Here is a 115,343-nt window from a genome sequence, read left to right on the forward strand (position 1 = left end):
GATTGCTCTTGTAAAATATTAATAACCTCTTGATTGGCTAACCCTGCCACGACTACAGGTATTTTGCTTTTCTTGGCGACATTACAAATAACATCCGCATATATTGGTCCACGACCCTCAGATAATAGGAAATAACCAAAACAGAATAACGCCACATCGATATTAGGATCATTAACCATCCCCTCTAATAACTGTTCCAATAGTTTTGGATCATCCAAACCTTGTGCGGTTGGATCTAAAGGATTATCGGCTCCAGCAAATGAAACCAATGATTTGATTTTACTTGATGTTTCTTTATGAAATACAGGGACGTTTAAATTCTGTTCAATACATTTATCTGTTGCCATTACACCAATTCCGCCTGATAACGACATGATCCCTACGTTGTTTCCTTTGATATTGATATTTTTTGAATATAAATTGGCGATATCCACCATCGACTCTATATCATCACATCTAATAACATTATATTTTTCAAATAACGTATCATATATTTCATCATTGCCTACCATGTTTGCCGTATGCGAAGAAGCAGCTCTTTCACCTTCTTGAGTTCGGCCTACCTTACACGCAAGAATCACCTTACCATTAAGAGCGGCCTTTTTAAGTCCTTCTTCTAATTTTTTTCCGTCTCTACAACCTTCTAAATAAGTCATAATGACCTTTATTTTTGGATCCACGGCAAAATAAGAAATACAATCAGCAACGTCAACCATTACTTCATTTCCAGTACTCACTAAGACCCCTAAATCCATTTGACTTTGTACGCCTAAAATAAAACTATAAGCCCCGATCGCGCCGCTTTGTCCTACAAATGCAATGGGACTGTTATTAAGTTCATTTTCTTCTAAAATGGTTGTATAGGTTCCAATAAATTCGTTTTGATTAATAACTCCCATACAATTGGGACCAAGTATAGTTAGCCCACCATCTTTTGCGATTTTTGTCATTTTATTTTGCATTTCAATGCCTTTATCATCAGCCTCTGCAAAACCACCTGAAAAGATAATTGCACCTTTAACCCCAATACGTACCGCCTCTTCTATCACACCATATACTTTTTCAGAGGGTACACAAAGTATGATTTGTTCTGGTGCTTCTGGCAATTCCGTAATACTAGGAAATGCTTTTAACCCTTGAATATCCTGATAGTTTGGGTTGATTGGATACACTTTTCCTTTATAATCACTTGCTAATAAAAATTTTAAAGCTCTGCCCCCTACTTTCTTTATATTCGGACTTGCTCCTATTATGGCAACAGAAGCTGGATTAAAAATACTTTTTAAACTATACGTCATAGCTATCATCCCTTTCAGTTGTGTACAACAATAATAGTCGTAAGTAATATTGAATTGAATACTATATACTGCTTTCCACTGAAATGTTAGAACTATTTTCTTTTTTGATTTTCCTATGCTCCATAAAGATGACGATTAAAAATAATAGGATACCTAATAAATCTAGTAATAGGTTCGGGGAAACTAGCAATAAAGCTGCTACAAATAAACAAACTCGTAATACCCCATCTAGACTTGCCCTATGGAACCCTTGTATTCCAGCGGCGAGTGAGTAAATACAAATAATGGCTAAGAACACCTTCCAAACAATTGACAATGTTGAACCTATGAGTAGTACTTCTGGATTGTAGATAAAAATGAAGGGTACGATAAAACATGGAATAGCTATTGCAAAAGCGATCCACCCCGTTTTAACAGGATTTGCTTTAGCAATACCAGCAGCTACAAAAGAGGCTACGGCTACAGGTGGAGTTAACACAGATAGTATGGCAAAGTAGAATACAAACAAATGAGCTGCAACTGGTACGATATCAAACCTAGTAATCAAAACAGGTGCTATCGTTAATGAAACAATAATATAACCAGCTATGGTAGGTAAGCCCATACCTAAGATAATCGAAGCAATCATCGTAAATACAATGAGTAGAATGAATACACCTGATGCTAAAGAAATTAACATCCCACCAAGTGAAACTCCTAACCCAGTAATATTTAGAACCCCTATGACAATACCAGCCAGAGCACAAGCAATGGTTACCAGGACCGTATCCTCTGCTCCACTCTTTAATGCTTCAAAGAGCTTTTTCCAGGAAGGCTTGAAATTCTTTAAAAAGAAACCTAGCACTAATAATGTTACGATTGCTAGAAATGCTGCACGACCAGGGGAATACTGTAAATAAACAGCTACTACTAATACAATGATAGGAATAATATAGAGCCAGCCTTCCTTCATCGTATTTTTAAAGTTAGGTAACTCTTCCTTTTTCAACCCTTTTAGATTAAGCTTAGCGGCTTTAAAATCTACTGCTAAATAAATCGCTAAGAAGAAAAGCATTGCAGGTATGAACGCTGCTTTCATAATTTCCCAGATAGGAACACCTAATGTTTCCGCCATGACAAACGCTGATGCTCCCATTATAGGGGGGAGAATTTGTCCCCCCGTGGAAGCTGATGCTTCAACTGCTCCAGCAAAGGTTGATGGATAACCATTCCGTTTCATTAGTGGAATCGTTATCGAACCTGTACTTGCCACATTTGCTGTAGCAACACCATTAAACATCCCAGTTAAACCACTACCTATAACGGCAATTTTTGCTGGACCTCCTCGAACATAACCGAACAAAGAACTCGATAAATTCATAAAGAAATCCCCCGCACCCCATAAACGCAGAAATGCTGCAAAAATAACAAACTGAATAATCGTTGTCGATGCCACATTCATGACAATTCCCCAAATTCCTTGAGTGGTTAAAAATGTTGTTGTTAATAGTCTCTCCATCGAGACACCGCTATGTTTAAAGATCCCTGGCAACATAGGACCTGCCAATGCATAAACAATAAACATAGAGACAATAATTGAAAAACCCCATCCTAATGTACGAATTCCGATATAAATTAATGAACCTACTAATGTAGCCCCTAATAGGTATTCATAATCTAGGGGGATTCCATATCTCCTTACAATTTCATCCCACTGAACAATTAAATATATACAAGGGTAAGCAGAAATTAAAGCCAAAACCAAATGAAGTACTTTTCCAAATAACGTTTTAGATTTTTTAGCATAAAAGACATATGCCCATAAGAGAGCTCCTAATAATAGTAAACTACGTTGAATGACGGCTTCAAAGGCACCAAAGTAAGCTGTATACAAAAAGATGAATGCTGTCAAAACAGCTATACCATACTGTAAATAATAGAGTATTCGATCTAAACCTTCATACTTCATCTCTGCCCACATCCCCTTAACCATTTATATTATTCATAGGGAGCATAATCAATCCCTTTCTCTTCTAAGTACCGTATTACGCCTGGATGCCAAGGAGCCGTTGCACTACCAAATGCTACTTCTAATGTACTAGTCGGAATAATACTATGCATTTCATCGGCTTCCTCTTTATTCTCCCAGAAAGTCTTCGTTATGTTATAAACCGTTTCTTCATCTAAATCCTTTGTTGTCACCCACTCAACATTGGTTGCAACAACTTGAATAGATTCTTCTAAACCTTCATAGCTACCACCAGGAATTTCGGATAACACATAGTAGCCAGGTGCTTTTTTGGAAGCCATTTTATCAAAAGATTCATCGGTCATTTCTAACCATTTTAAGTCTCTACTTCTTGATAAATCCATTAACCATGCGGTTCCAGGACCTGCTTGGAAAGTCATGACATCAATATGTCCATCTCTAAAGGCTGTATCTTGTTCTTCTGGAGTCATAGCTCGAATATCTACATCATCTTCAGAAATATCGTAAGCCTTCAATAACTCTATAAGCATGATATAACTACTACTACCAGGTGCACCCGCCCCAATCGTCTTACCTGCTATGTCTTTTGGCGTATCAATCCCTGAATCCTGGGTAACAACCATATTAAATGGTGTAGGGTACATATTCCACATCATTCTTAAATCATCAAATGGCTCTAACGTTTCAAAAGGACCTACTGCTTCCCTTGCATCGATTGTCGTACTAGCTACTGATACAGCGATGTCTATTCCCCCATCATAAAGCTGCCTTACACCATCAACCGTCCCACTTGTCTCCTGGATTTGCAAGTTCATGTTGTCTGTATGGGTACCCATAATATTCCCTATGGCAATGCTGTAAGCAAACGCAGTTGAACCAGAGGTAGATCCACCTACTGAGAAATTTAACGGTTGAGAATTAGATCCATTATCATTATCGGGTTGGTTAGATCCCTCAGAGCTAGACGAGTTATCCGAACTACATGCTGAAATAAAGAAGATTGTTACTAACGCTAGTAGTGCCAATAAAATACGATTACGTTGTTTAAAAATTCCAAACATAATTATTCCCCCTAAAAAGTTATTTTTATTTCTTGTAACCGTTTTCAAAATTTCAGATTTATTAATTTATTATAAAGATGACTAAAACTTGAGCCTCCTGATTGTTTTTGGATCGAAACATATGCTCCTTATCTCCGTGATAATAGGCACTATCACCTTTTTCCAGCTCAAAAATTTCATCTCCATAAATTAAATCAATCGCTCCTTCTATCACAAATGCAAATTCTTCCTCTTGGTGAGAAAATGGCAACTTTTTTTCCGTATCAATAGGCACAGTTACTATAAAGGTCTCTATTTTTTTAAACTTCTTCCGATTGGCTAATAATTCGTAGTGATAGCCAAATTCGTTAACCTTTGAACCAACTTTAGGGCGTTCAGACTTTTTAATGATATTTAGTTTATTTTCGCCCTCTTCCTCCTCCTCAAAAAACCAAGATAGTTTCACATCTAAAGCTTTTGCGATTTTTGATAATGTAGCGATGGGTATTGATATTTTTCCATTTTCGATTTTTGAAATCATCCCCTTTGTATAACCACATTTTTCTGCTAACTCTTCTTGTGTTAACTTCAAATACTTTCTCAGGTTCTTAACTCTTGCTCCGATTTGTTGTTGTTCCATTACTACATCTCAACTCCTGCATTTAATTCAACATAAATTTCAAATCATTCAACCTGAGTTGAATTATACAGAGTATATTTTTGAATTTCAACACTTTTCTGAATATTTTATTTATTTTTTCGAAAGCACGGGGACGGTTCTCGTGCTTCCAACACGTACTCTCTCTATAAACCGTGAAACAAGATTTTTCGAGTTTGTTCGGGGTGTCACTGTGACATGTTTAAATCCCCCTCCTTATGGTGAAATTATCTCATGAGGAGGGAAGATCGAATGGATATATTTACACACCACGAATTGGTTCAAGGCAAAGATGGATATTCGATTATACTACATTTAAATACGAATTCCACCGAATTTTCCCGTGAACTGATTGATATAGATAAACCAGAGGAAAAAACAGGGCTATTAGATAAACCCATTAAAGAATATCTAAAAAGTACTTTTCCAAGTCTTAAAATCACCTCTGTAAAAGTAGTCATCGGAACAATGCTTGTCGCTTCTTTTACACTATCTGATGAATTTTCCGTAAAAGCTCAAGCTAATGGTGAAAATGATGGAAATGGTGAAACCCAGCAAGTCAAAGCACAACAGCTAAACGCCATAGAATTATCGGGGCAAAATCGTTATGAAACGAGTGTAGTTATTTCACAGCACGGCTGGGCTAATGGCTCAGAAGCCGTCATTTTAGGACGAGGAGATATGGCGATTGACGCGCTCACTGGTAGTGTTCTCGCGAAAAAACACCAATCCCCCCTATTACTTACTCAGTCTGACCGTTTGCCACGAGAAGTAGAGCAGGAAATTGATCGTTTAAAACCAAAGACCATCTATATTACGGGAGGAACAAGCGCTGTCTCCAGTCAAATAGAAAATCAGCTTAAACAAAAGGGGTACTCAGTCGTTCGGATCAATGGTGACAGCCGATACGATACTTCAGTAGAAATTGCCAAACAATTAAATAATAATGAGGAATTGATTTTGACATCCGGAAGTGAAAATTCTCCTGATGCATTATCAGTGGCCCCCTACGCTGGATTAAGCCAAATCCCAATCTTATTTACCCAAAAAGATAAATTGCCAACATCCGTCTTGCAATACATAAACGATAAAAAAATAAATAAAGTGACGATCATCGGTGGGGAAGCTGCCATTTCAAATCAAGTTCTCGACCAATTAAAGCAAAATGGGGTTACGAGCATAGAACGAGTCTCTGGACCTAATCGCTATGAAACAAGTGTTGAAATCGCCAATCGTTATCGTGATGTATATCATTCAGGTCAAGTATTCGTGGCAAGTGGTGAAAGTTTTATTGATGCTCTTCCAGCTTCCCCACTAGCTGCGATGTCGAATGCCCCCATTATATTAACAGGTAAAAATAGTATTCCTGCAGCAGTACAAGGGTGGTTAACGGAAAAAGATGATCGAATATCACAAGTAGCTGTATTAGGAGGGACTGGAGTGATCTCAACAGCAGTTCGGGATGGTTTAAGAAATAAAGGGATTATACCTACACCTAACACCTCCCTCCAACTAACGGAGTTTTATTCTGTTCGGTCTGGTGATACATTGTGGAACATTTCCAATCGTTACGGAATTACAGTCAATGAGTTGAAGCAATTAAATAACTTAACCTCTGATCAAATTAATATTGGTCAAGTGTTGAAGGTGCCTCAATTGGATAATGGCCATTCACAGACAGCTGAACAAAAAACGCTTACTTATACTTCACATACGGTTCAAAGTGGGGACAATATGTGGGACTTAGCCATCCAATATGGGGTGCCTATGCATGAACTTCTTCAAGTCAATAACCTAACGTTAAACAGTACTTTAAGTATCGGTCAAGTACTGACCATACCTGTCCATCATATTCCTGTAAAGCCTGTCGTAAGCTCTAAGCACGGGGAATTATTAGATTGGTGGACGGAAGCTCGATATGTTTTTTCAACAGGCAAGACAGCAACGATTACAGATTTCCAAACCGGCAGAACATTTCAAGTAAAGCATACGATGGGAGGAAATCATGCCGATAGTGAGCCGTTAACCGCACAAGATGCGCAAATCATGAAAGAAATATGGGGAGGCAGCTATTCCTGGACACCAAGGGCGATTATAGTTGAAGTCGATGGTAGAAAATTGGCGGCAGCGATGCATTCTTTTCCACATGGTGACCAGGTGATCCGAGACAATAACTATAATGGTCACTTCTGTATCCATTTCTTAAACAGCCGAAGACATAGCGATGACCGTATTCAAGATACTATGCAAGTCCAAATTGAAATCGCAGCTGGGCAAAGATAAGCGCAATCGAAATGACCTTCAATATTCTCAAGCTAACAATAAACCAATAGAGGAATATAATTAAAAACCCTTTCTCCACACATGAGAAAGGGTTGATGTTGAAAAGAAATTTTATTTAATCAATGATTCACTTACGGCTAATTTTCCACCGATAATTGTAAAATCACTTAAACCATTTTCTTGAATCGTAAACCAAACCTCTTCTGGCATACGGTCTGGGGTTACTAATAACACAGGTGCATGTTCTTTAGCGGCCAGTACAGAACTTGATAATGCATCTGCAAAATTATATCCTGTAGCAACATACGCTTTATTTGAGTCACTTCCGAATTTTTCATAGATTTTAGAAACGGTATCAAAACGATTCGTGCCTGCAATTCGCTCACCATTTGGAAGTTGCGATAACACATTATTATTAATAGCAACTTCTCCACCAATTACAATTCCCTTTGTAAAACTTTTTACAGCATCTTTTGTTGCTTGAGGAAGCTGGTTGGACGAAGTGAGTAAAATCGGATACCCGTTGCTTGCTGCATACGAAGCAACACTTAATGCATCTGGAAAATTCCCACCAGACGTCAAGACAAAAGTATCTGAAACAGACTGTAATTGTTCGGCAATTTTAACAGATGTTTCATATCGATCCCGACCTGCAATTCGTTCAATATTAAGTTTCATTGCTGCTAATTCTTTCTCAACTTCACCAGAAACCGCTTGCGCTCCACCTAAAATGATGACTTTACTAGCTCCTAACCTTGCAATTTCATCTCTAATTTTTCCATTAAGACTGCTGCCAGAGTTTAATAGAATCGGTGCATCTAACTCATAAGCAAGAGGGGCACCTGACAGAGCATCAGGAAAGTTGTTACCACTTGCGATAATGGCCGTTTCTGCTCCATTTGGCCATCCGATGTTTGAAATCTGAATAGAGGTTTCAATCCGGTCAACACCTGCGATTCGATTTTTCGTATTAGATTGAACAGACGACAACCACACAGTAGAATTATTGTTTTGGCTTACTACATATGATTTCTCCTGTTCCTGTGCAACAGAAATCGCTTCTTCTCTAGAAGGTAAGGTTTCTAATAAACCGCCATTCACATTAAAAACATCGTAAAATTGTTTTGGTTGCTTAATTTCTTTCGGTTGTTCCTGTTTTTTCGGTTCTTCAATAATGCGCTTAGCACCTAACCACCGCGGGGCCCAATACGAATTACTAAGAGACGTTATAGAAATTCCTTTGGATGACGAGGCATGAATAAATTGATAATTGCCTATGTAAATCCCAGAATGCGATAATCCGCTTCGATATGTATTTTTGAAAAAAACCAGATCTCCGGGCTGTAATTCATTTCTACTAACCGTCTCACCTACCCTGTATTGAGTATCCGTTGTCCTCGGCAGTGTAATCCCTACTTGTGCATACACATGCTGAGAAAATCCTGAACAGTCAAAGCCACGAGGTGTCGTACCGCCCCACTTGTAAGGGGTTCCAATGTATTGTTTAGCAATTTCTACAACTCTATCATTTGTCGATGCAGATACGAGACTAGGTAAAAAGAACACCAAAAACACTAAAAGACATGTAACAAAACTATAGGGAAGCACTCTTTTCATTGCAAAATAACTCCTTATACCTATTTCTATTTCTCTAATAAGTATAAATGATATTTACTAGATTTTATTTTACAATTCGATTACATTCTTTTTTTATCGACAAAAAAATGGTAGTTGAGATAATAATATACAGTAGTTAACTCATTTTCCAAAAAGGAAAAGTAAGAAAAACCGGGCAAAAAACATCCGGTCCTTTTTTGTCTAGAGAATATTTGATAATTTATATTCTACACCATGTACTTCTTTGTAATACTCTGGATACATTTCTCCCCCACATTTTTCGCATGAAAACATACGAGGAATGGCAGCACTTTTGCCTGTATTTGACCGACTTTTTGAAATGGACACATCTCCTCGCAGTCTTACATTTGATTTTTTTGCACGTCCCCCTTCATTTAACGGAAATGAAGAGGGGGAATTTTACTTTCTGGTGTTTTTTTCAACTTTTAGACTTTTATTTTCAACTTTTAGACTTTTATTTTCAACTTTAAAACTTTTATTTTCAACCTTGAGCATTATATTTTCAACTTCAGGCCATTTATCGATTTCTCGACACCAACAGTCAAAAGTCGACACGCTCTATTTAAAAAAAGCTACCAGCATCTTAGCTTCTGGTAGCTTTTATCCATTTATTTGTTTATAATTTCCAAATTTCGGACAATATTCTTCATTCAATCATGTAGTTAACTGTCTCCATTTTACCTTTATTATAATCATTTAACAGACTATCGACGTACTGATTTAGCTTCGACATGCTTCTTTCTCTTCAACTTATTTTCCTGTAAAATATTCTATCACAGCACTCGCCCACACTTCATGTCCTTTTTGATTCGGACGCGTACGGTCTATATAATCTAGTATTGCCTCGTCTGTAATATCAGGCCACGCTTCCCAATGATCAATGTACACGTAGCCTTGAGTTTCTGCAAACTCTTCTAATTCAGAAACCTGACTGAAATAATAGTTTGGGTTATAAATAGGATTCGGTGGCTGTAAAATGACTAGCACCTCAGGCGAATTTGCTTGTATTTCTGTAACAATCGTTGTAATGTTCGACAAGGTCAGATCCATTGTCGCATTACCATTATCATTTAAAAGTAAAGGTTCAAACAGAAGAATATCCGGGTGAAACTGAGCCACTTCGCTATGAATTCTAGACTCTATCACTTCGTATGTAGTACGATTTCCTACTTCAAAAATTTGAACATCAAACAATTCTTCCCCATAAGTGGACTTTAGTTCGTCAATGACTAAGTTAACCCAAGCGGTTTCCGTGCCTTCTGCAGTTGCCATTGCATTTGAACCAAATATAGCAAGGTTTATACTCTCATTATTTGCAATCGCATTGATTAACTTATCTTGCAAATGTGGGTCTATCCCATCAATGATCTCCAGTTCCATTTCTCCCTGCAGCGGCTCTTTCTGGTCATGTTGAGAGCTTACAGGTTGACCTATCGTTTCTTTCGCTTCTTTTGCAATCTTATTTAGCTTTTGATCATATTGCTGCTTTCCAAAGATCAACAACGTAACACAAAGTAATAGTATAAGAACAAATAAAATATTTTTCATAACAATCTCCTAACCCTTTATTCCATCCTCTATTATAACGAGTTTCGGTCTACTCGTACATAAATATTGTTAATTTCCGTAACGTCAAAGGGAGTCATATACCAATGAGTTGTGTCACAATGAGTGGAGTCAACAACAATTGCGAAACAATGAGCGGTTTCAAACACCTGTAGTTGATTATAGTAAAGGTGCCTGGGAAAGCACAAGAACCGTCCCCGTGCTTCCTCCCCGTGCTTCTCCCAGTGACGGAATACTAAAAAGAGCTGTTCATAAGAATAGAAAATGCTTCCTATGACAGCCCAGATATACATAAAACATATCTTAATGATCTTGTTCTTTCTGTTTTATATTTTCTTGAATTTCTAAATTTTTATAGACATGATCGTACATTCTTTCTCTAGCTAATTCCTGATCATTGTTTTTGATTGCTTCCAAAATACCTAACAAATCTGTATATTGTTGTAACCGCCAATCTTCATCTTCTATGCATTCAATGATTAAGGATGACTTCCTAATTATTCCATATATTGCTAACATGATGGCAATCCGAATTTGGTTATGAGTCGAATACGCAATTTTTTCATGAAATGCGATATCCAAATCAACTAGCTTTGACCATGTGGTTGAAGGTTTGCCGGCTTCTTGTTTAAACTGCTCAACGATTACATTTAATTCCTCGATTTCCTCTTCAGTAGCTCTTTTAGCTGCCCACCAAGCAGAATCCGCCTCAAAGTTTGCTCGAAATTCTGTTAATTCTAATGTAGAGGCTCCACGGAAACGAATTAGTGCTTCCAAGGCACGACCAGCTTGATCGGGATTAGGTTCTGAAATAAAGGAACCACCATTTACCCCTCTACGAATTTCGAGAAGACCTTCTGATTCTAATACACGTAAAGCTTCTCGAATCGTTGGTCTACTAACACCAAAGACATCCACTAGTTCTCTTTCATTCGGTAATTTATCACCTACTTTTAACTCACCTTGAGAAATTAAGTCTTGAATTTGAATAACAATATCTTCAAAACCTCTAATTGTTTTAACGGTTTTAAGATTTAGTCCAGGTTTTATGATGAAACACCTCCTTTTAATGAATTATAAATTATGATTTAAGTGAACAAATGTAGCCTTTAACCTTTTTTCTATTCCAATAATTTCGGTAACCATAATGCCAATTCTGGGAAGAAAATTAAGAGTAGTGTAGCTATAAGTTGTAATAGGATAAAAGGAAAAGTTGCCTTAAAAATTCGCTCAATCGGTATCCTGTCAGAAACAGCACTTTTTAAGTAAAAAATCGCAAAACCAAAAGGTGGTGTTATAAAAGCCATTTGCAAGATAATCATGAATAGGATTCCCCACCATAGCGGGTCAAAGCCGTACTCAGCAATTAACGGAGAAATGATTGGAGCAGCTAACATGATCAATGCAACGGTCTCTAGGAACATCCCTAAAAAGATAATAAACAAAATGCAAAGGATAAGCACTCCCCATTTACCACCAGGTGCTGCTTGAGCGATTTCTGATACTAGTTGATTCCCTCCAATTCCAGAGAAAACAGCACTGAAAAAAGAAGCTCCTATTAATATCCATCCTACCATTGTTGTCATTTTAATGCTTTCGAAAACCGAACTAAAGAAGCTTTTCCAAGTAAGTCTTTTTGATACAATACAAATAATGATTGTACCAATAACTCCTACAGCAGCTCCTTCAGTTGGAGTTGCTGCCCCAGAAAAAATGGCTCCTAATACAATTAAAATTAAGATTAATGGAAGAATAATAGATTTTAAAGAGATAAATTTTTCTTTCCATGTTGCCCGATTGTCTTTGGATAGTGCAGGAGCGATATCTTTATTTATAATTGTTCGGATTAATATATAACCTATAAATAATATTGAAAGAAAAATACCCGCACTCAATCCACCAGCAAAAAGACTTGTTACAGAAACACCTGTTATTGCCCCGTATACAACCATATTTAAGCTCGGAGGTATAAGTTGACCTAATGTCCCCCCTGCCATAACAGAACCTAAACTTAATTTTTCTTGATAATTATATTTTAACATCTGTGGTAAAGCTATTAGACCTAGTCCGATGACACCTGCTGCTACCACCCCTGAAATCGCGCCAATAATTGCACCCACTAATATGGTCGCAATAGCTAAACCACCCCGTAAACCGCCAGACCATTTATACAATGTATCATAAAGGTCCGATATTATATTTGATTTCTCTAATAAAATGGACATGAAAATGAATAAAGGAATGGCAATTAAAGTGAATTTATTCATAATGCCCCATGTAGCGCTTGTTAATAGACCGCTACTAGAAAAACCCCATAAGGAAATAGAAAAGATTAGACCTGTAAAAGCAAGTGAAAAAGCGATCGGAACCCCTAAAAAAAGAAACAGAAAAAGAACAACAAACATTAATATAGGTAAATATTCAAACATCATTTTCTCTCTCCTTTCCGAGAAGCTTTCCAATCAATTGAAGTAATTGTTTAAAAGCTTGTAAAAAAATTAATAACGCGGAAATAGGAATGAACCATTTAAACCACCAGATTGGAGGATTAAAAGTACTCTGATGTGAAGAACGTTCGCCTATTAATGTTGAATCTAATGCCATCTTATAACCTTGCCAGCATAGCGTAAAACAAACAAATAAGATGATCAATATGGACAGGATTTGCAATATCTGTTGACCTTTCTCTGGTAATTTTCTAGGGAAAATATCAACTGCTAGATGTGAATTTGTTCTAAGACCTTCTGCACCTGAAATTAGGATAAAAATTCCGAACAAAAATAATGGTATCTCAAATCCCCAAACTGGTGACTTACTAAAGAAAAATCTCATGATAATTGTATAACATATAACTAAAGTTAATGGAATGATCAAAAAGCTGGCTAAATGAGAGGACCATTTAGTTATCACATCAACTGTTTTATAAAAACTTTTCATAGGAGATATCACCATATTTCTACTAGATTTTTCCCTCTATCTTTCTTTTTTGATTGAAAAGAGCGAATGTTAAAATATCATTCGCTCTTTTATTAATTCTTACAAAAATCTAATTGGTATAACCGAGTATTTTGGCTTCCTCAACATATCCTAAATCAGATAAGACTTCGGCATATGCATCAACAAATTCTGCACTTTCTGGGCTTTCTTCTTTAAGTTCAAGTAATAGTTCAAATGCAACCCTTCTCATTTTCTCTACGTCTTCTTCAGGCAGTTGAATAATTTCTACTCCGCTATTTATCCATTCTTGCTTAGCCTTCATGTTCTCTACGGCATAAGAGATTGCAGACTGATATCTTGCTTTGTCACGAGCAGCAATAACAATAGCCTTCAGATCATCTGGAAGCTCTTCCCACGCCTTTGGATTTACAATTAATTCCTTATCACTACTTGGTCCAACATGTAAAGCTGGGTCAATGACATATTTCGTTACTTCATGTAAAGCCATATCTTTACCTACAAGGAAATCATTATACTCTGCTGCATCAACTGTACCAAGTTGTAGGCCTGTATATATTTCAGGTGCTGATAAAGAGACGGAAGATGCTCCTAACTTTCCGTAAAAAAGATTAGCTATCCCTGCTGCCCTAATATTTTTCCCTTTAAAATCCTCAATAGATTGGATAGGAACTGTAGACATAAGGATTTCTTCTGGAGCATAATCAAATGAACCTAAATTTTTAATTCCATGCTTTTCATACGCTTTTGATAATAGTGGTTCAAGTTTTTCAGAACGGTAGTAATGTTCACTAAAACCTTGTAATGGATCACCTGGGAACGTACCACCACCTAATGCAAACACAGGGTCTTTCCCTGTCCAAAAGCCTGTATATATTGCGGCTATTTCTACTACGCCGTTCTTAACTGAATCAAAGGTATCTGTTGTTGGGAATAGATTATCAGCTCCATAAGGTTCGATGATTAGTCTACCACCAGAAGCTTCTTCAACAGCTTTAACAAAAGGGATTATTGTACCCTCATATCTCGAAGTCCCAGGAATTTGATGTGTTACCATTCTCCACTTATATACTTTTTGTGGTTGCGCTTCTCCATCTACTGTTTCCTTAGGTGAGCAACCAGAAATAACGAATATAGATACTAAGAGAACGTTCAAGATAATCAAGGCTTTCATTCTTTTATTTTGTAAAAGTTTCATATTTTCACTCCTCTTGAGATTTATTTACCGAACCCCATTAAAGGTAGTCTTCATAGTCATATAAATTTGAGGAACGTAAATACTATATTTTATAGATAAATGGTAACTGGATCAACATTATAGATCACCTTAACCTTTAACAAATACAGTTTTAATAGATGTGAAAAATTCAATGGCTGCTTGGCCTTGTTCCCGAGAATGAGAACTTGACTGTTTCATCCCACCAAACGGAGCTTGAAGTTCAACACCAGCACTCTCCGCATTAATTCGAACAAGGCCTGAGTCAATATCATTGATAAACGAAAGCATATTATTGATGTTAGTCGTAAAAATGGACGCACTTAAACCAAACTTAACATCATTCGCCACTGCTAGTGCTTCTTCAACCGTATCAACTTTAATTAAAGCTAAAACCGGCCCAAAAATTTCCTCTTGAGCAATCGTCATTTGACTTGTTACATTTTCAAATATGGTAGGTTGAACGTAGAAACCATTCTTCAATTCCTTTTCTTCATGTATTTCGCCGCCATATAGAAGTGTTGCTCCCTCTTCATTTCCTTTTTCGATATAGGATAGAACTGTATTTAATTGGGATTCACTCGCACAAGGTCCCATCCACGTTGCTTCATCTAGACCATTACCTACTTTAATTTCTTTTACTTTCTTTATTAATTTTTCTTTAAATTCTTCATAAATATCCTTTTGGACAATGACACGGCTTGTCGCTGTACATTTTTGTCCTGTTGATCGGAGGCCACCACTAATTGTTGCTTCTACGGCTAATTCAAGATCGGCATCGGCTGCAACTATAACTGGATTTTTCCCCCCCATTTCTAGTTGATACTTGGCACCACGAGCCAGGGCACCTTGCCCAACAACCTTTCCTACTTCGTCAGAACCTGTAAATGTAATCCCATCAATATCCACGTGGTCAATAATACCTTGGCCTATTACAGAGCCTTGACCTGTTACCATATTAATTACACCTGGTGGAATACCTGCTTCATCAAAACATTCAATCACTTTTGCAGCAGTTACAGATGTTTCATTAGCTGGTTTAAAAACTACCGTGTTTCCATAAATAAGTGCAGGGGCAATTTTCCAGATAGGAATTGCCACCGGAAAATTCCACGGAGTGATGACACCGACTACACCTAAAGGAGCACGTGTTGTAAACATTAATGCATCACTATCAGTGGATGGAATAACATCTCCTATTTTCCTCATTCCTTCACCTGCATAATAACGGAGAATAGCTACTCCACGAGCTGTTTCACCTTTAGCTTCAGTAAAAGTTTTTCCCATTTCTTTAGTCATTACCGTTGCAATCTCATCGATGTTTTTTTCGATATGATTTGCAACTTTATATAGATACTCACCACGAATAGCTCCTGATTGCTTTTTCCATCCAGCTTGTGATTCTTTAGCAGCACGAACTGCATGATCCAGGTCTACTATTGTTGATTTTTGCACGTAACCAACAATTTCATGTTTGTTTGCTGGATTAATACTAGGTATAAGTTCTTCATTTATACTAGTTTTCCAATTTCCATTAATATAATTAAAGTACGTTATTGGTTCAGTCATAATAGTCACCTCGTCACCACACTTTTTTAATTAGTAAAATTATACTGTTTGTTTCTTAAAATATTTAAAAGCTTCTTCTATTTTTTGATACTGTTCCGTACTTAATGGCAACCGTGGCGGTCTAGTGGAACCTACTGGTCGCCCAGCTAACTCCAACATATATTTAATAGATTGAACGAGTTGAGGATTAGCATCAAAACGGAAAAGTGGTAAAAGATACTGATAAAGTTCTAGTGCTTCCTTAATTTTCCCTTCCTTAGCTAACTGGAAAATTTCTACCCCTTCCTTTGGTAATGCATTGGGAACGCCAGCGATCCAGCCAGTAGCCCCAACTAATGCCCCTTCAACAACAAGGTCGTCTACACCCACCATAACTTCTAGGTCAGTTTTGTGTAAAATTTCTTGAATACGTCTTACATCCCCTGAAAATTCTTTGACACCAACAACATTTTTGAATTTTGAAATTTCCGCCAATAAATCAGGGGTCAAATCAGTTGGGTAATCTTTTGGGTTATTGTAAGCAATGATCGGTATCCCAACTTCAGATAACGCTCTATAATGTTCAATCACTTCATTTTCAATAGGTTTATAGTTAATTGGCGGTAAAGCCATAATCCCTGCTGCACCATGAATTTTAGCATGCTCCGCCCATTGAACGGCTTGAGCAGTTGAAGGTGCTCCTGTACCTACTACAACAGGAACTCGACCATTAGCCACTTCAATTACAGTTTCTACTACCTTTGTTCTTTCTTCAATTGTAAGGGTGGCGTATTCCCCTAAAGAACCTCCAGGAACAAGCCCATCTACTCCTTCTTCAATTAACCAGTTACATAGATTTTTTAATCCCTCATAGTCAACCTGGTTTTCTTCTGTAAAAGGTGTAACCAATGCAACATAAACTCCATTAAATTTTGCCATTATAGCATCCCTCTTTTCTGAATTTTAGATTTTTCATAATATTTTGTAATCTATATAGTATTTATAACACCTTAACCTAACAAAATCAATAAAATATTTAAATGGTTTTACCTTTTAAATAAAAAAATTACTAAGAAATGCATAAATATCAATATTTTGTTTTTTATGTAGTAATTAAAAATATCAATTGAATTCCCCTATTTCTAAACTTTCAATTTCTTTATTTCAAAATATATATAAGTTAATTGTTACATTATTATTACTTTTTTTAAAATTATAGTCATTATTTTTGTAAGAATTTTTAACGGAATTTTCCTTCTCTTAAATAATCGATTAAGATTATTCGTATTTAATTTAAAGAAATTAACATGACACTAGACCATCGATATTGACAAATTAGGCCCGAGTAATCGGATTTGTACGGACTAACAGAAACTGACAAATTGATACCTCCTAGTGTTCATTTTTGTTCTACATAAGTTTGATAGTTTTCTTTTTGCGGATGAGGAAAATAAGATAGTATTCGTTCTGTGACGACATACGGTGATTATAGCTACAAGAATGTACCATCTCTGCCATGTTTTTTATCAGCAGTTGTCACGAAATTTACCACTTGCTGTCAACGCGTTTACCAATAGAAAAACGTCAAGTATTTTGAAGTGAAAAAGCCTAATCCCTCTTATTTTTACCGAGGAATTAGGCTTATGGTATTCCGCAATCGCACCCTTATCTACAGTATGATTTTCCACCGTACTCAACGTAAGTAAAGATAGCAAAAATGCCAGTTTTCTATCTTTGTAGAAGCATTATCTACAGTAAGTATTTATAGTTTTCAACGTAAACAACGATAGGACTTTACTTGGAGTGGTGGGTATGATAGGCTGGTACGCCTACTGAAACAACTGCTTCAGCCTTTCAAGACCAATCATACCCACAGAGGCTCCAAGTCAAGTCCTTAAACGCTTATCTATGGATACATGTACACAAAGATAAAAGGTAGATCATACCAACGTTTTATTGCTGATACTGTAGATAATAGCGCGATTGTGGAATATCATTTTCTATTGAATAGTATCGTTGTACTACACAGCAAATGAATTTGTTGCTTTTCATCTTTCTTAATTCAGTATAAGCTACCCGTTAATATATAACCAAATAATACAATAAACAGGTATTTCACTTTATACTCTTTACAGCATCAAAATACATATCAGTAAAATATTCTATTTCATTAAGTTACATTCTACTTCTTTTATGATTTAGCACGACCGTATTGGTATGATACCCCCATATGTACGTAACGTATTCTCTTCATATTCTTCATGAAAAAGTTTACGCTTTTGTAAAATAGGAATGACATACTCAACAAAGTCATCAACTGAATCTGCAGTGCTGTCAGGTACAACAGAGAAGCCATCACAGGCACCAGCTATAAACCACTCTTCCATTAAGTCTGCTACTTGTTCTGGTGTACCAGCTACTACCGGATGATAATTTATTACACCGTGATCAATAATATCTCTTATCGTCCAACCTTCTTTTACCAGTTTTACTGCACGAACTGAACGGGGATCGTTTGGATTCGGGGTTGCCTGTGCCCGCAATTCTTTCAATACAGGTTTATCGATATCTTTCATAAAAAGTGGTAATCCAATCATCATTTCCAAATAACCTACTCTCTGGTTACGATGGGGGGATTGGTAAACCCTCAGTAAGTATTCACGAATTCAGGGTCTTTTCAAGCTGGAAAAAAGATTCACATCATTCTTTATACTTGTACTACTTTGTTTTTAATATGCTTAACACTTTTTTAACCGATTGTGCTGATTTATCAAGTGCGGATTGTTCATTTTCGCTTAACGGAATTTCAATGATACTTTCTATTCCGTTTCCACCTAAAATAGTAGGAACACCGAGATAGATATCCGAGTAACCGTATTCGCCCTCAAGATAAGCGATGGATGGTAAAATTCGCTTTTTATCTTTTAAAATCGCTTCGGCCATTTCAACCATTGACGCAGCAGGAGCATAATAGGCACTGCCTTGTCCAAGCAGGTTGACAATTTCGCCTCCGCCTTTGCGGGTTCTTTCCACGATGGCTTCCATACGATCTTCTGGAATTAGTTTTTCAAGTGGAATTCCACCAGCATAGGAGTAACGAACAAGCGGAACCATGTCATCGCCATGACCGCCTAGAACAAATCCAGAAATATCTTCAATCGATACCACTAATTCTTCCGCTACAAAGGTATTAAACCGCGCCGTATCTAGCACCCCTGATTGGCCAATTACTCGATTTTTTGGAAAGCCTGTTGTTTTGTAGCAGACATAAGTCATCGCATCAACAGGATTACTTAATACGAGAACATAAGAATTTGGTGCATACTTCTTAATATTCTCTGAAACTTCGATCATGATCTTTTCATTGGTAGTTACTAAATCATCCCGGCTCATCCCGGGTTTACGCGGTAACCCGGCAGTCATGAGAACAAGATCCGCATCTTGAATGTCCTGATAATCGGACGTACCAGTAATGTGTGCATTAAAGCGTTGAATGGGACTTGCCTCAAGCATATCAAGTGCTTTCCCTTTTGTTGGACCAGATTGTGAGGGAATATCTACGAGTACTACGTCTCCAAGTTCTTTTTGTGCCAGCATTAGAGCTGCAGTTGCACCAGTAAACCCTGCACCAATGACTGCTAATTTTCTGCGTTTGAAAGCCATTTTTTTACACTCCATTCATTCGCTTATTTATCTATTTATCTTCTTTTGGACTGATTTCAGGTTTTGTCGTTACATCTGTTTGATTTTGTGTTGTAGTTGGTTTTTTCCTTGTATTTCGATTAGGTGGGGCTGTGACTTTGTCTTTCTTATCGTCTAATAAAGCGGACTTAATCGACTCATCCGGATGTGGGATGACATGGGCACCAACTAATTCCCCTACTCTAGCTGCGGCCGCTTTTCCCGCCTCTACTGCAGCTTGCACCGCACCGACATCCCCTTGAACTAAAACTGTAACAAGCGCTGCATCGATCTTTTCCTGCTTAACCAACGTGACATCCGCTGATTTTAACATTGCATCTGCTGCTTCGATGGAACCAATCAATCCTCTTGTTTCAATCATTCCTAATGCTCTGCTCATTTTCCATTCACCTCTTTTTGTTCTACATCAACCGAATCGATGATCCCGATAATAAGGGCATCAATGGGCATCTTTATTTCATTGGAAAGATTAGCTGCTGCACTTCCACGGGTTACAAGAACTTGATCGCCAAAACCAGCTCCAATTCGATCGACTGCCACAAATGGTACTCCAGGAGATGTACGGTCAGGTAACTCGGGTTGGACAATTAAAAATTTCAAGCCTTTTAACTCGTCCTCTTTTCTTGTAGCCCATACATTTCCAATGACTGTCCCTAATTCCATTCCCTTTTCTCTCCTTTTAGATCAAGTTCCACGATGTCTATTCCCATTTCTCTAGCTGTATCTTTAGCTAATGGTGTGATGATCGTATTTGAGTCGACCTTAAGAACACTTTCCTTGCAGTCTTGTACATCTCTTCGTGTTAAAATCTTCTTTTTTGCAGATCTTGACAGCGGTTCTTGCTTGGGTTTTACTGTAAGAGTCTCTAAGAAACTTTCTAAAGTTTCAACCTTTGCCCCAAATTCCAAGAGTGCCTGGTGATAGCGTTGTATTTGTGCAACATAAGCCTTATTCTTCGGACTACTAGAAAACAAATGGTCTTGTAAATAAACGGTCGGGATGATCGATACTGGGGTGGACTCCATAAAACAACGGGAAAGTAATTTACTTTCGGTATTGTCAAATATCCCTAGCGCCCCTTTTGTAATTAAATCCTGTGTCGCATGTAGGAAAAGGACACGATCATATAAATCAACGTATACCTTTTTCTCGCCTTCATAATGGACGACTATCCATCTCGTTTGTAATAGCAACAAATGCTTCGGCTCCAAAAATGAAGTGTCTCCAACGACAAGTAATTTAGGTTTAGCCTCTGTTCCTGCCTTTTCTTCTTTAGAAAGCTGTGCGACCACTTCCCGAACAATTTGTTCAATCATGTCACGATGGATCATCTTCCAATTCCATCCTTCACAATTTTCCCCATCGTTTTTCCAGTGATAAAACCAGCATTCGCTTCATCTGTATCGACATGCATTTCAAGCTTATACCTCGGTGAAACACGGATTAAAACTTTCCCAAGTGAGAGTGGACGTTCACCTTGAATTTCAACTTTTACATATTCCCCATTTTCCACTCCATGCCGCTTCGCATCTTTGGGCTCCATATGAATGTGTGCTTGGGCAATAATTAGTCCTTTGTTTATAGATAGACTACCTTTTGGACCCTCAATGGTGATTGGTGAGGAGCCCTCAATATCTCCCGACTCTCTTAAAGGTGGTATGAAGCCAAGTTTAATCGAGTCTGTTTTACTAATTTCTACTTGGGTCATATTACGTGCAGGACCAAGTATACGCACTTTTTCAATACTTCCCTTTGGTCCCACAATCGTAACCGTTTCATTTGAGGCAAATTGACCAGGTTGCGATAAATCCGCTTTTTTGGTTAACTCGTATCCTTCACCAAAAAGGGTTTCAAGGTCACTTTTACTTAAATGGCAATGTCGAGCAGAAACAGCGATTGGAATGTTATACGGGTTATGAGTTTCCCAATGTAAACGAGTCACGACTTCTTTCACAATCGATTCGATAAGCTGTTGATCCATGTTTCATGCTCCTTTTTTATTAAATCTAGTTTTACTCTTTAATTTCTAATTTTGGTAAAATGCTTTCAAGTTCGTTGTGTGGGCGTGGAATAACATGTACAGAAAGAACTTCGCCCACACGCTGAGCAGCTGCTGCTCCCGAATCAGTTGCCGCTTTAACTGCTCCTACATCTCCACGAACTAATACTGTAACAATTCCGCCACCTACATGTACTTTTCCGACTAAATGTACATTAGCCGCCTTAACCATTGCATCTGCCGCCTCTACAGAAGCTACTAATCCTTTAGTTTCAATCATTCCTAATGCTGTTAATTCTCTACTCATTTTAATTTCCTCCTATTAGTTCGTTTTAATAGTTTAATAGTTTTAATTTTGCTTTAATTCATTTGATATTTTTGTAAAACTTGATTTACCATTTCAGCAATTTGCTTTTCGTCAAGTCCATTTTTCATCGGTACTTGCTTTAAAACTTGACTGACGATGTCTTCGATATTTTCCTTTTTGTCATCAGCATTTTGGTTGCTTGCATACGAAGCAGACGGTTTCGGAATCGAAACATCCTTAATTCCGTAAGCCATGCGCTTAATATTAATTAAATGACGCGCGGTCACATTATCAGAAGTGATATTGCCTCCAAATGAGCCACAGCCCAGTGTAAGCGATGGTTTTAATCCTGTTGTAGCACCGACAGCACCAATTGATGAAAGCGTATTGACCATAAGTCGAGATACCGGCATTTCAAGGGCAAATTCTTTGGCAACCTGTTCATCGTTTGTATGAAGAGATAAGCTATGTCCTCTTCCTCCAAGGTTGAGAAGCTTTAAGCAATAATCCTTTGCTTCAGCGTACGTTTCTGCTGTATAGAAGCCAAAGATCGGTGATAGCTTTTCAATCGAGAACGGAACTTCCTTGCCTACCTTTTTCTCCTCGGCAATTAGCACTCTTGTGTCTGGAGGAACAGATATTCCTGCCATTTCGGCTATTTTAACTGCACTTTGTCCCACAATTTCTGAATTGAGATGACCTGGTACTGGAGTTATCAATTTGGCAACTTCCGCCTTTTCTTCAAAACTCAACAGATAGGCGCCATTATTTTTTAGCTCGCGAAGTACAATTTCCTTAATATTTTTATCGACTACGAGTGCTTGCTCGGTTGCACAGATTGTTCCATTGTCGAAGGATTTACTATCCAAAATCATGGATACAGACTTAGAAACATTAGCACTCTTTTCAATATAACAAGGAACATTCCCTGGTCCGACCCCATAAGCTGGCTTACCTGAACTATAAGCTGCTCTTACTAAACCACCTCCACCTGTGGCTAAAATGAGGTTGATATCGCGGTGCTTCATTAACTCATTAGTTGCTGCCATTGACGGTTTGGAAATCCAACCAATCAGACCTTCGGGAGCACCTGCCTCAACGGCTGCCTTCTCACAAATCTTCAATGCCTCCACCGTACACTTAACGGCCCTCGGGTGCGGACTTACCACGATGGCATTTCTTGTTTTCAAGCTAATCAGTGTTTTAAAAATTGCGGTTGAAGTGGGATTTGTTGTCGGAATAATACCAGCTACCACTCCATAAGGATAAGCAACTTCGGTAATTTTATTTACCCGATCCTCGTAAACAATCCCGACCGTTTTCTCATCTTTAATAGATTCATAGACAGCCATCGATCCTACTTCATTTTTTATTTTTTTATGTTCAACAATACCCATCCCTGTCTCTTCCACTGCCATTTTTGCTAGTTCTAGCGATTTTGCAAAGGCAGCTTCCGCGACACATTTGACAATGTGATCTACTTGTTCTTGCGAATAAGCTAAGTATTTTAACTGTGCATCTTTGGCATTTTTAACAGCATTGCGCATTTCCTGGATGGACTGGAGATCTTGGTCATACTGCATTAGATTAACTCCTTTCTAGTAAATTTAATACTTAAGAGGGTTCTGGGCGATGCGTACGATGCTGTCACGGAACGCATCTGCTGCTGCTTGACAAGCTGATTGAGACCCTGTTAGTAAGCCGCCTCCGTAGTTCGTTTCCGACGGAGGCCCAAAAAACTTCACCAGCTTGACATCCGCCGCTTTCAAAGCTGCATCTAATCCGTAAACAGCCTCAAGTGGCGGTGCGATTAAATAAGCTAGTGGTTCCCCTCGGTTAATTCCCGCTTCTTTTGAAAGGTAGGAACCTGAACTCGATATAACATGAGCATATAACGCATGTGTCTTTTCTTTGTTCAGTGCTTCAAAATAAGCATCACTCTCCACTGTTTGAAGGACTGCATCTATACCACTTTGCACCTCATCTGGAGACGAGCTAGCTAATATGCCAATCATCTCCCCCGATAACGGGCCAGAAGTATGAGCCGAACCGGCATAAAAAGAACGGGCATATACTACATCAACAGCTGCTCTTTTGGTTGCTTCATCCAGAGCAGTATAACCAATATCATCAACGGATGAAGTGAAAATCGCGATACTTCTCTGATGCGGTTCGAGGTTTAATTCCTTTCCTAAAACCGGATCCACATTGGGGATTACACGAACAGCTAAAATATCCGCATAAATTCGTTCCAACGTCATATTGACCACCACCTATGACTCTTTCTGAACAAGTGTTACTCCACTTGCTTCATATTTTAATATCTTTTGAATGACGGACCCGATATAAGCCCCTGCCTCAACCGGCGGGATGCCGCCTTTATGGATATTAGAGACCACCATCCGCTCGGCCTCAATCGTCCCTTTTCTCGGCTGATAGCAGAGGTAAGCACTTAATGATTCCGCACTCACCAAACCAGGACGTTCACCTATCAGTAAAACAACCACTTGAGGTTGAAGGATTTCTCCAACATCGTCCATGACAGCTACTCTGCCTTTTTCGATATAAAATGGTGTTCCGATTTCAATCCCTAAGCTATATAACGATTGCTGTAGGGAAAGAAAAACATCTTCAACATTTTCTTCAACTGCATTTGAACTAAGGCCATCAGAAACAATGATCTGAACGATTGGTTTTTCCTTACACTTTTCTTTGATTGTTGTTTTGGCTTCGTCTGACAATTTACGGCCAAAATCAGGACGCCGTATATAGATTTCTTTATCATCTACCATCGTCTCAACTTTAAATAGGTTTATACGATTTAAGACCTCATCATTTACGGTTCCATATACAGCATCAACTGCTGCCGCATGATCATAGCGGAATTTCAACCATGCGTTGGTTTTAGGTCGCAATCCGGCCCGCCCAATACCAATTCGCGCTGGTGTCTTGTCCATAAGTTCTTTTAGTTCTTCTGGATTTTTAGGCTGTTCAATTCCGTGGACTTGTTCATTCACCGTTTCAGGAATATCCTCATCTGTTCTTGAAATGACTCGACTGTCTGAACCTTCCGTTAAATATGGTTTCAATTGAATAAGTCCCTCAGACTCTGTACCTTCTAGGATTTCACTCTTATGAAACGTAGTAGAAGGCAATGTCTTTCTCTCCGTAGAATTTGAAGTATGGTCCCAAATTGTAACGGAGGTAGATTGTATTTCAGGCTTGGATGGTTGATGAGCACCATCCTGTATCTGCATTTTTTCAATGACGAGCTTCGTGATCGTTTCAATTAGGTCAGATTTCATTTCATTTAACTCCTATCGTGAAAAAATGGTTGGATCTCCGGCAATTTTGCTGAGTTTCCCATTGTCAAATATGCCCATTTTTTCAAGCCATTCGGCAAATAACGGGGATGGGCTTTTCTTCATTGTTTGCCTTAAGGTCGCAACATCATGGTAGCTCAGAGATTGATAGTTGAGCATGCAATCATCTCCCATCGGCACAGCAATAACGAAATTTACTCCAGCAGCAGTTAAGAGTACACCAAGATCTTCAATGTCATTCTGGTCGGCTTTGATATGGTTCGTATAGCAGATATCTACTCCCATTGGAATTCCATGCAGTTTACCCATAAAATGATCTTCTAACCCTGCCCTAATTACCTGCTTGCTGTTATACAAATACTCAGGTCCAATAAAACCAACAACAGTGTTGACAATAAATGGGTCATAAAAGCGCGCAAATCCGTAATTTCTTGATTCCAACGTCATTTGATCAATTCCGAAATGTGCTTCAGCTGACAATTCAGAACCTTGGCCTGTCTCGAGATACAAACACTGTGGACCCGTACCAGTTCCCAAAGTTCTTGCCATATCATGGGCCTCTTGTAGTATTGAAGCCGATATACCAAATGAGCGGTTAGCTGTTTCCGTACCCGCAATGCTTTGGAAAATCATATCAGCTGGTGCCCCTTGTTCAATTGCTTTCATTTGCGTAGTCACATGGGCTAAAACACAGTTTTGCGAAGGAATACGCCAGTCCTGAATAAAATCATGAGTAGCATGGAGCAAGCGCTTGACACTTTCAACTGAGTCATCCACTGGGTTGATACCAATCACCGCGTCCCCTATTCCGTAAGATAACCCTTCTTTTAAGGAGGCCAACATTCCCTCAACATGATCGGTTGGGTGATTGGGCTGGAGACGAGAAGCAAGAGTTCCTTTGTACCCAATTGAAATGTTACATTTCGTGACAATCTCAATTTTATTTGCAGCATGAACTAGATCGAGGTTGGACATAATTTTCGCAACGGCAGCGATTATTTCGCTGTTTAAACCTCTGCTTAAACGTATTATCTCTTCACCCGTAACTTCATCATTTAAAATAAATTCCCTTAACTCTGCCACTGACCAATTTTTTATTGACTTATAAATCGGTTCGTTCGTTTGACCTTCAATAATTCGAGAAACTTCATCCTCTTCTGGTGCCAGGAGTGGATTTTCTCGTATATCCGCTAGAGTTAACTGACTTAAGACTTCTTTTGCAGCAATCCGTTCTTGGACCGTTTCCGCAGCAATACCTGCTAATCGATCCCCTGACTTCTCTTCATTTGCTTTAGCAAACAAATCTTTTAATGAAGAAAATTCATAAACTGTACCCAAATAATTGGTTTTCAGTTTCATAGGATCCCTCCTTACTCAGTGGTGAAATGCTAATGTTTTTATAACAACTGGTACTACACCTGTTTTTAAAAGATGACCAATATCGATATAGTCTCCGTGTTCTACCTTGATTTGGTCAATACAGATAATGCTCTGTTCCGGATTCTGTACGTTTAAGGTTTGACCTAACACTTTGGCATGGTCACTTTCGAGAACAACTACCAAAAGTTGATTAGGAGCTACCTTTACTTTTATAGAGTGAAGAATGCTCTTGACAAAATCCTGGATTTCTTGAAAACGCAAGTAGGGAATTTCCGTAAAGTACAAAGCAAAATTTTGCCCATCACGATTTGGGTCATATATTTCTACTGCTTTTTGAACTGCCTTATCCAGATCCTTTAGACCAGACCTTATATCAAATCCCAGGGGAACTTGGAATACTGGTAAGTTTCGGATTGGTAAAGCACTAGCGTCTACTTGAATCGTAGCCCCGCTAATTTCGGTCGTTTGCGTTCCAGCACCAAGTACCGTCGCACGAACCGTTTCATCCGGGTGGACCCATTTCCAATTCGAAAGCTCTTTATTCTCTCTTAAAGAGAGAGCTAACATCTCACCAATATCATTATAGGGTTCTGAACTGGCTGATACGTTTTCATGCTGATACATACATTCACTAATCCCGCCTGAAAACATAATGGAGTCAATTTCTTCTTCCCAGTTGGGCTGATGCCCCAACAACAAGGCTTCATCTGACGGCAACAGCTTTCGCTTCAACATTCTGACAATGACATCTGCCATATAATTTGTGATCTTCTTTACTTCATAAGAGTTCCGGCTGTCACCTTCTTTAACAGAGTCGCCCCACTGTCCAACCAGTTTCTTAACTGGAGGAGAAATACTTTTGATACACGAATCACGATACTCAATCAATCTTCCTCCAATATGCAAGGTGCAAGTTCCAAGTAGTTTCCCAGATTTGTAGGTTGCCACGTTGGCGGTTCCGCCCCCAATATCAATATTAGCGATCACTTCTCCCGTTTTCTTGGAATACTCAAAAGCCCCAGAACCTTTAGCTGCAATAATTCCCTCTAAATCCGGTCCTGCTGTAGCGACGATAAAATCACCTGCATGGTCGGATAATTCATGCACCATTTGCTCCGCATTCTGTTTTGTTGCTGTTTCCCCAGTAATGATGACTGCACCTGTTTTTATCTCCCTTGTCGTAACACCAGCCATCTCGTATTCTTTTTGAACCAGGTTTTTAACCTCTTGAATATTGATCAACGTCGAGTTTAATAATGGTGTGCGGTAGATTGGGCTGCGGTGAATGACCTTTTTATTCACTATTTCGATCCGTGGCATATGTGAACCGCCTGCCATATTCATCAAAGAAAATTGACTAATGACTATTTTGGTTGTACTGGTACCAATGTCAATTCCAGCACTCAATATCTCCTCGCTTTGAGGTTCATACTTTCTAATACCCATCACCTCATTTCTAAACTGACTAAATAAAAAAAAAGACGCCTTATATAATTTATCCGTCATCGGACAAATTATATAAGGCGCCTTTGCCTGCTACATTCATTTGTAATATTAACATAATTATAAGCTATCGTTATTATTTTGTAAATGTTTTCATATAAAAATAATTTCGGCTATGTTGATACCTTCTACGTATTCTTTCATCTCAGTCATTGTATGACACTCTACCAAACCCTTAATCTCTTTTAGACCCACCCCTGTCACCGAGGAGGAAATGATAATCGGCCCATATGGAATGACCCTTCTTAATTGCCTTATAGCTTCCTCTACATTCGCGATTTCCGCATCACTTTTTGTTACCACACCAATTGGTAGTTTATTAAACCCCGTACTGAATCCTGGTGGAAAAATAGTTTTTAGATTTGTAGCATCTTGTAAATAGAGAACGTGCGTAACTTCAAGGGCGGTCGCCATAATATTTTTGTAGAACAATGGATTCTCAATATATTCACCAGGCGTATCGACGATCCAATCATAGTAAACTAAAGATTGGGTTTTTACGGCTTTCACCTTACGTCCTAAAAGGGCATTGGTTAATGTCGATTTCCCTGCTCCGATAGAACCTACCAGCATCGCTTTAGTTTGTTTCGCCATTACACCGCTCCTTTACGACTTAGTAATATTTGCAGGAGTATATTTTAAATTTGTTGATAGAAACCTGTTAATTTGTTCCATAGCCATTTCAACGGAAGAAACTGTCCCAACAATTACAAGGCTACCTGTAAAACGATCCAAAAAACCAATTTCGACATCCGCCGCTTTTGTAGCTATATCGCCTGCAATAATTACGGTCTCACTAGGTGTCAGTGTAAGAATCCCTATTGCTCCTGCTTGTTGGATCCCTAATTTTTCAAACATATCAGGGACAGGGTTTGCAATCAAATGACTTAAGGTAACTTGTTTTCCTGGTACAAATTCTTGAATAAACCGCTGCTTCTCTTCTTTCACTTAAATACCACCTTATCCTACTCTACTTTTCTCTTCTTCGTCGTATTCAATGTTCGATAAGTACTCATCTTCCCCGATTACTCCTACTTCTCGGTCTTTCTTCTCTAATTCGAGAGCTTTTGGTACAGCCAACCAATAGGCTAGCCCAATAGCGATGATACCTGCTAATAATTTACCAATGATAATTGGTAGTATTAATGTCGGTTGAAAATTTGCAGTGAATGATAAATGATCACCTAGTAAGAAAGCTGCACATACTGCAAAAGCAATATTAATTACTTTGTCCTTTGGAGGCATCATCTTTACAAGCTTAAACATCGCAAGGATATTCGCAATTGTCGCAACTAATCCCGCACTTCCTTCTTTACTTAAACCAAGTTTGCTACCTAGTGCCTCGAGTGGTCCTCCTGCATACTTCTGCAATAAATACACCATTGGGAAGGCACCAGCAAGCATGATACCGATATATCCTGCTGTTTCTAATGCACGGAATTGGTCTTCTGTGTCCGCCATAATTGGGTCAAATCCCCAGGCACCAAATACATTCGAGAAGAAACCAGTAAATATTTCAACAATCGAAAATACAAGAACTAATTTTATACCCGCATCCAAAATGCGTCCAAACCACATAAATCCGTTTATCATGATATCAGGGAGGAAATATAAACCTACCGCAATCAATACAACAAAAATAAGAAGGGGACTTAAATTTAATAAAATTTGACCATAACTGATTGCAAATTGATAGTTCGCGTCACCAGAGGTGTTAATAATATCACGTACATTTGCGTTGGTAAAAAAAAGGATTGTAGTTGAAATTAGCGCACCAATAGGTATGGTTAAAACACCAGCCATTACTCCAAGTGCCATATATTTATGGTCACGTTTATCAAGCATTGCCAATCCCATTGGAATCGAGAAAACAATAGTTGCTCCCGCCATAAACCCAACAATCATTGCCATAATCAAGCCTTCTTGTGTTGCTTTTAACACCTCAGCTAATTGGTATCCCCCCATATCTGTTGCCAGAATGGATGTTGCTGCAATGGCTGGGTCAGCGCCAATCGCAGAAAAAATTGGACCACACACTTTATCGATAAACCATGATAAATAAGGAATGGAAGCCATAATCCCCGCAGCTGGAACAAAGATGTGTCCAACCGAATGCAACCCTTCCATAAATTGTTTACCCAGCCCTTCATCACTATTACGAATCGCAGCAATAGCGCCGGCTACTGCACAAATCATAATAATATAAATTACAATTTGTCCTACCATTTCCATAAAAATCCCCCCTAGTTTTATTTGTTTATCAAAATGGAGAAAGAATTATATTTCACAACAAATCAACCCTAAAAAAGCAAAAAAGTGCCGTACGGTATTTTTTCAAAAAACCGATGCGGCACCTTTGCCTGTTCTATTCACTTGTAAAATAGGGATTAAGCGTCAAATTTAGTGATGATTTGCTTTGCTACCTTCTCCAGAGTAACCTGTTTATTCATACTTATTTTCCTAATCTTGTTGTACGCAGCTTCTTCATCAATATTATACTTTTTCATGACTATTCCTTTTGCCTTTTCTACTATCTTCCGCTCTTCAAGCTTTTGATTCATAGTCTCGACCTGTGCACGATAGCCATTTGCGTGCTCAGCCTGCTTTAAAGCGATTTCTACTGCTGGTATCAAGTTAGCCTCGGTGATAGGTTTTACTAGATAACCCATAATATTGACTTGCTTTGCTTTATCAATATATTCACGCTGGCTATAAGCAGTTAAAATAAGAATAGGTGTATTAATTTTTTTCGAGATAATTTCACTTGCCTTTAGGCCATTTAGTTTAGGCATTTTGATATCCATGATAATTAAGTCGGGCTTTAGCAGAAAAGCTTTTTCTAGCGCTGCCTCCCCATCACCTGCTTGACCAACCACTTCGTACCCATTTTCTTCGAGCATCATTGATAGATCTAAGCGGGTAATAGATTCATCTTCAACAACTAAAATTCTCTTTTTCATACCTGAATTCTCTCCTCCGCTATCGGGAAAGTCACTACGACAACAGTACCATCGAATCCGTTTTCAATTTTAAGTTTACCAGATAAATCATGTTCAATTAACATTTTAACAATATCTAAACCTAGCGATGGCTTCGATGTTGGGATATACCCTTCACCGTTATCTATTACCTGGACCTCTATCTGATTTACTTTTCGGTGGAGGAGAACTTTTATTTCACCTCTTCTTCTTCTTTTAAAAGCATGTTTAAGGCAATTTTGGATAAGTTCATTAACGATAAGGGCTACGGTAACGGCTTTGTTCGATTTAATTTCAAAATCTGCTCCCGAATACGATATATCGATTTTTTGCTCGGAACCAGACTCAATAACAAGGCTATTCCCGATTTTTTCTATCAATTGATAAAGATTTACATCATCTACAGAAGAATTCGATAAGATAATTTCATAGACAGAAGCAATACTTGTTATTCGGTTCAAACTTTCCTCAAAATGGCCTTTACTATCTTCTGGCAGCCCGTTTCTCATTTGCAGACGCAAGAGGCTAGCGACTGTTTGTAAATTATTTTTTACACGATGATGAATTTCACGAATGGCAACAGATTTTACGACCAAATCTCTTTCTTTCTCTCGTAATTCCGTAATATTTTTTAAAATGATAAAAAATACATTTTCATTTTCTTTATGACCAAGCTTAATTTTTTTGACCTGAAACACTTTATTTATGATTATTATTTCTTGTATGAGTAATTCCTCAGGATCCTCTAGGATCTCTTTTACCCCTGGAAAAAGTTCTACCAACAGCTTATCTGCCCAATGACTCCCCTCATATGACTCTTGAACTAAAGAGGTCGCTGAAGGATTACAATATAGGATTTTCCCTTCGTAATCAATCAAAAACAAAGATTCATCAAGCATTTCCGGGATTATTGGCTGGCTTTCGGTTATACCTATTAGTATTTCCGTTAATGTTTCTGTTGTCTCTGACAACATTTCCATTTTTCGTTGATTCTTTATCTGTTCAGTTACATCCTTCTCCATAATGAGGGTTGCAATGACCTGATTATTTCCGCCTTTAATTGGAACTACACTTTGAGTAACGGTTTTCCCTTCCTGGGTTAAAGCACGGTTTTGAAACTTCGGCTTCCCAGTCCTTAAGGAAGATAACACCGAGGGCTCGAAAGCTTCATAGGCAAATTTACCAACAATCGGTTTGGTATAGACCGATTTAGTCGTAGTCGGAGAAGCTTCTGCCACCACAATAGCATGGTTTCCTTCTTTTGTTAGGCAATCTACAAATATGTTTGCCTTGTTTAAATCTGCAATTAAAGGCAAATTCGCAGCCACACCCTTTAAAATTTCAACGTCTTCCTCTGAAAGATTTGTATAGAGGCAGCAAAGTTCTTCAATTGTGTTGTTTTTCATTATTTTAATCCCCTATTACTTTTATAAGAAGACAAATATTATATATAAAAAATATTATAAAAACTCAATTGTGTCAATATTGCAAATAAAATAGATAGTATGATATACCAAATATTCCCAATATCTGATGCGCCTGACCCTTGTAAATTAGCTTCCCTGTTTATATGAGTTGGGCAAACTTAACACCACTTACCTTTTGTTCTAAAATCTTATCTATTAAGTCTGCTAAGTAAGCCCCCGCTTCAACTGGAGGGATCCCGCCGTCGTGAATATTAGAAATAACTGTTCTGTCAGCCTCAACCGTTTCTTGTGTTGGTCGATAGATAAGGTAGGCACTAATACTTTTCGAAGTAGCCAGCCCTGGTCTCTCCCCAATGAGTGAAATGATGACGTCACAATTTGTGATCGAGGCTAATTCATCTTGAATCCAAACTCGACTTCTCTTAATAAAAACCGGCTCGCCAACCGTTATATTTTTTACTTTCAATCCCTGAACTAAAGCAGGCAACAAGTCAGGAATGTTTGCTTCAATTCCTTTTGAACTTAGTCCATCTGATATGACAATTTGAACCTGTTTTTCTTTTGAAAGGTTGGTTTCTGCCCACTTCCTGGACGCTTCATCTAAAATTCTGCCACTGTCTAAATTCATTAAGAATTCATCCAATGATTTTGACTTTGAATGAAGAATGGGTAAATTCATTTCTTTCAAAAAGTTTTCCGAGACACCTTTAAAAACAGCATCTTGGGCAGCCGCATGATCAATTCGAAAATAAAGATATTCTCTCGTTTTCATGCGTGTCCCACATCGTCCAATCCCTATCCTTGCAGGGGTGATCTCTCTTGACTTGGCAATGCTGTCATAATCCATTGGATGATCCACACCAACCAGCCTTTTATTTTCAACAACCATTTCTCGACCGGTTGTGTCTTTGTTCTCTTTATCTATTAAATGGTGTGCGTTTTCTTCGTTGCCTTCTCGCTTTTCAAGTGCTTCAATTACTTGATGAACAATTGCTTCAATATCCATTCCACCAGCCTCCATTAGTTAAAAATAGATAAATCTCCTGCACGTTCTGTCAGCCGACCGTTTTCCATAATCCCCATTTTCTCTAACCATATTTCAAATTCTTTTAAAGGACGTAATCCGAGCATTTCTCTTAAACTAGCATCATCATGGTAACTAGTATCTTGATAGCTAAGCATCACATCATCACCGCCAGGAACGCCCATATAAAAGTTAGCTCCTGCTAAAGCAGTTAACATACCGGCAATTTCCTGGTCATTCTGATCAGCTTGCATATGGTTCGTATAAGTCGGTGCTATCCCCATTGGAAGTCCATGTAATTTTCCCATTAAAAGATCCTCTAAATCTGCACGTATCATTTGTTTCCCATCATAAAGTGTCTCAGGACCAATAAATCCAGACACATTGTTAACCATAAACGGTTTCCAATGCCGGGCATAACCATAGGTTCTTGCCTCAAGTGTTTGCATGTCTACATCATGATGAGAATTAAGAGATACTTCTGAACCTTGACCTGTTTCAAAATAGAACTGGTTAGGTCCTGCAGATGTCCCATACTGGGCCATTAACTTAGCAGCCTCATCTAAAGTCTCCTTGGAAACCCCAAAATCATCATTGGTTGCCTTTGTTCCAGCCAAGCTTTGGAACATAAGACCGATGGGGGCTCCTCTTTCTAAAGCCTTCATTTGAGTGTTGATATGAGCAAGTACACAATTTTGTGTCGGAATTTCCCACCTAATCATGAAGTCATGTACCATATGTAAAATTCTTGATACCGATTCGACCGTGTCATTATTTGGATTTACGCCAATAACGGCATCACCAGAGCCGTAGGACAATCCTTCTTTTAAAGAAGCAAGGATCCCGGCTGGATTGTCACTAGGATGGTTGGGCTGACAACGAAACGCTAAACATCCTTTTTCACCGATCGTAGTATTACAATGAGCCGTCGGCCGAATTTTTTGGGAGGCTAGAACCAGATCGATGCTCGACATTAATTTGGTGACTCCAGAAATCATTTCACTAGTTAGTCCTTTACTAATTCGTAGCAATTGAGAAGAACCCGTATTATGTGCGAGGATATACTCTCTTAATTCTCCTACTGTCCAACTTGAAATTTCTTTAAATATAATTTGATTGAGATCATCATAAATAATTTGTGTTACTTCATCTTTTTCATAGGGAATAACCGGATTGTCATATATCTCTTTAAGAGTGAGTTCACTTAAAACCACTTTTGAGGCCATCCGCTCTAAGTTCGATTGAGCTGCAATACCAGCCATTTGATCCCCTGACTTCACTTCACTAGCTTTCGCTAAAATCTCCTTAATCGACTGAAAGTGAAACACTTCATTTTTCAATGTACATTTAAACACGAGAAGCCTCCTATCATTTAAGATTTTGTGTACGAATAACACACATTGAATGCGCTTACAAACAACATTTAAAACAAAAGACGCCTTAACAGAAGCCATTAAATGACTCCTGCCAAGGCGTCTTCGCCTAATCTATTTACTTTGAAAATATTATAACAAGGTAAGACTGACATGTAAAGACATTTAATAGTTCGCACGTTTGTTAATTGAACCCGAATAAAAAGAAGCGCCCCCAAATTCGGTTAGACATGGCACTTGGCTGTCCGTGCTGTAACAGCAGAGTCAAGGTCGACCATGATAGACCAATTAATTTGCACACTCGTATTAATCGTCTTGGGAACACCTGTAATCACCTCTACTATTTTGGGGAGTATACTGTGAGTGTTTTCTGTCAAGCCTTCAAAACCTTATTGGAGGCTCGTGACGTCTCCGGTAGGTTCGGTGTACCGCCAAACTTTATTTTTGAAGAATTTTAACCTTCACCCTTGATTATGAAAGATTGTGATAAATCTCCTTATCTTTTTAAATGGTGCCAAAACAGTGCCAGTTAATTTTGATAATATCCATAATTAACTAAATGCCATTTCCCAACTGGTTCGGGTTGTCTCTTCCCCCTGCTTGTTAGCTTTAGTACATTCTTTCACAAAGCCTTTTAAAAATAAAGAACTTTACTGCGCAGCAAATGACTCTGATTTTTTCGTCTTTTTATTCACCATAATTTAAGTTTAATGATTCACATACTTTGATTCACATAAAATTGCCAAGGAGTGTCTTTATCTTATAAAGTAAAGAGCCAACCCCGTGTGGTTGGCTCTTTTACTTTATTGGTTTGCTTTTTTTACCCATTCAGCTACTGTAACTGTACGCTTTGCTTGATGTTTAACTGCCGCTTGCACATCTTCAATCATTTTTCCATCTTGACCCACTGTTACACTTACTCCGTATGGGTTACCACCTGATGTAAATTGAACTGGATCGGTATAACCAGGTGATGCAATAATTGCACCCCAGTGATGCATGGATGTGTAGAGAGAAAGGATTGTTGCTTCTTGACCCCCATGTGGATTTTGTGCAGAGGTCATAGCACTTACAACCTTATTTACTAGCTTCCCATTAAACCATAAACCACCTGTTGTATCTAAGAATTGCTTCATTTGAGCTGGCATATTACCAAAACGCGTTGGTACACTGAAGATAATCGCGTCTGCCCATTCAAGATCGTCTAATGCTACTTCAGGAACATCTTTCGTTGCTTCAACATGAGCTTTCCAACCTTCATTTTCATCAATGACTGATTGTGGAGCAAGTTCAGGTACTTTTAGCACTTTCACTTCTGCACCAACTTCTTTTGCACCTTCTTCAGCCCATTTGGATAATTGGTAGTTTGTTCCACCCATGCTGTAATAAATCACTGCTAATTTTACGTTTGACATATTATTCTTCTCCTTTGACTTTCCAAATATTTTATCTAAAATTCCCAATTTAAAACACCTTCTCCTTTAGTCTTATCAATTTCCTCTAATAAGAACCACCTCCATTGAAAATTAATCATTTTCAATGTTTCCATGTTCTTCTTGATTATTTCGAAAGGTTAGCCATATATCTCAAATTTATTTTTCTTGAATTCGAGATAATTAAGCTGATTTTTCAAATGAATTTTTGTTTTCTTGACCTTTAAAGAACAGTTGACCAAGAGAATACAACTTACTACCATTCAATACTAGGTAAACAGCAATAATCAGTAATACAAGATCAAAAGCATATCCATCTAAAAACCCAGCTGCTAATTTCACCGTGAAAATTGCTCCAACCATGATAAATCCTATTAATGCAGAAACAATTCGTGTACCAATACCTAAGATTAATGCAATACCACCAACTAATTCAATAAATGCTACAACATAAGCTAGTGCTCCAGGTAACCCTATACTATCAAACCAACCAACTATATTTTCGATCCCGCCTTGAAATTTAGCTGCACCATGAGCTAAAAATACAATTCCTAACACTACTCGTAATAAAAAAGCTCCGATTTCATTTTTGTTTAACATAACCTTTTTCTCCTCCAATTTTTTTATAATAAACAAATTTATTTGCAATTCATTTATCTCTATTTGATATACTATCATCTAATATATTATGAATTCAAGATATGTTTTAAAAAATTTATACCTGCTCAAATCTAGTTATTATTTTGATTTATTATTTAGTTTCTAATTTGCGATACCATTTAGCTGCCACTTCTACTTCTTCGAATGTCAATTGATGACCTCTATCTTCCCAATGTAGCTCCACTTCAGCGTTCGCTTTTTCTAATAACGATTGTAGTTCGGAAGATTCCATTGGTGAACAAATTGGATCATTTGCTCCAGCAGCAATAAACACAGATTTCCCTGCTAAATCAGGAAGATCTATTCCTCTTCTCGGTACCATCGGATGATGAAGAATCGCACCCTTTAGGGCATTTTCATAATGAAATAATAAACTTGCTGCAATATTTGCTCCATTAGAGTACCCAATTGCAATGATATTGTCTCGGTCAAATTGATACTTTTCTGCTGCTTCATCAAGAAACTGATTTAATTCATAAGTTCGGAAAATGAGGTCTTCTTCATCAAACACTCCCTCAGCCAGTCTTCGAAAGAATCGTGGCATTCCATTTTCTAAAACATTTCCTCTTACACTTAATACCGAAGCCTCATCATCAATTCTTCCCGCAAGAGGTAATAGGTCTAATTCATTTCCTCCTGTTCCATGAAGCAACAATAATGTTGGTTTGTCTGAATTTGTTCCTTTATTAAATATGTGTTTCATTATTTATCTCCTTCCTTCTATGCACCTTAATTGGTGGTAAGGTTTCTTCTAGTTCTTTTCTTTTTGTTTCTAACCATGAAGGTAACATTAGCTTTTCACCTAGGGTGTTCATTGGTTCATCAACAACAAATCCTGGTGGATCAGTAGCTATTTCAAACAAAATCCCCCCTGGTTCATGGAAATAAAGAGCTTTAAAATAATTTCGATCTAGAATTTCTGTCGGATAATATCCTTTGTCTTGGAGAAGTGATCTCCATTTAAACAGATCTTCTTCATCCTTTGCTCGCCAGGCTATATGGTGAACAGTTCCTGCTCCCATCAAACCACGAACGGAAGGAGTTAACTTAATGTCGATTGTGTTTCCAACCTGTGCCTTGGATGTAAACCTAAGAAAACCCTCTTCTTGCCCAAGACATTCAAATCCCAATAACATTTCCAGTACATCCGCAGTTTTATGAGGTTGCGTGGAAATCAAAGTAGCCCCACTAAACCCTTTAATTCCATAATCTGATGATATTTCTCCAAAGCTCCAACTATTTATTGGTCCTTCATCTCGTTCTACTAATTCAATTTCAAGTCCGTCTGGATCCTTGAATTGCACATACCTTTCCCCAAAGCGGATAGATGAAGTAAATTCAATATCAAATTTTTGTAAACGATCCTCCCAGAATTTAATCGTTTCCTTTGAAATCATGTAACTAGTTACTCCAACCTGCCCAGTTCCAATTCGTCCTTTTAACTGTTTCTCCCATGGAAAAAATGTTATAACGGTTCCTGGTTGCCCTGTTTCATTTCCAAAATAAAGGTGATACACTTCTGGACGGTCAAAATTTACTGTCTTTTTAATGAGCCTTAATCCTAATAGCCCCGAATAAAAATTAATCGTTCTTTGTGCATCGTTTACCATCGCTGAGATATGATGAATACCTAATGTTTTTTGCAATTTTCTCCCCCTTTCTACAAATGATTGGTTATGAGCTAATTAGGTCTTTCAATAGAAAATATTTTACCTATTTTCGCATAATGATGACCCGCTAATCGGCTAACAGCACCTAAGCCCTTTGGATCTATTCTTCCATTTTCATAAATATTATTTTTAATATGAAATTGAACAACTTTTCCTATAATAAGGTCACTGCCAGGGGAATTTAAACCTCCCAATTCTAAGGACTGTTCCAATGTGCACTCCATTCGAATCTTCGCTTCCTTAACACCTGGCACAAAAACCTTTACACTATCTACTGGAGTAAATCCCGCCAGTTCTATTTCACTTTGATTTGGTGGAAGACTTGCCGCTGTTTGATTTACTTTTTCAACATTTAGTTCATCTACAATATGGACAACGAATTCCTTTGAATCCATTATATTTCTGGCTGTATCTTTCTGTCTCCCTTCTTGGCGTTGTATAGAAAGTGAAATCATTGGTGGATTGGAAGTAACAATATTAAAATAACTAAACGGAGCTCCGTTCAAAACACCATCTTTCGAAATCGTTGTAACGAATGCAATCGGTCTGGGAATAATGCTTCCTATTAAACATTTATAATTTTCTCTTTCTGTTTGATTGGATGGGTCAATCGAAAGCATTAATCTAACTCCCTTACTTCAAATGGAAGTACGACTTGTTCAATCTTTTCTCTGTGCGGTTCATATTGTTCAGGCAACATTAATTTTTCTCCCATCGTCTTTTCCGATTCATCGTGAGCAAATCCTGGGGGATCTGTTGCAATCTCAAATAGAATTTCTCCATGTTCTCTAAAGTAAATTGCATTGAAATAGTTTCGGTCCTGAACAGGAGTAACACCAAATCCAAAACTTTCAACATACTCTTTCCAATCTAATTGATCTTGGTCATCAATAGCCCGCCAAGCAATGTGGTGAACTGTCCCCACACCCATTTGCCCGCGTCCAACATTAGTTAATTTAAGGTCAATAATATTTCCGATATCCGTAGTAGAACGATAACGAGCGAAATCTCCTTCTTTTCCAACTAGCTCAAGCCCCATTACCTTTTTCAACAATTCAGCCGTTTTTTCTGGTTGCTTTGATAATAATGTTGCTCCACCAAACCCTTTAATAGCAACATCAGGTGTGACTTCGCCATAACTCCATGTGTTGAGTTCCCCTTCTTCTCTCTCAACGATCTCTAAATGAAGTCCATGAGGATCATCAAACTCCAAATATTCCTCTCCAAATCGTTCTGTTTTTGCAAAAGCAATGTTAAATTTTTCTAGCCTGTTTTCCCAAAATTCCATTGCACCTTTTGGAACAACATATGAGGTGACACCAACCTGACCATCTCCTATTTTTCCTTGATACGCATTAGCCCAAGGGAAAAACGTAATAATGGTTCCTGGTTTTCCTCCTTCATTGCCAAAATACAAATGGTAGGTACCTGGGTCATCAAAATTTACTGTTTTTTTAACTAAGCGTAATCCTAATACTCCAGCATAAAAATCTACGTTCTCTTGCGGGTGACCAACAATTGCTGTGATGTGGTGAATACCCAATGTTTTTTTACTCATTTTGCTTACACTCCTTTAAATAATAAATTTAGAATAACCTATTATAATCAGTTAAATTCCGCCAAATCTTTTAAAAAATTTAAATTGTTTCATTTAAGATATTTCAAATTAATATATTACGAATTCGAGATATTTATCTAAAAAAATTTATAGATCTAAACCTTGCGCATGATAACCTAACTTTTTTAATTGTTGAATTAAATCATTTTTCTCATTCCAATCTAAACCACCACATATTTCTTGAATTGCATCTTTATGTTTTGGAAAGATCTCATTCATTAATTCGGTTCCATCTGCGGTTATTGTAGCATATGTGATACGACGGTCTTTTGGACAAGGTTTTCTTTCAATTAAATTTTTCTTTTCTAACTTATCTACTACATACGTAATACTACTACTTGCAATCAATACTTTATCGCCGATTTTTTGAATTGGCTGATCTCCTTTGTTATAAAGCAACTCCAGAACAGCAAATTCTGTTGGATTTAGTCCAAAATTCTTTATATCTTCTTCCACACGTTTTTTTATTGATTGCAAAGCACGGGATAAAACGATAAATAACTTTAGAGACAAATCCTCTTCAAGTTGTTTACTATTTTTAATATCCATGAGTATCATTCCTTCGAAAAAATATCTTGAATTCGAGATAATTATATAACAATTTATTTTCTAATGTCAACTGAATTTAATAACTTAAGTTTTCCGTTTATTTATAGAATAACGAACTTAACTTCAAAAGGCACTTTTTGTTACGCAGTATTTATCTACGTAATACAAGAGTTAATCTGGCCCGTTTGCAGAAGTGTGACTGATCTTATTGAAAATCAATCAAATTTTTATAACATTTTTGATCCTCAAAACTATGGTTTTTTATATCTTTTATCACCAGAAGGATTGCAGTGGTAAACAGTCTGTCATTCTTTGGTACACTTTTTGTCTTTTGGTGGTAAATGCTATGTCAGAGGTGGTACATTTAAATGGATGTAATCATACGGATCTGAATTGGAGGAAATATAGGCAGAATAACTACTCCAGCGATAGCTTTCTGGACGTATGACCATCTTTGCTTCCACCGGATTAAGATGAATATACTTACTCACTTCTAATAAATAAGTATCATCGTTTATTAATTCTGCATGGTAACACCCTTGAAACAAATGTCCACTAGTGCGGTGCCGCTTATTAAAATAGATGGCATAGACCGAATGGAGCTTTTTGATAATTTCTTTTGTAGGAATATCGATCGTTTCGAGGAGAAGATGAATGTGATTGGTTATTAAACAGTAGGCATGGAGGTGAAAAGGATACTGAACGCGGGTTTCTTCAAGAAGGGTTAAATACATCAACCGATCATCATGATCGCAAAAAATCGAAGCACGGCGATTTCCACGACTAGTAATATGAAATGTCGCCCCTGGAAACCAGATACGAGGCTTGCGAGCCAAAACAGGATCACACCTTTCTATATTAGGTTTTCAAAAGCGCAATTACTCTATAGCTTCCTTGTATAATTGGAACATTAGAGAGTGTTTGACTTTAATCGTATAATACTTATTAATTTTCAACTCTTTTCTCTAAGCTAAACAGTCGCTTGTCGATTTCTGTAAGTTTGTTATTCAAATAATCAAATTCAAAATCCGTTTTCTTTTTAGTCACTTTTAACATTCCTACTACATCTTCAATTTGTGAAGTTTCGATTCTAGTTACAACGTCTTTGATTTCTTGAATGTCAGTTTTCACTTCTTTCAAACCCACATCTTTGATTTCTTGAATGTCCGATTTTACCTCTTTCAAACCCACATCTTTGATTTCTTGAATGTCCGATTTTACTTCTTTCATACCCTTTTGTAGTTCTAATAGGATTTCAAGAATCCTTTTTTCCATTACCTTCACCTTCTTTCTGACTTTATTATAAAGCAGCTAACCTTTTCTTACGAAGAAGCACGGGGACGGTTCTTGTGCTTCTCTCACTTTCTCTATGCTTTAAATATAAGGTTAGGTGAGACTCCTAAAATCTAGCGGCCTGGCGTTGTGATACTCCATTAATTATTTTTACGTTCTGCAATATTTCATTTCTTCTCAGTTTAGGTAAACTCTTTACTTGTGCTATCTCAAATTCCATCAAGCAATTTCCTGATTTCTACTCGTGCCTCTTCGTCTGATACCTTTCTTTTATCATTTCCTCTCTCTTCTAAGCATGTATCGTCATTTTTTCTTTCATTAAATTCTTTAAATCTTACTTTAGCAACCGTGAGATCCTCAGAAAACATTTTGAAAATAAATTCCATGTCTAGTAAATCCTATAGGATAATTATTTTGTCCGTAATAACCAAGACAACTGCTCCACTTCCATTCATCAGGTCGATTTACGATTCCCGCTTTTATTGGATTTTGGTGGATATACCTTATGACTGTTAGTAAATAATGATCCGTTTCTACATTCTCACTTTTGAACCTATCTTAAAAAAGGTGTCATGTTGTGAAGAACTTCCAATTATAATAAAAGGCATAAGTTATACCAATCCTCTTCATTGTATTCAAGATATCTTCCTCATCATGGAATATTTCCTGTCGATTCGCACCTCTCAACATGATGATATATTCCACTTTTGCTTTTTACCCTAGCTCGCCTGGGCATCTCTATCACCACTAAGCATTCATTTTTTTATTGTTTATCATACTCATCTCTAAATTCACCTGTTAAAATATCAGTGTACATTGTTGTAAAAGTAATATGATAATGTAAGAGAGTGATAAGGAGCTCCTGCTAATTGATAAAGTCTAAGTTTTTCTAGTTGGGCTTCATTTGACAAAGGTGGCAAAATGGAAGGAAAGGTTTCTGCTAAGAGGCTTTTCCCACACCCTGGAGGTCCATCCATCAATACATAGCGTTCTCCACTTGCCGCGATTTCGAGAGCTCGTTTGGCAAATTCGTGACCGATGAATTGATTAAAATCCCTATATCCAACTTCCTCTTCTTCTAGTATTGGTTTTGGTTGAATAAACGAAAGAAGCTGTCTTCCTGCAAGGATATCCATCACATCTTGAATGGTTTTAATATAAATGAGTTCTAAATTAGTGATTTCCAATCGTTGGAATGGTAGGGTCAAGTGGAAGGAAGAGCTTTTTAAGCCCCAGTCTTTTGGCCGCTAGAATAGCTGCAATCATTCCTTCACCAGGAAGAACGGTTCCATCTAATGATAAAGTTCCGATAAAGCCCTTCAATCACCTGTACTTCCACCTGGACTCGGTAACCTTCCAAACCTTTTAAACCAATACTAGTTACCTTTGCTGACATTTTTCTGCTTCCTCCAATACTATATTTAATTGTCTTTTATATGTGTACCTAGTGCGAGTTTTACTTTAATTTACGGATTAGGAGTTTCATTCAAGAACCGTCCCCTGCTTATATTTTACATTACGTTAACATTACCAAAACATTCCCTCTGTATAATTAGTGCTGAATAAAACTAAAGGAGGCAGTAATATGTCGAAGAGTTTATTTTTACGAAGTCTAGCTATTATAACGATGGCATCATTAGTAGTTGCTAGTCCACTAGTGACAGAAGGATCAGTTGGAAAGGGAAAGGGATCAAAAGCAAACCAAGAAGAATTAACCTTACGTGAACCAGAAACAGGATTTCGTGTATTACCATACTTACAATCTCCTTCTAGCACTTCTATGACTATTAACTGGATTTCAGAGTTAGATGAACCTGGTCAAGTAATTGTAGCTGGACCTGGTGCAAAGGGGAAAAAATTGACGTCTACTCCTGAATATATGAACTTAATGGAGTATACGGAAAAAGAATTACAGCAAGAATTAAAATATAACAGTGGTAATGGAATAGTCGAAACGCTTCCTCAAGGCTCCTGGTTAAAATCAAATTCCAACTATAAACATTCCGTAACCATTGATGGGTTAAGACCCGATACAAAATACCAGTATATCGTCAAGCAAGGAAAAAAAACTCATACCTCTAACTTTAAAACGTATCCGGAACAGCATGATTGGGACGAACTAACATTGATTGCCTTTTCAGACACTGAAACAGAACCATACGGGGCATTAGAACATCGTGAGTGGGAATTACATACAGTAACTCCTTATGCACCAGGTTCAGAGGAACGCCCTGGTCAGGGATCGGCTTTTGATCAAAAGTACGGAAATAAAACAAGAAATGGGATGTTTTTAGTTCGTTATCCAGTCGATCAGCAAACGGCTTTAAACGAAAACTTAGCCCATATAGCAGCAGCTGATGCGGATGCATTAATCATTGCTGGAGATCTAGCACAAGGTTCTGGATACCAGCCAGCATGGGACGAATTTTGGCGGCATTTTGCAGGTGAATATACCGATATAGCTTCTAGCCTTCCATTATTACCAGCTCTAGGAAACTGGGAAACCTATGCATCTATTAATGGCGGGTATGGCAGCGCCGATGATCGTACACCCGTCGTAATTTCTCGTAATAAATTTCATGAATATTTCGATACCACTGGTGATGCTAATAATCCTCAATATAAAGACTCCTATTACAGAACAGATATTGGTCCAGTTACATTATTAACACTAGATTCAACGAATGGAGTTCCAGATGAATCTACTAGAACCAAGACATTTACAGGTGAAGTATACAGTGAAAATGATTCTGTATTAAATGAGGCAGTATGGGCAGAGCAAGGTGTACAAGGAGACCCTTACATGACTACAGATACACAAGGTGAATTTACTGCTGATGAATATCATCTTGCTTTCACCAAGTTTTTCAAAGGGACAACAGCCGCAGATTCTGACTTACCAAACTTTAACGCTGGTACTGAACAATACAAGTGGGTAGAAGAGCAACTAAGAGATGCACGTGAAAAAGGACAAATCATTCTAGTGCAATTTCACCATGCTCCTTATTCAATAGGTGTTCACGGTGCCCCTCCAAATCATGTATATGCAGACAACCAGTCTGGTGTAGCCATGCGCGTCTATACACCTATGTTCGAAAAATATGGTGTTGCTGCAGTAATTTCTGGACATGATGAAATGTTTGAACGTAGCTGGGTAGATTTAGATGGAGATGGAAATGGTTTTCATGTATACGATGTCGGTGTAGCTGCTGACGGTTTACGTGGAGAAAAGATGATTAAAGATGCAAACGGCAATTTTGTTCCGCAAGAATTTAACACGTACACACAATGGAGCGCAACCCGTAACGAGCCAGAACTTTGGCAAACAAATGAAAACGGCGTAAAACACTTAATTGATGGTGGTTTACATTACGGACACTTACAAATGGACTTCGTTAATACTTCAGAAGGTACAGAATTGACATTATCACCAGTATATATTTTCCCGATATTGGATGATAACTATGATTTAGTTCGTACAGAACGTCGAGTATATAATGATGTTCAAAAAATGTATTTTGATAATATGGGTAATTTAATACAAAATTAAGAGAAGCACGGGGAAGCACGGGGACGGTTGGAAGCACGGGGACGGTTCTCTTGCTTCTTTCCTTCCTCTATGCTTTAACCGAGCAGAAGTAAAACACTCGAATTCATTTTTATCAAAAGCAGCAATATCAAAGATAAATTCGGATTTATAAGAACACGAATAGGGTCTGCCACCAGTTGTGGCAGACCCTTCGTTATATTGAGTAAGTCCTAGCTTAACTATAGTGAGGGGATATCCAATTCCCTCCGTGGCAGGAAGCACCAGAACCGTCCCGGTGCTTCTTTAATCCCTCCCAAAACCTACTGTTTCCTGTACTAAAAGAACATATCATTCCCTTGATTTCGACACGCTTTACATCTTTTCGGATCGGTAAATCCTTTTTGCTTATAAAATTGCTGCTCACCTATTGTAAAAGGAAATCGTTTACCACATTCCCAGCATTTCAAAAGTAAATCTTGCGGTGCTGAACCTTTTAAAGCCTCTTTTATCGACTCTGTTCTCTCCTGTACAACTTGAACATCAATCGGCTTTTTATTTTCCAGTACATCTATCGTTTTTCGAATTTCTTCTCTTACCTTCTTATAATCCACTTTTCCCCATAATTTTAAATAAGGGATAAATGCTTGATCACCTGATTCTTTAATCTTCGAAAGAAATAATAAAATCATTGGCCTATTCCGATCCTTTAAATAGGTCATATCAGGAGATAGTTTCCCCTGTTTGAGCCATTTCCTCCATTCATTTAAAAGCTCATCCGTATACTGATCGGACTGGATCTGCCAGCCTCGGACTGTAAAAATAATCATTGGTAGTTTCCCAAAATACTCAAATATCTAGGAAATCATAATCAATCATCCAATCAATTTTTTGCATAATATCGTCTAGTTTCTTAGACTTAAAATAACCATAGACAGGACAACGATTAAGCTCCAGCTCCAAAATTTTCTTCTCCTTTGAGCCCTTTAAAATTTTAGCGAGAAGCGTTCGTCCTCCTCGTGTAACAATTTCGTCAGCTGCTCTCAATATGACTTTTATTTCCTCTTGCGATAATCGGTTAATGTTCTTCATCAAAATGGTAGCTCCTCATCATCCCAAAATTTCGAAATCACAGGCTTTTCTTCCCTCTTCTGCTTGGTATTTGTATTTTGATTGAGAGCAGGCTTCACCGTTAAGGTCTTTCCAAACCTTTCCTCATATAAATCTCTAATCCATATTTTAACAGGCGCTTTCCATTGCTGTTTAGATGAAGGGATATTTTTAATTAAACTCTTCGGTGTCATCCCCAGCTCCTTAGCCATTTTTATTTCAGCCTGATTTAACCGACATCGCTTTTTCGCCTCTGCCCAGGCTTCCTCATTCTTCCTTTTAGCCATTCCTTATCACTCCTTTTACCATTCTATAACTTCAGGATATTCAGCGAATGATTTTAATTCGGTTATGTGACAATTATATTTTCTCGCTGCATCCAACACAGCTTCCTCTAATACTTGATAATCCTGACCTTCTTGTTTCAAAAAAAAATGCTCCACATTCCCGACCAATACCTCATCTTCAATTATAAAACTTATAAAGGTCAGTGAGTAGGGTCAAGTGGAAGGAAGAGCTTTTTAAGCCCCGGTCTTTTGGCTGCTAGAATAGCGGCGAATTCCTTCAACAGGAAGAACGGTTCCATCTAATGGTAAAGTTCCGATGAATCCTTCAATCACTTGTACTTGGTAACATTCCAAGCCTTTTAAACCAATACTTTTGCGGACTTTTTTAGCTTCCTCCAATATCGATTATTTAGTTGTTCTTCTAAAATTTCCAAGCGTAAATTTTTTAAAAGTTAAGAATCAGGAGTGTAATTTCATTGTCCTAACTGAGACTTTGAAATGATAAAGATACAGGTAAGTTGAAGACTTTCATGGATTCTTGGGGTAAAAATGAGACTATAAGCTGAATTTTGATGTCGAAATAATTTTTCATAAATTAGAAGGAACGTAATACATATCGAGATGTAGGGTATATCCTATAAGGATATAGGAGTCTATAAGAGGTCTTACAATTTGCTATGGACAAGAATATGGTGACTAAAACCTTTGAATTTGTTAAAACTATCATATACTATTACGCTAACTATTTTCATCATTTTTGTTTAACATATAATGATAATGCTAGTACAAAAGGAATAATTATCATAAATACCTTACAGTGGGAGGTCAGGTAATTCAAGCTTCCTACTTTTTCAGTTTCTTTTTGTGCTTTGCACACTTCTCTAATTCAACTTTTTTTATTGGTTAAAGAAGCACGAGAACCGTCCCTGTGCTTCCCCCTGTGCTTCCCAGTGCTTCGGGGTGTCACTGTGACAGCCTCTCAAACTTCCAAGCATCCCGGCACATTGCGACAATATCACGTTTAGCCTTCCAACCTAATTCCCTCCATGCTTTTGAGACATCAGCGTAGCATGAGGCGATATCTCCAGGTCTCCGTTCTACGATTTCATAGGGCACCTTAATACCATTAGCATCTTCAAATGCCTTTACTAACTCTAAAACACTAGTACCCTTACCAGTTCCTAGGTTATAAATTTGAGCACCTTCGATGAGATTGTTCAATGCTGCAACATGACCTTCTGCCAAGTCCAGCACATGAATATAGTCTCTTACACCTGTACCATCAACTGTTGGAAAGTCATTTCCAAAAACTCGAAGCCTCTCCAGTTTCCCTTTGGCTACCTGTGTAACATAAGGCATTAGGTTATTGGGGATACCATTAGGGGCTTCACCAATCAATCCACTTTCATGGGCACCCACTGGATTGAAATACCGAAGGAGAGCAACTGAAAATCCCGAACTTGCTTTAGCTATATCTGTAAGAATCCGCTCACTCATGGCTTTAGTCTCACCATAAGGATTTGTTGTCGGCAAAAGATTCATGGTCTCTATAAAAGGAACCTTATTCTCCCCATACACCGTTGCCGATGAACTAAAGACAAATCGCTTAACACCATACTTTTGGCAGACTTTAGCCAGAACCATGGTGCTGACAATGTTGTTGTAATAATAAGCTAATGGTAATTCTACAGATTCACCTACAGCTTTCAGGCCAGCAAAATGAATAACTCCATCAATAGAATGATTATAAAAGATATCATCCACTGAGGATTCATCAGTCACATCTATCTGATAAAATGTTATTTCCTTATTTGTAATTTCCTTTACTCTATCTAATGTTTCAGCTTTACTATTGCATAAATTGTCAGCAACAATTACTGTATACCCTGCTTCAAGCAAGGTAACACATGTGTGCGAGCCTATATATCCTGCACCACCAGTTACTAGTATGTTCATTAGACAGTCACTCCTTTCTACCGAGTTTAATAATTAAAGCTTTTAAAAGCAACAATAAACCAAGGATTTAATAAATTTTCTTTATTATATTTAAGCGGCTCATTTGTATCTGTTGTCACTACTTTTCCACCCGCACATTCAACAACAGCTTGACCTGCGGCTGTATCCCACTCCATTGTTGGGGCAAAACGTGGATATACATCTGCTTTTCCTTCAGCTACTAAGCACAGCTTTAATGAACTACCAGCTGATGTTAATTCAACTTTACCATGCTTTTCTTTCAGGGTTTCAATATACTCTTCTGTTTCTTTAGACAAATGCGATCGACTCGCCACAACCGAACAATAGTCTCTTTCTTCTTTAATCGGTAAAGCAATACCAATGTCCTCTAATGGAATTTGCTTATTCACTTTCTCTAGAACGTTCTCCACTTTATAAGCACCTTGTCCCTGTTCACCAACATAAGCCACATCTAACACTGGAGCGTAAATGACGCCTAAAATAGGAGTACCATCCTTTATTAATGCAATATTAACTGTAAATTCACCATTTCGTTTCACAAATTCTTTTGTACCATCTAATGGATCAACTACCCACGCGTAATCCCATTCTTTTCTCTCACTATAGGATTGATGCTTTCCTTCCTCACTTAAGATAGGGATATTCGGATAATGCTGTTCCAATCCCTCTACAATCTTAATGTGGGATTTTCTATCTGCTAAGGTTAAAGGTGAATCATCTTGTTTATTTTCAACAGAAAAATCCGTTTCATATACAGACAAAATATCTTTTCCAGCTTCAACAGCTATATTTAAAATGACGGTTACATCCATTTGGTTATTTGCACTCACTATGTTAACTCCTTTTCTTTGGACTAATTAATTTCGAAATGTAGCTTTGAATTCAAAGCATCTACCTTACTACTATATTGTATTATATCGATACGAAATAAGTAATCAAAATGGGTAATACAATGGGAGGCAGCCCCCCACTTTTACTTTTCATATAACTCTAGCGGTAACTTATCTGGGTCTTAAAAAAGGTAAACTTTTCATCATTGTAATCTGAGCAAATAATTGCTATATGATGGGTTGTTGAACTCCATATTAAAAATCCTTTGTTATAGTATTTTAAAGCTACTTTATTCCTCTTGGTTTCTGACTCCCAATCCCCCAGAGACAAAAACTTTTACCTTTTTTTCATTTTGATACCGATCGTACGTCGCCAAACCCTTTTAAATAACTGATTATAGTAATTAAAAAGGGGCAAAAACGTTGGAAGGAGAACAAAAGACGCCAGAAGAGTTAGAAAACCATGTAAACAAAGTCATTGGAAACCACATAAGAGATCAACGAAAAAAATTAAAACTATCAAGCGCTGAAGTAGCGTTTAGAGCCCAAATCAGCCGCGCTTATTTAGGGCGTATAGAACGAGCAGAAGTCACAACGTCCCACTTTATTTTATTCAAAATTGCAAAAGTCTTAGGACTCGATATGAATCACCTATATAGAGATGCAGTGGAAGATGTAAATCATTATTTAAGAAAATTCCTCCCGCACAACTAGAACTATCATTTTATTGCTAACTATTTAAAATTTCTTTATATGTTCCTTTATTTAATTTGAATCAAAAATACTTTCACCTCGTCCCTCGCTTGTACCTGTCAAATTCATTCCACACAAACAAATCCTCTATACAAAGGAGCCATCCAAATGAACGAAACTACCCTTCCTCACTACGAAATCAATCGCGACACGTCTGCTCTTCTCCCTGTCTATCACTTAGATTATCAAACGGTCGTCTGGGAACGCGATCAACGTTATCATGTGAAAAAAACACCCCTACAACTCATTAGAGAAGCCTGCTTAGAAGGTGGTGCTGATTATGACGGAAGACGAGCCGCTGTCACTCATAAGACAGGTGTTACAAGCAAAATTCCTCTTCCCGTCAATCCTCACGAACAAATTTATGCCTTTCCAACCCACTCACCAAAGCTTCACGAATGTCATTGGCTCTTCTATCACCACATTAAATCAATTGAACGCCATACCGACACGCCAACTCATTCCATCATCACCTTCAAGGACGATAAAGAACTCTTACTACCTGTGTCCTTTCACACCATTGAACGACAAATGCAGCGTACCTCTTACTGCATCGTTCGCTTTTCCCTTCAACGCCCACATTTCAGCTACTACGAATAAAGGACGGTCAACAGAAAGAATTGGCCTTTCAAAAGATCCCTCATTGAAAGACTCTCTACACTCACGACCAGCTATCGCTTCAACCGCTCCACTTCTTTTTCAAACGAACCAACTAATCACTAATCACTAACCACCAACTACTAATACAACGATCCACTTCCCCACTGAAGGAACGTAATCTAAGGAGGCACTCCCCGTGAAATCAGGCCACATTGATCAATTCGCTCACTTAAGTGAGTTCCATTCTGTAAAAGAATTCAACGAATCCATGAAACAAGTACGAAAACTGTATGAGTATCACTTCACAAAAGGAGAACGAATCGCTCTTTTAACCTTAATTCAATACAGTGTCAAAAAACACGGCGTGTGTAATGCAAGAATCGGTAAACTCGTCCAAGCCGCACAAGCTCATAATGGAGGAATTTCACGCTCCACCTTTGAACGCATGCTGCGAAAAGCAAAAAAACTCGGCATCATCAGTATTCATCATACGATCCGTCAAAAAGGCGGCTACTCCCATAATGTCTATATCTTCCACCGCTTTGACGGGGCGACAAGCCCACAATTGCCAGACCGCAAACATGCCGAAACCCCAGCCCCACCATGCCATCAAGCCGAAGAAAAAGCCCCCGAAGCTCCTTTATTAGAAACTAAAAAGCAAAAACAACATCAAGAACAACGTCAACAAACACAAGAATCATTAAGAACAAAGCCCCTAGATTCAGTAAGATCAAAATCCCTAGATTCACTAGACTATACCTTTGTCCCGTCCTATGTCCCTACCCCATTTGTCCAAGTCGCCAAACCATTCTTTAACCGCGCCAAAGACATTTGTTCCCTATGGTACCGGACAACGATCGCCTATCGTTCCATGAAATTTAGTCAACCGATTGAGACCTTCCTCCCGACGATCATCCAAGCGTTCAAAGAAACGATTTATAAGTATAAGCAAAATTACATCAAAACAAGCTTCATCCAGTACTTTTACGGTACGGTCGCTGGGAAATTGGTCGTTGAAAAGAGGAGAATGGCTGTTGTGGAAAAGACTTGGGGGCGGTGGTTAACGGGAGAATGATGTAAACTTTAGACAACGTATAGTGTGGTTAGCGGATTTCGGGGTGTTACAGTGACACATCTTCACATAGGTTTTCAACAAATTTCAGGTAGCACGGTAGATCCCTAAAGATGTTTATTAATTATAGCTAATCATTTATAATAATAAGTAATATTACTGGTAACCATATTGAGATATTTTTGATTCGACATCCAAATCAGAAACCCATATAAACCCCTCACAATCTAGCATTCCAATATTCTACAAACGCTTCATTACCGCACATGTCTACAAAAAATGGTAAAAGTATTTTTCACTTAAATTATAAGAAGCAATTAACGAAAGACACTCACGATACGCTTTTTCAATCCTATGATTTCCGTCAATTAGCAGAATGAGGGTCAGTAAGCATACCCCGATTCTCTCACTTCTCTATTTCAACTATTTTTTTATTGGTTAAAGAAGCACGTGAACTGTCCCCATGCTTCTCAGCTAACATCCATTTGAGTATCCTTGTTTTGCTTTAGGGTAGCATCGTTACTCTTTACCCACTTATCGCAAAGAAGATAGGACCATTGAAAGATGGGACTCATTATGAATGTATAAATAAAAGTAAAGATAAAAACGGGACCTCCAAGGATAAGAGCTAATACAAGAACAGCACTCTCAAGGATGATGCGAGTTTTTCTAATTGACATCCTAGATTTCTCAGAAATGGCAAGAATAAATCCATCCCTCGGTCCTGCTCCAAAATTAGCCGCTGTATACATTCCACATGCAGTACCAATAAAGGCAATTGCGACAATAAGCAACAATATATCTACCATTCCATTAGGTGAATGAGGAAACACGTCCAAGAATAAAAAGAAGTCTACGATTGGTCCAACGAGAAGTACATTTAAAAATGTACCCATTTTTATATAAGAGCGGTTTAATCTAAATGTAATAAAAAGTAAAAATATGCCAATTAATACATTCCAAGTACCAATGGTTAGCCCCAAGTTATTATTCAGTGCAATATATAAAACATCCCATGGGTGTATCCCTAAATGTTGAACTTGTATAGAAACAGCAATCCCATAACTTACAATGATAAGCCCCATTATTAGCAAAAACATTTGTTTATAAAATTTCATGATTTCCCCTTCTCCTGTCGTACTATAAACACTATGAATATAAGAACCCCTATAATCTAATATTATTTTAAGCAACTCGCTTACCTTAGGAGGCATTAAGTTGAATATTAGTAAAATAAAATAATAAAAATAGACTTCAATCATTATTATATCATTTTCTGCTTATTTATTTTAGAATACTTTTATTCATATATAGGAAGCACGGGGACAACAATGAGATCTTACCATCTATTTCCTCATCTGCCACGACTTTAACAGAATGAATCCAACCTCCCATTCTCTGTTAACAACCGTTTGTAGGCGTTCGAAGTAAATTGATGTCCGTTATCACAATTTATAATCTCTGGAATACCATATTCGTTAAGCGTTTTTTCAATGGTTTCGATAACATTATGTAAATGAAGCGTAGGCGCTAACTGCCAGCCAACCACATAACGACTATACCAATCGATAATCGCAACTAAATAACTGAAACGATCCACCATCCCAATATAAGATATATCAATACTCCAAACATGATTCGGATGATCAATTGTTATATCATTTAAAAGATAACCAGATGCCACCCCGACATTCTGCTTTGATGGAATTTTGATCTTCATCTTCTCCATCAAACTGCTCGTTCGCTTCAAACCAATCTTAATATTGTACCGTTTTCGAAGTCGATCATTCACTAATCGAAACCCAAAACCGGGGAACACCGTATGTATTTCATCGATACTATTCATAATTAGCACATCATCCAAAGAAGGTTCAATGGATGATGTGTAATAGGCAAGAACGTGAAATTTGCAGTAGATCACATTGGCGGTTTATCGATAGTTTCGGATATTGCAGTTCTATTAAACTCTTACGATCTTTGATCCGCATCCCTCTTACTATATTACTCTGTAAATAAGTCAACTCAATATCCTTGTTTTTTAACTCATTTAATAATCGAATTTTTTCTTTCTCTAATTCTTCGACCTTTCGATCCGCCGCTGTTTCCTTATATAAAACGATCTGCAACATACGTAAAGCCTCTTCTTTCCATTTTCGTAATGTTAAATAAGTGATCTTATACTTCTCACAAATACTAGCCATTGTCTGATTACTCCCGAAAAGGTCTAAAATAACCATTCCCTTAAATTTCGGAGTATATTTCCTGGAATTTTTCATGGCTAAAACTTTAGCATAATTAGTAGATTTGTGTCCATATTTTTGGGTACGCTATGATATATACCCCCGCCAAGTTTTCACTCAGCGGGAATTTATTACTTAACTTTATAATAATCGACATACCAATCGGCAAATTTCTGTAGCCCTTCTTCAATCGAAGTCTCCGGTTTAAAGCCCACAGCTTTCTGCAATTGATCAGTCGAAGCATAAGTAGCTGGTACATCACCTGGCTTAATTGGTTCAAAGATCTTCTCAAATTGGACTTCTCTACCTAAAGCCTTACTTAAGGCCCCTTGATACCAGTTAGATAAAAAATCTAGGGATAGTCTTACGGATTAACCCCCGAAATTTGGACATAAGCTCTCTTATTCTTACTCGTTCTTATCTTTTTGTTTTTTATGCGCTCTTTCAATATATTTCACTAGGGCCAAGTAGCTTGACAAGGAGCCTATGCGGGCATAATTCTCTTGCCAGGAAGCCAGCTTTATTAGATAGCTGGCAACGCCAAACGAGGCTATCATGCCCGCCACTCCATGTCAAGCTGTGCTTCTAAATTTGTTTCGTTATCATCCTACAGATGTATTTTTTTGATCTCTAGCTTTTCAACCTGTTGCTTCGTATAAAATTCCTGTGGCGACATATCGAGAATACTGGAGTGCATACGACGTTCATTGTAGAATTTCATAAACGTTGAAACTTCCCGATAGGCTTCTTCATAGGTTTGAAATTGGAATCTACTCAAGCATTCATCTTCCAAAATGCGATGGAAGGATTCAATATGAGCATTCATATTAGGCGTTTTTGGTGAAATTCTTTCATGTTCCATTTTCAAAGTTTCAAAGCCCTTTTGAAAGGCATTGGAAATAAACTGTGGCCCGTTATCTGTTCGTATCACAGGTTTTTCCAACTTATCGAATTGTTGCCGTTTTAACAATGCACGCTTTAATGTCTGAATGGCATCTTTTCCACTGCAGCTTAAGCCAATACGGTAATCAATAATCGATCGGTCGTATACGTCAATATAAGACAGGACAAAGAAAAATCGTTGTTCTCCTTCAATATATCCATATTTAATGTCCGTTTCCCACAGCTTATTAGAAGCTGTAATGGTACGGTTTCGCGCTAATCGTCTTGGATAGGTGACTTTTTTCTTCCGCTGTGGTCGTAAAATATCAAGTTCTTTACACAGACGGTAAACCTTCTTTTTATTGACGATGAGATTATAGTTTCGACGTAGTTGTTTGGTGAGCTTACGGTATCCATACGCATAAGCATCGCCTTCAATTTCTTCTAATAACCATTCTTTTATTTGTTCATCTGATATTTTCTTTCCGTCCTTCGTGATGGAGTAACCTGGTGCTGGACGTCCCTCACTCACTTGTTTTTCCTCTACCTTATAATTCTTTTGGTAATAGTAGGTGGAACGAGGAATACCAAGTATTTTTAGCACCATTGAAACTACGTAACCTTTGTTAATCCAGTGGTCTGCTATTTCAAGTTTTTCAGTAAGTGAGGGTTTTTCTTTTTTATAAGATCACGGAGTATGGCAATCTCTAGGTCTTTTTCACCGAGTAACTTTTTGAGTTGATCATTTTCTTGAGATAACTGTTTTGTTTCTAAGGGAGACGTATCACCATTGGTAGTATGGTCATCAAACTTCCCTTCTTTATATTCTTTCACCCAACGATTTACCATGTTAGGGCTAAGCTCGTAACGACGTGCAACAAGTGCTGCATTTCCTGTTTCAATGGACTCATTGGCAACTTGTATTTTAAACTCTCTCGGATGTCTTGTTCTTTTCATGATGTAAGTCAGCTCCTTTAGTTAATATTATTATAAAATAACTAGTTAGAGCTGTCCAAGTTCATATCGGGGCTATAGAGCTTAGATTGAATTAAAAACGCTAAATATAGATAAAATTGGGTATTTTTTATCTAACCATAGTAACTATTCAGGACTTTTGAAGGGTATAGCTGTTAGATAAATGAAAAATGACCAAAACAAAAAAGCCCACCACCTTTTTAAAGTTAACCCGTTTGGTTGAGAGGTAGAATAGGGCAATATGCAATTAATTCTGCGTATCTTATATCATTCACTTTTGCACCTAATTTTGCTGCAATATGTATAAAAAAAAGAAAAAGACAATCGAGTAGGAGGAGGCAATTAGCCTCCGACCTCTCACACCACCGTACGTACGGGTCCGTATACGGCGGTTCAATAAGTTAAGTGTGTTTAGAATGTATCGAGGAATATAGTTGGGTTAGATTGAGTAAACCAATCCGCTCAAGAAGATGGTTTGGAATAGCGGTATTTAAGATAAAACTATTTGAAATATGCCAATATCCTTTTCGAGTGTTTGCCCATTCCCAAGCCTTTTGCTTGGGAATTTTTAGTTTCATGAGGCTTTTGAAGCGAGTCCTAACCTTCTTCCACCTTTTCCAGATCATTTGCCTAATCCGTCGACGTATCCAACGATCAATTTTTTGAACATAGGTTTTCATAAGACCAATTCCATAGTAATTAATCCATCCCCTAGTTACTTGATTGATCTCCTTGATAATCTCTCGGATCTCTCCTGGTCGTTTGCGGGAAGTCAGGTTTTTCATTTTTTCTTCAAGTCGCTTTTTCGCCTTGATATGTGGACGGACTTGTACTCCATTTCTCGTTGGTTGTATACAGAACCCTAAGAACTTCCGTTTCGTCGGTCTACCGACTTCGCTTTTCTCCTTGTTCACCGTTAGCTTTAGTTCTTCTTCAAGAAATTTCGTGATGCTTTTTAGTATTCTCTCACCAGCCCTTTGACTTTTCACGTAGATATTACAGTCATCTGCGTAACGGATAAACTTGTGTCCACGTCTTTCTAGTTCTAGGTCCAGTTGGTGAAGATAGATATTACTAAGAAGCGGAGATAGATTTCCTCCTTGAGGAGTTCCAACCTCGCTCGGCTCATATTTTTCACCAATCATAATGCCACTTCGCAAGAATTTACGAATTAGCTTAAGCACTATTGGGTCCTGAATTAATTCCTCTACATGGTACATGAGTTTGTCATGGTTGACTGTATCGAAATACTGCTTCATATCAATGTCTACCACGTATCGGTATCCCTCTTCGTAGTACTGTTTTGCTTTTCCGATTGCGTCGTGAGCACTTCGGTTTGGGCGGAAGCCAAAACTGTTTTCAGAGAAATAGGGGTTGATCCATTTTTCAATTACTTGAAGAATCGCTTGTTGGACAAGTCGGTCTTTGACCGTGGGAATTCCTAGTTTTCTTTTTGAACCATCCGGCTTCGGGATTTCAACCCGCTTAACGGGTTGTGGTTGATACGTTCCATTTTTAATGGAAAGCACCAGAGACCTGCTCTCTTTGGCTAAGAATAGGCGCAATTTGTCTACCGTCATTCCATCTATCCCAGGTTTTCCTTTGTTCTTCTTGACTCTTTTATAAGCCCTATTGAGGTTACCTCGATCAATAATCTCGCTGATCAATTCTGAACATTCACCATCTCTTCTTCTAGGTTCAGCGTGAAGTATACTGCACGCTTCCGCCGTATATTCAGGTTCCACCCTATCTTCTAGCGGGTAGCCCTCTTTTGATGTTTTCTGTGGTCGATGCATACTCCTCACCTCCGTTAGTTCCAAGATTCTCATTGTTCGGTCCTTCATCCATTGGACTACTATGACCTCTGCTGACTTCTTACCGTTCACGAGCTCATCACTGAGCTCGTTGTTTTCTTAAGAAATTTCTTTATCTCGAAAACCCCGGTAAGACCTCCCCGGGTAAGTCTAACCGCTTTCCTCTCGTAGACACTGGATTTACTGTAGGAGATTCGGGCAGTGTTGGACTTCGTTTTGTAATGGAAACTCGTCCGTCTCCAGTCAGCCTTATATCCAGTTTCTGTCCGTTGCCCCGAGATTTTGCGTCCGGCTTCCTTCAGATTCTAGGTCACCCTAGACACCCTTGCCATTCGCTAACAGTTCCCACTGCCAAGCCTGTAGTGGACTTTCACCACCTAGCTGTTAGACATGCCGGGCACACATCGAAAAAGGCATTGCGGAATTCGCGATGCCTTTAATCATCAGAGTTATTTTTTTCTTCTTCTGCAAATTCATTATTATATGTCCAAAAACAATTGACCATCATGGTTATTATTCAACCTTCCTTTTTTAAGTAAGTCTCCTCCTCTAACACCTCTTTGATATCTTCTTTTAACAGTAGAAAAAGGTAATCCAGCTTCTTTTGCCCAAGCATTCATTGTTTTTCTTACACCATTTATTTCAATAAGGAATTTATGCTCATATATTGTTCCAACTGGAGCTAACAAATTCTCTTCTTTGCACCCAGTGTAAAGTCGTCTTTGTAACGTTTTATATGGCAATCCGCTTATTTCTGCCCATTCAGCTATAGTTTTTGTTTCACCGTTAATAGTTACATAATGGTTATTTCTTTTGTTCCTCTGTTGTTCAATTTCTGTACTCCATTTACAATTATTAGGATCGTAGTCCCCATCAACATTAACCCTATCAATCGACAAGTCGTTTCTGTAACCATTTCTTAGAGCCCATTCTTTAAAAACTTCAAATGATTCCATCCACTCTTGACATACTTTAATTCCTCTCCCACCATACTCTTTATAACGGTCATTATTTTTATTTGTACACCTTTGTTTAATTTGAGTCCATGTATTATATAATCTTGTCCATCTCATACCGTGAGTTTTACTTGCTTCTTGAATTTTTAGAAAAGCACAATTTCCAGGATGATATCCATCTTCTTTGTCTTTCCTTACTAATTGTAACCCCTCTTGATAACCATTTTGTTTTGCCCATTCCACAAAAGCTACGGGATCATCTTTCCATTCATCACAGATCCATATTTCCCCCTTTTTATGGTGATTTGCTTTATTACTGCTATAGCACTTACTTCTCATTGATTTCCAAACCTTATATATTTTCGTTCTGCTTAATCCGTGTTTTTCAACAAACATAATTACCGCCCTTTAACATTCATTATTCTAAACACATTAACTAGATTTTGATTCATTGAAAATGAATTTTATCTATTCATTTTCATGTTATTATATAGGTTCACTTATCAAGAACCTTTCCTTATATGCGAATATTCTAATTCCTGTAACGATAGCATCATAATTCTCCATTCTGCCTCTTTATAACCACGAACAACAGTTTCACCATTTTCATCTTCATAGGATAATCTAAACTTATGTACTATTTCATAAATTGTATGCTCTTCTTCTCTTTCAAATTCTAGTAACATTTCAATTTCACTAATTGCAGGTGCGTTATCATAAACGTTTACTAATTTAAAACCTACCAATTTCTTACCTATAAAGATTTCACGAAGTTCCCCCGCTAACTTTCCTACTGTCTTATCTTTTGTAAAATGTTTCGAAACCATCTTAGCCATTTTGCCGTAGTTCTTCTCTAATAAGTAATAATGAAATTCAATTAATGCCCGTTCAGGTGTGTTCTCGCTATAATCACTAACCTCTCCCTTTTCAGGCAGATCCTCCCCAACCGTTAAATCTCTTTTCACCCAATTGTTCATATGCTCTTTCTGCTTTTGATTTTCCTGATATTGTTCTAATGAACTTGCAACCTGTGTCATTGTCTCTTCAAAAGATGGTGGGACGAATTCTTTATCGATACCTTTTTTACCAGCCTTAATCGCATCTGCCCAGTCTCTTAATGCAAGTAATGTAGAAAGTGCCTTTGAGGAAACTTTTACATTGGCATAGCCTAAATCTCTACCATGTAAAATTCCATTCCTATATGGTAATTCAACTTCCTCATCTGTAGTTTTCTTGCGACTTTTACCAAATATTTTAGTAATAGCACCTAAACCACTATCATGTGCTGCAATTGTGTCCCATACTGTAAGTTCAACATTTTCTGCAAAGAAACCGATATGTTCAAAATCATTCACGAACCCATCAATCATCATCAAAAATAATGGAACACTTGCATGGTATCTCCCGCTAAAGTGATCTTCTAATGCGTTTAACATTAAGGTTCTCCTAGGCTGAAATTCTTTTAGGGCCATAAGTCTATTAGCCAGAAAATTTACTTGCTCCCTATTAGTGAAGTATTCAATTAAAGCATCCTCTGCTTCATTAGGATTTCCTTGTTCAGCAAGCTTGACGCACTTTTCCATTAACGGGAAGTTTAAATTCTCAAATGCAATCCATCCCTTTTTTGCAAAGAAATGATTAAATCTGTCCGGTATTATTTTTAATACCTTATATTGATTGTAAGACTCTTCAAATTGTTGAAATGCTTCTTCAAACTTCGGCTCCCTAAACCCAAACTCTTTAGCTAATAAATATAATTGTTGAAAATCATGTGCACCTTTAAAAGTCATGTCCATTTCTTTGAAGCTATAATTGTCCTTAATTTGTTTTTTATTCTGCTTCCTCGTTCTCTTTTTATTTTTGTTTTTCTTTTTACCCATTTCATCTACTCTCCTCTCGCAAATCCCTATTAACTGATTTTACCATATATGTACATTACAAAACTCACCAAGTAGCACCTAAAACCTAGACGCTTATTAAGACTATGGCTGTTAGATAAATGCAAAATGCCCAAACAAAAAAAGCCCACCACCTTTATAAAGATAATGAGCTCATATTGAAAAGTTATTATATTAAACAGCTTCTACTCTGAATTGCATATTCTTTTTTATTTCTTTATACTTACGTGCTACCTCTTTACTACGATCATAAATAACATCAGTTTCCCCATTTACGAAACCAATCAAAGTAAGTAATCGTTTCTCCTTATCAAATTGATATTTATACTCAGCTTCTTCACCATTTTCTAGAATACATTTTGTTGTAACAATTAAGCCAGTTTGATTGGACTCAAAGTTTACAGACGTATAATTAGGTAATGTAGCATTGTTAATCAATTCTTCTGGATTCACTTTAGGTGAATAAAGTTCGTCATACAATCGTTCTATCATCTCATTCATTTATTTTCCTCCTCATTTTTATCAATTATCTCACGAATATATCTATCAAGAGACTTTGCTAATTCCACAGCTTCTTCATATTGATCAAGTGTCCATTCGTCACGGGGAGCTTTCAATTCATTCTTTAAGTATGCATTAAAATAATTCCCTAATAAAGCCCCATTTGTCTTAACAGTACCGTATATCCAGCCATAACTTTTTCTAGGTAAAATATACCTTCCTTTTACTAACTCGTCACCTTCCAGGTCTAGGTTATAATCGGCTACTAACTCAGGTATCAATTCTTCACGAATCAGTGTATCAAAATCTTTTCTTCTCTGAAAATAAAATTTATCTGGACGAAGCAATCTTTCTGTATCAGTGCTCTTTTTAGACTGCCTAATAAAACCCTTAGCTTTGCCTTCATCGATGCCTAACAGGTCTTGAAGTTCACGGATTTTTTTATTTTCTTCTTCTAATTTTTCTTTTCGCTTCCTTATTAATTCAGTTTCCACAAAGGTATCCTTTTCAATCCTAAAATCATCTGATTCATTAGCTTCTCCCTTTGTTAAATCTTTTGACCCGGATCCACCTAAATCTAAGTTTTTATCTTCTTTAATCTTTTTTATAGCATCTCGCTTAACTTTTTCTTTTTTATAATACTCCCACAATGGTTCTAAGCCTAACTCTTTGTGGTGAATAAGCACAGCTGTATTATCCTCTTCTGTGAAAGTTCCATCTTCCGATTCAATGGCCCTTAAAGTACGACCAATAAATTGAGCATAAGGAAGCAACGTTTTAAATGGACGGAAAATAGCCGCTATTGATAAGAATTTGTGGTCATATCCTTCACCCAACATGGCAACGTTAATAACTACATCAACTTTATCCTCATTTATCTTTTTAAGCTCCTTTTCCTGCTCAAACTTTTCTAGTTTACTATGGACGATCGATGACTCATAGCCTTTTTCTTTATAAATTTTTTGTATATCCTCAGCATGATTGATACTACATGCAACGGCTATGATTTTATGTGGATTATTTGTTAATTCTTTCTTTTCTTTCAAATGTTTTATGGAAAGGTCAACTATCTTTTCATTACTTTCTCTTGATAATGCTACGGATCGCTGAATCCAGTTTTCTTCTCTTATATTACCTTCCCTTAGTTCATCAAGTGTATATGTCTTACTTGGGTCGTTATCAAGCGTAAAGAACATTTGGTCTGGTATATGATCAATTTTTTCTAAACTCTTTACATACCCTTTTGCCATTGCTTGAGCCAGGCTATATTTGTAAATTTCTTTTCCTTCAATGGCTCTACCGTCACTTCTAAAAGGTGTTCCAGTAACCTTAAGTACTTTACTTCCTTCAAAATATTCAATTGCTCTTTTCCACGTTTTTGCTTCAGCATGATGTGCTTCATCAATTATTATCATGTCGAAAAAGTCAGGGTTAACTCTTTTTATCAATGATGAATCCAAACGTTCTTGTAATTTATGAACATTTAAAACTACTAAATCGGCTTGATGAATTATTTCATCTGTCAATGTTTTCTCGTATTCTATTAAAGTAGGTAACTGATGAACCTCATCGAATACCTTTGAGAACATCCAAAAATTCTTCGGATGGGTGGGGTCTATTGACCCTAAAACCGAATCTCTTATTACGGTCTGTGGAGTAATAATTAGTACTCTTCCATCAGAAATTTTAAAAGGAGCTATCCCCATCAAACCAGTCTTTCCGGTTCCGGTTGGAAGTGTAACTAATGCATGTTCTTCACATTTTTTATTTATAAAATGATCATATATTGCTCTGTATGCATCTTCTTGAGGTTCTCTCAAAAAGCTATTACCAACAATGTTAGCTGGTGCATCTAGAAAGTAGCCCATTTTTCAAACCGCCTCTCAAGTATAAATTACTTCTATTATCTATTATACTTGAATATTTTCCCATATATTCGACAAAATCAGTCATTATTTTTACTATAATAACATCACCACTTAAATTAAATATTGTCCTAACACTACAAGTTAACCCACCAAGTAGCTGTATAAAATCTTATACGCTAACTTGATGGGTTGCTCTAATAACTTATTGAGTTTTCCTTCATCAAACGACCTATTTCAAAGATAGCTGCAATTTCAGCATTCTTAACTGGTGATATTTTAAAACAATCCTCCTTCCAATAATAATTAACTCCATCACAATGTACATAATCATACACAGCGCTTATATCATAAATGACTTCAGGCGTAATACTACCTTTCCCTTGAATTATTCCAGTGGATATTGAATGATTACCTCCCCCAACCCATGCAATACCCATTGGTAACCATAAGTCTACACAATGATTATGGTCTTGCCGCCAAGGTCCATCTACTCTGCCTTCACCTATTCGAGCAATACAATTAACCAATCGCGAGGTTCTCCATGACCACGGCAAAACTAAATCATGACTTAATAAAACTGTTTTTTCTTCCTTTAATTCATTTATTATATCCTCAAATTCCTTACCATCCAGCGACAGCGAAGCTCGCAGATCAAAAAGCACTTCTTCAGGAAATAAGCTAGGTAATTCTGATTCAGTTTTTTTATAAAGCAAATTAGTTAAATATTGAGTTTGAAGCTTTCTTCCTACTAACCGAACAACATCAATAAGTGGATGTTCTACTTCATCACTTAAAGGTCCTCTTACTTCTTCTAACTTTTTTGTTTGCTCCAAAACAGAATTAGCAAACTCCATGATACTATCAAAATCTTCCTTATTCTTCTTTGCATTGATTTTTCTATGGATATCATCTATACGTTGATTTGCACTTTTCTCCTTTTTCTTCTTTATTTTAAAAAACAAATTACCATCCCCCCTTCAAATAATGCTTATGATTGGGATAGTAAAAAAATACTACAAGTTCTCTAGAATAAAGAATACTTCTAATTTTTGACCAATATATTTTATTATTGTACAAAAAATGAGGGGGGTACTACATGTTTAATATTTTCCGCAAGAGAACGACGGTTGTGAAAAAATTAAATGAAGAGAGTAAAAAATCCAAGGTGGATAACAAGGACAAACAGAAAGAGGATTTGCCTAAAATTAAACTTGTTACATTATTAGACCTAATAAAACACGGGGATGAAATTAACCTTAACATTGAAAACGAAGATGCCTATGAAGGAGATGCATTATTAGCTAAAAGAAGAACTCTTATATTAGACGGTTTAAGTATTCGATTTTCAGAATGGGCAGAATGGACTGTAATCGTTAATGTTCACCATGACAATAAGGATTTCGCTGTCTATAGCAATGATGAATTAAAAATTGATTGGGATAATGAAACTGTTGAGCATGCCCGAAAACATTCATATCAGGATATAGAAGTAGATTGGACACATGAAGGTGAATGGTGTGAATATATTACTTCGACAGTCCATGATTTAAAAAAGAAGTTGGATAAACACCGAGAAGATACAATACGACAAGCCAAACTTGAAAAGGAACGACAGTATCAATTAAAAGTAAAAAAAAGATAATGAGCAGAAAGAGTACTTCAATCAAGTTTTTAAAAATAAGAAATAGTATCTGCCATAACATGGCCCACCAAGTAACCATCTAATTCTAGACGCATACTCGGTGGGTTGCTTGTTCTCCTTTATTTTCTTTTCTTCCAATGATGAGCCAGTTAATCTATTACTCTATTAAGTTATTAACTCCGCAAAACTATTAACCTTACAAACCTGATAATGAAACACTTCTCTGGTTCCACCCTTTTCCGGTGCTTTAAATCTTTCCATTTTTCCTTCCTTCATTAGGGGTCTCAAGATAACTTGGAAGATCTTTGTATCAGAAATGACTATCCTCTCATTCATAAAATCTACAATCTCTTTTACTGCTTTGGGCTCCTCGCAAAATACTAGAAGCTCCGCCACCTCAGGCCCTTCTAAAAGTTCCTTATGTTTTTCCTTCGTTTTCTGCTTCCTTTGCTGTCTTTTGTTTTTGTCAATATGAAATTATCAAATACATCTTTTAACCTCAACATAATCATCATAGGTTTCGGGCATTTCATATTCCAGTTCAAATATGAGGTGGTAGGTGACCTTTCCATCTTTACACACTTCAGCTCGACTAATAAATTCTTGAAACAATTCTTCTGGGAAGTCCTCACTTGTTCCTTCCACATACTTTTTCACCTTTTTCATCATTTCCTTGAGCATATTTCTTTCTTGTTCCACACGTCTTTCGCGTTCACTAAAATGCTTCAGTCGTTCATGCAATTCCACCAATTCTTCCGTCAATTGATCCACCAGCTGTGTGTTTTGGCCGTTATCATGAATCCCTTCTTCAACGGCACTGTACAAAGTTTGGTTTTGAATTTCTACTCTTTCCTGCAAAGCTGCTCTTTCTTTTTCCTCTTCCTCTGTTAATTCCAATCTATTAATCTAGTGCAAGACGTCATTTTTAAAAATTAGGGTCCGTATGAATTTGTTTTAAAAAGTGGATGAAGTTCCACTCTAAATAATCCTGGCGAATACGCCTTGTATCGTATCGTTCAGCCATAGCCAAACATGGTCTCAACTGATGCCCATAAATCACCTTTCACAAAGTCAGCATCAAGGGAAACAATCTGCCGCCAAACCACACCGTCATGTTTTCTTCTGCCTCCCTTTAAGGTTCCACCGACAAACCCACCAACATCTTTAATCTCATCTTGCTTTGATTTAGAAAACTTCTTGTATTCCTCATATGTTTCGTGCGTTTTAACTGTATTGCTTAACTTCTGAACGACTTCAGCCCAACGCATCTCTCGATTTTTCCAGTTCAGTTCTTTTCGGTTTCTTCCGGTTGCAATCGTGAGGTTTCCATCATGTTTTAAACTATGACTTCTTTTTTCACTGAGCTCTTTCACATCTACCAGCCCTCCTTCGTAACACAGTACCTAGGCCTTTTTTGGCCCCTTCCAAATCACCAGAAAGAGCCTGACCTTTCAATGTCTTCATTGTTTGTTTTGGTAGTACATCTTTGTACCGTTTTAAGTCCATTAAATATTCCACTGTATCTTTGTCAGCCAAACGCCATCGCTCCTGTTCAACTGTTAATCTTTCTTGTAATAGAAGGTTTCAAAGCTATCTGCCCCAAGAGGTAATCCTGGAGCCCACTCAATCGGTTGACCCATAACTTCTTCGACTTCTTCCATTGATCCAGTTCCGACTGGAACATCAAGAATGACTTCATCGTGGACATGAAAGTTAATTCGATATCCCGCTTTATCCAATCGAAGCATGGCAACAGCAAGACAATCTCTAGCTATGGCTTGAATAATATTCTCCGTGAGTTTGCCACCATAAGTAGGAATTCTGCCCCACTGCTTGGATCCTTGTTCCGTTCCTTCATACGTGAGCTGCTCTTTTCCAAACCGCTCATCTATTCCAATTTTCGGTCTAACATATGCAAGGGAACGACCAGATGGCAACGTAATAAATAAAATCCCTTTGGAGTAATGAAAAGTAAGACCATACTGTATCTTCACGACTGCTTTTTCCTTCACAGCTTTGATTGCTGACGCTTCTATACCCCACCAAAGTTTCACGATTTTTGGATTTGCTTCTCGCCAAGCGGAAACTAACTCTGGAAGTTCGTCTTCGGTCAGGCCCATTTCTATAGCTCCCATCTGCATCAATGCCCCTTTCGCCCCACCGTAGCCAAGAGCCAATTCAGCAATTTTCCCTTTCTGCCTAAGCGGGCTACCTTTATCAATCGTTTCTATTGGTACTTTAAACATCTGTGCAGCAGAGGCTTCGTAAATTTTCCCATGAGATTGAAACACATCCATTCGCCAACGTTCTCCCGCAAGCCAAGCAATCACCCTTGCTTCAATTGCTGAAAAATCGGCTACAACAAAACGGTGGCCCTTTGACGGAATAAACGCCGTTCGGATTAACTGCGATAATACATCGGACACACTATCAAATAGAAGCTCCAATACTTCGTAGCTCCCCGACTTCAATAGTTCTCTTGCAATCTGTAAATCTTTTAAACTGTTTCTAGGTAGGTTATGAATTTGAACAAGTCTACCAGCCCAGCGTCCAGTGCGGTTCGCCCCGTAAAATTGCAGCAACCCTCTAATCCTTTGGTCAGAACAGATGGAACGCTTCATTGCTTCATACTTTTTCACTGATGTTTTGGACATTGCTTGTCTTAATTCCAACAGGCGCTTTACTTTGGGTTTTTCCACTTCACTCATCAGTGCTTCGACATTTTTCTTTGCAAGGCTATCGACTTCTAACCCTTGCTTTAGCAACCAACCTTTTAATTGGGCTGGACTATTCGGGTTTTCGAGTCCTGTTAAACGTACAGCTTCTTCAAAGAGCTTATCCTGAAATGCCTTATCTGCCTTTATAGCATTTGTGACTAAGGTTTGATCAATAAGAACACCTTCATCATTTATCTTTTGGTCCAACTCCCAAAGCTTCTGTTCGACTTTGGGAATTGGGAATGAATCTAGTTTCTTCCGAATTTGTCTTTCCACCTCAACGTCCTGTTTGCAGTAATCCTTAAAAGTAGCCCACTTATCCATATCATGTTCTGGTAGATTACGGGTCCTTCCCTCATTTACTTTGGTAGGTTTACAAGGAACTGAAAAGTAACGAATTAAGGCTTTCCCTTCCTTCAATTTCTGTTCTTTTAATCTAAGACACTTGGCCACTCCATCGAGGTATCCAGGTAAGCCAAGCATTAAAGCATGAACCGATGAACACCGCCATTGATCTGGTGGCATCGATTGATTAAAATGCTTGGCTAAACACGTTCTTTCGAAGTTGGCATTGTATGCTGTCTTTATAACTTTTGAATCTGTAATGGCTTTTAAAATGTCAGCTGGTATAACCTCACCAGAAGCCAAGTCAACAATCTGCACCTCTTCGTCATCAGAGGCATAAGCAAATAGAAGAATTTCAAAATCAGATGATTCACAATAGGCATAGACCCCAGATTTAATGAGGTCTACACTACTGTAAGTTTCTATATCAATGGATAATAGTTTCATAGACATCAACCTAAGATGTCATCTGCATCGTCGCCACTGTCATCAGCAAAATCATCTTCGGCACTACTACGGCCACCAAGTGGGTCTCCATCATCCGTCTTCATAATGTTTTGAAGTCCAGCGGCAATTCCACGATTTCCATTTACATTAAATCCATAAAAGGTTAAGCTGACTCTTCCATAACAACCTGAATAAAAATCACTTTGTTCCATAATTGGATTTAAATCCGCATCCACAATTCCTGGCTTGATTTTGCTGTTAGCATTAATGAAGTAGCAACCTGCATAAGCCTCATCATCTTCACGATCGACATCACCGTCACGTAATGGTGTTTTCAAGTTGGATGGTACCTTACCACCGAATTTGTCCTTATTTTCTTGAGTAGCTTTTTGAATTGCATCTTTTACTTTCTTGATGGTTTTCTTGTCCGATTTCGGGATAATGATACTTAAGGAATACTTCAAGTCACTTCCATTAACGCTGACTGCTTGATGAACATTCGCATAACTGAATCGTACTGGATTTTCCTTTGTACCAATTGTGATTTTTACCATATCTTATTTCCTCCTCATTATTGAAAATCCGCTTCTGGTGAAGCTTTTATTTCCGGTCGTTTGTCCTCTTCTGGCACGAGCTTGACCTTACCCGGTGCTTTTGTAATGAGCGACCCTAGCAACTCTTGAAATGCTTTTTTACCTAACTCTTTTTCCAGAGTAGTAATCGTATTGATTGATTTCTTATAAATCACATCACTGTTGTATCCTGCAGCAGTAAGTACTTCAATTACTGCATTTTCATCACTATACTTACGGCTGCCTCTACCCTCGACCAGTTTCATCCCTGGCCATTGCTTGTTTTCATTCATCGCCATAGCAAATGCATATTCTTGAACATCTTTTGCCCAACTCAAAAGCTGGTCGATGGAGGTTAACACTTCAACTACTTCATCATCTGTGAGTAACGGCGGTTTCTGAAAATCCATACAAGCAAGTTTCAGATTTTCTTCTGCCCTCGCTCTGCAGGAGGCCTTCACCTTACAAAAACGACAATGCTCACCAGCAATAAAATCTCCTTCACCCTTAAAAGCTAGCTCCGCTCTGGGCTTGACCACTTCTTCTGCCCATTCCAGTAATTCGTCCACCTGCATTTCGTCGGTTGAGATATTGTCTAACCTCGGTTGCACAATGGTCATCAAAATAGAATCGATATCGAAGAGTACACCAAAGTTGTTTATTGCACCCAAAGCGTACAGGCGCATTTGTGGGTTTTCCACTGCAGAAACCTTGACTCCTTTCCCACCCTTTAGGTCAACAATTTCCAAGCGGTTTCCGGAAAAAAGAATCAGATCCCCGGTACCGAAGGCCTCAGGAACCCAGGGACTAAAGTCAACTTTTTGCTCAATAAGGATGAGTGGGTCCTTACTTCTTGCCCTAGCCTCATTCATTTTTTCAGTAACAACATCCACATAGATTTGTACAGCTTGTTCGATTTCTGAGTTATAAAATTTATTTTGTTTCATCTGCTTAAGCTTTTTGTTTAACTGAGCTTTTGTCATCTGTTTTAATTCATAAGACAAATAAAGTTCCGACAGCTCATGCATAAAAGTTCCCTCTCTAGCATAAACACTTGTTTCTTCCTCGTACTGTTCACCGAGTCGAATGCTTGGTGTACAAGCTAACCACTGTCTTGCTTTAGAGGCACCTAAACTAGCATGGGCCCGTTCTGAATGATTCACAGATACAACTCCCGTGTTTTTCATCCAAGTTTCCCCGCTTCTTCTAAAAGCTCTGGATACTTTTCAACTGGGATGTCACTTAATTTCTTTGCTCCAAAACTTGTAATTAGCTCTTTCACTTGCGCCTGTTTTCCATCTTGAGAAAGTGCTGCAAGTTTTGCCCTGACATCTTCCAATGTTGGCAGCTTAGCTTTTTGAGGTTGTGTTGTCTTCTTCGGTTCCTTGTTTTCCTTCGCTTCCTTTTTCTCTACAGAGGCTGCGGAATCCGTTTGATTGCTTTCTAATGCAAACACCAATGTTTCAATACTTCCTGCTAAATTACGCAAGTCGGTCACTACATCAAGAGCGAGTTTTGTTTTGCTCATTTGCTTTTTCTCCTTTCTTTTCATTTTGTTCATCAAGCTGACTCAGTCGATTTGCTAGTCTTTTAGAAACAATGCTGATAGCCGTAAGGACACCAACCATTTCTTCCTGCATATCTTTATTGACAGCTTTTTGCTTTACTTGAGTTGTCATCACATTCACCTCCACTTTTTTAAATATTGCCCTTCACTTATTAGCCAACGGGAGAGGTGATTTGGTAACCAAATTACAAAAAATATTTTTTAAGCTTGTCCAACACCTTTTTATGCCGTTTAACCACAGCTACATGAGAGATGTTTTCTTCCTTTGCTACCTCTCTTACTGTTAAGTCTTTATAGTAGAGAGCCTTAATAAGCTCTTGTTCCTTTTCATTCAGGTCAGCCATCGCTTCTTGTAAAATTAACATTGTTGCTTTATCACAGAGAATATCTTCTATCATTTGGTCATCATCAAAATCAGCTCCTAGTTCAATCAAACGATTGATTGAATCTTCTTTGCTTGGGATAAAATCAACCGTTTCTGCTTCAGGGTCAACAGCAATCCGTCCAACCTTTATATCCTGTTCCAGGTACCTTTGACGTCGGTCCATTCGGTAATACTCTTTGTAAATCTCTCCGCTTACTGCGACCTGCTCTTTGCCGATTTTGATAAAAAACTCGCTCATTCTCTTTTCCTCCCGTGGCACGGCAGGGAGCCGTAGGGGAAAAAGAGACAAAAAAATAAGCCGGACACAGAACACCCAAACTGCATTAATTTGCAGGGCGTACTATGTCCGGCTTATAGGTAGTTCACACCACGACTCCATTGCTCGGTACCGATTATTTTTGATTCAATGTGCATTCACTTGCTAGATGATCATTTCTTCTCAAAACATCAGATCATCCGGCATGGGTAATGCATACGATTCCTCGCTCGGTATTATCGTGGTATGAACTTTTGATAAAAATTAAAAAGGCCCAGGTACATCAGTTTTACTGATTTCCCGGACCTTAAGGTAGAATTAAATTGCAACTCATGGCGAATCGCTATCTCCTTTTCGTCTCGTTATTGGTTTTCCACTAACTTTTTTAAATTCACCTGTTGCGAGTTCAACTTCCCAAACCCGCTTACATCTAGCACACTTCGTTTGTACGGGACCAGCAGCTTCATTCCCTTTATCCAACAGCCTGTAACCACAAGCAGGACATTCAACTCGCATAACCTTAGCTTCTCTTATCATTTGTATTCCTCCCAACTGTATTGAAGCTTTTTATAATTATTTGTTATTTCAATATTAATATTTTACACAAGAACGTATGTTCTGTATAGTAGGAGTACCAATTTTCTGCCTTTCCAAATTATCATTATTCACACCACCCTTTCTGCAATTAACACATGTTTTGTTGCATATTTGGGAAATAAAGATAAATAAAAAAGTTGTATTGTTAACAAATTCCATTATACTTCGACAGAATAATCACGTCAATCCCAATTATGCAACTTGTTTAAAAAGTTGCATAATTTATTACGGCGACTTATAATATTATTGTAGTAAAAATGTGGAGGGCAGTTTTATGAAGAGAAATGAAATGGATAAGACCGATCAAGAAATACTACGAAGGCGCTTAAAGGAAAGACGTCTCTTTTTAAATATGACATATCAAGATTTGGCCGAGAAAACTGGCATCAGCAAATCTTCTATACAACGGTATGAAACGGGAGGAATTAAAAATATTCCATATGATAAGATTTTTGCCTTATCAGAAGCATTAGAGGTAAGACCTGAATATTTTACTGATTTGACTAAAGATTATACTGGAGAATCTGCTTTTGAAGTGAAAGTGATTAAAAAAGAGGATAGATCGCAACATCTAGATCATATTAAAGAATTCGAGGAAAGAGCAATTAGATATATAACCCCAAACTTAATTTCACAGGGATATAATATAGAACGGCACAGTCATGGCTCTGTAGGAGATATTGTTGCAACTAAGGGGAAGGAAATATGGCATATTGATTTCCTTTATACGAGAGATGTAAGTAAGTATCCAACTGGAATGGGGATGGGAAGGCAACAGCTTCTACTAAGGTTTGGTAGGCTGGCTGTATATAATAAACCGATTACAAAATACTCGATAGTTATGGATAGACGTATATTAGCAGAGCAATTCATTCAATTTAAACCTATACATTTAGACATTGAGGCTAGTATTATTATTTTACGAGGAACCGATTATGAAGAATTGCATTTCTAGAAAAAGTTAACAACACAAATAAGCCCGCCAAGCCATTAGGCCCAACGGGTAATTGTATTTAGTCCTTCCAATTATAATAGTCTACATACCAATCAGCAAATTTTTGCAGACCTTCTTCAATCGAAGTTTCCGGTTTAAAACCCACTGCTTTCTGCAATTGATCTGTTGAAGCATAAGTAGCCGGTACGTCACCTGGTTTAATAGGTTCAAAAATCTTTTCAAATTGTACCTCTTTGCCTAAAGCTTTACTTAAAGCCTTTTCTAATGTTTCAATAAACACCATCAGTTTCTCAGGACTATTATTTCCAATGTTGAAGACTTTATGTTGGACTTCACCTTCTGGTGGATTACTTAATAATCGTTCAATTCCTTCAACGATGTCATCAATATAAGTAAAGTCTCGATAAAGGTCATCTTTAAAATCGCCATTATTGAAGATTTTAATTGGCTCACCAGCAAAATACTTATTTGCAAATCCAAAATAGGCCATATCTGGTCGACCTATTGGCCCGTAAACAGTAAAGAACCGAAGCCCTGTAGCTGGAATCTTATAGAGGTGGCTATACGTATGTGCCATTAATTCATTGGATTTTTTTGTAGATGCATAAAGTGATACTGGATTATCTACAAAGTCGGTTTCTTCAAATGGAACTTTTTTATTGGCACCATAAACAGAACTAGAAGATGCATATACAAGGTGGTCCACTGGATTATATCTACACGCCTCAAGGATATTATAAAAGCCAATGATGTTACTTTGAATATAGACATCCGGATTCTCTATTGAATACCTTACTCCTGCTTGAGCAGCTAGGTTTACTACAACTTTAGGCTTGTACTCTTCAAAAGTTTTCATTACCAAATCCTTGTCTGATATGTCACCTTTAACAAAAGTAAACTTCTCATAGGGTTCCAAATTTCCTAAACGAGTATGTTTTAGATTTACATCATAGTAGTCATTGACGTTATCTATTCCAATCACCTGGCAGCCCTGTTCTAGTAGTTTTTTAGATAAGTAGTATCCGATAAAACCAGCTGCTCCAGTAATTAAATATGTTTTACTAAGATCAAGAGTTTTGTAATTCAAGATTCTTCGACTCCTTAACAGCTACCCCAATTGCAGGTCTTCTTCCGATTGAGTGATACTCTACTCCTGCTTCTTGCATATCCTCAATATCATAAATATTTCTACCATCATATACTAATGGTGTTCTCATTAAATTCTTATAAGCTTCAGGCGTTATCGCTTTTATTTCTCCCCATTCGGTAAAGATAAAGCAGACATTCGCTCCTTCTAAAGCATGATCGATATTTGAAACATATGTGATGCTACCTTTACCATTTTTACCTTCTGGATGAGCCTTTGCAAAGTTTTCTGCTCCCACAGGATCATAAGCAAATATATCTGCACCTTGTTCTAATAATAAAGGCACATTCTCAAGAGATGCTGCCTCTCTTAAATCGTCCGTTCCAGGTTTAAAAGTTAACCCTAACACCGCAACCTTAAGCCCGTTAAATGTAATGAGTCTTTTACTAGCTTTCTTATAAAGCATCGTTTTTTGTTCTTTGTTTACATCAATAGCCGCTTTAACAGTTTTGAGTTCATAACCGTTCTGTTTAGCAATATACTCAAGCGCCTTTGTATCCTTAGGGAAGCATGATCCACCAAAGCCAATCCCTGCATTCAAGAACTTATTTCCAATACGCTCATCAAAACTCATTCCCTTAGCTACATCCTGAATATCCGCTCCAACCAATTCACAAAGATTTGCTATGTCATTCATATAAGAGATTTTTAATGCAAGGAAGTCATTGGATGCATATTTTATCATTTCTGCCGATCTTCTATTTACTGAAACAATCGGTAAATGAAACGGTTCATAAATTTTCGTTAATAATTCCTCAGCCCACTTACTTTCTGTCCCAATAATGATTCTCTCAGCATGAAGAGTATCATTAACGGCAGATCCTTGCGCTAAGAATTCTGGGTTTGATGCCACTTCTACTTTCACATCTTCGATTAAAAAATCCTGAATAAACTGTTCCACTTTATCATTCGTTCCTACTGGAACTGTCGATTTAACTACTACTAGACAATCTTTTTCTACCGATTCAGCAATTTGTCTAGCAACTGTAGCAATGTATGATAAATTTGCAGAACCATCAGGTTGCTCAGGTGTCCCAACACCAATAAAAATTGCATCAGCATCTTTGTAGGCTGATTTGAAGTCAGTTGTATACTCAATTCTTCCATCAGAATAATTTTTTTGCATTAACTCTTCTAATCCTGTTTCATAAATTGGAGAGACTCCCGACCTCATTAATTCAACTTTTTTTTCATCTATATCAACACAGGTTACTTGATGGCCTACTTCAGCAAAACAGACGCCTGCTACTAAGCCTACGTAACCTGTTCCTGCTACTGCTATTTTAGTCATTATATTACCTTCCCTTTTATTATCTAATTTTCCCACTCATAATATGCTCGTTTATAATATTTATTAAGAAACTTATAGCTGGTTTAATTTAAATGCTATGATGGGCATCAATGGTTTAAATAAATTTTTATAATTTTTCAGGTTGAAAGCAAAAAATTGTTGAGTTGAAAAATTTCATTAAAATGGACATTTACATTATACAGCAGTAGGTGAAATTTAGGTTTAATTAGGATTGGTAATACCCATTCTAACTGATATTTTACTTCTTAGCTTCTGTTATAATTTGGTTCTCAATAATTTTTAGGGATAAGAAATAAGTTACTCCATATATAAAAAACATAATAAATGCATATCCCATAACTGCTAAATAAGAACTTAATTCAAATATATGAGCAAATCCAAACACCACACATATTAATATCACTCTAACAAGAGTAATTATTAATAGTTCTTTTTGTTTACCATATATGTCGTAAACTCTACTAATTGGTTGAAAGATTATTTGTGCGAGTGCCCATATCGCTAAAATCCTTGCATATATTCCAGCTTCAAACCACTCATTACCAAATACCGTCTTAAAAATAACAGGTGAAAATACAACAAACATTATTGTTGGCAATAACCCGATCAGTAATAATTTACTAAACATTTTAATTGATAATTTTTTTAAATCACTTGGGCTTTTTTTCCCAATAGCCGCTGCTTCTCCATAAAATACATCTCCAATCGAACTTCCAATAAGTGCTGTAGGTATTGTAATAATACTTTTAGCCAAACCATAATATCCGACTATCTGTGCCCCAAACAAAGCAGCGATAAAAAATACAGGAATTTGATCACCAGCTTTACTCAAAAACGCACTAGGAAGAGAATAAGTTGGGAACTTGCGGAGTTTCTTAGCACTCTCAAAAACTTCTTTTGAGTTGATATATTTTAGTAAACGTCTTTTGTCTTTTCTTAGTACAGGTTTAGATAACGTAACAATACCAACACTTTCTCCAAATACTTTTCCTAATAGTAAACCAAGGGGCCCCCATCCTAAAAGACCTAAAATTATTGTTAGGATATTTGACCCAACACTCCGACTTATTTTAGTCTTAGCAATCGACTTGAAGTCCTTTATCCTGATATTCCACATCATAAAAAGTTGATAAAGACCTAGTAAAAAAAAACCTAATGGTATTAATATTTTATATTGATTTAAACCTTGTGCAGAAAAATTCATAAAAACCTGCTCATTACTTAACATTACAATAATAAAAGTAAAAATACTAAAAACTAAAAGTATAATAAAGCTAAGACCTAATACATTAATTGCTTTCTTCTCATCTTCTGCAATGGGTATTCCTAATTCATATCTTAAAGATTGTGAGCCAGTAAATAAAACTAATAGTGCTGTATACACAGTTAATATTCCGTACTCTTCAGGAGAAAATATCCTAGTTATGATAGGTATTGCCAATACAGATAACGCTTGTGCAATAGCTGTGCCTCCTGCTAGCATTAAAATATTTCTAAGAAAACTTCCTTTAAATATTTTTTTTATGTTTACCATTTATTATTCTCACCAACTAGCACCCTACTACTTTAGTATTATTTAGAATTTGTTTAAAAAAATAATAACTCATTCTATCAATTCCCAATTTAATGGTATACCTTTTTCTATATCCTTTTTGGAAATTTTCCCTAAAATACTATCATAAAATTTAGGTGCTAACCCATAGCCAGGGCGTATTGAACGAATATTTTTCTCAGTAAATTCTTCTCCAGCTTTAACATCTTTCACAACAAACAAAGACCTAGAAAATGCTCTGCTATTCTTCTTTTTGTCAGTCAAATCGTAGTCTACTTTTCCAAGTGCTTTTTCAGCATTCCGAACTGCTATTACCATTTCTTTGAATTCTTCTCTATTCAAAGAAAAACTCGCATCTGGACCTCCAATGCTTTTGTCTAATATAAAGTGCTTTTCAATCACTTTTGCTCCTAGGGCAACGGAAACAATAGGTACTGTCACTCCTAAAGTATGATCTGATAACCCCACTTCAACATTAAACGTTTCTCTCAAATTTTTCATTGTTAATAAATTGGCATCTTCAATCTTTGCTGGGTATGCAGATGTACATTTTAGTAAAATAATTTGTTCATTACCAGCTCTTTTGCATGCTTGTACAGCCTCATCAATTTCGCCTAAAGTTGCAATACCGGTTGAAATAATTATTGGTTTCCTCTTTGAAGCAACATACTCTATTAATGGGATATCTGTTATTTCGAACGATGCTATCTTATAGGCAGGGACATTTAGACTTTCTAATAAATCAACTGCCGTTTTATCAAACGGACTTGAGAAGCAAATTAAACCCAGTTCTTTGGCATAATCCATTAATTCTCCATGCCATTCCCATGGGGTATAAGCTTCCCGATATAAATCATATAAGGTTCTTCCATCCCAAATTGTACCTTGGTTAACTTGAAAGTACTCATTATTACAATCAATCGTTATAGTATCTGCTGTATACGTCTGCAATTTAATAGCATCTGCTCCAGCTTCTTTTGCGGCTTTAATTGTTTCTTTTGCAATATTAATATCATGCCCATGGTTAGCTGACATTTCTGCAATTACGAATACTTTTTTATTAATGTCAAAATTGTCTATAAGCATTTATATATACCACCTCTATTTAAATGAGTAAAGATACTTCAATAAATTGTTATTACTTTCATGGAGTATAAAGCCTACCTTTTCAAACAACTTTTTGGAGGGAATATTATCGTTTGAGACATATGCAATAATATTCTTCAATTCCTTTCTTTCCTCGTGAATTAACTCTATACTCTTAATTAATAACTCTTTACTTAAACCTTTTCCTGCAATTGATTTACCAAAGCTAATACTAACGATTGCAGATTTATCCTCTATTTTATATCTCAATTGCCCTAAGAATTCATCTGTATAATCCGTTACAACATAAAAAACATGCTTATCAGATTTAATGATGTTTTGGAACCAAACCTTATGATCTTGCCAATCAATTTTTGTAGCATTTATTGAGTACTTTCTTACATAATCTTCGTTAGATAATTGAAACACATCAAAGATATCTTCATCTTTCACTTTTCTTAGAAAGTATTCCTTTTCCATAGTCTCTCCTGATAATAGAGTGTCAATAATTCGTTTACTGCCTAGCCCATCAATTACTCCCTTGTATTTTTCTACCAATTCTAAACGGGTATTAAATTGCATCATATTTTCGTATTCAATAATTAACTTTTCAATAAAGAAATTATCATTGTATTCAAGAGCTGTCTTAATCAAATTAAGTTCTTCTAAAGTCAAAATATTATGATGCTGATTGTCAATTACCTTTATTGGAATAAAAGGTGTTTGTGTAGCTAACAATTCATAAATTGTCTGTCCTGCTGCAGTTATAGCAAAATCGGATTTAAGCATAATAGATTTCATTTCTTCAGCCGTGGCATTCTCATATAGATTGATATTCTTGGAGCTAAAACTCTTTATTTCTTCAATATTTCTAAATGCTTTTCCTATTACTACATTAAAAATAACTTCTGAGTTATTTTTCTGAAGCTGTTTTAGAATTTTCAGGGTTAAATTGTGTATGTCAGATCCACCTAATGTTATTAGCACTTCTTTCACATGCGATTTAATATATTCTCTTTTAACTTGTATAAAAGGGATTCTAAGAATAATATATTTTGTTCCAAGTAAATAGCAGTTAGTATCATTTATAGGATACTTAACTGCTTCGGTACTAAGGGATGGGTTAACTACAATACTATCTGGATATTCCATCCTTCCATTGTCATCAATAAATAGAGATTTTCTGCCACATTCTGAAATAATTCGATAAAATTCTTTACTAGCCAAGTAAGAATCTACAATGCAATAGTCGCTCTGTTTAATATAGTTTGTTAAATATTCTTTTGATAACCAATTAACAACCTTGTATTGCTTATTTTCTATTATGTCAAATTGACCAGATTCACTATTAATAATGAATTCAACTTCAATCCCTCTAGCCAACAATTCGTCATATAAAGAGCTACACCTAGAGATATGCCCTAAACCTATTTGATTACCACCTTCTGTAAAGATCAACGCCCTCATATTTCTTCATCCTTAATTTATCTGACTTTCTTTTGTTCAATATGTGCATTGATAGTAAAAAGTTTCGGTTCTTGTTTAAATATATTGATTATATCTTGAAGATAAAAATCATGTCTCCCTTTATATAATCTATTATAAATCTCAATTATTAATTCAAAATCCTCTTTTGTATCTAAAGTCCACCGATACATAGAATAATTAACATCATTCTTGAAGTAGTATATTTTATTACTGTTTTCATAAATGAAAGGAGTGACATGCTCTCTATGATACTTTTCTCTTCCATTATTAAATGCATCTTCTAATACTTCAAAAGAAAATACTTCTGTATCTAATCCTCTAGGAAACGTTCTTTGACTTAGATCTGATCCAGCATTTGTTACGACGTCATATTTTCCGTCTAAATAGAAATTAACAATGTCATCTATTATATTTGCATCAATTACAGGACAATCAGAAGTAATTCTTACAATAATATCAATACTGTTTTCTTTTGCTGCTTCATAGTAACGACTAAGAACGTCTTCTTCACTTCCCCTATATACCTTAGCACCACATTTAATTGCTTCATTTTCAATAACTTTATCTCTTTCTTGTACTGTTGTCGCAATAATAATCTCATCTATTATATTAGATTGATTAACTCTTTCTATCACATGCGATAGTACAGTTCTACCCTTTATATCTTTCATTATTTTTCCTGAAAGTCTTGTTGAACCCATTCTAGCTTGTATAATAGCTGCAATTTTCATGTAATTGCCTACTTTCGATAATTATTTATTACTTTATTTACAGCTGCTATTACATCCATTGCATCTTCTTCTGTCATTGCAGGGAAAAGAGGTAATGTGATGATTTCTTCATACAAATCTTCTGCTTTTGGGCAAATACCTCGTTGATAACCTAATTGTGAATAGTATGGCAGAGTATGGACAGGGATATAATGCACGTTAACACCTATATTTTCATTAACTAAAGCTTCAAATACTTCTTTTCTACTCACCGACAACTTATCTAAATCTAAACGTATAATGTATAAATGCCAGCTCGATATGCCATTTTGATCTTGATATGGAGTTTGAATTGCATCTATCTCTTTAAAAGCCTCATTGTATATCGATACATACTTTTTTCTTAGATCAACAAATTTATCAATCTTCTTCAGTTGACTAGTACCCAAAGCAGCTTGAATATCTGTCATTCGGTAATTAAATCCTAAGAACTGCATTTCATAATACCAAGGACCATGATTTTCAATCAACTTATCTGGTTCTCGGGTTATTCCATGGGATCTAAATTGTAATAGCTTTTGATAATACTCTTCATTATTAGTCGTTATAATTCCGCCTTCACCTGAAGTAATATGTTTCACAGGATGAAAACTAAACATTGTCATTTCACTTAATGAGCCTATTTTTTCACCTTTATATGTTGCACCGAGAGCATGTGCAGCATCTTCGATTACCACCAGATTATGACTTTTAGCAAGTTGGTGAATTTCATCTAAAGAAACTGGTTGTCCTGTGAAGTGTACAGGAATAATTGCTTTGGTGTTATCGTTAATTAACTCCTCAACTTTTCTGGGGTCAATATTATAAGTTTGGGGATCTATATCGGCAAAAACTGGATTCCCACCTTGATAAAGGACACAATTAGAACTCGCAGCAAACGTCATGGGTGTTGTAATAACTTCATCTCCTTCACCAATACCCGCTGCAAAGCAAGCACCGTGAAGTGCAGCTGTTCCATTTGAGAATGCAACAGCATACTTAGCTCCAACGTATGAAGCAACAGCTTTCTCAAACTCACCCACCGCTGGCCCAGTTGTTAAATAGTCACCTTTTAATACATTTATCACAGATTGAATATCTTCTTCATCAATCCATTGTCGTCCATATGGTAAGTAACTGTCTCTGATTGTTTTAGTACCCATATTTAATAAACTTCCTTTCGATATTTAAATAGAGGAAAATAGTGATTACTCTTTAACTAATTCTCTTAGTTCATCAACAGTTAACCAGTGGTCATTTACATCGCTTATATAGGTGAAACCTTCAGGTAATGGTTTACCACCATTTGAATATTCTTCTCTCCACCATGGAAATTCTGGTTGGATAACATAGTAACTATCATATTCTAAAGTTTGGCGAGCATCATCTTCATTAATCATTGCTTCATGCAATTTTTCCCCAGGGCGAATTCCAACTATTTTTATTTCACATTCTGGTGCAATTGCTTCAGCCAAGTCTACAACCTTCATACTAGGAATCTTTGGTATGAAGATTTCTCCACCCTTCATTCTCTCTAGATTGTCAATAACAAACTGTACACCTTGGTCTAAAGTAATCCAAAAACGTGTCATACGTTCATCAGTAATCGGAAGCTGAATCTCTCCTTGAGCTTTAAGTTTTTTAAAGAATGGTACTACACTTCCGCGACTTCCAACTACATTACCATAACGCACAACTGCAAATCTGGTTTCTTTATTCCCTGCATACGAGTTACCAGCAACAAATAATTTATCAGAAGCTAATTTAGTTGCTCCATATAAGTTAATTGGACTTGCTGCTTTATCTGTGCTTAAAGCTATTACTTTTTCAACACCGCGATCAATAGCAGCTTCTATAATATTTTGAGCACCATGAATATTTGTTTTAACTGCTTCAAATGGATTATACTCACAAGCACCTACATGCTTTAATGCAGCAGCATGAATGACAATATCTACCCCATCAAAAGCCCTATATAAACGCTCTTTGTCACGAACATCTCCAATAAAAAAGCGGATTCTAGGATCAGTGAACTCCTGAGCCATTTCATATTGCTTTAATTCATCACGGCTAAATACAATAACTTTTTTAACATCTTGTTCTAATACCTTAGAAATAAATTTTTTACCAAATGAACCTGTTCCACCAGTTACTAAAATTGTTTTATTATTTATCATAATAATCCTCCATATAATATTTAAGATTTATATCATCAAAGTTGGTATAAAATAACTTTTTGAAAATATTTATTACATTAATTTATACTAAATTTTTTTCTGAGATTTACTTTTTAATTGATATCGCTTTTTTATTAATTTTTGAACAAAAAAACCAAATTATAATGATCGCTGGTAATTGGGTTAAAACTTTAATTTGAATTTCAGTAGATAACGGATTAGTTACATATAAGCACAGCATTGAATATACTACTATATTGCCCTCAGGGATCTTTATTTTCCTATTTTTATAAAAACCAACTAGTTTTTCATAAAAAAACCTGACTGTTAGTCCACTTATAGCTGCAAATATAATGACCCCAATCCATTTGAAATTCAAATATCCATAGCCAAAAATTCCTGGCGGTAAGCCGTATCCTTGACCTCCACCTAGAACAAGCTCACCTACAATAGCTGATTCTGCTATTATAGGTTTATTCTCATAAATCCCCCTTGGTATTGGGGCCAAAAAGAGATTAATTAAAGGCCTACCTAAAAGTAACTTACTTTCATCTGCATCAACAACGTAAATAGAAGCAGCAGTAATATCATCATGCCTCACATCTTCAATAACATTTACAACTCTAGTGAAAAAAGGTTCGCTTTCTGCACTAACTTCGCCTAACAATCTAAATTCACCGTATATTTGGTAAAATATCACTAATATCAAACCTATTAATGTAAGTTTCTTCAAATTTACCTTTTTATAATAATAGTTGTAAAATACCAAAAGTGGGAGCAAGGTTGAAAAAATGATATAGCCTCTATCACCTAATATAACTCCCAGAAATATCTGGAAAAAAACCATAAATATTGCTATTTTCTTTTTTCTTTTTATTAATAAAAGAAGTGCTGCTACTGTCCCATATTTAAGAAGGACTATAAAATATGCTAAGCCTGAATACAAATCTACTCTACGAGCAATATTATTAAACATATAGCTGATTGACCCAACATTCAATATTATGAAAATAAATGCTACTAACATAATTAATATAAATAGAATTGATACAGTATAGCTATTTTTTTTTATATAAAACTTTGTTGGGGTTAAAGACTTATTATCATTTGTTTTATAAAAACTAAAAAAATACATTACCAGCAAACCTAAACAATTAATGGCTACAGTTTTTATATAAAGTTCTTGAACTGTATTTTCATCTAGATACCATAAATAATAATTTTCTAGTGGAATAATTCCACTTCCTGAAAAAATAATTGAAATTGCTTGAATTGCAATAAATGGCATATTCAAGCATAAGGGGTGAGTCCAATTAAAACCCGTCAAAAATATAGGCATTATAGCAATAACAAAAAAAATCCAACCTGATATAGTTAATACAGTAATTTCTCCACCAATCAAAGGGAAAAAAAGAATAATCATACCTACAAATACATTTATAAGTATAAATGTTAAATGGGATTTCTTAACTTCCCAGTGGTAATTCGAGACTAAATGATTTTGATAATGTCCCTGAATTCTCCCCTGCATAAGTACCTATCCTTTCTGTGTTTTCAAAGACATATATCATACTTTCTGTGCTTTAGTTCTATACATCTCATCGACTTCTTCTGGTAAATCTATATAGATACCTTCCTGTTCCTGCCTTAATGAATAGTTACCAGCTTTAATGACTTGAATTTCTTCTTCAGATAATAAATTCTTTATCCATTCCTTAGATTCTATTAATTTTTTTTCTGATATAAATTCATCACTGTTCTTATATTCATCCCATCTATTAGCAGCAAAGTTTGATACAGGATTATCTAACTTTAACTTCTCTTTAGTAAAGTATCCCATTTTAATTAAGGAATTTTTTATGAAAGGAATAACACAATAAAGATCGCCTTTTATTTTATCAAAAAAATTATAACGCAACTTATTTACTTGTGCATTTTCAGCAATTTCAATTAACGCTATTGCAGAACGCAAGAGTGAATTTCCATACGGTTTGTACATTATATTTGATAGATTCTCATAATCTATTTTCTTGTTCTTAAATTGTTTATCCTCACATAAGCTTTTTAAAATGGTGTTGAACTCTTTTTCACTAATCCAGTTAAAAAGTTTATAATGTACTTGTTCCATTTCTAGAGGACGTTTTATCAAGTCTAAATTAAAATATGGTTTTTTGGATAAAATAACTTCAAAAACAGAAGTAGAGGTAAAAGAAAAAACTACACTTGAACTTAATAGATCTTTACTAAATTCGTTTTCACCTGTTATATATATATTAGAAATAGGATTTAATTCTTGGTATGGTTCCGAGGGTTCCCCAGGGTGTTTTCTTACCAAAAAGTCAATATCCGGAAAATTCATGGCAGCTTTTTTAGTCCAATTAACACAATTCTGTCTAGCTGTCTGATAAAGTTTATGAGCTTGATATTTAAAGTTCACTTTGTATTTTTTTTGGAAGTCGTTCCAATCTTGGTCGTTCAAATCTCCTAAACGAAAATCCGAAACAATCAAAACTTTTGTACGATTGCTATTGTCTATATAAGATTTATCAGATTGTAACCTTTTAACTAAATCCAACTTTGGGTTTCCAGTAATAAAAATGTTTTCAGGTTTAACTTTACTATGAGCAACTAATTTTTCGGCAAAATCTCTTCCCCAAACCAAATGTGCCGAAATATGACGATTATAGGCTTTATATTTCGCTGTGTTTAATTTTTCTCTGTAAAACTCATTCGAGAAGATTTGTTCTGAGTGATTTACCACTAAATGTGATTTTGTTCTTGTTGCCCTAGATAAAATTGATGGTGTTCTACTAACATTGTAGCTTGGTGTAAATGTCACATCTACATTATCTATTGTTCTTTCGAAAAAATCATATCTATTTTCTCTAACTGAAAAATCTTGGTGCTCTATTTTTATGTTACACTGTCTTCCCTCAAAACTTAACTCAGCTAAATGAGCCATATAAGAATATATATTAAGTTCTCTTGTAACATGATCTACTAATAAATTTATTTTCATGGACTAGACACACCGTCCTCGTATTCCTTTAAATTAATTTTTTCTACATTTTCTTTAAAATTCATATAATAATCCGCTCTTCTTTTATCTAATACATCTTTAGAATAATTGTTAGCAAAATGGAAGTTTCTTTCAGATTGTTGAAGTTTTATTTTTTTGGAAGCAATTAATTGTTCAATCTTATTAGCTAAGTCAATGCTATCACCTTTTTTATGAATGAATTCTTCATCTAACAATTCTGGGATTCCTGCTGTATTAGAGCCCACCGCAGGACACCCTCTCGACATTGCTTCAATCAATGCTCTTGGTAATCCCTCCTGCTTGCTAGGTTGAATATATATATTAATCTCATCTAGCCATTCTAACACTGCTTTCCCACTAGGTAGCGTACCAACGAAAAAGACTTTATCCTCAACACCTAATTCTCGGGCGTATTTCTCCCATACTACCTTGTCGCCAGAGCCTAATATGTGTAACTCAATATTTTTATATGTTTCAGATAAATTTTTTATAGCCTCCATAGCAAGGTCAAATCCTTTAAATCTACTACCCAAAGAACCAATCATCCCAATTTTAATTACTTTATTTTTATTAAATCTTTGGTTATTTATTTGTCGGCTTTCTAGAACTTCATTTTGGGGGCGAATAATTTCTACATTTGAACAATTTATAGTAACTCCTCTTGTTGGATATCTTTCTTGTAGAAACGTATCTGTTACGTAAAGAACAAATGGTGCTTTTTTAACAATTTTCTTCATTTTCATGAATTCATAAGGTGCTAAGATTTTCCCTTCTATATTCCCATAGTTCCACAATGAATCCCAAGGACATCCTACTACTTCCACTGCATAAGGAATATTATTTTTTACTGCAGCATTTACTGCTATATAACCTATTGAACTTGGTAATCTTGCTATTACACAATCAACTTTATTTACTTCTTCCTCAATTTTTTTTTTTGCTTCTAATATTCTATAAAAGGTTTTTAAAGTCTTAAAATTTTCAATATTAATAAATTCTACTCTTTCAGTACTCGCAGGCGTAAAATTTTCTGATTTACTACTAACCTGTTTTTGCCTAGATACAAAGTTAACCGTTTCAAATACACTTGTGTATCTCTTTAATACATCACTAGGAAAAGCTCCATATCCATCAAAATAGATATTATCATATTTCAAAAATATGTTATCATGTGCAAATAATAGTTTCATATATTTCCTCCTAGTTTAGCTTATTTTGACTTCATCATTTCGTATAAATTATTAAATTAAACATGGCACCTAAAATATATCTCATTTATAATAGTTGAGTTTTATCATTAAAGTACCTTATAAATCTAATTTTATTTTACTTTGTTAAAAACAATACTTAAATAGTTTTTGAATTTAAAAGTTTCTTTCTATCCTCTTGAATGTATTTAAATAGTGTCCTCTGATCAAATTTTTCAACGACAAAATTTCTCGCATTCATACTCATTAAGCTATATAATTCTTTATTATTTAGTAGTTTCTCTATTGATTCACTTAAATCTTGCCAATCTGCTTTTTTCACAATCAATCCCGTTCCGTTATTTTCCATAGCGTCTTTAGGGCCAGGTATATCAGTAACAATCACTGGAACACCCATTGCTTCAGCTTCAATTACTACACTGCCAAAACCTTCCCGATAACTAGGTAATACAAAAACATCAATTGCTGACAAATACTTTTCTACCTCACTTGTTCTACCACAATAAACAACTCTTTCTTCTTTCTTTGACCATTGAAACAACTCTTCATTAAGGGATTCTGTATTTTCATTATCACCTATTAACATTAGGACTATATTTTTTTCCTTTGCAAAAATACTTCTACAAGCAAAAAACAACTCATTAATACCTTTATCCCGAGTAATTCTTCCAACAAACCCTATTACAAAAACATTATTTGAAATTCCATATTTATTTCTTATTTCTTCTCTCCATTTACTTTTATGTTCAATATTAAATTTTTGAAGGTTTACACCACTTGCACTGCCATTCCATACAACTGAACTTTTTTCTTTTGTATATAAACCTTCTAAATGACTAAATCTTAAATTTCCAAAACTATCAGGTTCAATCCATGTTGATAGAGAACAAACCATCTTCTCTATCTCTTTAAATAATCTTTTCTTAATTCCAGAAAAACCTACATAAACCAATCCCCATTGGCAATACAGTCGTACAGGTATTCCAGCCAATTTTGCAGCGATACTAGCATAACATGAAGCATTTGGAGTAGAATATTGCACTAAATCATACTTCTCTTTTTTAAAGATTACATATAGTCTTAATATAGAACTAATAGCAGATAAACTTATACCACGTTTCATTGAAACCGGAATATATTTAATATAGTCAGGAAGTGTTTTTTCAAAACTTTCATCATAATCACATATTAAAGTAATATCATAATTACCATTTTCATGGAGATATTTAGCCGCATCAACAACAAATGCCTTAAGTGTCATTGAAACTGTTGTAACAATACAAATCTTTTTCAACCTAATGCCCCCATACTGATATTAATTTCTTCTTGAATGAATATTAATCGCAGGTACTCCAACATATGTCCCAGAACTAGTTATATTATTGATAACTACAGCACCCGCACCAATAATGGAACAGTTATTAATAGTTATATTATTAATTACTGCACTTCCAACTCCTAGCCATGAGTGCTTTCCTATGATTACATTCCCGGCCAAATGCACTCCAGGAGATAAATGTACGTAATCTTCAATAATGTTATCATGATCAATGGTAACACCAGTGTTAATTATGCACCCTTTGCCGATGTGGGTACAACAGTTAATAATTGCACCAGGCATTACTACTGTTCCTGAACATATTTCAACTTGTTGACCAATTATTGAATCAGGATGAATTAAAGTAGCTATGCTTGCCCCTTTTGATTCAAGGTCCTCATAAACTTTTTTTCGTATAGAATTGTTTCCAATAGCAACAAATAAATCACAATCATTTATAAATTTAAAAGCATCTGCAGATTTGCCAATAATCTCTATACCCAAAGAAGTCTTAATATTTGAATTATCATCTAAAAAAGCAATGGTACTCCATTTATTCATTTTTGTAGCAATGTCTGCTGCAACTTTTCCATGGCCACTCGCACCAATTATTATTAATTTATTTCTCATATCTTTAGTTTTTCCTTTTCATTCCCTTTAAAAGGTTCCATCGTTGCAGAAGTTTCAGAGTTAATTCCTTCCCTTACAAGTACCTTTTTAATTGTTAAAAAAATAATAGAGAAATCCCTTAAAAAAGTTACATTATCTACATAATCTATATCAAGATTAAATCTCTCTTCCCAACTTATTCCATTTCTTCCGTTTACCTGTGCGAGCCCCGATAGTCCTGGTCTTACTTCATGGCGTCGTTTTTGATGACCATCATATAGAGATAAATACTGTACTAACAAAGGTCTTGGTCCTATGATAGACATATCTCCTTTCAATATATTAAATAATTCAGGAAGTTCATCTAAGGATGTAGAACGTAAAAACCTTCCGAATTTTGTAAGCCGTTTACTATCAGGAAGTAATTCACCTTTTTCGTTTCTTTCATCAGTCATAGTTCTAAATTTATACATTTTAAAGATTTTTTCATTTAATCCGGGCCTTTCTTGTGTAAAGAAGACTGGACTTCCTAGTTTAAGTCTTATTAGAGAAGCAACTACTAAAAGAACTGGACTTAAAGCAATAATAGCAATTAAAGAAAGAATAAAATCCAAAGGTCTTTTTATAAGTCTTTTATATATATTGTTTTTATAAAGTTTCATTACTTTAACCACAATCCTTTTATGATATCTGTGACTCTTTCCAAATCTTCATCAGTCATTTTAGTATCAGATGGTAAGCATAAACCACTTGCAAATAACTTTTCTGATACGTCTGTACCAATAAAATCATACTTCTCGAACAAAGGCTGTAGATGCATCGGTTTCCATATTGGCCTTGCCTCTATATTCTCCCTTTCCAAAGCTTCCATAACATCTATTGGTTTTATATTGCCACTTAAAGTCATTGAACTTAGCCAATAATTTGGTTGATCCCAATCATTGCTAGGCATAAATTTAACACCATCGAGGTTACTAAGTTTTCGCTTATAATATTGGAAAATATATTGCTTCTTTTTAACTCTTTGGTCTAAAATTTTAAGTTGGCCTCTACCAATACCCGCTAATACATTACTCATTCGATAATTAAAGCCTAATTCGCTATGTTGGTAGTGTCTAGCTTGGTCCCTTGCTTGAGTAGCCCAAAACTTCACTTTTTCTACTCTTTCTGTATTATCTGAAACTAACATTCCTCCACCAGATGTTGTAATTATTTTGTTCCCATTAAAAGAGAAGATACCATAATCACCAAAAGTACCAGTGTGCTTACCTTTATAATAAGTACCTAAACTCTCAGCAGCATCCTCAATTAACACTACATTATTTTTTTTGCAAAGTGCTAGAATTTTATCCATATCTGCAGAAATCCCATAAAGATGAACTACAATTACTGCTTTAACATCAGGATACCTTTCAAAAGCTTGTTCAAGAGCTTTAGGACACATGTTCCATGTACCATACTCACTATCTATAAAAACAGGAATTGCATTTTGATAGATTATTGGATTTGCAGTTGCAGTGAAGGTTAATGTTGGACAAAAAACTATATCTCCTTCGCCAACACCAGCAGCCTTTAAAGCCAAGTGAATAGCTCCAGTACCTGAAGAAAGTGCAGCTGCGGCTTTGGAACCCACCTTAATTGCTAGTTCTTTTTCAAATTCATTTACATTTTCGCCAAGAGGGGCAATCCAGTTTGTATCAAATGCATTATTAACGTACTCTAATTCATAGCCTTCATCACTCATATGAGGTGAAGAAAGAAATATTCTATCTCCCATTGTTCAAAAACTTCCTTCCTCTATCAAAATCATTAGTGGTTTGTTAGTAAATAGTCCAACTTTTATTAATGATGCTAACCCCTCATAATTACTTACACAGAAATAGCTTCCTTCTTAGCAACTTCTTTATTACCTAAACTCAACAATCTATTTCTTAAGTCTTCTATATTCAGCATATAGTAGGTATCAATTATTTCGTTTATCTCACCAATGTATAGGGTAGCTGTTTTTCCCACATAAATTTTTGGCCATATCTGTTCATCATGTACCTCATCTTTACCAAGTAGCTCTTCAAACATCTTCTCTCCAGGTCGAATACCACTGAACTTTATTCCAATATCATCTACTGAATAACCTGAAAGTTTTATCAAATTCTTTGCTAAATCAACAATCTTAACTGGCTCTCCCATATCAAGCACAAAGATCTCTCCACCTTGTGCAAGCGCACCAGCTTGAATCACAAGACGTGAGGCCTCTGGAATCGTCATAAAGTAACGAACCATATCTGGATGTGTAACTGTTACTGGTCCACCAGCCTGGATTTGCTTTTTAAACAATGGAATAACACTTCCACGACTTCCAAGAACATTTCCAAACCGCACTGCTACAAAACGCGTATTATCGCTTACTGTATCCATATGTTGTACAAGCATTTCCGCTAAACGCTTAGTTGCTCCCATAACACTTGTTGGATTTACTGCTTTATCAGTAGAAACCATGACAAATGTTTGTACCTTGAATACATTCGCGGCTTCTGCGATATTTTTTGTACCAATGATGTTATTTTTCACAGCTTCTTCTGGATTTCGTTCCATTAATGGAACATGCTTATGTGCTGCTGCATGATAAACAACATCTGGTTGGTGTTTATCAATAATCGCAAACATTTTGTGGCGATCTTGAACATCTGCAATTTCTGTTTCAATTGTAACTTGACCCTGGTAGATTGATCTTAATTCCAATTCAATATTATAAATACTATTTTCCCCGTGCCCTAACAATACTAGTTTAGCAGGGTTAAATTTCGAAACTTGACGACAGATTTCAGATCCAATTGAACCACCTGCACCTGTAACAAGAATAACTCGATTTGTGATAGATTCAGCAATACTAGACATATCAAGCTTTACCGGTTCACGACCAAGTAAGTCTTCTACTTCTACATCACGGAAGTTACTTACCGATACTTTACCTGTCATTAAATCTTCTATCATCGGTAAAATCTTGGTCTTCGCTTTTGTTTTCGAACATTCACTAAAGATCTTGTTTAATTCCACTTTACTTAAGGAAGGTATAGCTATAACAACATTTTGTATATCCAATTCATTTACTGTTTCTTCTAGTTTGTCCACACCAGCGACAACCGGAACTCCCATAATTTCAAGGCGATGCTTCTTTTCATCGTCATCAATAAAAGCAACTGGATTTAAATCAGCAGCTCTATTTTGTAAGAGCTGTCGAACAACCATTGTTCCTGCAGAACCTGCTCCGACAACTAATGTACGTTGACGGGTATCATCACGTTTTACAAATAAATCACGATAGATTCTCCACGAGAAACGAGATCCACCAATTAACAAAAAGTGAAGTGTCCACGTGACTAATAATGTGCGGATATATAAATCTTGGAATATGATGATCTGGATGATGGCAGTAATTATAACCGACAAAGTTATGGCCTTAAAAATTGTTACCAATTCACCTATACTTGCATATTCCCATGCTTTTCGATATAGCTTAAACCATAATGCAAAAACATGATGACTCACTAATAACGCTACTGAACTAACTAACAACACCGGCATGGAAAATATAACAAACTCAGTGTTTAAGAAGAAGTGACTTACATAAATTGCCATCAGGACAATTGTAGAGTCTATAATAAGAAGAAGACCTAATCTATTCCGATAACTCATGAAAATTCCACCTTTCAGTAAATCCTGATTTAAAATCTCTTTTCTCTCCTTTAATGGATACTAATTTTATAGCTTTTTAGTTGGTTAGTACTTAATTTGAGTCCAGTGCATATCAAAATAACTACTAACCCACTAAATTACATCCACTTTTGATAGTCACCTCGTAATATCTATTCAATCGACTAACTAAATACGAAATAGATATTCACTTCACAACCACACAAAACCGAGTTTCTTCCTATTATATATACCATTCAATCAATCTATAAATCTCACTAAAAACACCTCAAACCCTTATCCTGCAAGACTTCTAGCGTTCAATCTAACAACGATACTCAGTTCCTAGAAAAAAACCAATCCGTTTTCAGAATATTCTTACTTAAAAAGCTCGTCAAATCAACGTTTTTATAATCCATATATTTACAAAAGGGCTTTTTTTATCTATTTTATCTACTCATAGTAACCCCAAGACCAGTATGCGCAATAGATAAAATCCATATATTATATAAAAAAGTGATTTTTTACGAAAAATTACTCAACATATAGTGGTTGTCTATTGACCATTCTGACTTCCACATTATCATTCAATCGAATTAGTAGTTAGCGGTAAGTTATTATTAACTAGGTTAGGACCTTCCTACCCAACTTTCCCCTAACCAACTAACCCCCACCAATCACAAAAACGGAACACCCTCATCCTTTTCAGTATCACCGTCGTCACCAGAACTATCACTACAAAGAACTATCCCATCTATATATGTTAAATTACAATCCTCATCGCATAAATCGTAATTATAGCTTTCCAAAAATTGTGCAAAGAATACATCTGAATGATCAACACTTTCGATAGTCAAATGTTTTACATACTCCTTTTCAAACTGGAGTATATTTATACGGCAAACCTCATCCTTTGACTTTTCTATTACACCTACAACAACTGGAATAGCAATCGATGCGAGTATACCTATAATAATAATTACTACTAGTAACTCTATTAAAGTCATACCTTTATTATTTACTCTAAGAAACCTAAGACAATTTGAAATTGAATTAAGCATCGTTGTCTTTATCTTTACCACTATTTTTGTAAGTTTTATTTATTTCAAACATACTTGACACCTCCGAACTTATCTCATTCAGCATTTCTAAAGGTGTCAAATTATTATATTGCTTCCCTTCAAATGGTAGGGTAGTAGCGACTCATTTTTCACTATCTAACTAACCACTACCCCCTAACCAACTAAACTCTACTTCACTTTCTCCTTCTCCACAACTCCCTCAAGAAACTTAAGCAACTCCTGCTTTAACTCCCCATTCTGCATCGCAAACTCAATCGTCGTCTTAACAAACCCCATTTTCTCCCCAACATCATACCTTTGCCCTTCAAAATCATAAGCAAAGACACGTTGAATTTCATTTAACTTTTGAATGGCATCTGTTAACTGAATTTCTCCACCAGCTCCTGTTTCTTGCCGATCTAAAAACATGAAGATCTCAGGAGTTAATACATAACGTCCCATAATTGCTAAGTTTGAAGGAGCAGTACCTTTTTTCGGTTTTTCCACAAACTGATTAACTGTATATCTTCTTCCCAAATTATTAATAGGATCGACAATACCATAACGATGTGTTTCTTCATCGGGTACGGTTTGGACACCGATAACAGATGAAAGTGTTTCTTCATGTTGTTCGATTAATTGCTTTAGACATGGCTTATCTGCCTGAACAATATCATCTCCTAATAACACAGCAAATGGTTCATCACCAATAAACTTACGTGCACACCATACGGCATGCCCTAATCCTTTAGGCTCTTTTTGTCGAATATAATGGATATCCACCATTTTAGAGGAATATTGAACTTTCTCTAATAAGTCAGTCTTTCCTTTTTGGAACAAATTTTGCTCTAACTCAAAAGCATGATCAAAATGATCCTCAATCGCACGTTTCCCTTTACCAGTAACAATAATGATATCCTCTATTCCAGAATTTACTGCCTCTTCGACAATATATTGAATGGTTGGTTTATCAACAATTGGTAACATTTCTTTCGGCATTGCTTTGGTTGCTGGGAGGAAGCGGGTTCCTAAACCAGCTGCAGGAATAATCGCTTTTCTTACTTTTTTCATCAAACCACTCCTCTATTAAAGGTTGAAGATACGTAGGTTTCTTTACACCTCTAACTTTTAACTCAACCTACTTCACTGCACTCAACACTTGTAACTCTCTCTTCCTAAAATTCGCAATATCAAGTAATTCTTCACGTAACTCTACTTTTTGCATATTCTCAAAATCCTCAATTAACTTTTCTGCTACATTGATGTTTACTTCAGGCGTCTTTCCTCGATAAATCTTCGGATACACCTGTTCATCATGAACTTCATCTTCACCGAGTAGCTCTTCAAACATTTTCTCTCCAGGACGCATACCTGTGAACTTAATTGGAATTTCTGACTCTGTATAACCTGATAGTTTAATAAGGTTTTTCGCTAAATCGACGATTTTTACTGGTTCACCCATATCTAAAACAAACACTTCGCCACCTTTTGCAAGTGCTCCGGCTTGTAGTACTAAGCGTGAAGCTTCAGGGATCGTCATGAAATAACGGATCATATCTGGGTGAGTGACTGTCACTGGGCCACCATTTTGAATTTGTTCTTTAAATAGTGGGATAACACTACCGCGGCTTCCTAGTACATTACCAAAGCGAACGGCAACGTATCTCGTTTCACTAATCATATCCATATGTTGAATGATCATTTCCGCAATACGCTTCGTCGCACCCATCACACTTGTTGGGTTAACTGCCTTATCTGTTGAAATCATCACAAATGTATTCACGTTAGCATTGCTTGCTGCTTCTGCGACATTTTTCGTTCCGATCACATTATTCTTAACCGCTTCCTCTGGGTTACGTTCCATTAACGGTACATGCTTATGGGCTGCGGCATGGAACACAACATGCGGCTTGCGTTTGTTCATAATCGCAAGCACCTTGTTCCGATCTTGGACGTCTGCAATTTCTGTATCTAGATTTAAGTTTGGTAGATTACGTCTTAGTTCCATTTCAATCGAATAGATGCTATTTTCTCCGTGCCCTAATAGGATCAACTCTTTTGGATCAAAATTCGTAATTTGGCGACAAATCTCAGACCCGATCGAACCACCAGCACCTGTCACTAATACGGTTTGTCCTTTAATTAGCTGTTCTATGCCGGCAATGTCTAATTCGACAGGCTCACGACCGAGTAAATCCTCTACTTGTACATCTCGAAATTGACTGACCGAAATTTTTCCGACCATAATATCTTCAATCTTTGGCATGATTTGTGTCTTTGCTTTTGTTTTAGAACATTCGTTGAAAATGTTACTTAACTCTGCTTTTTTTAAGGACGGAATTGCAATAATAATATGTTCAATCTGCTTTTCTTGAACAACTGTTTCAATTTGATCTACTCCTCCTATGACGGGTAGACCCATAATTTCTAAATGATGCTTCGTAAAGTCATCATCGATAAATGCTACCGGATTAAGCTCTACTTCCTCATTATGCTGAAGCTGCCTGACGACCATTGTTCCTGCTGATCCTGCACCAATGATAAGTGTTCGTTTTTTATCTTTACTCGGTTTAATGTACGTATCGCGATACATCCGCCAAGAAAAACGTGAGCCTCCGATAAGTAAGATGTGCATCATCCAAGTGATCACTAACGTACGTAAGTAAATATCCTGAATTAGAACAAATTGAATGGCTCCAGCGACAACAATCGAAAATGTGACTGCTTTTCCAATTGCAACGAGCTCATGAATACTCGCATACTCCCATGCTTTTTTGTACAGCTTATAGTAGGAAGCAAATGCATGATGGCTAATTAATAACGTTACCGAACTGAGTATGAGTACCGTTGAAAAAGTCGTACCTGTTGGGATTAATACGAAATAACTAATAAAGATACATGATAAAACAATCGCAGAGTCGACTAGCATTAATGCTAATAACCGTTTCTGATAAGACATTTCCCTACCCCTTCCAAATTTCATATCCTTTTCACAAATAAAGCCTTAAACTATACTTCCTTTTCATTCAAAGAAACATAGCTTAAGGCTCAATATATAAATGAAAACGTTTTACTATATATTGTTTTACTTTAAAAATATTAGAGGCATTTAACCTCTCCTCACGCCATACCCTTGGCGACAAGCACCTAAGGGTTCACTACATAGAACCCCACAGCATGACCGAGTGCCTCCATCGATAACGGCAAGGAGACATTGCCAATAGATTTATACTCTAACAGGACGCCTTGCTCGCCTTGTTTTCTTGTTGTTTTCTATCATCTATTGCTTTTTTTATGAGTAATTGTATCTTCTCAAGGTCTTCGTAAGGTGCATCTTGTTTAATATATCTAACGGTTTTGTTTATTGTTTTCGGGAAGTCCGAAAGCTTTTTCATAACCATCACCCAATTAAAAAATCCCTAAAAATTTCTTTTTCTTCACTCGCTCCGGTGGTTCCGTTGCAACGTGAAGTCCATTGACAACCAGGTCGGCATTTTCTTGAAACTGATAAACAATTTCAATACCAAATGTGCTTTCTAGCTCGTGTAACGCCTCTCTCATTCGGAACGGTCGGTTTACTAGATTATGAGCATCTGAAGCGATAAAATGTGTCAAATGATGTTCAATCAAATCTTCTGTAAATCTCTTAATCTTTTTACCAAAATGACCAGTTAAACTAGATGTTGTAATTTGTGTTAATGCTCCACTTGTTACAAAGTCATATAACAGATCAGGTGAAGTCATGATTTGACTATTTCGCTCTGGATGAACGATGATTGGTGTTAATCCAGCAAGCTGCATATCATAAAATAACTGCTTCGCATATCGCGGTACATGATTGGATGAAAATTCAACAAAGACATATTTATTACTATTCGCTAAAGGAAGAATGTCGCCTTTATGATAATCGTTTATAAGATCTCCATAAATTCGACATTCTTGACCTGGGAGTATTTTTAAATCTAATCCTTTATTTCCTATTTCTTCATTGAGCTGATCAACAGCTTTGATAATTTTCGCTTTTTCGTTTATATATGGACCATTGAGATGGTGAGGCGTCGCAATAATCGTTGTGATACCTTCTTGAATCGCCTGCTCTACCATTTGGATACTTTCTGTTAAATGAGCAGCTCCATCATCTATATTCGGTAAGATATGACAATGTATATCAATCATTCAACTCACCTCTTCTGTAAATCCTTTTCCATATTATCATAAAATACGACATTTAGGTACATACCTTTACAATCTTTACAATTATTGTCCATAATAATAGTAATTTTGACCCTCTTTTTGCTCTTTCCCGTTGAGTACAACCCCTAAAATTTTCGCTTTCGCTGCTATTAATAGGTCTTTCGCTTTAACTACTTGCTCTTGATCCGTTTTCCCACTACTAACTACCAAAATCGTTCCATCAGTATAATTGGAAATGATTTGTGGATCAGTGACTGCCATTAACGGTGGCGAGTCTAGAATAACGACGTCAAATGTTGTCTTTACATTTTCTAAAAATAGTGACATCGCTCGTGAGCTTAGTAGTTCCGCTGGGTTCGGTGGTATAGGCCCACTCGGTAACAGAAACAGGTTATTTATTTTTGTTACTTGGATCGCTTCTTCTTCCGTATGCTGTTTCGTGATTAAACTTGTTAAACCCGCAATGTTTGGGACGCCAAACGTATAATGAGCTGTCGGCTTACGTAAGTCCGCATCGACAAGTAATACCTTATTCCCTTGCTGAGCCATCACAACCGCTAAATTGGCGGCTGTTGTTGATTTCCCTTCCCCAGGACCCGCTGATGTAACGAGGATCGTTTTTACTTTTTTATCGATGGATGCAAATTCTATATTCGTTCGAATCGTCCGATACTGCTCTGAGACCGGAGACTTCGGATCAACTTGTGTGATTAAGCTTCGTTTATTGTTTTCTTTTAATTGTTGTTTACGTGCCATAAACTAACACCTACCTTAAGAAACTTTCCGTCTTTTTTTCTTTGTTGTTACGGATGTATCCATTTGCGAAACCACTCCGATAACAGGTAAACCAAGTAATCTTTCTATATCTTGCTCTGTTTTTACCGTTGTATCTAAGTATTCAAACAAGAAGGCTAGTCCTACTGCCGCCATTAATCCAACCACAAAGGCAATCGCCATATTTAATGTTGGATTCGGTTTAATTGGACTAGGGTTTTCACTTATTTGTGCTTGTGACAGAATACTTACATTATCGACATTCATAATAGTAACAATTTCACGCTGAAAAACAGAAGCAATTGTATTAGCAATATTTGCTGCCAGGGCAGGATCTTCGTGTTGTACGGTAATTGCAGCAACTTGGGAATTTCTTTCACTGCCAACTGAAATTCTACTATTTAACTCTCCGACAGATGTATTTAAATTAAGTTCCGCTATAACTAATTCTAAAATTGCAGGACTCTTAATAATAACGTTGTACGTATTAATTAACTCAATATTTGTTCGTATATCACCAGAATTTAAACTCTGCATATCTGTTTTTGACTGATTGACTAGAATTTGTGTTGATGATTGATAAATGGGTGTTAAAAATAAGTAACTTATTAACCCACTTACTACTACAGCAATTAATGGTAGTATAATAAGTAATTTGACTCTCTTTCTTAATGTCGTAAATAGTTCTTTTAAACTAATTGTCTCTTCCATTTTGTCCTCCCTAACAGTAAGAAGCTTAAAAATCTGTAAAAATCTATGTGAAAAATTCAACAAGATGAATTATATCACATAAAGTCGTATTTTGGAGAGGAAATTCATGATTAACAAATTTTTATAGATTGATCTAAAATTTGTTTGATATGTGCTTAAATATTCAGTTTGCGAAAAGAGACAATTCTTACTATAATTAATTTGCTAGTCTATCAAAATTTGTCAAACAAAAGTAGAAAGAGGCATACATTATGAGTACAACAAAAAAAATAATTTTGATTGCTTCTATTATAGTTGCTGTTATTGTGCTATCGATCGCCGGATATGGTTTTTACTTATATAAAACAGTAAAAGATACCGTGACAGAAATGCATCAACCAATAGAACGCGAAAAAACAACAAGAATAGTTGAAGTCGAAAAGAAGCAGCCACTCTCCTTTTTAATTACGGGAGTAGACTCTCGTGGTGAGGAAATTAAAGGGCGTTCTGATACGATTATTGTCATGACGGTTAATCCGAATAAAAAATCGGTAAAAATGCTAAGCATTCCTCGTGATACACGAACACACATCGTTGGAAAAGGTATAGATGATAAAATTAATCATGCCTACGCCTTTGGCGGTGTTGGTATGGCGATGGATACCGTTTCAGAGCTGCTCGATATTCCGATTGATCACTATGTAAGTGTGAATATGGAAGGCTTTAAAGATATTGTAGATGCTGTTGGTGGAGTAACGGTAAATAACAGCTTTGCGTTTAAGGAAGGAAGATTTACCTTCCCTGAAGGCGAAATTACGTTGAGCGGAGAAGAAGCTTTAGCCTATTCCCGTATGAGAAAGCAAGACCCACGTGGAGACTTCGGCCGAAATGATCGTCAGCGTCAAATTATTAATGCCGTCATTCAAGAAGGTGCCCAAATTAGTTCGATTTCAAAAATCGACGATATGCTGCAAGCGATTGGGCATAATGTGAAAACCGATATTGAATTCGATGACATGAAAGAAATCCAATCGAAATACCGCGACGCTCGCCATACGGTCGAACAACTACAAATCAGTGGAACAGGGACGACAATGAATGGAATTTATTATTACATTGTTCCTGATGAAGAGATTGCACGAGTTACTAATGAATTAAAAGAGCATTTAGAAATTCAATAAATTGCTAGACAGCCGTCATTCATATGCGGCTGTTTTTTTTGTTATGATTTTGTTACCTAAATATTACATAGTTAGGCGAATATTTATATTGCTTCTTATTTAGTGTTCTACTAAAATATTAAAAGAGCCTAAAAAAAGGAGTCGAATTATGAATAAACGTATCGAAAAAAGGAGACGAAGAAAGCGAAGAAAGTTTTTATGGGTCTTAATTCCACTTCTTCTCGTTGTTCTTCCCATTGTTGGTTATGGTTCTTATATGACATATAAATTAGCAAGCGCAGCCCAGGAAGTAAGCCATGATTTAACTCGTGGTGAGAAGTCTGAGAAACGAATAGAACCGATTGATCCGAAGCATGATAACTTCTCGGTTTTGTTTCTAGGTATTGATACATTAGAGCCTGAAAGTAAAGGTGCTCGTACCGACTCGATCATGTTAGTTACGTTTAATAAAGAAGAGAAATCGATAAAAATGGTAAGTATTCCACGAGATTCACGCGTCAATATTGTTGGCCGTGACCGTTTAGATAAGATTAATCACGCACACGCCTTCGGTGGAATTGATATGACGATTGCTACGGTTGAGGAATTTCTCGATATTCCTGTTGATTACGTCGTTCGCCTTAACTTTAAAGCTTTCATTGATGTGATTGATGCAGTAGGCGGCGTAGAAGTAGACGTTCCCTTTACATTTGATGCCCACGGAAGTCGCGGCAGTGCAAATGCGGTTACAATCTATGAAGGGCCACAGCGTTTAAATGGTGAAGAAGCATTAGCATATGCCCGCATGAGAAAAGATGATCCTCGAGGTGACTTCGGTCGTGCTGAACGACAACAGGAAGTTCTTAAAGGTCTAATCGAAGAAGCGGCATCCTTATCTTCTATCATGAAATTTGATAAAATTATTGACCGTGTAAGTGACCATTTGGCAACCAATTTCTTATTTGAAAATATGTTAGCCCTGCATCCTTATTCTAAATCATTAACTGACATTGAATCGCTTACTTTTAGCGGGAATGACTTATATTTAAATGGGATCTATTATTATGAATTAGATCCTGCATCAGTCAAAGAGGTTTCTCAAGCATTACGCGAACATCTAGGAGTAGAACATTTGGCAAGACGTTAGCATGGACCCTGTCCATGCTTTTTTTTGTTATTTGTTACTTTAGGTGTTTTTTTTGATCGAGATTTTAAATATATGATCCAGATTTTTAATATATGATCCAGATTCCAGGTTTTATTGTCCAAACTGTGTCTAATTTGTGTCCAAGTCTTCTTTTAGAGAGGTATAAATTTTTTCACGAATAGGAACTAGTGATATCATCCATGTAATGATAAACAATTTGATTGACAATACCTTGCTTCTTTACTTCACCCTGCCAGTCACTTCCGGTTTTAGCTGTATTCTTCAACATACTGATCCACAGATTTAGGACTTTCCTAATTCCCTAATGTAAAAAAATACACTAAACAGTCGTTTAGTGTATTATCGTCTAAATTTGGGTTCTCTGCGTAATTCATTTGGTTTCCAGACTCTTTTTATGAAATTGACGACTGGTTTCTTGCCATTATCTAAAATTCCAATCATTTCAGCTCCAATTTGGATCGCAAACAGAAGCAGGAAAATGATGAAGATCGACAACCATAATGCGGTTGCTGAAAAGATAATCGCGGCCGTTCCGAAAAAGGCACTGACACCATATATAATTAAAACGGTTTGTCTATGACTAAAGCCCATTTCTAACAAACAATAATGAAGATGCTTCTTATCCGGAGCAGAAATCTTCTTTCGTTTCAGCATTCTTCGGATGATTGCAAAAAACGTATCAAATATAGGTATAGCTAATATAATTATTGGGATAATTAAACTGAACAATGTTAAATTTTTAAACAAGCCCAATATCGAAATAACTGAGATCAAGTAACCGAGAAACAACGAACCCGTGTCTCCCATAAAAATTTGCGCAGGGTAAAAGTTAAACAGTAGAAATCCCAATGTACTTGCGATTAAAATGACGGAAAGAGCAATCGCTAGGAGCTGTCCGTCTAGAATAGCCATCGTTAAAATTGAGGCTAATGCTATCGTAGACACACCACCTGCAAGACCATCGAGGCCATCGATCAAATTAATTGCATTCGTTACTCCAACAATCCATAAGATTGTAAAAGGGTAACTCCAAATTCCAAAATACACTTCCCCATAAAAAGGAAGGTTGATCATATCAATTTTTAAACCGGAGAAAACGACAATACATGCTGCAGCCGTTTGCCCGACTAATTTTATATTCGCTTTTAACGTATACTTATCATCAAGGATCCCTACCAACACGATAATAAAAGCACCGACCATAATCGGAAGAATGTAACTGAATTGAGGCTGTAAGACGAGCAAGCCTGCTACAAACCCGAAGACTATGGCTAATCCGCCTAATCTAGGCATGATTTTCGCATGTACCTTCCGTGCTTCTGGTTGGTCAATTGCTCCAATCGATAATGCTATTTTTTTTACGAGTGGTGTTGTAACGATAGCTACAATAAATGAGACCAAAAATGCTAATACATAAATATGGAGAGGTAACATATTTTCACCTTCTTCGACTTCTACTTCTATCATCTCCTAAGAAATTATAGCACCTACACCCGAATAAGCAATGTTTTTATATATAATCCCAAAATAATACACAATTATGTGTGAAGGATTTGTCTATAAAACGCTAATAGCTTCTTTTCTTCACTTTCCCAGTTGTACGTGGACTGAAACGATGTTTGAGCATTCCTTTGCGTCTCTTTTAGCTTTTCTTTATCATCTAGTAATTGCACAATAGCCTTTGCAATTTGATCAGGATTGGTAGGGTCAACGACGACGCCACCTTCACTTTCCTCAACGACTTCCCGATAATGAGGAAAGTCTGAGGCAATAACCGCATTTCCGGAGGCCATGTATTCAAATAGCTTATTCGGTAAACAGACTAAATGGTTAGGAACGGGCAAGTAAGGGATAACTCCAACTGATGATTTTGCTAAGTACGCTTCAATTTGCTCATAAGGCACTCTACCTTGGAATTCAATATGTTCTTCTAAATCAAGCTTTTTAATTAACTGGTGCATTTCTTGTTCAAATGCTTTTGATTCGAAGAACCCGACAAACATCAGCTTTGCCTCTCGTTTTTCCTTACGAACGATCGAAAAGGCCTCAATCAGCTCTTTTACCCCGCGAATCGGTGTCATCCCCCCTAAATACATTACTTGATTTAGGTCTTTATTCGTATGAGGATGAGACGGAAACATTTCCTTCAATGGATAATTTTCAATTTTACAGCTTTTATAGTTTTCGTACCGTTTCCCAATAATACTCGTCGTATAGATGACCCCGCTTAATAGAGGAAGTAATAGCTTCTCCGCAACTTCATAGGCCGTTCGTATGACTGTCTTTAGACGAGCTGACAAGTATGGCTTACTCATGATCGCATTCGGATAATGTTCGTGAACATCAAAAATAACTGGTTTTCGGGTAAATATACGTAAAATAGCTCCAACGATCAGAAGCTCTGGGTCATGAAAATGATAGATATCTGCTTTTGTTTTCCGAGCTGTACTAATAACTGAAAACGTATGAAAAACCCGCTTCAGCTTGCTCGCTGGCTTAGAAATCGGAATGAGCTGAACTGGCGACTCTTCGACTTTTTCAGGTTTTGGTGCAATTAAATGGACGTCATAGCCTGCTTTTGCTAAGCTTTTACACTGCTTATGATAAATCCGACCATCATACGCTGAATGGACGGTTGTAATGACACATACTTTTTTCATTCTGATCCATTTCCTTTACTTGTATTCACGTGATCGACCGTTTCCTCGAGATATTTCGCTAATTTTTTCGCTAGATGCTGTCGATTATACTTTTGTAAAACGATATCTTTAATATTTTGCTCCATCTCAAGTAGTGTATCTTTTTGTTTAATGATCGCTGTTATTTTCTCGACTAAGTCGATTGCGTTTTCAGGCTCAAAATAGACACCTGCATGATTCGATTCAACTATCGCCCTCGCTTCCCCATCTACCCCGATTAAGATCGGTTTATTCGCTGCCATACAATCAAATACTTTCGATGGAATCGTAATCGAGAACAATGGATGCTTCTTCAATGTCACTAAACACATGTCTGCCGCTTTATAATAAGCAGACAGTTCATGCTTTTTCATGCTATTAAAAAATTGTACATTGTTAAGGTTTCGCTCGTGTGCTTTTGCTTTTAGCTTCTCTTTTTCAACCCCGTAACCGATGAACAAAAAATGAACAGGCTGTTCTTCTTGTTGAAGACGTTCCGCCGCATCAATGACAGCGTCTAGTCCTTGAGCTGCCCCCATATTTCCGGCAAACAGAATAACGAGCTTGTCCTCTATTCCTAGTTCTTTCCTAACATCTGTTTCGATATCATCACTAGGGAATGTATCCGGATCTACGCCATTAGTAATGACTTTAATTCTCTGTTCCGGAATCCCTTGGTCCATGAGCCTTGTTTTATATCCTTCTGTTACGGTAATGATTAAATCTGCTTTTTGATATAAGAAGTTTTCTAGTTTTCTAGCCAGCTTCAACAAGAGCGGCTGACTAAATTGTCCTAAAAGCTCCGCAAAGTCCACCCAGAGATCACGGACTTCAAATACAAACTTTGCCCGGTACACTTTACTCAGGAAGTATCCTGCTAGTCCATTAAAAAGCTGTGGTGATGTGGCATAGACGACATCTGGCTTTTTCGTAAACAAACCAGCGACCGAGCTCGAAGCCATAAAAGACAAGTAATTAGCGAGTCTTCTTTTCGCACTCGTTTTTGTATCGCGTACTCTAAAGGAACGCCTCACATCAATTCCATCGATCGTCTCTCGTTTATACCAATTGGTTGTCATTTGATCATTTGAAAACATCGTTAGTACTGTCACATCATGGTCTAACGCTTTTAAATTTTTGGCCATATCGTAGGCGCGCCCTTGGGCTGCACCGATTTCTGGCGGGAAATGCTGTGATATATAAATGATTCGCATGAATACATCCCCTTAACTTCCTTCTACGATTTCAACTCATAAATTGTAGTATTTTTCTCCGACGATATCAATCGTATAATTTTCCCTTCTTTTTTACTAGCTTCTTCTTTAAGAAACTAAGACTCCAAAGGGCTTTTCCCCTTTTTACTCCATCATATTACCATAATTCACATTATGCCTATCCTCTAAACAGGGCCTTTACGTAATTTCATACTCAAAAAAGAAGCTGAACTCAATCAATGAGCCAGCTTCTTCTATCTTATTTACAGAGCTTATTAATCTACAAAAATATAGGTTGATAGTATCGTCATTGTACCAAGCTTCGATCTAAATTCATTTCCTGTGACCGTAACCGTACCTTTCGTACCCGTTAGTTTTATTTCTGCAGCACCTTGCCCTTCAGTACGAGAAATGATTTCAACCGTTTGCAGCTCTCCAATCGTTGACCACTGTTGTTCAATCACACTATAGTTGATCTTTCTTTCCCATGCATACGTTCCAGGCGGAACATAGCTTCCACCACTAGAGATTGCATTCTCCTCTGGGACAATATTCGTTCCATTTAAATTATATATGTCTTCACGTGCAGTTAAATAGGAAACGAGACTACTACCCCAAGCTCCTCGATTTGATTCAATCATGCCACCATTCGATGAGCTGTATAATGCAGAAATTAACTTTCCGTTACTATCCGTTAATACTCTTCCTTCCGTACCGCTAACTGAATTTAATATATTTTTTGCATACGTTGAGTTTTCATAGATCCCTTTATACACTTGATTCAATTGAGAATCAACGACATTTAAACTCTTCCCTGCAGCATACGTACGTGCTGCAACTGCCTGTGATTTTAAGGCTTCTACATTCCAAGATGGATATGCCTCATGCGGGACAACACCCATTAAATAGTTATGAAAACTAACTCGATTTTTTAATAAAATATTTTGATTTGAAACTTGTAAATCTAATAATCCATAATATTTTCTGCGATCGCTGCCAAACTGTACATCAGTAAAGCCATTATTTTTTGGTTTTATCGTTGCATTATGAACATTCGTTTCGATTTTCGTTTTATTCGGATCAGCTGGTTGAAAACCAGAAGAAGTAACTTCATATTCAACATTCGGTTCTAATGTTTTAATTGCTGTATTACTTAATTCTGTTTTTACAGCATCATCTATCGCTATCGTTCCACCTAAAACCGTAAATTTATGAATTTCCTTATGGCTCAAGTAATTTTTTATTGGTTCAGATAACGATTCTTTTTGCGATAATACGATTCCTTTTCCTTCTTTTGCAGCCAGTGCTGACCCAGTAAGAGCATCTACAAACCCTGTACCAGTTGCTACATAAAAGTGTTTATTCGTATTATTAAAATAGTTTTGAACTTGGACATTTGTGTCATAACGATTCGCTCCAGCTATACGGGTTAACCCGGGAAGGTCTTTAACCGCATTTTGCTCAATAACTAAAGTACCCCCAACAACGATTGTTTTCGTAGCACCTAAAGATACAATAAGCGATTTCGTTTCATTATCCAACTGGCTTTTATTCGTTAACAAAATAGGAATCCCTTGCTCGGCCGCATATGGTGCAATTGACAGCGCATCTGGGAAGTCAAACCCATTAACAATGACTACTGTTTGAGATCCGTTTGGCGCTACCTTTTTTGCAACTTCTCTAGCTGTATCTAATCTACTTTTCCCAGCAATTCGTTCGATGTCGATATTTCCAATCTTCTTAATATCACTTACTACTTCTTTTGAAATGGCTTGTTCTCCACCTAAAATAATGACTTTAGTTGCACCTAACCGAACAATTTCTGCTTTCGTTTCTTCTCTAAGTTGATTACTTTCTGTTAATAAAATTGGTGCCCCATGCTTATGTGCTAAACTGACTCCGGCAAGGGCATCTGCAAAGTTATCTCCTCTCGTAAGAACGACAATATTAGATTGATTCCAACCAATTTTACTAACGCTAACTGCTGTTTCAAAGCGGTTTTTCCCTGTTAGTCGATCTACTTGTGTTGTTGCACCTGTAACATCTGCACCATTAGGCACATGAAGCGACCAGCTTTCTTTCCCATTTCCGTTATTTAAGTTTACCGTAACTGTTTCACTATCATTATATCTTGCTGTTAAACTTGTACCAGGATAATAGTGTGAAAGAATACTTTGGTAACCTACCCCTCTATTGGCTAGCCCTTGTGCTCCCCATTGCGACATTCCAACGCGGTGACCAAATCCTCTCCCTCTAATGGTTAATTCTTTATTCGATGAGTCTGTTGAGAATAATTGAACCGTATTTTCTACAGCTTTGATCTCATTCATTCTAGGAAGCTCTGTTTCATCCTGTACAGCGACTAAGGTTAAACGGAGTTCTTGTAATGTGCTATCGGTTCTATTTATATTATAGATAACCTCTTCATTTGTAATTTCTATGACTACAGCCTCAAAACCATCTGAAACAACTAATCCAGGGCCCTTTTTAGGTAGAGACACCTGAATGGTATCTATTTCTTCATTCCACTCGATCACCATCTGACTTTCACGGTCAGTCATTACCCATTTTCCATCGTCGTCCTTTTCAAACCCGACTGTTTCAACTATATTAACGTTATCTAACTTTTCATTACCGTTTACACCATTAGAAAAAACTAGGAAACTACTAAAAATAATAAATGGAATTAAAAAGACATTAACAATCCGATTAAAGAACAATCTGCAAACCTCCTTATTGATTTAAAACACATATATTCATCTTATGACATAAAATCTTAAAATGGTACAAGATATTTCACCCATTTATGTAGATTTTCCCTTTTCTACTAACCACCTACTAGTATAGTATATAACTATACTTACTCATTTCAACAATTTACTACAAATTAGTAAAAATTGATTATGATGATCGACAATCTATTAAGTTATAATTAACATAGTATAAATCTGAGCTGACAATTAGGAGGATCTACATGCGTTTTAAATGGCCTATTATGTTTATAGCAATTATTGCTATAATGTTGACTAATCTCTTTTACGTTAATGAAGTTGTTGCAAATGAAATGAACACCAACCGAATTGCTGGTGATAATCGTATAGAAACTGCAATTAACATTTCAAAAGAAGGTTGGCCAAATGGACTTACATCGAATGAAAAGGCAGTCATCATTGCAAGATCTGATGTCCCTGCCGATGCATTAGCTAGTGCTGGGCTTTCTGGAGCAAAAGATGCTCCTATCTTATTAACTTCTTCTGCAAGTATTGATCCAAAAGTGATTTCAGAAATTAAAAGACTGAACGCTAGCAAAGTATACCTTTTAGGTGGTACGACTGCTATTGATAAAAGTGTCACTGATACGCTAATAAATGAAGGTCTTACAGTCGAACGTATTGAAGGGAAAAATCGCTTTGAAACGGCTATAAAAATTAATGATGCCGCGGGATTAGCTGAAAGTGATACGGCTTTATTAGTAAATGGTTTGACAATCGCAGATGCATTATCTGCCTCTAGTATTTCAGCCTTGCAGCAAATACCGATTTTTCTAGCTGGAAAGGATCATTTACCTTCCCAGCTCCCTAGCAATGTTAAGAATGTTACAATTTTAGGAGGTACTTCAGCGATAAGTTCAGCCGTTGAAAATCAACTAAAACAAAACGGTATTGAAACGACGCGAATTGGCGGGTCAAATCGCTTTGAAACAAACTTATTAGCGATTAATCATTTTAATTTACCTAAGGATAAAGCCATTGTGGTTAGAGGAACATCGTCTCATCCTTCAAGAGAAGATTATCCAGATGCAGTTGCATCAGCAGGTTTAGCTAAAAAGCAGAATGCAGCTGTCGTCTTAACTCACCCTACATCTGTTCGTAATGAAGTAAAGGATTTTATTTCTAACGTAACGGACACCCTATTTGTCCTAGGGGGAACACAGGCCGTTTCTCAATTCGTTGTGATGGGAATTACCGGCCAAGAGGTCATTACAAATGGTGTTGTGCTTCCTAACAGCTTGACTGTCCGCAGTAAGCCTAGCAGTTCTAGTACTAGTGTAGGTTCTCTTAGTAAAGGGGCTACCGTAGAAATTCACGGCTTTGAAGGGGACTGGGCAAAAATTAACTATAATAATACGTGGGCTTATGTTCATGCTTTTTATTTAAAAATTGCTGGGAGCAATTATCTATTATTAGGTCACACGATTGTTGTTGACCCTGGCCATGGCGGATCCTATCCAGACGGCGATCCAGGAGCTGTAGCGAACGGTTTACAAGAAAAAGACGTTGTATTAGATATTGGGTTACGCCTAGAGAAAAAGTTAAAAGAAGCTGGAGCTAATGTCGTCATGACAAGAAGAACGGATGTGTTTATTGAATTAGAGGAACGAGCTAAAATCGCTAACGAAGCGAACGCTAATTCTTTTGTCAGTGTTCATGCCAATGCTGTTAATATATCTTCAGTACACGGCAGCGAAACATTTTGGAATGAAAAGAATAGCAACTCAGCCGAAAGTAAAGAGCTTGCTGAAAAAATTCAAGAAAGATTCGCTTACATTGTCAAGAACAAGGATCGTGGTGTAAAAGAGGCTAATTTTTCAGTTACACGTAACTCTGAGATGCCTGCTGTACTTGTAGAAGTTGGATTTTTAACAAACGAAACTGAAGCAGAACGCATGAAAACGAGCCAATTTAGAGAAGAATCAGCTGAAGCGATTTATCAAGGGATATTAGATTTTTATAGGTAAAGTTATTGAAAAAGGGTCGGAAATCCGACCCTTTTATAATTTATTATTATTTTTCAAAAGCCTATACCTTTATCCTTTATATCAACTTCTAACTCTCCCATTAGTTTAAACTTGTTTTTTCCATGTTTTGCAGCCCATCATAATATCCTCGATAATTAATGATACGGTCGATATCCCAGGCAACTGTGCTGTTAATCGCAACAGGGCCTCCTAATATATGAAACGAGAGTACAGAATTATTATTACTCACTTTTCTATCAATATAATTTTCAGTAGGCACAGGAAGTTTATTGGACTGGACTAATACCATAATCATATCTTTTTTTGCAGCCAGGTTAGCTCCAGCTAAGGCATCTCTAAAGTTTTCACCTGAAGCAAATAGTAATTTTTCGCCACTCTCATTAAAGTAATCGTTAATTTGAATCGCTGTATCGTATCGACTGCTGCCTGAGATGCGGACCGGATTTTTTAATTGTTTAAGCACATTATTTGAAATGGCCAATTCTCCGCCAAGTACAATAGCATTCGTATAACTAATGCTATTTAAATAATCTAATGAATCTTCTGGAATACTGTTTTGTTTCACTAAAATTATAGGTATCCCGTTTTGACTTGCAAATGGGGCCACGGCTAAAGCATCAGGAAAATTTTCTCCCGAAGCAATAATAACTTCACTAGATTTCCTTTCTAGTGCACGATTAATCATAGTGTTTGTTTCGTAGCGATTTTTTCCTTCTATTCGATGGATCGTAAATTCTTTTTCTAATTCATCTTCCACTGTTTCAGAAATCGCTACTTTACCGCCAAGAAGAACAATATCAGTAACCTCAAACTCTTGAAGTGAAGCGAGTAGTTGTTCATCGAGTAGATTAGGATTAGTTAGAAGCAATGGCGCATTTAACTGGTAAGCTAGTGTTGTTCCAGTTAAAGAGTCTGGGAAGGATTGGTTAGTCGATAGGACAGCAAAATTTCCTTCCTTGTCATTTAACGTCGCTAAGTTTACTCCTTCTCCCCATCCAGTTTTTGCAATTTCAACTGAAGTTTGCACCGAATTTTTCCCGTAAATTCGATTCTTTTGCTCGATTAAATTCAATGAATTTTTCACATCAATGGCACCAGAACCTAATAATCCAAAATGAGAGTTTAGGGAAATTGCAGCTTCTTTCATGATTTGACGAATTTGAAGGTCTATAAGTGATGGTTGATGTGCTTTCAGCAAAGCTGCAAGGGAAGAAACATAGGGTGCAGACATGCTCGTCCCTCTTGCTGAACTATATAATTTACTATTGTCGTGCCACGTACTATAAACGTTTTCCCCAGGAGCTACTACTTCAATTTCTGCCCCATAATTAGAAAAACTCGCTTTTTCATTTGTAGTGCTATCCATAGCAGCAACCGCAGTTACTTCCTTAAATGCAGCTGGGTACGCAACCCGCTCTTGTCCATCATTACCTGCAGCAGCAAACATCAGCACATCATTTTCATAGGCATACTTTACCGCATCATGTACATATTCTGAATAGTCATAGAAACCTAAACTCATGTTAATAATTTCTGCCCCATTATCTACGGCATAGATGATAGCTTCTTTTAATTCGAGAGTAGTTCCTTTATTTTGATGAAAGACTTTTAATGGCATAATTTCTACCATTCCTTTTGAAATGGAGGCTATTCCAGTATTATTATTTGTTTGAGCCCCGATAATGCCAGCAACATGCGTCCCATGTCCATCATAATCAATGGGCAATCCTTCAGTAATAAAGTTTTTTCCATTTATTAAAGAGTTCTTTAGATCTGGGTGATCTAGCTTTACCCCACTATCAATGACTGCCACCTTGATTTTTTTCTGTGGTTTGTAGTTATCCCATGCTTCGACTACTCTCAATCTATTAAAATCTATTTCTTGCGATTTAAACTTCGGGTCATTTGGTATTGATAAAGTGAACAAAGGTTGTTCTTTTTCAACGGAAATTACAGAGTTATCTTTTTCTACTTCTTTAATCCAAAGGTCAACCTCTGTAGTAGGCAATTCTATAATTTCGTATATATTATCAGTTACCTTTTGTTCTACTTGTTCTGCTTTATGAAATAAATCCACATTATTTTCTATAGAAGAATCTTTATAATAAACGATGACTCTCGTCTTGTCTTCTGCATTTATTCCTTCAGCTAAACTAATATCATTGAAGTTATAAAGAAAGATCATTATAAATAATAAACTGAGTATATATTTTTTCATTAATTAATCTCCTTTTAACTAGCAAAGTACTTTAATTATATAGGAGTAATCCAATAATAACTATACATATTAATTGGATTTTAATTGTAAACTCATATAAATTTTGGCTTTCTAATTATCAATTTGGAGTATTATCAGTCAATTATCAATTTCTTTTGGCAACAAAAAAGCGCTTCATAGAGCGCTAAAAATTAATTAAGAATATTAAAAGTAGTTATAACTTCCGCATTGTCTGTATCGAATTCAACTATAATCGTGTTTGTTGGTATAGGTTCTTTAATCCCTTTAAAGAACCAACCTAGAATTTGCGGCTTCTCCTGCCCATACACACTGTTGATATTTAGCGAAGTCTCTGAAGAAAATGAAATAGTCATTACTTGTTTTCCGTCTCTATACAACTCTGCATTTTCCCCGTTAATTTCTATTTCAATGTCTGGTGCTAGATGCCACAGTAATTTGTAGTTATGATGAGGTCCCTTAGAAACAATATCATCATTAACGACAATTTGATTTTCATTTTTCAAATGGGTTACTTTTCGAGTATGTGTAACATTTTCGTACCGGTCATTTACACCAGTCGCTGATGAGTAATTATCCGTTATCTCATAATCAGATAAATACGTCTGGTCGACTTTCCCGTCTACTCGAGGCAATCCTTCATTATCAACAATAAGTGTGTTGTGTGCAAACGAAGAGTATGCATATTCAGTGTAAGGATCTTGATAATCATAACCATTCGGCCCTGACTCCATAATGATATCCCCATCCGAATAAATCCATAAATTTAATTCATCTGAATGCTTATGATAGGACGTGTGATATGCTGCGACAAAAAGAATGTACGTTGCTTTTTCTTTTAACGTCCACGCGTCTCTAAATATCGCATAGCCAGACTCTTTAAATACTTTATCAATGGTATCTGGCGGGGTGCCTTCTGCTCCAGTAGTTCTGGAATACGTATAATGTGGACTTTCGCTCCATAGTATCGATGATGGAGTATCTGATAAAAAGGTGTCGCCAATCGACGGAAATTGCCCATCTGGCTTGATTATGAAAGTCGCATAATCGACCATATTATTATAAGTTTCAATATAATAACTTGAAAGCTCATCATTATCTGCTGCACCATAATAATGATGATATTTGAGCAACGCATTGGCAATTAATTGATTATATGATGGTGAATGTTCTAGGTGAACACCTTCATCCGAAATAATGTAAGCGAAGTAGTCTTTAAGCCGCTTATTAGCAAACTCTTTATAGGTCTCTGATTTATGGAGATTATTGAAATAATCACCAAAAACGAGTAGTGCTTCATCCTGGAACATACCATGATTTGTATTTCTTGAGTAAAAATAATCTCTTAAGAGAAGATCTGCATGCGTAACCATGTTAGAAAGAAGATACTGTAATGTTTCTTCCTCTAGAATATCTTTTGATGCATCAAAAAAGTTAACCCACGATACTAACCTTCGAGCAGTTGTCTCATCATGCCAAGCCATAGCATCTGAAGGGTCATCCAATGGATTTTTTTCAATCCAGTCTTCAATAATTTCTTGACCTTTCAATAGATATTTTGTATCTCCCGTCTCTCGAAATGCTTCAACTAAATCATAAATGAAAAAGTGCCCATGTAAAGACCTCATATATGACCGGGTATTGGAGGGGTTTTCGTCCCATGTTATTCCGTTTGTATAATCAAATTCACCAAAAGGCGGAATACTAAAAATTCCTTCTAGCATTTGATCAGAGGCTAAAAGATATTCCCTTCTATTAACTGGTCCATAAAAGAACGGGCGAATATAACTTAAGTTTTCTGCGGAATCCCTTTTTAAATAATAGTCAAAATCAATATCGGCTATATTGGGGTTTTCTACTTCCTTCACTTCGTGCTTTTTAATAAAGCCCGTTCGGTTACTTAGATTAATCTTATACCAATCCCCGTCTTCATCGAGTATAGGATATTCTATTCCTTCTAAAAGAGTAGCAATCGGTAGAGCGCCCTTTGTATTTTCACTGAAAACCTGTGTATCATTTAACATAATAACCGTTTTATTAGATGTGGCTGTTTCAGTAATTTCTATATCTATTTCAGTGTTAGTTACTAAATCGACATCTTCATTATTTATATAACCGTAATGATTTCCAAAATTAACTTTATACCAGTTATCTTCAACTTGTATAAACGGGAATTCCTGACCATGTTCAAGATTTGCTACAGGTACTCGCTTATTTAATGTTTCAATATTAACAGCTGTTGGAGTATGAACTCTCAACAACTTTTCACTGTCAGGATTTTGTCCATCATTAACACCCTCATTATAGGCACATCCCATTAAGCCAAACAAAACAAAGAGTCCCAGTAACAACCACTTCCCTTTATATTTCATCTTCTCACCTCTTAATTCCTGTAGAAAGACGTAGGAGGATCATCTATGTACATTATTTACACAAAAGTGAAGTGTCACACACCCCTCCTACGATATATACAAGACCCTTATCTGGTATATATATCGTGTTACTGCGAGGAGCGCAGACACTTATCAATCAGCCTCTTACTTAATTTTCCATTAATTGTCTAATTAATACATCCCATTGATTGCAGATTATTTCTTTATCATAATTATTTCTAATAAATTCTTTAAGTTCTGTTTCCGTTTGCTTACGTTCATTTAATTCTTGAGCGTCTTTTACAATAGATACTGCTTCGTCGACATTAGTAAAAATATACTCATTTGGGTAAAGGTCTTCTGACCCATACCAGTTTCTTATGACGGGAATAGCTCCAGATGCCATTCCTTCAGCCACAGCTAAATGAAAGCTTTCCGAATCACTCGTGGATAAAACAAAACCAATTTTCTTAAACCAT

Annotated in this window: 109 protein-coding genes and 1 pseudogene (2 of these 110 running past the window's edge); 10 read left to right on the forward strand and 100 right to left on the reverse strand. The window is 36.7% G+C overall.

Annotated elements, in window-relative coordinates:
- The 4 genes from J0N78_RS03625 to J0N78_RS03640 all read right to left on the reverse strand — a co-directional run.
- Window positions 1-1,298, reverse strand: partial view of an acetate--CoA ligase family protein gene (locus tag J0N78_RS03625; RefSeq protein ID WP_209121659.1) — the 5' portion only. 862 nt of this gene lie to the left of the window's left edge; only the first 1,298 of its 2,160 coding nucleotides appear in the window; the start codon lies at window positions 1,296-1,298; its stop codon lies beyond the left edge, outside the window.
- 61 nt (window positions 1,299-1,359) lie between these two features.
- On the reverse strand, window positions 1,360-3,246 hold the full coding sequence (locus J0N78_RS03630; protein WP_209121660.1) for a TRAP transporter permease: 1,887 nt from the start codon (window positions 3,244-3,246) through the stop codon (window positions 1,360-1,362).
- 29 nt (window positions 3,247-3,275) lie between these two features.
- The gene (locus J0N78_RS03635) at window positions 3,276-4,328 is read right to left on the reverse strand and encodes a TAXI family TRAP transporter solute-binding subunit (protein ID WP_209121661.1); all 1,053 of its coding nucleotides are present in this window, start codon (window positions 4,326-4,328) and stop codon (window positions 3,276-3,278) included.
- Window positions 4,329-4,389: 61 nt separating this feature from the next.
- Window positions 4,390-4,947 carry a helix-turn-helix domain-containing protein gene (locus tag J0N78_RS03640; protein ID WP_209121662.1) on the reverse strand — a complete coding sequence of 186 codons (558 nt, stop codon included), beginning with the start codon at window positions 4,945-4,947 and terminating at the stop codon, window positions 4,390-4,392.
- A 270-nt stretch (window positions 4,948-5,217) separates the two neighbouring features.
- Here J0N78_RS03640 and J0N78_RS03645 point away from each other — a divergent pair, with 270 nt between their 5' ends.
- Window positions 5,218-7,248 carry a cell wall-binding repeat-containing protein gene (locus J0N78_RS03645; protein WP_209121663.1) on the forward strand — a complete coding sequence of 677 codons (2,031 nt, stop codon included), beginning with the start codon at window positions 5,218-5,220 and terminating at the stop codon, window positions 7,246-7,248.
- Between the two features lie 111 nt (window positions 7,249-7,359).
- On the opposite strand, the gene J0N78_RS03650 is transcribed toward J0N78_RS03645, so the two are convergent.
- The 39 genes from J0N78_RS03650 to J0N78_RS03840 all read right to left on the reverse strand — a co-directional run bounded on the left by J0N78_RS03650 (window position 7,360) and on the right by J0N78_RS03840 (window position 43,733).
- Window positions 7,360-8,865 (reverse strand): cell wall-binding repeat-containing protein, encoded by a 1,506-nt coding sequence (locus J0N78_RS03650; protein WP_209121664.1) that lies wholly within the window; start codon window positions 8,863-8,865, stop codon window positions 7,360-7,362.
- A 771-nt stretch (window positions 8,866-9,636) separates the two neighbouring features.
- Window positions 9,637-10,434 carry an SGNH/GDSL hydrolase family protein gene (locus J0N78_RS03655; RefSeq protein WP_209121665.1) on the reverse strand — a complete coding sequence of 266 codons (798 nt, stop codon included), beginning with the start codon at window positions 10,432-10,434 and terminating at the stop codon, window positions 9,637-9,639.
- A 321-nt stretch (window positions 10,435-10,755) separates the two neighbouring features.
- On the reverse strand, window positions 10,756-11,523 hold the full coding sequence (locus tag J0N78_RS26340; protein WP_307794899.1) for a FadR/GntR family transcriptional regulator: 768 nt from the start codon (window positions 11,521-11,523) through the stop codon (window positions 10,756-10,758).
- Between the two features lie 50 nt (window positions 11,524-11,573).
- Window positions 11,574-12,884 (reverse strand): TRAP transporter large permease, encoded by a 1,311-nt coding sequence (locus J0N78_RS03665; protein ID WP_209121667.1) that lies wholly within the window; start codon window positions 12,882-12,884, stop codon window positions 11,574-11,576.
- Window positions 12,874-13,389 carry a TRAP transporter small permease subunit gene (locus tag J0N78_RS03670; protein WP_209121668.1) on the reverse strand — a complete coding sequence of 172 codons (516 nt, stop codon included), beginning with the start codon at window positions 13,387-13,389 and terminating at the stop codon, window positions 12,874-12,876. The genes J0N78_RS03665 and J0N78_RS03670 overlap by 11 nt, the downstream gene beginning before the upstream one ends.
- Window positions 13,390-13,498: 109 nt before the next feature.
- Window positions 13,499-14,605, reverse strand: a complete 1,107-nt coding sequence (gene dctP / locus J0N78_RS03675; protein WP_209121669.1) for a TRAP transporter substrate-binding protein DctP — start codon at window positions 14,603-14,605, stop codon at window positions 13,499-13,501.
- Window positions 14,606-14,734: 129 nt separating this feature from the next.
- Complete coding sequence (gucD, locus tag J0N78_RS03680) at window positions 14,735-16,192, reverse strand: alpha-ketoglutaric semialdehyde dehydrogenase GucD (protein ID WP_247747098.1); 1,458 nt, start codon at window positions 16,190-16,192, stop codon at window positions 14,735-14,737.
- Window positions 16,193-16,231: 39 nt separating this feature from the next.
- Window positions 16,232-17,110, reverse strand: coding sequence for a 4-hydroxy-tetrahydrodipicolinate synthase (dapA, locus tag J0N78_RS03685; RefSeq protein WP_209121671.1), 879 nt, complete (start codon window positions 17,108-17,110; stop codon window positions 16,232-16,234).
- A 1,259-nt stretch (window positions 17,111-18,369) separates the two neighbouring features.
- The gene (locus J0N78_RS03690; RefSeq protein ID WP_209121672.1) at window positions 18,370-18,777 is read right to left on the reverse strand and encodes a hypothetical protein; all 408 of its coding nucleotides are present in this window, start codon (window positions 18,775-18,777) and stop codon (window positions 18,370-18,372) included.
- Window positions 18,778-18,889: 112 nt separating this feature from the next.
- Window positions 18,890-19,834: a malate dehydrogenase gene (gene mdh, locus J0N78_RS03695; RefSeq protein ID WP_209121673.1), complete on the reverse strand. Its 945-nt coding sequence runs from the start codon at window positions 19,832-19,834 to the stop codon at window positions 18,890-18,892.
- Window positions 19,835-19,865: 31 nt separating this feature from the next.
- On the reverse strand, window positions 19,866-20,252 hold the full coding sequence (locus tag J0N78_RS03700; RefSeq protein WP_209121674.1) for a BMC domain-containing protein: 387 nt from the start codon (window positions 20,250-20,252) through the stop codon (window positions 19,866-19,868).
- The gene (locus J0N78_RS03705) at window positions 20,249-20,536 is read right to left on the reverse strand and encodes a EutN/CcmL family microcompartment protein (RefSeq protein ID WP_209121675.1); all 288 of its coding nucleotides are present in this window, start codon (window positions 20,534-20,536) and stop codon (window positions 20,249-20,251) included. Before J0N78_RS03705 ends, J0N78_RS03700 begins: the two co-directional genes overlap by 4 nt.
- Window positions 20,527-21,204: a hypothetical protein gene (locus J0N78_RS03710; protein ID WP_209121676.1), complete on the reverse strand. Its 678-nt coding sequence runs from the start codon at window positions 21,202-21,204 to the stop codon at window positions 20,527-20,529. Before J0N78_RS03710 ends, J0N78_RS03705 begins: the two co-directional genes overlap by 10 nt.
- Window positions 21,201-21,854: a phosphate propanoyltransferase gene (gene pduL, locus J0N78_RS03715; RefSeq protein ID WP_209121677.1), complete on the reverse strand. Its 654-nt coding sequence runs from the start codon at window positions 21,852-21,854 to the stop codon at window positions 21,201-21,203. The genes J0N78_RS03710 and pduL overlap by 4 nt, the downstream gene beginning before the upstream one ends.
- Window positions 21,855-21,885: 31 nt before the next feature.
- Window positions 21,886-22,179, reverse strand: a complete 294-nt coding sequence (locus J0N78_RS03720; RefSeq protein WP_209121678.1) for a BMC domain-containing protein — start codon at window positions 22,177-22,179, stop codon at window positions 21,886-21,888.
- 53 nt (window positions 22,180-22,232) lie between these two features.
- On the reverse strand, window positions 22,233-23,762 hold the full coding sequence (locus J0N78_RS03725; RefSeq protein ID WP_209121679.1) for an acetaldehyde dehydrogenase (acetylating): 1,530 nt from the start codon (window positions 23,760-23,762) through the stop codon (window positions 22,233-22,235).
- Between the two features lie 24 nt (window positions 23,763-23,786).
- Entirely contained in the window at window positions 23,787-24,440 is a 654-nt protein-coding gene (gene eutL / locus J0N78_RS03730) for an ethanolamine utilization microcompartment protein EutL (protein ID WP_209121680.1), read from the reverse strand.
- 12 nt (window positions 24,441-24,452) lie between these two features.
- Window positions 24,453-25,484 carry an ethanolamine ammonia-lyase subunit EutC gene (gene eutC, locus J0N78_RS03735; RefSeq protein WP_209121681.1) on the reverse strand — a complete coding sequence of 344 codons (1,032 nt, stop codon included), beginning with the start codon at window positions 25,482-25,484 and terminating at the stop codon, window positions 24,453-24,455.
- Between the two features lie 12 nt (window positions 25,485-25,496).
- Complete coding sequence (locus tag J0N78_RS03740) at window positions 25,497-26,861, reverse strand: ethanolamine ammonia-lyase subunit EutB (protein WP_209121682.1); 1,365 nt, start codon at window positions 26,859-26,861, stop codon at window positions 25,497-25,499.
- 15 nt (window positions 26,862-26,876) lie between these two features.
- A complete protein-coding gene (locus J0N78_RS03745) occupies window positions 26,877-28,322 on the reverse strand; it encodes an ethanolamine ammonia-lyase reactivating factor EutA (protein ID WP_209121816.1) in 1,446 nt (481 codons plus the stop codon).
- 156 nt (window positions 28,323-28,478) lie between these two features.
- Window positions 28,479-28,979 carry a EutP/PduV family microcompartment system protein gene (locus J0N78_RS03750; protein ID WP_209121683.1) on the reverse strand — a complete coding sequence of 167 codons (501 nt, stop codon included), beginning with the start codon at window positions 28,977-28,979 and terminating at the stop codon, window positions 28,479-28,481.
- Window positions 28,980-28,991: 12 nt separating this feature from the next.
- Window positions 28,992-29,333, reverse strand: a complete 342-nt coding sequence (gene eutS, locus J0N78_RS03755; RefSeq protein WP_209121684.1) for an ethanolamine utilization microcompartment protein EutS — start codon at window positions 29,331-29,333, stop codon at window positions 28,992-28,994.
- A 12-nt stretch (window positions 29,334-29,345) separates the two neighbouring features.
- Window positions 29,346-30,617: an ethanolamine utilization protein EutH gene (eutH, locus tag J0N78_RS03760; RefSeq protein WP_209121685.1), complete on the reverse strand. Its 1,272-nt coding sequence runs from the start codon at window positions 30,615-30,617 to the stop codon at window positions 29,346-29,348.
- Window positions 30,618-30,772: 155 nt separating this feature from the next.
- A complete protein-coding gene (locus J0N78_RS03765; RefSeq protein ID WP_209121686.1) occupies window positions 30,773-31,345 on the reverse strand; it encodes an ANTAR domain-containing response regulator in 573 nt (190 codons plus the stop codon).
- A complete protein-coding gene (locus J0N78_RS03770) occupies window positions 31,342-32,769 on the reverse strand; it encodes a histidine kinase N-terminal domain-containing protein (protein ID WP_209121687.1) in 1,428 nt (475 codons plus the stop codon). Before J0N78_RS03770 ends, J0N78_RS03765 begins: the two co-directional genes overlap by 4 nt.
- Before the next feature lie 160 nt (window positions 32,770-32,929).
- Window positions 32,930-33,796, reverse strand: a complete 867-nt coding sequence (eutC, locus tag J0N78_RS03775) for an ethanolamine ammonia-lyase subunit EutC (protein ID WP_209121688.1) — start codon at window positions 33,794-33,796, stop codon at window positions 32,930-32,932.
- A gap of 14 nt (window positions 33,797-33,810) precedes the next feature.
- Complete coding sequence (locus tag J0N78_RS03780; RefSeq protein WP_307794895.1) at window positions 33,811-35,169, reverse strand: ethanolamine ammonia-lyase subunit EutB; 1,359 nt, start codon at window positions 35,167-35,169, stop codon at window positions 33,811-33,813.
- Between the two features lie 821 nt (window positions 35,170-35,990).
- Window positions 35,991-36,602 (reverse strand): NAD(P)H:quinone oxidoreductase, encoded by a 612-nt coding sequence (wrbA, locus tag J0N78_RS03785; RefSeq protein WP_209121690.1) that lies wholly within the window; start codon window positions 36,600-36,602, stop codon window positions 35,991-35,993.
- A 201-nt stretch (window positions 36,603-36,803) separates the two neighbouring features.
- Complete coding sequence (locus J0N78_RS03790; RefSeq protein ID WP_209121691.1) at window positions 36,804-37,220, reverse strand: DoxX family protein; 417 nt, start codon at window positions 37,218-37,220, stop codon at window positions 36,804-36,806.
- Between the two features lie 151 nt (window positions 37,221-37,371).
- Window positions 37,372-37,983 (reverse strand): alpha/beta hydrolase, encoded by a 612-nt coding sequence (locus J0N78_RS03795; protein ID WP_209121692.1) that lies wholly within the window; start codon window positions 37,981-37,983, stop codon window positions 37,372-37,374.
- Window positions 37,967-38,890: a ring-cleaving dioxygenase gene (locus J0N78_RS03800; RefSeq protein WP_247747129.1), complete on the reverse strand. Its 924-nt coding sequence runs from the start codon at window positions 38,888-38,890 to the stop codon at window positions 37,967-37,969. Before J0N78_RS03800 ends, J0N78_RS03795 begins: the two co-directional genes overlap by 17 nt.
- A 71-nt stretch (window positions 38,891-38,961) precedes the next feature.
- Complete coding sequence (locus J0N78_RS03805) at window positions 38,962-39,570, reverse strand: flavin reductase family protein (RefSeq protein WP_209121694.1); 609 nt, start codon at window positions 39,568-39,570, stop codon at window positions 38,962-38,964.
- Window positions 39,570-40,508, reverse strand: coding sequence for a ring-cleaving dioxygenase (locus J0N78_RS03810; protein ID WP_209121695.1), 939 nt, complete (start codon window positions 40,506-40,508; stop codon window positions 39,570-39,572). The genes J0N78_RS03805 and J0N78_RS03810 overlap by 1 nt, the downstream gene beginning before the upstream one ends.
- A gap of 147 nt (window positions 40,509-40,655) precedes the next feature.
- On the reverse strand, window positions 40,656-41,117 hold the full coding sequence (locus tag J0N78_RS03815) for a MarR family winged helix-turn-helix transcriptional regulator (protein ID WP_209121696.1): 462 nt from the start codon (window positions 41,115-41,117) through the stop codon (window positions 40,656-40,658).
- 344 nt (window positions 41,118-41,461) lie between these two features.
- A complete protein-coding gene (locus J0N78_RS03820; RefSeq protein ID WP_209121697.1) occupies window positions 41,462-41,953 on the reverse strand; it encodes a transposase in 492 nt (163 codons plus the stop codon).
- A gap of 109 nt (window positions 41,954-42,062) precedes the next feature.
- Window positions 42,063-42,392 (reverse strand): hypothetical protein, encoded by a 330-nt coding sequence (locus J0N78_RS03825; RefSeq protein ID WP_209121698.1) that lies wholly within the window; start codon window positions 42,390-42,392, stop codon window positions 42,063-42,065.
- A 227-nt stretch (window positions 42,393-42,619) separates the two neighbouring features.
- Entirely contained in the window at window positions 42,620-42,796 is a 177-nt protein-coding gene (locus J0N78_RS25670) for a hypothetical protein (protein ID WP_247747099.1), read from the reverse strand.
- A 420-nt stretch (window positions 42,797-43,216) separates the two neighbouring features.
- Window positions 43,217-43,546: an ATP-binding protein gene (locus J0N78_RS03835; RefSeq protein WP_209121699.1), complete on the reverse strand. Its 330-nt coding sequence runs from the start codon at window positions 43,544-43,546 to the stop codon at window positions 43,217-43,219.
- A 37-nt stretch (window positions 43,547-43,583) separates the two neighbouring features.
- Complete coding sequence (locus J0N78_RS03840; RefSeq protein ID WP_209121700.1) at window positions 43,584-43,733, reverse strand: hypothetical protein; 150 nt, start codon at window positions 43,731-43,733, stop codon at window positions 43,584-43,586.
- Between the two features lie 262 nt (window positions 43,734-43,995).
- On the opposite strand from J0N78_RS03840, the gene J0N78_RS03845 reads away from it, so the two are divergent.
- Window positions 43,996-45,960 carry a purple acid phosphatase family protein gene (locus J0N78_RS03845; protein ID WP_209121701.1) on the forward strand — a complete coding sequence of 655 codons (1,965 nt, stop codon included), beginning with the start codon at window positions 43,996-43,998 and terminating at the stop codon, window positions 45,958-45,960.
- Window positions 45,961-46,274: 314 nt separating this feature from the next.
- Here J0N78_RS03845 and J0N78_RS03850 read toward each other — a convergent pair whose 3' ends face one another.
- The 6 genes from J0N78_RS03850 to cysQ all read right to left on the reverse strand — a co-directional run bounded on the left by J0N78_RS03850 (window position 46,275) and on the right by cysQ (window position 50,140).
- Complete coding sequence (locus tag J0N78_RS03850) at window positions 46,275-46,766, reverse strand: zinc-ribbon domain-containing protein (RefSeq protein ID WP_247747100.1); 492 nt, start codon at window positions 46,764-46,766, stop codon at window positions 46,275-46,277.
- A gap of 19 nt (window positions 46,767-46,785) precedes the next feature.
- The gene (locus J0N78_RS25675) at window positions 46,786-47,028 is read right to left on the reverse strand and encodes an RQC-minor-1 family DNA-binding protein (protein ID WP_247747130.1); all 243 of its coding nucleotides are present in this window, start codon (window positions 47,026-47,028) and stop codon (window positions 46,786-46,788) included.
- Window positions 47,028-47,333: a hypothetical protein gene (locus J0N78_RS03855; protein WP_209121702.1), complete on the reverse strand. Its 306-nt coding sequence runs from the start codon at window positions 47,331-47,333 to the stop codon at window positions 47,028-47,030. The genes J0N78_RS25675 and J0N78_RS03855 overlap by 1 nt, the downstream gene beginning before the upstream one ends.
- 15 nt (window positions 47,334-47,348) lie before the next feature.
- Entirely contained in the window at window positions 47,349-47,474 is a 126-nt protein-coding gene (locus tag J0N78_RS26100) for a DUF6904 family protein (RefSeq protein WP_280637170.1), read from the reverse strand.
- 822 nt (window positions 47,475-48,296) lie between these two features.
- On the reverse strand, window positions 48,297-49,289 hold the full coding sequence (galE, locus tag J0N78_RS03860; RefSeq protein WP_209121703.1) for a UDP-glucose 4-epimerase GalE: 993 nt from the start codon (window positions 49,287-49,289) through the stop codon (window positions 48,297-48,299).
- A 26-nt stretch (window positions 49,290-49,315) separates the two neighbouring features.
- Window positions 49,316-50,140, reverse strand: coding sequence for a 3'(2'),5'-bisphosphate nucleotidase CysQ (gene cysQ, locus J0N78_RS03865; protein ID WP_307794896.1), 825 nt, complete (start codon window positions 50,138-50,140; stop codon window positions 49,316-49,318).
- 423 nt (window positions 50,141-50,563) lie between these two features.
- On the opposite strand from cysQ, the gene J0N78_RS03870 reads away from it, so the two are divergent.
- The 3 genes from J0N78_RS03870 (at window position 50,564) to J0N78_RS03880 (ending at window position 52,568) form a co-directional block, all read left to right on the forward strand.
- Window positions 50,564-50,854 (forward strand): helix-turn-helix domain-containing protein, encoded by a 291-nt coding sequence (locus J0N78_RS03870; protein ID WP_209121704.1) that lies wholly within the window; start codon window positions 50,564-50,566, stop codon window positions 50,852-50,854.
- 147 nt (window positions 50,855-51,001) lie between these two features.
- A complete protein-coding gene (locus J0N78_RS03875) occupies window positions 51,002-51,493 on the forward strand; it encodes a competence protein ComK (RefSeq protein WP_209121705.1) in 492 nt (163 codons plus the stop codon).
- A 196-nt stretch (window positions 51,494-51,689) separates the two neighbouring features.
- Window positions 51,690-52,568: a hypothetical protein gene (locus J0N78_RS03880; RefSeq protein WP_209121706.1), complete on the forward strand. Its 879-nt coding sequence runs from the start codon at window positions 51,690-51,692 to the stop codon at window positions 52,566-52,568.
- A gap of 467 nt (window positions 52,569-53,035) precedes the next feature.
- Here the strand turns inward: J0N78_RS03880 and J0N78_RS03885 are convergent, their stop codons facing one another.
- The 11 genes and pseudogenes from J0N78_RS03885 to J0N78_RS03930 all read right to left on the reverse strand — a co-directional run bounded on the left by J0N78_RS03885 (window position 53,036) and on the right by J0N78_RS03930 (window position 64,661).
- Entirely contained in the window at window positions 53,036-53,683 is a 648-nt protein-coding gene (locus tag J0N78_RS03885; protein WP_209121707.1) for a YczE/YyaS/YitT family protein, read from the reverse strand.
- Window positions 53,684-53,934: 251 nt separating this feature from the next.
- Window positions 53,935-54,411 carry a DDE-type integrase/transposase/recombinase gene (locus J0N78_RS03890; protein ID WP_209121708.1) on the reverse strand — a complete coding sequence of 159 codons (477 nt, stop codon included), beginning with the start codon at window positions 54,409-54,411 and terminating at the stop codon, window positions 53,935-53,937.
- A 25-nt stretch (window positions 54,412-54,436) separates the two neighbouring features.
- The gene (locus tag J0N78_RS03895) at window positions 54,437-54,841 is read right to left on the reverse strand and encodes a transposase (protein WP_209121709.1); all 405 of its coding nucleotides are present in this window, start codon (window positions 54,839-54,841) and stop codon (window positions 54,437-54,439) included.
- Window positions 54,842-54,936: 95 nt separating this feature from the next.
- A pseudogene (locus tag J0N78_RS25680) lies at window positions 54,937-55,131 on the reverse strand (NAD-dependent epimerase); the annotation flags it as partial.
- Between the two features lie 281 nt (window positions 55,132-55,412).
- Window positions 55,413-56,644 (reverse strand): IS3 family transposase gene (locus tag J0N78_RS03900; RefSeq protein WP_209121710.1). Its coding sequence is split into 2 segments (ribosomal slippage): window positions 55,413-56,353 and window positions 56,353-56,644, totalling 1,233 coding nucleotides; the frame shifts between segments, so codons are not numbered across the junction.
- Between the two features lie 419 nt (window positions 56,645-57,063).
- A complete protein-coding gene (ltrA, locus tag J0N78_RS03905) occupies window positions 57,064-58,458 on the reverse strand; it encodes a group II intron reverse transcriptase/maturase (RefSeq protein ID WP_209121711.1) in 1,395 nt (464 codons plus the stop codon).
- 497 nt (window positions 58,459-58,955) lie between these two features.
- Window positions 58,956-59,828, reverse strand: coding sequence for a hypothetical protein (locus J0N78_RS03910; RefSeq protein WP_209121712.1), 873 nt, complete (start codon window positions 59,826-59,828; stop codon window positions 58,956-58,958).
- Window positions 59,829-59,935: 107 nt separating this feature from the next.
- Window positions 59,936-61,312, reverse strand: coding sequence for a hypothetical protein (locus J0N78_RS03915; protein ID WP_209121713.1), 1,377 nt, complete (start codon window positions 61,310-61,312; stop codon window positions 59,936-59,938).
- A gap of 192 nt (window positions 61,313-61,504) precedes the next feature.
- Window positions 61,505-61,831, reverse strand: a complete 327-nt coding sequence (locus J0N78_RS03920) for an SET domain-containing protein (RefSeq protein ID WP_209121714.1) — start codon at window positions 61,829-61,831, stop codon at window positions 61,505-61,507.
- Window positions 61,828-63,699 (reverse strand): DEAD/DEAH box helicase, encoded by a 1,872-nt coding sequence (locus J0N78_RS03925; RefSeq protein ID WP_209121715.1) that lies wholly within the window; start codon window positions 63,697-63,699, stop codon window positions 61,828-61,830. The genes J0N78_RS03920 and J0N78_RS03925 overlap by 4 nt, the downstream gene beginning before the upstream one ends.
- A gap of 194 nt (window positions 63,700-63,893) precedes the next feature.
- Window positions 63,894-64,661 (reverse strand): DUF6710 family protein, encoded by a 768-nt coding sequence (locus J0N78_RS03930; protein ID WP_209121716.1) that lies wholly within the window; start codon window positions 64,659-64,661, stop codon window positions 63,894-63,896.
- A gap of 134 nt (window positions 64,662-64,795) precedes the next feature.
- Between J0N78_RS03930 and J0N78_RS03935 the strand changes: the two genes are divergently transcribed.
- On the forward strand, window positions 64,796-65,341 hold the full coding sequence (locus tag J0N78_RS03935; protein WP_209121717.1) for a hypothetical protein: 546 nt from the start codon (window positions 64,796-64,798) through the stop codon (window positions 65,339-65,341).
- A gap of 165 nt (window positions 65,342-65,506) precedes the next feature.
- Here J0N78_RS03935 and J0N78_RS03940 read toward each other — a convergent pair whose 3' ends face one another.
- The 11 genes from J0N78_RS03940 to J0N78_RS03990 form a co-directional block, all read right to left on the reverse strand.
- Window positions 65,507-65,737, reverse strand: a complete 231-nt coding sequence (locus tag J0N78_RS03940; RefSeq protein WP_209121718.1) for a hypothetical protein — start codon at window positions 65,735-65,737, stop codon at window positions 65,507-65,509.
- An 84-nt stretch (window positions 65,738-65,821) separates the two neighbouring features.
- Window positions 65,822-66,238, reverse strand: a complete 417-nt coding sequence (locus J0N78_RS03945; protein ID WP_209121719.1) for a hypothetical protein — start codon at window positions 66,236-66,238, stop codon at window positions 65,822-65,824.
- Between the two features lie 119 nt (window positions 66,239-66,357).
- Complete coding sequence (locus J0N78_RS03950) at window positions 66,358-66,714, reverse strand: hypothetical protein (protein ID WP_247747101.1); 357 nt, start codon at window positions 66,712-66,714, stop codon at window positions 66,358-66,360.
- Entirely contained in the window at window positions 66,698-66,877 is a 180-nt protein-coding gene (locus J0N78_RS03955) for a hypothetical protein (RefSeq protein WP_209121823.1), read from the reverse strand. The genes J0N78_RS03950 and J0N78_RS03955 overlap by 17 nt, the downstream gene beginning before the upstream one ends.
- Before the next feature lie 23 nt (window positions 66,878-66,900).
- A complete protein-coding gene (locus tag J0N78_RS03960) occupies window positions 66,901-68,850 on the reverse strand; it encodes a DNA polymerase (RefSeq protein WP_209121720.1) in 1,950 nt (649 codons plus the stop codon).
- 5 nt (window positions 68,851-68,855) lie between these two features.
- The gene (locus tag J0N78_RS03965; protein ID WP_209121721.1) at window positions 68,856-69,404 is read right to left on the reverse strand and encodes a DUF2815 family protein; all 549 of its coding nucleotides are present in this window, start codon (window positions 69,402-69,404) and stop codon (window positions 68,856-68,858) included.
- 17 nt (window positions 69,405-69,421) lie between these two features.
- Window positions 69,422-70,609, reverse strand: coding sequence for a DUF2800 domain-containing protein (locus J0N78_RS03970; protein WP_209121722.1), 1,188 nt, complete (start codon window positions 70,607-70,609; stop codon window positions 69,422-69,424).
- Window positions 70,606-70,950: an rRNA biogenesis protein rrp5 gene (locus J0N78_RS03975; RefSeq protein WP_209121723.1), complete on the reverse strand. Its 345-nt coding sequence runs from the start codon at window positions 70,948-70,950 to the stop codon at window positions 70,606-70,608. Before J0N78_RS03975 ends, J0N78_RS03970 begins: the two co-directional genes overlap by 4 nt.
- Window positions 70,925-71,101, reverse strand: a complete 177-nt coding sequence (locus J0N78_RS03980; protein WP_209121724.1) for a hypothetical protein — start codon at window positions 71,099-71,101, stop codon at window positions 70,925-70,927. Before J0N78_RS03980 ends, J0N78_RS03975 begins: the two co-directional genes overlap by 26 nt.
- Before the next feature lie 73 nt (window positions 71,102-71,174).
- Window positions 71,175-71,612, reverse strand: coding sequence for a sigma-70 family RNA polymerase sigma factor (locus tag J0N78_RS03985; protein WP_247747102.1), 438 nt, complete (start codon window positions 71,610-71,612; stop codon window positions 71,175-71,177).
- Window positions 71,613-71,960: 348 nt separating this feature from the next.
- Window positions 71,961-72,167, reverse strand: coding sequence for a hypothetical protein (locus J0N78_RS03990; protein ID WP_102348331.1), 207 nt, complete (start codon window positions 72,165-72,167; stop codon window positions 71,961-71,963).
- A gap of 334 nt (window positions 72,168-72,501) precedes the next feature.
- Between J0N78_RS03990 and J0N78_RS03995 the strand changes: the two genes are divergently transcribed.
- Window positions 72,502-73,182, forward strand: coding sequence for a helix-turn-helix domain-containing protein (locus J0N78_RS03995; protein WP_209121725.1), 681 nt, complete (start codon window positions 72,502-72,504; stop codon window positions 73,180-73,182).
- A 58-nt stretch (window positions 73,183-73,240) separates the two neighbouring features.
- On the opposite strand, the gene J0N78_RS04000 is transcribed toward J0N78_RS03995, so the two are convergent.
- The 22 genes from J0N78_RS04000 to J0N78_RS04105 all read right to left on the reverse strand — a co-directional run bounded on the left by J0N78_RS04000 (window position 73,241) and on the right by J0N78_RS04105 (window position 99,298).
- On the reverse strand, window positions 73,241-74,269 hold the full coding sequence (locus J0N78_RS04000; RefSeq protein WP_209121726.1) for a GDP-mannose 4,6-dehydratase: 1,029 nt from the start codon (window positions 74,267-74,269) through the stop codon (window positions 73,241-73,243).
- Complete coding sequence (locus J0N78_RS04005; RefSeq protein ID WP_209121727.1) at window positions 74,250-75,620, reverse strand: UDP-glucose dehydrogenase family protein; 1,371 nt, start codon at window positions 75,618-75,620, stop codon at window positions 74,250-74,252. The genes J0N78_RS04000 and J0N78_RS04005 overlap by 20 nt, the downstream gene beginning before the upstream one ends.
- 259 nt (window positions 75,621-75,879) lie before the next feature.
- Window positions 75,880-77,175 (reverse strand): lipopolysaccharide biosynthesis protein, encoded by a 1,296-nt coding sequence (locus J0N78_RS04010; protein ID WP_209121728.1) that lies wholly within the window; start codon window positions 77,173-77,175, stop codon window positions 75,880-75,882.
- Between the two features lie 69 nt (window positions 77,176-77,244).
- Window positions 77,245-78,279 carry a pseudaminic acid synthase gene (pseI, locus tag J0N78_RS04015; protein WP_209121729.1) on the reverse strand — a complete coding sequence of 345 codons (1,035 nt, stop codon included), beginning with the start codon at window positions 78,277-78,279 and terminating at the stop codon, window positions 77,245-77,247.
- 15 nt (window positions 78,280-78,294) lie between these two features.
- Complete coding sequence (pseG, locus tag J0N78_RS04020; RefSeq protein ID WP_209121730.1) at window positions 78,295-79,746, reverse strand: UDP-2,4-diacetamido-2,4,6-trideoxy-beta-L-altropyranose hydrolase; 1,452 nt, start codon at window positions 79,744-79,746, stop codon at window positions 78,295-78,297.
- 17 nt (window positions 79,747-79,763) lie between these two features.
- Window positions 79,764-80,498 carry a cytidylyltransferase domain-containing protein gene (locus J0N78_RS04025; RefSeq protein ID WP_209121731.1) on the reverse strand — a complete coding sequence of 245 codons (735 nt, stop codon included), beginning with the start codon at window positions 80,496-80,498 and terminating at the stop codon, window positions 79,764-79,766.
- Window positions 80,499-80,506: 8 nt separating this feature from the next.
- The gene (gene pseC / locus J0N78_RS04030; protein ID WP_209121732.1) at window positions 80,507-81,679 is read right to left on the reverse strand and encodes a UDP-4-amino-4,6-dideoxy-N-acetyl-beta-L-altrosamine transaminase; all 1,173 of its coding nucleotides are present in this window, start codon (window positions 81,677-81,679) and stop codon (window positions 80,507-80,509) included.
- Window positions 81,680-81,724: 45 nt separating this feature from the next.
- Window positions 81,725-82,693, reverse strand: a complete 969-nt coding sequence (gene pseB / locus J0N78_RS04035; protein WP_209121733.1) for a UDP-N-acetylglucosamine 4,6-dehydratase (inverting) — start codon at window positions 82,691-82,693, stop codon at window positions 81,725-81,727.
- Between the two features lie 106 nt (window positions 82,694-82,799).
- Window positions 82,800-84,224, reverse strand: a complete 1,425-nt coding sequence (locus J0N78_RS04040; protein ID WP_209121734.1) for an O-antigen polymerase — start codon at window positions 84,222-84,224, stop codon at window positions 82,800-82,802.
- A 36-nt stretch (window positions 84,225-84,260) separates the two neighbouring features.
- Window positions 84,261-85,712 (reverse strand): glycosyltransferase family protein, encoded by a 1,452-nt coding sequence (locus tag J0N78_RS04045; RefSeq protein WP_209121735.1) that lies wholly within the window; start codon window positions 85,710-85,712, stop codon window positions 84,261-84,263.
- The gene (locus tag J0N78_RS04050) at window positions 85,709-86,923 is read right to left on the reverse strand and encodes a glycosyltransferase family 4 protein (protein WP_209121736.1); all 1,215 of its coding nucleotides are present in this window, start codon (window positions 86,921-86,923) and stop codon (window positions 85,709-85,711) included. Before J0N78_RS04050 ends, J0N78_RS04045 begins: the two co-directional genes overlap by 4 nt.
- Before the next feature lie 157 nt (window positions 86,924-87,080).
- Window positions 87,081-88,235, reverse strand: a complete 1,155-nt coding sequence (locus J0N78_RS04055) for a glycosyltransferase (RefSeq protein ID WP_209121737.1) — start codon at window positions 88,233-88,235, stop codon at window positions 87,081-87,083.
- 21 nt (window positions 88,236-88,256) lie between these two features.
- Window positions 88,257-88,889, reverse strand: coding sequence for an acetyltransferase (locus J0N78_RS04060; protein ID WP_209121738.1), 633 nt, complete (start codon window positions 88,887-88,889; stop codon window positions 88,257-88,259).
- Window positions 88,886-89,530, reverse strand: coding sequence for a sugar transferase (locus J0N78_RS04065; protein ID WP_247747103.1), 645 nt, complete (start codon window positions 89,528-89,530; stop codon window positions 88,886-88,888). The genes J0N78_RS04060 and J0N78_RS04065 overlap by 4 nt, the downstream gene beginning before the upstream one ends.
- Window positions 89,530-90,645, reverse strand: coding sequence for a DegT/DnrJ/EryC1/StrS family aminotransferase (locus J0N78_RS04070; protein WP_209121739.1), 1,116 nt, complete (start codon window positions 90,643-90,645; stop codon window positions 89,530-89,532). The genes J0N78_RS04065 and J0N78_RS04070 overlap by 1 nt, the downstream gene beginning before the upstream one ends.
- A 92-nt stretch (window positions 90,646-90,737) precedes the next feature.
- A complete protein-coding gene (locus tag J0N78_RS04075; protein ID WP_209121740.1) occupies window positions 90,738-92,561 on the reverse strand; it encodes a polysaccharide biosynthesis protein in 1,824 nt (607 codons plus the stop codon).
- 674 nt (window positions 92,562-93,235) lie between these two features.
- Complete coding sequence (locus J0N78_RS04080) at window positions 93,236-93,565, reverse strand: prepilin-type N-terminal cleavage/methylation domain-containing protein (RefSeq protein WP_247747104.1); 330 nt, start codon at window positions 93,563-93,565, stop codon at window positions 93,236-93,238.
- Between the two features lie 243 nt (window positions 93,566-93,808).
- Window positions 93,809-94,690 (reverse strand): UTP--glucose-1-phosphate uridylyltransferase GalU, encoded by an 882-nt coding sequence (gene galU / locus J0N78_RS04085; RefSeq protein ID WP_209121742.1) that lies wholly within the window; start codon window positions 94,688-94,690, stop codon window positions 93,809-93,811.
- Between the two features lie 67 nt (window positions 94,691-94,757).
- Window positions 94,758-96,578 carry a polysaccharide biosynthesis protein gene (locus tag J0N78_RS04090; RefSeq protein WP_209121743.1) on the reverse strand — a complete coding sequence of 607 codons (1,821 nt, stop codon included), beginning with the start codon at window positions 96,576-96,578 and terminating at the stop codon, window positions 94,758-94,760.
- 449 nt (window positions 96,579-97,027) lie between these two features.
- On the reverse strand, window positions 97,028-97,795 hold the full coding sequence (locus tag J0N78_RS04095) for a tyrosine-protein phosphatase (RefSeq protein ID WP_209121744.1): 768 nt from the start codon (window positions 97,793-97,795) through the stop codon (window positions 97,028-97,030).
- A gap of 81 nt (window positions 97,796-97,876) precedes the next feature.
- Complete coding sequence (locus J0N78_RS04100; RefSeq protein ID WP_209121745.1) at window positions 97,877-98,569, reverse strand: CpsD/CapB family tyrosine-protein kinase; 693 nt, start codon at window positions 98,567-98,569, stop codon at window positions 97,877-97,879.
- Between the two features lie 15 nt (window positions 98,570-98,584).
- Window positions 98,585-99,298 carry a YveK family protein gene (locus J0N78_RS04105; protein WP_209121746.1) on the reverse strand — a complete coding sequence of 238 codons (714 nt, stop codon included), beginning with the start codon at window positions 99,296-99,298 and terminating at the stop codon, window positions 98,585-98,587.
- A gap of 251 nt (window positions 99,299-99,549) precedes the next feature.
- Between J0N78_RS04105 and J0N78_RS04110 the strand changes: the two genes are divergently transcribed.
- Both J0N78_RS04110 and J0N78_RS04115 read left to right on the forward strand, forming a co-directional pair.
- Window positions 99,550-100,458 carry an LCP family glycopolymer transferase gene (locus tag J0N78_RS04110; RefSeq protein WP_209121747.1) on the forward strand — a complete coding sequence of 303 codons (909 nt, stop codon included), beginning with the start codon at window positions 99,550-99,552 and terminating at the stop codon, window positions 100,456-100,458.
- Between the two features lie 148 nt (window positions 100,459-100,606).
- Window positions 100,607-101,584 (forward strand): LCP family protein, encoded by a 978-nt coding sequence (locus J0N78_RS04115; RefSeq protein WP_209121748.1) that lies wholly within the window; start codon window positions 100,607-100,609, stop codon window positions 101,582-101,584.
- 360 nt (window positions 101,585-101,944) lie between these two features.
- Here J0N78_RS04115 and J0N78_RS04120 read toward each other — a convergent pair whose 3' ends face one another.
- The 4 genes from J0N78_RS04120 to J0N78_RS04135 form a co-directional block, all read right to left on the reverse strand.
- Window positions 101,945-103,024: a glycosyltransferase family 4 protein gene (locus J0N78_RS04120; protein WP_374193865.1), complete on the reverse strand. Its 1,080-nt coding sequence runs from the start codon at window positions 103,022-103,024 to the stop codon at window positions 101,945-101,947.
- Between the two features lie 119 nt (window positions 103,025-103,143).
- Window positions 103,144-104,265 carry a glycosyltransferase family 4 protein gene (locus J0N78_RS04125; RefSeq protein WP_209121750.1) on the reverse strand — a complete coding sequence of 374 codons (1,122 nt, stop codon included), beginning with the start codon at window positions 104,263-104,265 and terminating at the stop codon, window positions 103,144-103,146.
- Entirely contained in the window at window positions 104,262-105,497 is a 1,236-nt protein-coding gene (locus J0N78_RS04130; RefSeq protein ID WP_209121751.1) for a glycosyltransferase family 4 protein, read from the reverse strand. The genes J0N78_RS04125 and J0N78_RS04130 overlap by 4 nt, the downstream gene beginning before the upstream one ends.
- 275 nt (window positions 105,498-105,772) lie before the next feature.
- Window positions 105,773-108,217, reverse strand: coding sequence for a cell wall-binding repeat-containing protein (locus J0N78_RS04135; protein WP_209121752.1), 2,445 nt, complete (start codon window positions 108,215-108,217; stop codon window positions 105,773-105,775).
- 254 nt (window positions 108,218-108,471) lie between these two features.
- Here J0N78_RS04135 and J0N78_RS04140 point away from each other — a divergent pair, with 254 nt between their 5' ends.
- Complete coding sequence (locus J0N78_RS04140; protein ID WP_209121753.1) at window positions 108,472-110,235, forward strand: N-acetylmuramoyl-L-alanine amidase; 1,764 nt, start codon at window positions 108,472-108,474, stop codon at window positions 110,233-110,235.
- A 100-nt stretch (window positions 110,236-110,335) separates the two neighbouring features.
- Here J0N78_RS04140 and J0N78_RS04145 read toward each other — a convergent pair whose 3' ends face one another.
- From J0N78_RS04145 to J0N78_RS04155, 3 genes are all read right to left on the reverse strand, one after another.
- Window positions 110,336-112,474: a cell wall-binding repeat-containing protein gene (locus tag J0N78_RS04145; RefSeq protein WP_209121754.1), complete on the reverse strand. Its 2,139-nt coding sequence runs from the start codon at window positions 112,472-112,474 to the stop codon at window positions 110,336-110,338.
- Window positions 112,475-112,665: 191 nt separating this feature from the next.
- The gene (locus J0N78_RS04150; protein ID WP_209121755.1) at window positions 112,666-114,864 is read right to left on the reverse strand and encodes an alginate lyase family protein; all 2,199 of its coding nucleotides are present in this window, start codon (window positions 114,862-114,864) and stop codon (window positions 112,666-112,668) included.
- 169 nt (window positions 114,865-115,033) lie between these two features.
- Window positions 115,034-115,343: the final stretch of a glycosyltransferase gene (locus J0N78_RS04155; protein ID WP_209121756.1), read on the reverse strand. Its footprint extends 1,892 nt past the window's final position; 310 of the gene's 2,202 nt are visible here — the last part of the coding sequence; the start codon falls outside the window, past its right edge; the stop codon is at window positions 115,034-115,036.

The sequence above is a fragment of the Alkalihalobacillus sp. BA299 genome, assembly GCF_017745675.1.
In the GTDB taxonomy this organism is placed as follows: Bacteria; Bacillota; Bacilli; order Bacillales; family Bacillaceae_F; genus Alkalihalobacterium.

Bases quoted from the DNA above. Each gene is read 5' to 3' on its own strand.
- galE (WP_209121703.1), bottom strand. From the start codon at position 49,289: ATGAACATACTAGTAACTGGTGGTGCAGGATATATAGGCTCGCACACA.
- J0N78_RS03635 (WP_209121661.1), bottom strand. From the start codon at position 4,328: ATGTTTGGAATTTTTAAACAACGTAATCGTATTTTATTGGCACTACTA.
- J0N78_RS04140 (WP_209121753.1), top strand. From the start codon at position 108,472: ATGCGTTTTAAATGGCCTATTATGTTTATAGCAATTATTGCTATAATG.
- J0N78_RS03980 (WP_209121724.1), bottom strand. From the start codon at position 71,101: ATGACAACTCAAGTAAAGCAAAAAGCTGTCAATAAAGATATGCAGGAA.
- J0N78_RS04100 (WP_209121745.1), bottom strand. From the start codon at position 98,569: ATGGCACGTAAACAACAATTAAAAGAAAACAATAAACGAAGCTTAATC.
- J0N78_RS04105 (WP_209121746.1), bottom strand. From the start codon at position 99,298: ATGGAAGAGACAATTAGTTTAAAAGAACTATTTACGACATTAAGAAAG.
- J0N78_RS04145 (WP_209121754.1), bottom strand. From the start codon at position 112,474: ATGAAAAAATATATACTCAGTTTATTATTTATAATGATCTTTCTTTAT.
- J0N78_RS03920 (WP_209121714.1), bottom strand. From the start codon at position 61,831: ATGAATGAGATGATAGAACGATTGTATGACGAACTTTATTCACCTAAA.
- J0N78_RS03655 (WP_209121665.1), bottom strand. From the start codon at position 10,434: ATGAAAAATATTTTATTTGTTCTTATACTATTACTTTGTGTTACGTTG.
- J0N78_RS03985 (WP_247747102.1), bottom strand. From the start codon at position 71,612: ATGAGCGAGTTTTTTATCAAAATCGGCAAAGAGCAGGTCGCAGTAAGC.
- J0N78_RS04005 (WP_209121727.1), bottom strand. From the start codon at position 75,620: ATGACTAAAATAGCAGTAGCAGGAACAGGTTACGTAGGCTTAGTAGCA.
- ltrA (WP_209121711.1), bottom strand. From the start codon at position 58,458: ATGCATCGACCACAGAAAACATCAAAAGAGGGCTACCCGCTAGAAGAT.
- J0N78_RS04070 (WP_209121739.1), bottom strand. From the start codon at position 90,645: ATGGGAGATAGAATATTTCTTTCTTCACCTCATATGAGTGATGAAGGC.
- J0N78_RS03795 (WP_209121692.1), bottom strand. From the start codon at position 37,983: ATGAAACACATATTTAATAAAGGAACAAATTCAGACAAACCAACATTA.
- pduL (WP_209121677.1), bottom strand. From the start codon at position 21,854: ATGGATCAACAGCTTATCGAATCGATTGTGAAAGAAGTCGTGACTCGT.
- J0N78_RS03850 (WP_247747100.1), bottom strand. From the start codon at position 46,766: ATGATTATTTTTACAGTCCGAGGCTGGCAGATCCAGTCCGATCAGTAT.
- eutL (WP_209121680.1), bottom strand. From the start codon at position 24,440: ATGACGTTGGAACGAATTTATGCGGATATTTTAGCTGTTCGTGTAATC.
- J0N78_RS03725 (WP_209121679.1), bottom strand. From the start codon at position 23,762: ATGCAGTATGACCAAGATCTCCAGTCCATCCAGGAAATGCGCAATGCT.
- J0N78_RS04115 (WP_209121748.1), top strand. From the start codon at position 100,607: ATGAATAAACGTATCGAAAAAAGGAGACGAAGAAAGCGAAGAAAGTTT.
- J0N78_RS03720 (WP_209121678.1), bottom strand. From the start codon at position 22,179: ATGAGTAGAGAATTAACAGCATTAGGAATGATTGAAACTAAAGGATTA.
- J0N78_RS03810 (WP_209121695.1), bottom strand. From the start codon at position 40,508: ATGAGTAAAAAAACATTGGGTATTCACCACATCACAGCAATTGTTGGT.
- J0N78_RS25670 (WP_247747099.1), bottom strand. From the start codon at position 42,796: ATGGAATTTATTTTCAAAATGTTTTCTGAGGATCTCACGGTTGCTAAA.
- J0N78_RS03925 (WP_209121715.1), bottom strand. From the start codon at position 63,699: ATGGGCTACTTTCTAGATGCACCAGCTAACATTGTTGGTAATAGCTTT.
- J0N78_RS03890 (WP_209121708.1), bottom strand. From the start codon at position 54,411: ATGAATAGTATCGATGAAATACATACGGTGTTCCCCGGTTTTGGGTTT.
- J0N78_RS03705 (WP_209121675.1), bottom strand. From the start codon at position 20,536: ATGGAATTAGGGACAGTCATTGGAAATGTATGGGCTACAAGAAAAGAG.
- pseB (WP_209121733.1), bottom strand. From the start codon at position 82,693: ATGATAAATAATAAAACAATTTTAGTAACTGGTGGAACAGGTTCATTT.
- J0N78_RS03710 (WP_209121676.1), bottom strand. From the start codon at position 21,204: ATGATCCATCGTGACATGATTGAACAAATTGTTCGGGAAGTGGTCGCA.
- J0N78_RS03995 (WP_209121725.1), top strand. From the start codon at position 72,502: ATGAAGAGAAATGAAATGGATAAGACCGATCAAGAAATACTACGAAGG.
- J0N78_RS03805 (WP_209121694.1), bottom strand. From the start codon at position 39,570: ATGCTTTCGATTGACCCATCCAATCAAACAGAAAGAGAAAATTATAAA.
- J0N78_RS03645 (WP_209121663.1), top strand. From the start codon at position 5,218: ATGGATATATTTACACACCACGAATTGGTTCAAGGCAAAGATGGATAT.
- J0N78_RS25675 (WP_247747130.1), bottom strand. From the start codon at position 47,028: ATGAAGAACATTAACCGATTATCGCAAGAGGAAATAAAAGTCATATTG.
- J0N78_RS03765 (WP_209121686.1), bottom strand. From the start codon at position 31,345: ATGAAAAAGAGAATTTTAGTTGTTGAAGATGAATCTATTACCCGCTTA.
- J0N78_RS04130 (WP_209121751.1), bottom strand. From the start codon at position 105,497: ATGCGAATCATTTATATATCACAGCATTTCCCGCCAGAAATCGGTGCA.
- J0N78_RS04125 (WP_209121750.1), bottom strand. From the start codon at position 104,265: ATGAAAAAAGTATGTGTCATTACAACCGTCCATTCAGCGTATGATGGT.
- pseC (WP_209121732.1), bottom strand. From the start codon at position 81,679: ATGGGTACTAAAACAATCAGAGACAGTTACTTACCATATGGACGACAA.
- J0N78_RS04080 (WP_247747104.1), bottom strand. From the start codon at position 93,565: ATGACTTTAATAGAGTTACTAGTAGTAATTATTATTATAGGTATACTC.
- pseG (WP_209121730.1), bottom strand. From the start codon at position 79,746: ATGAGGGCGTTGATCTTTACAGAAGGTGGTAATCAAATAGGTTTAGGG.
- J0N78_RS03965 (WP_209121721.1), bottom strand. From the start codon at position 69,404: ATGGTAAAAATCACAATTGGTACAAAGGAAAATCCAGTACGATTCAGT.
- J0N78_RS03990 (WP_102348331.1), bottom strand. From the start codon at position 72,167: ATGATAAGAGAAGCTAAGGTTATGCGAGTTGAATGTCCTGCTTGTGGT.
- J0N78_RS03825 (WP_209121698.1), bottom strand. From the start codon at position 42,392: ATGGAAAAAAGGATTCTTGAAATCCTATTAGAACTACAAAAGGGTATG.
- galU (WP_209121742.1), bottom strand. From the start codon at position 94,690: ATGAAAAAAGTAAGAAAAGCGATTATTCCTGCAGCTGGTTTAGGAACC.
- J0N78_RS03875 (WP_209121705.1), top strand. From the start codon at position 51,002: ATGAACGAAACTACCCTTCCTCACTACGAAATCAATCGCGACACGTCT.
- J0N78_RS03960 (WP_209121720.1), bottom strand. From the start codon at position 68,850: ATGAAACTATTATCCATTGATATAGAAACTTACAGTAGTGTAGACCTC.
- pseI (WP_209121729.1), bottom strand. From the start codon at position 78,279: ATGCTTATAGACAATTTTGACATTAATAAAAAAGTATTCGTAATTGCA.
- J0N78_RS04065 (WP_247747103.1), bottom strand. From the start codon at position 89,530: ATGAAACTTTATAAAAACAATATATATAAAAGACTTATAAAAAGACCT.
- J0N78_RS03665 (WP_209121667.1), bottom strand. From the start codon at position 12,884: ATGATGTTTGAATATTTACCTATATTAATGTTTGTTGTTCTTTTTCTG.
- J0N78_RS03630 (WP_209121660.1), bottom strand. From the start codon at position 3,246: ATGAAGTATGAAGGTTTAGATCGAATACTCTATTATTTACAGTATGGT.
- J0N78_RS04075 (WP_209121740.1), bottom strand. From the start codon at position 92,561: ATGAGTTATCGGAATAGATTAGGTCTTCTTCTTATTATAGACTCTACA.
- J0N78_RS03750 (WP_209121683.1), bottom strand. From the start codon at position 28,979: ATGGCGAAACAAACTAAAGCGATGCTGGTAGGTTCTATCGGAGCAGGG.
- mdh (WP_209121673.1), bottom strand. From the start codon at position 19,834: ATGGCTTTCAAACGCAGAAAATTAGCAGTCATTGGTGCAGGGTTTACT.
- J0N78_RS04095 (WP_209121744.1), bottom strand. From the start codon at position 97,795: ATGATTGATATACATTGTCATATCTTACCGAATATAGATGATGGAGCT.
- J0N78_RS03835 (WP_209121699.1), bottom strand. From the start codon at position 43,546: ATGGATATCCTTGCAGGAAGACAGCTTCTTTCGTTTATTCAACCAAAA.
- J0N78_RS03815 (WP_209121696.1), bottom strand. From the start codon at position 41,117: ATGGATATTAAAAATAGTAAACAACTTGAAGAGGATTTGTCTCTAAAG.
- J0N78_RS03800 (WP_247747129.1), bottom strand. From the start codon at position 38,890: ATGGTAAACGATGCACAAAGAACGATTAATTTTTATTCGGGGCTATTA.
- J0N78_RS03935 (WP_209121717.1), top strand. From the start codon at position 64,796: ATGTTTAATATTTTCCGCAAGAGAACGACGGTTGTGAAAAAATTAAAT.
- dctP (WP_209121669.1), bottom strand. From the start codon at position 14,605: ATGAAACTTTTACAAAATAAAAGAATGAAAGCCTTGATTATCTTGAAC.
- J0N78_RS03700 (WP_209121674.1), bottom strand. From the start codon at position 20,252: ATGAGCAGAGCATTAGGAATGATTGAAACAAGAGGATTGATTGGTTCC.
- J0N78_RS03885 (WP_209121707.1), bottom strand. From the start codon at position 53,683: ATGAAATTTTATAAACAAATGTTTTTGCTAATAATGGGGCTTATCATT.
- J0N78_RS03895 (WP_209121709.1), bottom strand. From the start codon at position 54,841: ATGAAAAATTCCAGGAAATATACTCCGAAATTTAAGGGAATGGTTATT.
- J0N78_RS04050 (WP_209121736.1), bottom strand. From the start codon at position 86,923: ATGAAACTATTATTTGCACATGATAACATATTTTTGAAATATGATAAT.
- J0N78_RS03915 (WP_209121713.1), bottom strand. From the start codon at position 61,312: ATGGGTAAAAAGAAAAACAAAAATAAAAAGAGAACGAGGAAGCAGAAT.
- J0N78_RS03640 (WP_209121662.1), bottom strand. From the start codon at position 4,947: ATGGAACAACAACAAATCGGAGCAAGAGTTAAGAACCTGAGAAAGTAT.
- J0N78_RS03670 (WP_209121668.1), bottom strand. From the start codon at position 13,389: ATGAAAAGTTTTTATAAAACAGTTGATGTGATAACTAAATGGTCCTCT.
- dapA (WP_209121671.1), bottom strand. From the start codon at position 17,110: ATGGCAAAATTTAATGGAGTTTATGTTGCATTGGTTACACCTTTTACA.
- J0N78_RS04045 (WP_209121735.1), bottom strand. From the start codon at position 85,712: ATGAAAATAAATTTATTAGTAGATCATGTTACAAGAGAACTTAATATA.
- eutC (WP_209121688.1), bottom strand. From the start codon at position 33,796: ATGGATATTGAAGCAATTGTTCATCAAGTAATTGAAGCACTTGAAAAG.
- J0N78_RS04010 (WP_209121728.1), bottom strand. From the start codon at position 77,175: ATGGTAAACATAAAAAAAATATTTAAAGGAAGTTTTCTTAGAAATATT.
- J0N78_RS03855 (WP_209121702.1), bottom strand. From the start codon at position 47,333: ATGGCTAAAAGGAAGAATGAGGAAGCCTGGGCAGAGGCGAAAAAGCGA.
- eutC (WP_209121681.1), bottom strand. From the start codon at position 25,484: ATGAAATCTGACCTAATTGAAACGATCACGAAGCTCGTCATTGAAAAA.
- J0N78_RS03910 (WP_209121712.1), bottom strand. From the start codon at position 59,828: ATGTTTGTTGAAAAACACGGATTAAGCAGAACGAAAATATATAAGGTT.
- J0N78_RS03740 (WP_209121682.1), bottom strand. From the start codon at position 26,861: ATGAAACTGAAAACCAATTATTTGGGTACAGTTTATGAATTTTCTTCA.
- J0N78_RS04025 (WP_209121731.1), bottom strand. From the start codon at position 80,498: ATGAAAATTGCAGCTATTATACAAGCTAGAATGGGTTCAACAAGACTT.
- J0N78_RS04110 (WP_209121747.1), top strand. From the start codon at position 99,550: ATGAGTACAACAAAAAAAATAATTTTGATTGCTTCTATTATAGTTGCT.
- J0N78_RS04090 (WP_209121743.1), bottom strand. From the start codon at position 96,578: ATGTCTTATCAGAAACGGTTATTAGCATTAATGCTAGTCGACTCTGCG.
- J0N78_RS04060 (WP_209121738.1), bottom strand. From the start codon at position 88,889: ATGAGAAATAAATTAATAATAATTGGTGCGAGTGGCCATGGAAAAGTT.
- gucD (WP_247747098.1), bottom strand. From the start codon at position 16,192: ATGACTGAACCAATAACGTACTTTAATTATATTAATGGAAATTGGAAA.
- J0N78_RS03975 (WP_209121723.1), bottom strand. From the start codon at position 70,950: ATGAGCAAAACAAAACTCGCTCTTGATGTAGTGACCGACTTGCGTAAT.
- J0N78_RS03970 (WP_209121722.1), bottom strand. From the start codon at position 70,609: ATGAAAAACACGGGAGTTGTATCTGTGAATCATTCAGAACGGGCCCAT.
- J0N78_RS03650 (WP_209121664.1), bottom strand. From the start codon at position 8,865: ATGAAAAGAGTGCTTCCCTATAGTTTTGTTACATGTCTTTTAGTGTTT.
- J0N78_RS04150 (WP_209121755.1), bottom strand. From the start codon at position 114,864: ATGAAATATAAAGGGAAGTGGTTGTTACTGGGACTCTTTGTTTTGTTT.
- J0N78_RS04040 (WP_209121734.1), bottom strand. From the start codon at position 84,224: ATGCAGGGGAGAATTCAGGGACATTATCAAAATCATTTAGTCTCGAAT.
- J0N78_RS03845 (WP_209121701.1), top strand. From the start codon at position 43,996: ATGTCGAAGAGTTTATTTTTACGAAGTCTAGCTATTATAACGATGGCA.
- wrbA (WP_209121690.1), bottom strand. From the start codon at position 36,602: ATGTCAAACGTAAAATTAGCAGTGATTTATTACAGCATGGGTGGAACA.
- J0N78_RS03790 (WP_209121691.1), bottom strand. From the start codon at position 37,220: ATGTTAAACAAAAATGAAATCGGAGCTTTTTTATTACGAGTAGTGTTA.
- eutH (WP_209121685.1), bottom strand. From the start codon at position 30,617: ATGGAAATGGTAGGACAAATTGTAATTTATATTATTATGATTTGTGCA.
- J0N78_RS03770 (WP_209121687.1), bottom strand. From the start codon at position 32,769: ATGAAAAACAACACAATTGAAGAACTTTGCTGCCTCTATACAAATCTT.